Here is a 115343-nt window from a genome sequence, read left to right as displayed (position 1 = left end):
CGCATTATCGGCGGCGAAAATGTCGATCTGGCGTTGGAAGCAGAACAGGCCACCTCCAAAACCGGGGGCGCCTGACCATGCCCAAAATCCGTATTTTGACCGAAAGCGATCTGCGCCACGTTATCACCCTGGACATTGCCGCGATTGACTGTATTGAAAATGCCTTTCGCGCCTTGGCAACGCAAGATGTGCGTATGCCGCCCATCCTGCGGCTTGATATCGACGATTATAACGGCGAGGTCGATGTCAAAACCGCCTATGTGCCCGGTGTCGACAGCTTTGCCATTAAAATCAGCCCCGGCTTTTTTGATAACCCGAAAATGGGCCTGCCATCGGTTAATGGCCTGATGAACCTGTTTTCGGCCAAAACCGGGCTGTTAGAAGCGGTAATGCTTGATAACGGCTATTTAACCGACATCCGCACAGCCGCGGCGGGCGGTGTTGCCGCCCGCCATCTGGCGCGCGAGAATGCCAAACATGCCACCATTTTTGGCACCGGCATTCAGGCCCGGTTGCAATTAACCGCACTGACATTGGTGCGCCCCGTTACATCGGCCACCATCTGGGGCCGCGACAGTGCCAAGGCGGAAAAAACAGCCCGTGACCTTAGCCACGAATTAAACATTCCGGTTAGCGCAACAAATGATGGCAAGGCTGCCTGCGCGCATGCCGACATTATTGTTACCACCACCCCGGCACGCAGCCCCGTTTTACAGGCAAGCTGGGTTCAGCCCGGCACCCATGTCACGGCGATGGGGTCTGATGCCGAACATAAAAACGAAATTGACCCTGCCCTGATCGGGCAGGTGGGCCTTTATGTCTGCGATAGCACCGCGCAATGCCGCATCCTTGGCGAACTTCACCACGCCATTGATGCCGGGTTGATCGATGCTGCCAGCAGCCAGACGGAACTGGGTCAGGTTATTGCCGGTTCTGCGACGGGGCGCAGCGACGCCCGGCAAATCACGCTTTGCGACCTGACCGGTACAGGTGTCCAGGACACCGCAATCGCCACCCTCGCCCGGCAAAGATGCGATGCATCTGGCACCGGCACCGAGATCGTTTCCTGATTAGGGCCTTGCCCTGCTTTGGAGGCCTGCAATGAGCCAGGTTGAACTGAATTTTACCCGCGACGAATATGCTGTGCGGCTTGATAAAACCAAAAAAGCCATGGTGGAAAAGGGGATCGATCTTTTGATCGTTACCGATCCATCAAACATGGCCTGGCTAACCGGTTATGACGGCTGGTCTTTCTATGTGCATCAATGTGTGCTGATCCCGATCGAAGATGACCCGATCTGGTATGGACGATCACAGGATTCCAACGGGGCCAAACGCACCGTTTACATGACCCATGACCGGATCATTCCCTATCCTGACTATTTCGTGCAAAACCCCACCCATCATCCGATGGATTATCTGTCGGAAATTATCGAGTCACGGGGCTGGGGCACGCGCAATATCGGGGTCGAGCTGGATAATTACTATTTTTCAGCCCGCTGCTATTTGCAACTGCAAACTCATTTGCCCAATGCCACCCTTAAAGACGCCACCGCCCTTGTGAACTGGCAACGCGCGGTAAAATCCGAACAGGAAATTTTCTATATGCGCCAGGCTGCGCGCATTGTGGAAAACATGCATGAACGCATTCTTGAAATTGTCGAACCGGGGATGCAAAAAAACGAACTGGTGGCCGAAATTTACCGGACCGGCATTGTCGGCGTTGAAGGTACGGGCGGCGATTACCCCGCCATCGTGCCGCTTTTGCCATCGGGTGTGGATGCCAGCGCCCCGCACCTGACATGGGACGACAAACCGATCCCCAATAATGCCGGCACCTTTTTTGAAATTGCCGGTTGTTACAAACGCTATCACGCGCCTTTGTCGCGCACGGTTTACCTTGGCCAGCCCGACCAAAGGTTTTTGGATGCCGAAAGTGCCCTGATCGAAGGCTTGCAGGCCGGGCTTGAGGCCGCAAAACCCGGCAATGTCTGCGAAGATGTCGCCAAGGCCTTTTTTGGCGTTTTACAAAAATACGGCATCGAAAAAGACAGCCGTTGTGGCTATCCGATCGGTCTTTCCTATCCGCCCGACTGGGGCGAACGCACCATGAGCCTGCGTCCGGGCGACCGCACCGTTCTCGAACCGGGCATGACGTTCCATTTCATGCCGGGCCTGTGGTTTGAAGACTGGGGTATTGAAATTACCGAAAGCCTGATGATCACGGAACAGGGGTCAAAAACCCTGACCAATTTCCCGCGCCAGCTGTTTATTAAAAACTAGTCTTCCCCACAGCCTGCACGGACGGATAAACAAGGGTTGCCGACGGTCGCGGCAACCCTGCATTTACATTCAAGGATACGGCCAATGACACACGCATCACCCATCACCCCAACCATCCCGCTTGATACGGACGGGGTTTTTCACGGCTTTTTAAAGCTGCCCTATTCGCGTGACGATTCTGCGTGGGGGGCTGTTATGATCCCCATTACAGTGATTAAAAACGGTACTGGCCCCACGGCGCTGCTTACGGGCGGCAATCACGGCGATGAATATGAAGGCCCGGTGTCGCTGTTCAAACTGGCCAGCAACCTTGCCGCGACCGAAATTTCGGGACGCATTATCATTTTGCCTGCCATGAATTATCCGGCCTTTAAAAATGCGTCGCGCACATCGCCCATCGACAAGGGCAACCTTAACCGCAGCTTCCCCGGCCGCGCCAACGGCACGGTGACCGAAAAAATTGCCGATTACGTTTTGCGTTATCTGGTGCCCGAGGCCGACTTTGTCCTTGATATGCATTCGGGCGGCAAAACGCTGGATTTTGTGCCCTTTGCCGCCGTTCACGTTTTACCCGACAAAAAACAGGAAGCCGCCTGTGTGGCCGCGATGCGCGCCTTTGGTGCGCCTTACTCGATGATGATGCTGGAACTTGACAGTGTTGGCATGTTTGACACCGTGGTCGAAGAAGCTGGCAAAACCTTTGTCACCACCGAACTGGGCGGCGGTGGCTCCACCGGCGCCCAACGGGTCGCCATCACCGATCGCGGGGTGCGCAATTTCCTGATCCATGCCGGGATTGTTTCAGGCGAAATTGAACACCCCGATCAGGCTGTCATGCTTGATATGCCCGACGACACCTGTTTTGTCGCCAGCGAAAATACCGGCCTGTTTGAACCCTGTGTTGATTTGGGCGAAATGGTAAAAGCGGGCGACATTATTGCACGCGTTTACGACACCGAACGCACCGGCATCCCGGCAACGGTTTATACCGCACCGCGCGGCGGCATTTTGTCATGCCGTCATTATCCCGGGCTGATCAAAACCGGCGACTGCCTTGCTGTCATTGCCGATGTGGTGGCTGCATGATCCGGCTTGATGAACAGGATTTAAAAATCTTGCTCACGCTGCAACGCGAAGGGCGCATCACCAAGGTCAAACTGGCCGAGGCGGTGAACCTTTCGCCCAGCCCGTGCTGGGAACGATTAAAACGGCTGGAAGATCTGGGCGTGATTTCAGGCTACCACGCGCGGATCAATCTGGAAGAACTGGCCAAACCCACCCTGGTCATGACCGAAGTCACCCTGCGCCATCACCAGCACGAAGACTTCGCCATTTTTGAACGCGCCGTACAGGACATTCCCGAAATTGTCGAATGTTTTGCATTGGGGGGCGGGGTCGATTACATGCTGAAAATTCTATGCCGCGATGTGGATTCCTATCAACGCCTGATCGACCGCTTGCTCATCGCGGGCATCGGCATTGACCGGTATTTCACCTATATCGTCACCAAAAAGGTCAAATACACGCCCGATCCACCGCTAGAAGCCCTGATTGACCAGCCCAAACGACAAAAATAGGCCAAATTCCCCCGTTTTCCCGGGGAAACAATAGGCAAAACAATAAAACCGCAACATTAAAACCGCCCTGTTTTGGTGCCACACCATTGCAGGGCGTTTTTTTGGCCGGCTCATCACGTCAAATAATTGCGCTTCGGGCCTGCCCAAACCACCTGACGCGCTAAAACCCGTTCATTTCAGTAATCCACAACACACATAACGACGCGCCCATAACAATTTGATTTATTTTTTCAAAAACTTACGCCATATCGTCGGCACCTGAAAACATCGCACGGGCGTACCCTAGAAACGTAAAATAACCAACCGCGTAAAACCCGCCCGGAATTAAACTATTTGGCGAAACAGGGGCAAAAGACGGCCAAAAAGCCCTATTTACCTGACGATTAGCCGTAATATTGCCCCGTGCCTTAATTATCCTTTGACCATACGAGAACTCGGAGGTTTAGGCGTGCCGTCACCTGATCAAGAAAACCAGACACCGTCCACATCGCAGGATGACGGGGGCGATCGTGGCTTTTTTGCCATTTTTGTTGTTGGCATTGCCGCCATCAGCTTTTCAATCGGCGCTGTTGTCATGCTGGCGGACGTTCCGCCATCGCAGTATTTTCGCAATGCATGGTCTGCCGGTGTTGCCCTGTGGGAAAAAGAAACCCAGTATAACGACATTGCCCGACTGGATTTTTGGGCCCCCGCGCGCAATGACAAAAAAGGCGTTACGGCTTACGACGAAAGCCGCGCCCAGAACGGCCTGACCCTTTATTCATCGGGCGATGGCCCCCACGCCGTTTTGATCGATATGAAGGGCAATATTGTCCATGAATGGCGCACGCCGTTTAGCAAAATTTACAATGACACCTCGCCGATCAAGAACCCGCAAAAGGACGAATATATGCACTGGCACACCGCCAAGATGCAGCCCAATGGCGACCTGATTGTGCAATTTACTGCTGCCGGTGATACGCCATATGGCTATGGTCTGGCGCGGATCGACAAGGATTCCAACGTTGTCTGGGGTTATTTAGGCACCGCCCATCACGACTTTTCCGTCGACAAGGATGGCAAGGTTTATGCCCTGACCCAGGAATTTCGCAACAATACCTATCAATATCGCAATCAGTTAAAGCCGCCCCGGCTGGATGATTTTGCCGTGATCCTGTCGCCCGAGGGCAAGGAACTGAAAAAGGTCTCGGTTCTTGATGCGATTATCAATTCGCCCTACGACCACCTGATTGATTTTGCGCCCTATTATTCCAAGGACGACGTGCTGCATACCAACACGATCGAGGTGATCACCGCCGAAACCGCACAAAACTTCCCCTATGGCAAGGAAGGCGACGTTTTACTGTCGTTCCGCGATATGGGCATTCTGGCGGTTCTCGATATGGATCAGGAAAAAATCGTTTGGGCAACGCGCGGTCCATGGCTGGGCCAGCACGACCCGGACCTTTTGCCCAATGGCGACATCCTGATGTTTGATAATCAGGGCCAGCTTGATAACCCCGATGCAGGTATGTCGCGAGTCTTGCAGATTGATCCTAAAACCGGGGGCATTACCTGGGAATATGACGGCAGCAAAGACAACTATTTTTACAGCGATATCCGTTCTGATCAGGAACGCCTGCCTAATGGCAATACTTTGATCACGGAATCGACCGGTGGGCGGTTGTTTGAGGTAAATAACGATGGCGAAATTGTATGGGAGTTCTATAACCCCATCCGCCGCGATAACCCCGAAAAAACCGGCGAAAAACTGATCCCCATCGTTTCACAGGCCGAGCGCATTTTTGACGACCGCGCCGCGCTGTTTTCTTCCTCCATGAAAGGAGAAGACCAATGAAGCCGACCCTGAAAAAGATCACCCTTGCCGGTGCCATTGTTGCACTGATGCCGCTTTTGACAGCGATGCCCGCCCAGGCCTATGTCGGGCCGGGCGCGGGGCTTAGCCTGCTGAGTGCGCTGTGGGCCGTTATCGCCGCTGTGGGTGTTGCAATCGGCTTTGTACTGATGTGGCCGATCCGCAAAATGATGCGCAACAAACGCCGCAAAAATGCCGCTGGCAGCACAACCACCACCGCCACGGCACATGCCAACACGGCCAGCACCACCAAATCTGACCCGCACACGTCGTAATATCTGTCGCCATGAGGCTTCCTTATGGCGACAAGGTTAGACGCGCCGGGGTAACACGGCTGATGCCGTGATCGGCAAGTGCCCGATAAAGCTGCCCGCAGATAAAGGGTCTCGTTGATCGATTTTGATCAACGAGATTTGGTAAAAGCCAACACAGGAATTCGGATAATCCCATGGGTATTTTTGACTGGCCCGCCCCCGCCTTTGACTGGCTTGACGCTTTAATGGCCGATCAACTTGGCCCGTTGGGCCGGATCATTGCCTGGTCCGTTATTTGTGCGATTGTTTCAATGGTGCTTTACGCGCTGTTATCACCGCAAAACCGGATCAAAAAGGTGAAATCCGATGTCGCAACCTCGCGCAAGGCCATGTCCGATGACGATGGCGAGGATTTTGGCCAGGGGATGCGGCTGGCCAAGGCCCAGTTAGGGCATTCGTTAAAACTGGTTGGCGTGATTGTGGTGCCGGCTGTTGTGGCATCGCTGCCTGCCCTTGCCTTACTGATATGGCTGGACGGGCAATATGGCTATACCTGCCCCACGCCCGGCACCCCCACCACCATTTCGGCCAGCCCGTCTGATGCGCATGTCGCGCAAATCGGCACTGCACCTTTATCGCAAAATGGCGGGGCCTGCCCGATTGTTCGGGTTTCCACCAAAACCGACACCGGCACCTCCGACATTGTTGTTCCGCTGCAGGCCGCGGTGCCGGTTATCGGCCATCACCAATGGTGGAATACCCTGATCGGCAATCCGGCGGGGTATTTGCCAGACAACACCCCGATCGAGCAAATCCGTTTTGACCTTCCGGCACAGGAAATCATCCATATCGGGCCAGACTGGGCGCGCGGGTGGGAACTGACCTTTTTTGTCATGCTGATCCTGGTTTCTGTGGCGATAAAAAAAGGATTCCGCATCGAATGAACAAGATGACACATAGCGACGATAAAACCGCAACCAAGGGTGCCGCTTTTCATGTTTCGGGCTGGGACCACTGGATCAGCGGGCAAATTGCCGATAACCCGAACCGCTGGATCGGCCTTGGCAATTTCGATACCAGAATGGCCGCCGATGCGATTGAAGATGTAAATATTCAAAAGCCGGTTTTTGTCGCCGGGCTGGCGCGCTCTGGCAGTACCATTTTGCTCGAAACGCTGGCCAAACACCCGGCATCGGCAACCCATCGCTACCGTGACTATCCGCCTGTTTTCACGCCCTATTTGTGGAACAAATTTGTCGACCTGGCCCCCAAACCCCGCCAGCAGGTTGCGGTTGAGCGCACCCATGCCGATGGCATCAATATCACCCCCGAAAGCCCCGAAGCCTTCGAGGAAGTGATCTGGATGGCATTTTTCAAACACCTGCACGATACCGAACACAGCAATGTTCTGGGCGGCGAGGTCAGCAATTCAGCCTTTGAAAACTTCTATCGTGACCATATCCGCAAGATGATCGCCATTCGTGGCGGGTCACGTTACGTCTCAAAGGCCAACTACCTGATCACGCGGATGGAATATCTGCTATCGATGTTCCCCGATGCCCGCTTTGTACTGCCGGTGCGTGATCCGCTTTGGCATATTGCATCGCTTGCCAAACAGCACAGCCTGTTTTGCAACGGCGAAGCCAACAACCCGCGCGCATTGGCCCATATGCAGCGGGTCGGCCATTATGAATTTGGCATGGACCGCCGCCCGATCAATGTGGGTGATACCCACGCCACCCATCAAATCATGTCCCTGTGGAACGACGGCCGCGAGGTCGAAGGCTGGGCGCAATACTGGGCCAATCTGCACCACTTTCTGGCCGATCGTCTGGCAATTAACGACAAGCTGCGCGAAGCCACCCTTGTGGTGCGCTATGAGGATTTTGTCGCCGACCCGCGCAACCAGCTTGACCGCCTGTTTGCCCATGTGAATATGGACAATGCCGGGGCGATTATTGATGAAGTCGCCCCGACCATCCATGCGCCTAACTATTACCGCCCCAAATTCAGCGATGCCGAAATCACCCTGATCCACGAGCTAACCGGCATTGCCGCCGCCCGTTTTGGCTATGAAAACCATGCTGATAACCAGCAACCAGACGACACCGCCAAAATCGGCGACCCCGGCCCCCCTGGCGCAATGCAATAACCACGCGCTACCGCCCTTCACAAACCAAAATGCCTGCGGCGGAAGTCTCCTTCCGCGCAGGCATTTTTCAGTTTATCTTGTCACCCGCAAAATCTTACAGCGTGGTCCAACGGGCGCCGCGCTCTGACGATGCCACCACCGCCTCGATAAAACGCATCCCGTCCAAGCCTTCGGCAATGCCCGGCACCAGACCGGCTTCGGCATTGGGGATGTGCCCTTCGATCCGGGCGGAAAGCTGATCGGCGAAATCTGTATAAAGGGTGGCAAACCCTTCAAGATAACCTTCTGCATGACCCGATGGCACGCGAACGCGCCCCCCGGACGCACTGTTCCCGGCACCACCCCGGGTCATCAAACGCGGTTGACCGTTCAGCGGGCGGAAATGCATGTGATTGGGGTGTTCCTGCGCCCATTCAATCGATCCCTTATCGCCATAAACGCGCAATTTCAGGCCGTTTTCATGGCCAATCGCAACCTGGCTTGCCCATAACATGCCGCGCGCACCGTTTTTATAGCGCAGCAAAATTTGCACGTTATCATCCAGCAACCGTCCTTCAACCATGCTGGAAAGATCGGCACATAATTCGGAAATTTCCAGACCGGTAACAAAATCGGCCAGGTTATGCGCGTGGGTGCCAATATCGCCCAGCGCCCCGCCCGGCCCTGCCTTTGTCGGGTCTGCCCGCCAGTTGGCCTGTTTGTTTTCAACAGGTGTCGCCAGCCAGCCTTGCGGGTATTCAACCTGCACCAGCCGGATATTACCCAGCTTGCCGCCGCGCACCATATCGCGGGCTTCGCGCACCATCGGATAGGCGGTGTAATTGTGCGTCAGGGCGAATAGCAAACCGGTTTGTTTAATCTTGGCGGCCAGTTCTTCGCCCTCGACCACACTCATACACAACGGCTTATCGCAAATAACGTGAATACCGGCATCAAGCATTGCCATGGCGGCGGGGAAATGCAGGTTATTGGGGGTGACAATGGCGCAGGCTTCAATGCCGTCTTCGCGGTCAGCTTCGCGCATCGCCATTTCACGAAAATCGTCATAAGCGCGATCGGGCGCAATATAACATTCCGCCGCCGACGCCCGGGCAATATCGGGTTTCGACGACAAGGCACCGGCAACCAGATCATAACGGTTATCCATCCGGGCGGCCAAACGATGCACCGCACCGATAAAAGCCCCTTGCCCGCCACCAACCATGCCCAGCCGGATCCGGCGCGGCGGGGCAGGATAATCGCTTGTGGTTCCGACCATGGTTGTTATCTCCTTGTTATCTTGTTTCTCGATGCAACGCCCGATACCTAGCACCGGCGACCTGGCGGCATCCTTTTATGACAGTCCAAGCAAACGCCGGTTGGTCGCATCATCTGCACCGCTTCCGGCGAAATCATCAAACGCGTGTTCAGTGACACGAATGATATGATCACGAATAAAATCTGCCCCTTCACGCGCGCCGTCTTCGGGGTGTTTTAGCGCGCATTCCCATTCCAGCACGGCCCAGCCGTCAAAATCAAGGGCGGTCAGTTTGGAAAAGATCGCGCCAAAATCGATCTGCCCGTCACCAAGCGAGCGAAAGCGCCCGGCCCGGCCAACCCAGCCCTGATACCCGGAATAAACACCCTGGCGACCCGTCGGGTTAAATTCGGCATCCTTGACGTGAAACATTTTGATACGGTCGGCGTAAATGTCGATGAAATCAAGGTAGTCAAGCTGCTGAAGCAAAAAATGGCTGGGGTCATACAAAATGTTGCAGCGTTGATGGCCGTTCAACCGTTCTAAAAACATCTCGAACGTCACACCATCAAACACGTCCTCGCCAGGATGAATTTCATAACAAATATTCACCCCCGCCGCATCGGCCTTGTCAAGCAACGGCCGCCATCGTTTGGCAAGTTCGTCAAACGCGGCCTCAATCAACCCTGCCGGGCGTTGCGGAAACGGATAAAGATAGGGCCACGCCAGCGACCCGGTAAAAGACCCCATATTGGCAAGACCCAGATTGGCCGATGCCTGAATTGCCAGTTCAATCTGGCGTACCGCCCATTCCTGGCGTGCCGTGGGGTTGTTATGCACCGAGGGATCGGCAAAACCGTCAAACAGGGCATCATAGGCCGGGTGAACCGCCACCAGTTGCCCATGCAAATGGGTGGAAATTTCGGTTAGCGACACCCCGGCTTGCGCCAGAACACCGGTAATCTCGTCGCAATAATCCTTGCTGGTGGCAGCACGCTCCAGATCAATCAGCCGTTTATCCCAGCTGGGTATCTGCACCCCTTCATAGCCCATATCCCCCGCCCATTTGGCGATGTTTTTCAGATTGTTAAACGGGACTTCGTCGCCCGCAAACTGCGCCAGAAACAGGGCCGGTCCCTTAAGCGTTTTCATGCTGGTCCCTTTGTTTTTGTTGGTCATCAAACCGGATCTGCGTTGAGAAACCGGCCTCGAATAAAGCGGCCCGGTTCCATTTGGCACCGGGCCGCTTCAAATCAATTAATATGGTGAATCAGGGAAGTAAAACTTGTCGGCGTTTTCAGGGGTTACGGTGGTTGCCCCCAAAATATAGCGCCCTTCGACCGCGGCCTTGGTTTCAAATTTAAGGGCGGTAATACCCATTGCCGTGGCAATCATTGCCGGCGGATACAAAACGTCAATCGGGGTCAGCTTGTCGCCATCCTTGACGCGCTTGATGATGTCTTTCATCCCGCCGCCGCCAATAACAAACATCTCATCGGTGCGATCCGCCTGTTTGATGGCTTCGATTACACCAAGGGCAATGTCATCATCCTGTGCCCAAACCGCATCGATTTTGGGAAAGCGCGACAAAAAGTCCTGCATCACTTCATAGCCGTCATCGCGGTTCCAGTTGGCATATTTCATGTCGAGAACTTCGATATCACTGCCCTTGATCGAGGCGTTAAAGGCTTCAACCCGTTCATCATCGACCGTGGTGGGAAGGCCGCGCAAAACCACAATTTTGCCTTTGCCATCCAGCCGTTTTTTCAGATATTCACCGGCCTGTGCGCCAAGGGCGCTGTTATTGCCCGCCACATAAACATCTTCAATGCCGGGCTGCGACAGGCCCCGGTCAACCACCGTAATAAACTTGCCCGCTTCTTTCACCTGCTGCACCGGAATGGTCAGCGGGTCGGATTCAAACGGCAAAATCACCAGGGCATCGATATTTTGCACCGAAACCAGATCTTCAAGGTCATTGGCCTGTTCGGTCGGGTTTTTTGCCGTAACGATAATAAAATCCAGATCGGGATAGGCTTTTTCCAAATCCTTTTCGGCTTCCTGCGCGTGCCAGTTAAGGCCACCGGCCCAACCATGCGTTGCCGCCGGGATGGAGACGCCGATCTTGATTTTATCGGCCGCCATCGCCGATGTTGCGACCAACCCCAAACCAAGGGCAACCGTTACGCCCAGCAACTGCTTCATATTCTTCTTCATTGTGTTTCCTCCTGAATGCAAAAATGTGGCTGTTTTTTTATCCACGCATCGGCGTTTTTCGCCGTTTCAGTTTTTCTTGCGTCGCCAGTCCCCGCGCTGCAAAAACACGGCAACGATAATAATCAGCCCCTGAACAGCCCCGTTCAGATAATTGCTGATGGCATCGGTAAGGTTCAGAATATTGCCAATGGTGGTTAGCATCAGCGCGCCCACCACCGTGCCCCAGATACGGCCATAGCCGCCTTTAAGCATCGTGCCGCCAATGATCACGGCGGCGATGGCTTCAAGTTCCCACAACACCCCGGTAGACGAGGACGCCGAGCCAAGGCGTGGCACATAAATGATGGTCGCAATCGACACACACAGGCCCTGAATGATGTAGGTCAGAGTCTTTATGCGGTCGACATTGATGGCCGAATACAATGCCACCTGTTCGTTTGAGCCAATGGCGAAACATTTGCGACCAAAAGGCGTCATGTTCAAAAGCACATAACCGGCAATCGCCACCCCCAAAAACACCAGAACCGGCATCGGAATACCGAAAACATCGCCGTAATAAACCGGGCGATAGGTGCCGCGAATAGCGAAATCGAGCGACAATGTACCGCCATCGGCCATGTAGGTGACCAGCGAGCGATAAAGGCCCATGGTGCCCAATGTAACGATAAAGGCTTCGATCTTGCCCCGTGTGCTCACCAGCCCGTTAACCGCGCCCGCACCAATCCCCAAAAGGATGCTCACCACGATGCCGATCAGAACCGTTTCAATCCCGGTTCCCAGTGTTTGCACCAGCCCGTTCATCACCACAATCATCGCACCGGCAATAAACGCCGCCATCGACCCGACCGACAAATCAATGCCGCCTGCAGTAATCACAAAAGTGGCCCCAACAGCGATGATGCCGATAAAGGACGACCGGGTAAAAATGTTGGAAAGGTTGCCGCTGCTTAAAAAGGCCTCGTTAATCGCGGTTCCCAGAATAAACAACACCACCAACGCGACGAAAGGCCCGATTGCTTTGAAGTCAATCGTTATGGCCGCACGTTTGCCCGTCTCTGCGGACATTGTCTTGTGTTCACGACGGCTCATAGGGGGGACGCTCCGTTTTTATCCGATATGCCGGTCGCATAGCGCATGATTTCGTGTTCTGTGCGGTCGTCGCCGCTTAAAATGCCGGTAATCCGGCCCGCAGCCATCACTGCTATGCGGTCCGACAGGCCCAGCATTTCGGGCATTTCCGATGACAATAAAATCACCGATTTCCCCTGCGCCGTCAGATCGCCAATGAAATGGTAAATCTGGCTTTTCGTGCCAATATCGATGCCCCTGGTCGGCTCATCGATGATCACAATATCGGGGTCGGTTTCCATCACCTTGGCAAGCAGCAATTTTTGCTGATTGCCGCCGGAAAAATCACCAACCCGTGTTTTGCGGTTGGCGGCCCGAATGTCAAATGCCTCAATCGCGGTTTCCAGCGCGGCCTCCTCGGCCTTGCGATCAATCAGCGGGCTGCCGAATTTTTCCAGTGCCAGCAAGGTCAGGTTGGGCCGCATATCCATATTCAACAACAGGCCCCGCCCCTTGCGGTCCTTGGTCAAATAGGCGATGCCATATTTTTTGGCATCGGACAGCGAAGTGATGCTGATATCTGTGCCGTTGCGCGCAATGGTGCCACCACTGCGCACCCGCAGGCCAATAATGGCCTCCATCAGGGCCGTGCGCCCGGCACCAACAATGCCGGCAAAGCCCAGCACTTCGCCGCGATGCAAATCGAACCCTGCATTATAAACCCTGCCCGGCACCGATATGTCGCGCACCGATAGCACAACCGGCGTGGTCGCATCGGCAACACGGTCGGGAAACATCTGGGCAATGTCACGCCCGACCATCAGGCGGGCCATGTCATCCTTGCTGATATCAGCCACGGCACGGGTGGCCACGTGGCGCCCGTCGCGCAAAACCGTCACCCTGTCGGCAATGGCTTTGATTTCGTCCAGCTTGTGGGAAATATAAAGAATGGCAACGCCCTGTGTGCGCAACCGGCGGATCAACCCGAACAGAATTTCCACTTCGCGCCCGGTCAAAACTGCCGTTGGTTCGTCAAGAATAAGAATGTCGGCGTTTTTCGACAGGGCCTTGGCAATTTCCACCATTTGCCGGTCCGAAACCGCTAAATCGCGAATGCGGGCGTCGGGCGAAATATCACATTGCAGGCGATCCAGCAGGGTTCTGGTTTCTGCGCGCATTGCGGCCTTGTCAAGAAACCAGCCACGGGTTAGTTCGCGCCCCAGAAAAATATTTTCCTCAACCGTTAACTGCTCGGCCAGGTTCAATTCCTGATGGATCAGGATCACACCAGCTTTTTCGCCAGCGTCGCTGGTCGCAAACCGGGTGGGCTGCCCATCAAGCTGTAGCTGCCCACTGGTGGGCTGATGATAACCCGCCAGAATCTTAACCAGGGTCGATTTACCCGCGCCGTTTTCACCCAAAAGCGCATGAACTTCGCCGGAATAAAGATCGATTGAAATATCATGCAGAACCTGTGCAGGCCCGAAAGACTTGCAAATACCCTGCCCCGACAAACGCAATTTTCGCGTTTGTCCACCCCCGGCGGGACTGGTTGCCCGATCCGTCATGAAACAGAACCTCCCTAACGCCGCATTTTTGCGATCACATCGTTATTCAACCCGTGTAAACGTTTTCATTCTTTATGTAAACCTTTACATTTCTCTTTTTATCGTGTTTTTGAAAGAAAGTTACAATAATAACGCCCAAATGCCGCAGTGCGGATAGGCTGGCGATGTACAGTGCACGCCAAAACAGCCTGACCGTCCGATATAAAAGGAATAGACCAGCCCGCGGTGGCAGAGTAGGAACAGGCATGAGCGAAAAAACAGCCACGATTGAAGATGTTGCCCAACAGGCCGGTGTGTCGATTGCCACCGTCAGCCGCGCCTTGCACAAGCCGCAGCTTGTATCGCAAAGCACGCGCGAAAAAGTGCAACATGCCATCGCGGCCACCGGTTACACTGCCAATGTCATGGCGCGCAATTTACGCCTGAGCCGATCGGGCATGATTTTGCTGTTAGTACCCGATATCGGCAATCCGTTTTTTGCTGAAATTCTGTCCGGGATTGAACAGGGCGCCTCGCGCGCCGGTTATAACGTGCTGATTGGCGACACCCAGAACGACCCCGAACGCGAAGCCACCTATGCTGCCTATTTGCGTAGTAATCAGGCCGACGCCATGATTTTGCTAAATGGGCATTTACCATCGCCCCTGTCCGAGGCCCCGCGCATTGGCACACCCCCAATTGTGGCGGTATGCGAACGCATTCCCGGCAGCAATTTGCCCACCGTGATTATCGATAACCAGCAAGCCGCCCTTGAAGCCACCCGGCATTTAACGCAATTGGGCCACGCACGCATCGCCCATATTGCCGGCCCCGCGCAAAACATTTTAACAATAGACCGCGTTGCCGGTTTTAACGAAGCCATGGCAGAAGCCGGATTGCGCAAGACCGCCTCTATCGATTATTCGCCCGATTTCGGGATCGAGGCCGGGATTGCGGCTGCCAGGCGTTTACTGCGATCAGACACCCCGCCAACGGCGTTTTTCTGCGCCAGTGACGGCATGGCCATCGGTGCTATTGTCGCGGCAAAGGAACTGGGCCTGAACGTGCCGCGTGATATATCTGTGGTCGGGTTTGATGACATTCACCTTGCCGCCAATTACGACCCGCCGCTCACCACCATTCGTCAGCCACGCCGCCGCCTTGGCGAACAGGCGATTGCGCTGGTGCTTGAACGGCTTGATAAATCCCGCCCTGCCCCGGATACCCACGCCGATAACAACCCGGTCATTATCAATACCGAATTAATCATTCGCGCCAGCACCGCCCCCTGCACAAACCGCGATCCCGCCTAGCGGCAACCATCAGACACGAATGCTGCGCCATTCATCATAAACGGCACGGGCGTCAACTTCGCCATTGTCGCGCGATTGCGGGGTTTCGGCGGCGAAAATTTCAAAGCGGATGCCATTGGGATCGCGAAAATATAACCGGCGCGCTGTCCCGTCATCTTCATTATGGTAAACCACCTTTTGCGAAAACAAATGGTTTTGCCACGCAATAACATCGCGCGCCGCCGCACACCGCAGGCCAATGTGAAACACATCATCAGGCAATTCCGGCTCATTGGCGTAAGGGCCCTGATCAGCAGGCCAGTCAAAAAATGAAATTTGTGTGCCATCGGGCAGGGCAAAGGTAATGCGTAAATAATCGCTTTTCCAGGCCGGGCTATAGCCGCTTTCGGCATGCACCAACCGGGCCTTTAACACCCGTGAATAAAAGTCATCCGTCGCGGCAAGATCGCGGGTTGGAAAGGCCATGTGATCGACGTTAAACACTGCGGGTGGCATACGGGCCTCCTTGCCATGGTTACATCATCAGATCAAAAACGGGATTGCCCCGTTTGTTTAAAATACCCCGATATCAAGGCATAATTTTGAAGCTGTTAATTCATATCGGTTTACCCTCCTGCCCGAACAAACCCTGGCGTTAAAGGGAATAAACACGATACGCCCGGCAAACGGATAATGCCACTGCCATTACCCTTGCTATGCCCTTGCGGATCAATCGGGCGCACCGAACGTTTAACAGCAATACCCGCGCTTTTGGCCCGCAGCCCGCCCGATCCTTGTGGATTTAACAGAAGCGACATCCGGCGCCGAGCTTGAAAAATTTATTTGTTATTTCAAAGGATTATAAAGTGCCCGCCGATGATCTCGCCACACAAAACGCGGTTATCGGCATTTATCAGCGCGCAGGAATGTCAGCACCTTATTGACCCCCCCTTGCTGCACTGCTATTGGGTCGCGACATTATGCGCAGGTACCATCACAGCCAACCTGATATCGCATTTTAATGACGGGGTTTGACGCCAGTGATCACATCAAAACGATCATTGCCCACAGACCCTGAAACTTAGGGGCCAGCCCATGTGCAATGTGCCATTTGCCCCGTTTGAGGACCGAGATACATCGCCATGATTTCCACACCTTATTATCTGATCGATAAATCAAAACTTTTGCGCAACATGGAAAAGATCGCCTATGTGCGCGAACATTCCGGTGCAAAGGCGTTGCTGGCACTTAAATGTTTTGCCACCTGGTCGGTATTTGATTTCATGGCCGATTATATGGATGGCACCACATCGTCGTCCCTGTACGAGGTTAAACTGGGCCGGGAAAAATTCGGCAAGGAAACCCATGCCTATAGTGTTGCCTATGGCGATGATGAAATTGCCGAAGTGATCGACAATGCTGACAAGATTATTTTCAATTCCATCAGCCAGTTAAACCGCTTTGCCGATCAGGCATCGGGCATTGTGCGCGGCTTGCGCTTAAACCCGATGGTCAGTTCATCCAGTTTTGATCTGGCCGACCCGGCACGCCCGTTTTCGCGTTTGGGCGAATGGGATGTCACGAAGGTTGAAGCGGTGATGGATAAAATCTCGGGCTTCATGATTCACAATAACTGTGAAAATGCCGATTTCGATTTGTTCGACCAGATGCTGGCCGACATTGAAACCAAATTTGGCAGCCTGCTGTCACGCGTGGAGTGGGTCAGTCTGGGAGGCGGCATTCACTTTACCGGCGATAACTATCCGCTCGATAAATTCTGCGCCCGCCTGAAGCAGTTTTCGCAAACCTTTGGTGTGCAAGTTTACCTTGAGCCGGGTGAAGCCTCGATCACGAAAAGCACAACGCTGGAAGTCAGCGTGCTTGATACGCTTTATAACGGCAAAAACCTTGCCATCGTTGATAGCTCGATCGAAGCCCACATGCTCGATTTGCTGATTTATCGCGAAAATGCGAAGGTATCCCCCAACACAGGCCACCACGAAGTTATGATTTGTGGCAAATCCTGCCTCGCGGGCGATGTATTTGGCGAATTTCGCTTTGAAAACGACATCAAGGTCGGCGACCGCATCTCGATTCAGGATGCCGCCGGTTACACCATGGTCAAGAAGAACTGGTTTAACGGGGTTGGCATGCCCTCTATCGTTCTTCGTGAACTTGACGGAACCGAACGCCTGGTTCGGGAATTTGGCTTTGAAGACTATGTTTCCAGCCTGTCATAGGCGGATTATTTGGGTTTCATCTATTCAAAAAAGGGAGTTTTTGGCCTGAAATGAAGAAAAACGTTCTCATCATCGGTGCTGGTGGCGTGGCCCAGGTCGTGGCACACAAATGCGCACAACACAACGACGTGCTTGGCGATATCCATATTGCTTCGCGCACCGCTGCGAAATGCCAGGCGATCATTGATACGATCCGCGCCAAGCAAAACCTGAAAAATGTGGACGGCGTTCTTGCGGGCCATGCGCTTGATGCCACCAATGTTGATGCCACCGTGGCATTGATCAAGGAAACCGGCTGCGAAATCGTACTTAACGTTGGTTCGCCCTTTATTAACATGCCGGTTATGTCGGCCTGTATTGCCACCGGTGCCGCCTATCTTGATACTGCCATCCACGAGGAGCAGGACAAGATTTGCGAAACGCCGCCCTGGTACGCCAACTATGAATGGAAACGCCGCGAAGAATGCGAAAAAGCCGGTGTAACGGCCATTCTTGGCGCGGGTTTTGATCCGGGCGTGGTCAATGCCTATGCCAAGCTGGCGGTTGAAGACTATTTCGATGAAATTGAATCAATCGACATCATCGACATTAATGCCGGCAGCCACGGCAAATATTTTGCCACCAATTTTGACCCGGAAATCAACTTCCGCGAATTTACCGGCACGGTTTATTCCTGGCAAAACTCAAAATGGCAATCAAACACCATGTTTGAAGTCAAAAAAGTTTGGGACATGCCCGTGGTTGGCGAAAGCCAAACCTTCATGACCGGCCATGACGAGGTGCATTCCCTGTCGCAGAACCTGAATGTGCCCAATGTCCGTTTCTGGATGGGCTTTGGCGACCATTACGTCAATGTCTTTACGGTTCTGAAAAATATTGGCCTGCTGTCTGAACAGCCGGTATTTACCGCCGAAGGGCAGGAAGTCATCCCGCTTAAGGTTGTGAAAGCCTGCCTGCCCGACCCAAGCTCGCTGGCACCCGATTACACCGGTAAAACCTGCATTGGTGATCTGGTCAAAGGTAAAAAAGACGGCAAGGACACCGAAGTTCTGATTTATAACGTCGCCGACCATAAGGACGCGTTTGAAGAAGTCGGAAGCCAGGGCATTTCCTATACTGCTGGCGTTCCGCCGGTTGCCGCTGCCTTGCTGATTGCATCGGGCGAATGGGATGTAAAGAAAATGGCCAATATCGAAGATCTTCCGGCCAAGCCGTTTTTGCATTTGCTTAACCAGATGGGCCTTCCGACCCGGATCAAGGATGCCAATGGCGACCGCGATCTTAATTTCGCCAACTGATTTCGTATCCGGCACAAATCTGAATTTCCTAAAAACGGCGGACATGTTCCGTCGTTTTTTTATGGGCCCTGCCCTGTTTTTCCTGACAACAGCCTGAAGCCGGAATGACGGATGTTTCAGGCTGATGTCAGTTTGGGTCGTCACATTGCCCCTTGTCACAAACCATTGTTTTCAAGGAACCCGCAATGCTGAAAATCATCGCTGCTTTACTGGCCCTGTCTTCCTTCGGTTTTTTACCGTCTGTTTCCTCTGCCAACGAAATGAGCTGCAAAGCCCCGATGGACCAATGGCAAAAACCCGAAGCCCTGCAGACCAAGCTGGAAGGCCAGGGCTGGAAGGTCAAGCAGATCAAAACCGAAGACGGTTGTTACGAAGTTTATGCCCTTGATGAAGATGGCAAGCGCGTTGAAACCCTGTTTGACCCGGCGACACTGAAAGCCGTTGATAAAAAAGACGAGGATTAATCATGGCTGCCACCGTAAAAGTCTGGGACCCGCTGGTTCGTATTTTTCACTGGAGCCTGGTTGCCAGTTTTGCGGTGGCATGGCTCAGTTCCAATCAGATCAAAAACCTTCATGAATGGGCCGGGTATTGCGCCGCAGCCCTGATCAGCTTTCGCCTGATCTGGGGGCTGGTCGGGTCGCATTACGCCCGGTTTCGCCAGTTTGTGCGCGGCCCGAAAACGACGCTCGGCTATTTACGCGATATCCCCGGTGGCAAAGCCGAACGGTATCTTGGTCATAACCCCGCCGGAGGGGCGATGATTATAGCCCTGCTGGTCTGCATGGGCCTTGTGGCAACCACCGGCTGGATGCAAACCACCGATGCCTATTGGGGGGTGCGCTGGGTTCAGAACGTTCATGAATTTCTGGCAAATTGCCTGATGGTCCTTGTGATTGGTCATTTGGCCGGGGTCCTTCTGGCCAGCTATCACCACCGCGAAAATCTGGTGCGCGCCATGATTACCGGGCGCAAACGCACCGGCAGCCAAACCGATATTCGGTAACGACGAACGGCCAATCCTGTTTCACCGCCGCAAAAGGCAAAATAACAGGTGATCCCTCAGCCCGTTATTTCGCCTCGTCGCGGCTAATACCAAACTGCACTGATCGAAACCGATCAATGCAGCCCTCAGTCGGCGGGCGGGCTTCTACGAAGCCCTTGCCTTTCGCGGCACAGGCCGCGCGGCGCAGTCGCGCCTAAACAGACCTCCATGAGTCATCCTCATTGAGATCTGGTATAATCTGCCCCAATTCCCGTTTTCTTTTTTGCCTGCGTCGTGCCCCTGACGCAGGCTTTTTTTTTACAACAAACGCAAAACCCCGCCCTGCGGTGCCAACCCAACGCCGCGATCATGGGCCAGTGCCAACGTCACATCTGCCCGCGCCCCTGCTTCAATATGATACAGCATCATTTCCCCGCATTCGCTTTGCCTGGCAATATCGCGGCAATGGCGCAGGCTGGCATGGCCCAAAACGGCGGCATCATCTTCGAACAAATGGCATTCGTGAAACAGCAGGTCGGCATGGCGATAAAGGGCGATGGATTGCGGCGTTGCCCTTCCATCGCCGCTATAGGCAAAAACCCGACCCGCACAGGCAATGCGCACCGCATGATTGGGCACCGTATGATCGGTGGGCGCAAAGGACAGCGCCATATCCCCCAGCATCAACGGTTCGGGCACCAAATGCCAGTCGATCTGAAAATCCGGTTGCCAGTTTGGGCCAAATCCAAGCTCGATCAGTTTTTCAAGCTGGAAGCGGCCCCAACGGGTGGCCAGAATCAAAAGCGGTTTGCGCCGCCCGTAATCCTGCCATGCGGTCACAACCGGGGCAAACCCCCACGCATGATCGGGATGATGGTGGGTGAAAAAAATGGCATCAATCGCGTTTGGATCCGGCAGGGTCAACAGCACTTCGCGGGCGACACTATAACCGCAATCAATCAGCAATTTTGTGCCATACCCTGTCACGATGGCAGACGAATTTGGCAGGGACGGGTCGTTTGCCGCCCCGGTTCCCAGCACCTGAATTTCAAACATATTGCTTATCTTCCAACCCCGGCCAGGACATCGGCCCGAAGGAAACGTTCGACCACAAACATAAACAACACCGATGGCACCAGCAGCAAAAGGGCCGTGATCGACGCAACCTGATAATTCCCTTCCATCCCGGCGCGAAACATCAACATTGGCAAGGTGGTAATTTCCGGGGCACCAACAAAATAGGTGCCGGTAAATTCATCGAGTGATTCCAGAAACACAAAAATGCCGCTGGCCACCAGACCGGGAAACGCACTGGGAAAACTGATGGTAAAAAAGGTTCGGATCGGCCCGGCACCAATGTCGCGCGCGGCCGCTTCGCATTCCGGGTCCACGGCAGAAAAGGCCGCTGTCGCGATCCAGACCGCATAAACCATGCCATGCAGCGTATGAACCAGCACAACAGCGGGCACCGTGCCGTGCCAGCCAAACTGGTAAAACAACCGGGCAATATTGATATAAACTGGAATATTGGGAAAAGCCTGCGGCACCAAAAACAGTAACAAGATCAGCGCGCGGGCAGGCAGGCGCAACCGGGCCAGTGCATAGCCCGCCGGAACAGCCAGTGACAGGCAAAACATCACGGTAAAAACCGCGATCATCAGCGAATATTGCAATGATTCAACCGCATTGCCGGTGGGCTTGAACACGCGATGCCAAAATTCAAACCCGTATTGCAATGGAAATGTATGGGGGAAATACCAGCGTTCGGTCACCGCCCATAACAGCATGTTGGTCAGCGGGCCAAAAATAATCAGCGCAAAAACAAAAATTGCCAATGCCAGTGCCAGGGTGCCAACAATGCCACCCCCGGTTTTATCGCGCACCCAGTCTGCCATGCTGCGCGGCGGCAGGCCGCTTTGCAAACTGGCATTCATGCGGGAATGTTTCATACCGGTTTGCCCCCTTGTTTAACGCCACGGCGCAAATAAACCCAGGCAATGGCCCCGGTGATACAATAGGAAATCACCCCCAGCGCATTAGCCGTGCCGTAATCGTTATAGGAATTAACCCGAAACGCCATTTCCACGGTGATCATGGTCGGGCTGTGTCCGCTGATCATGACCGGCACCGAAAGAACCGACATCATAATCACAATCGACAAAACCAGAGCCACAATCAGGGTTGGCATGATTTGCGGTACAATAATCTGAAACAAAATGCGCAACCGCCCTGCGCCCACATCGCGCCCGGCATCAATGGTGGATCGGTCCAGCGCGGCCATGGCCCCTGCCACCAGCAAGGTCACAAACGGTAATTGCTTCCAGACAAAGGTAATAATAATGCCGCGCCAGTCGAGAAAGCCGATGGTTTGCAACGGTGTTAATATACCGGCTTCCACCAGCACCCCGTTCATCAGCCCGTTTTTGGCCAGAAAAGTCCGCATGCACTGGGCGGCAACAATAAAGGGAATAAACAAGGGCCAGCGATAAAGGGCGGCCAGAACGCGCACAAAAAACCGGTTTTCCCCCAGCGTCAGATACCCGCCGATCAGGATGGACCCCAGCGCAATCAGACATGCCGAAATACCGACAATAACGATGGTAAATAAAATATCGTCGCCATAAAGCGACAATGCGGTTGCAAAATTCTGCAAGGAAAACTGCGCCGCACCGCCATCTTTGGCGGGCACAATAAACGCATCCACAAATGAATAGGACAGCGGATATATAAACATGACCCCGATCACGGTCAGGGCCGGAAGTACCAGCAAAAAGCCGGCAAACCGGGAAGAATTCATAACCTTATCCACCCAAGACACAAAAGCAGCATTGCCCGCCACAGTCACGCTGCAGCGGGCAATACAGGGAAGCAGCCTTATTCGACGTTCTTTTCATAAGACGTCAGCATCGCATTGAAATAAGGGGCAATCGGAAAGGCTTTTGCCCGTTCAGACAGCTCTTCGGGCTTGATGTCGGTGAACAGCTTGTCCCATGCGGCCTGATCAAGATGACCTTCCAGATATTTGGCATCGATGCCCGGATACCAGTTGAATTTTTCAACAATACCCTTGGCCTGAATTTCCGGGCTGGTCGCCAGTTCGATAAACTCGACCGCCAGGTCCTGATGTTCGCTTTTGGCCGGAACCACATAATACATCGGCTGGCCCGGCATGCCCGGTTTGGGCAGTAACAATTTGACATTCGGGTTCAAACGACCGTCCGCCTGCCAACTGTAAAACATATCAACCCAGACCGGGCCCACGGCAATTTCACCACGATTAAGCATATCAAGCGTCCCGGCATTGCCCGGGGTAAAAGTGACATTTTCGTTGAAGGATTTAAGGCCTGCCATGGCACCGTTCCACTTGGCATCGCCGACCAGGCTTTCCTTGAACGGACCATTGACCATCTGGCTTTCTTCGCCGGTAAAGGCATACATCCAGCCCGCAACAAACGACACACCCGACATGCCATTGCGAATGCCGTTATAACCAAACGCCTTGGGGTTTTCTTTGGCCCAGCCCACCAGTTCGTCATAAGATTTCGGCGGATTGGCCACCAGATCGGGGTTATAGGCAAACGCGGTCTGGGACTGGAACATCGGCAGGACATATCCCTCGACATTCACACCAAGGGCATTTTTTGCGGCGTCCGACGAAACCAGTTTCGCGGTGTCGGCTTTGGCGGTGTATTTTTCCAGAAGATCACTGGAAACCATGCCGCCGACAGCCTTTTGATGCACAACTGCCACATCGATATCAGATGCGGCATTGGCACCTTTCTGGGCTTCAAGCCGTTCAACAATGGCGTTTGAGCCGGCATCGCCCGGCCCAGTGCCAATTACGCGGATGGTGACATCGGGGTGGGTTTCATGAAATTTCGGGGCCAGAAAATCGGTTACGTAATCGGCCATGTTTTGCGAACCGGCGGTTGCCACCGTCAAAACGGTTTCTGCCTGCGCCGAGGATACAAATGCAAGCGCCATAACGCCGGCAACGGAAAATGTCGTCAACTTCATTGGTTCAGACCTCCTGTTAGGCGGATTGGTGCTCCCGGCCAAAGGGGAAACCCTAGGCTGCGCGCGATTGCTCATCGATACGCGGGAACAGATGGAAAGCCCCGAAGGGCATGAAAACCGATACCTTGCAGCCTTCTTCAAACCGTTTGGCATCGTCAATCAGGACGCTGCGCCCACCAATATTGACGGCATGGCGATAAACATCCCCGGGATAGGTAACCTGTTCGATGGTGCCGTTTAAATGCAGCCCCGCGTTTGCACCGGGTGCAACCGCCGCTGCGGCTGCCGGTGTCTTGGCATCCCCGCATTCGCTTAGCCGGGCAGAAACCGACCGGAACCGAATATCGAGCCTGCGTGCCCCTTGCGATGCGGCGCGAACAAGCGTGGCATCGGCAATTTCGCGGCGCGGGCAGGCATCATCACCGCCGATCATTGCCATCCCCCCCGACACGGCAAGATCAACGGTGATGACGTTGCTGGCCCCCATGAAATCGGCCACAAAGCTGTTGGCCGGATGATCATAAAGAGCAGCGGGTGCGCCAAACTGAACAATCTGCCCGTCATTCATCAGGGCCAGTTGATCGGCCATCACCATGGCTTCTTCGCGATCATGGGTCACATGAACCGCGGTAATGCCCAGACGTTTTAACAACGAGCGGATTTCGTGGCGCAGGTCCAAACGAATGCGGGCATCCAGATTGGATAATGGTTCGTCAAGCAGCAGCAAACGCGGTGCCACGGCCAGAGCGCGCCCCAGCGCAACCCGCTGGCGTTGCCCACCCGAAAGGGCGGTTACATTGCGGTCGGCCAGATTATCAAGCTGCAAAAGAGCCAGAATTTCATCGATGCGGCGGGTTATTTCGGCCTTGCCCATGCCGCGCAACCGCAACCCGTAGGCAAGGTTGCCATGCACTGTCATATGCGGCCACAGGGCATAAGACTGAAACACCATGGCGGTGGGGCGTTTTTCCGGCGGCAGGGATGTCATATCCTGCCCGTCAATTAAAACCCGGCCATGGGCGGGTGCGATGAAGCCGCCAATCACGCGCAACAGCGTTGTCTTGCCACAGCCAGACCGCCCCAGCAGGGCCAGAAAGCCGCTTTCGGGTAATTCCAGCGAAACGCCATCCAGAACCCGCTGGCGACCATAACTGGCCGACACATTCTGCACAGATAAAAGCGACGCCATCCCAAACCCCCTGCCCCGGTTAAACACTGCGCAAACCTGTTGTGCACACGAGTGCAGATTATCGGGCGTTGGTAACAATTAAATGACACCGGAACGAAAGTTTTTTGACATCATGTTCGCGCCGAAAAACCCTGATAATTTGAGAATAATTGCCGTTTTTGTGGGGTTTTTCCTTGCCGGTCCGTGCGTCCTGTTCCATAACCTGAATACGATTTCATTTTTTATGCATAAGTGATCATTCATCGCCATGAACACCGCCAAAAAAGACCAGACAAAACACAAGGTTACCTCGCGTGATGTGGCCGAACGGGCCGGTGTGTCACGGTCTGCGGTATCGCGCAGCTTTACCCCGGGTGCCTATGTGTCCGAAACCATCCGAAAAAAGGTTCATATCGCTGCCAAGGACCTGGGATATCTTCCCAATGCCCTGGCGCGCAGCCTGATTGGCGGGGGATCGTCGCTGGTGGCCTTGATCATTGGGCCGATGGCATCGCCCCATGATTCGCTGCTGATCGAGGCGGTGACCTGCAAGCTGGCCGAACTGGGCAAACGGGTTTTGCTGGTGCCGGTGCCCGCAACCCGCGTGGCCGATGACAGCCTGCTCGAAGCGCTGTCCTATCAGGTCGAAGCCGCCGTGGTTTTTGCTGGTACCGTCGGCCAGCAGGCCGCCGAACGCTGTACGCGCATTGGCACCCGTTTGATCCTGTTTGGCCGGGTGGTGGATGTGCCCGACACATGCTGCATCATTTATGACAATGTTGCCGCGGCACAGGCGGCAGGGCGTTATTTACTGCGCAGCGGGCATCGCAAAATTGCCTATATCGGCACCCGGCATAACGCCTTTTCCGACCGCGAACGCCATGCCGGGCTATCCCATGTTCTTCATGAGGCCGGGCTGGAAATTCATGCTTTTGAAAAAGGCGACTATGGCCATGACAGCGGCTATCAGGCCGCCCTTAAAATGTTGGGCAGCATGGACCCGCCCGATGCCATTTTCAGCAGCAATGACGGCATGGCCCTTGGCGCGATTGACGCCGCGCGTGCCCTTGGCATCCGCATCCCAAACGACCTTGCCGTAATTGGCATCGACAACAACCCGATGGGCGACTGGGCCGCCTACCGGCTTACCAGCTGGGGCCTGCCCGCTGATGACATTGCCAAGGTTATTGCCGATGAAATCATCCATAAAACCGCGCCGGAAAATAACGATGGCGATACTGATGTTGACGCAACAGCAAACCATCCCCGCACCATCCGCCTGCCCCTCACGCTTACGTTGCGCGAAACAACCCGGCGCATGACATCGTGATCAGCGGTTGCGGTTGCGGTTGCAGTTGCGCCACCGCCTCACCCTGCCATATCGCACCGCCGAAACCGAAATGAGTTATTTAATCACCCCAAGCACGGCCAGACTTTCATAACGCTTGATATAGGGCTGGACCAAAACCCGATCGACAAAGGCGCTATAGTCTTCCATATCAGCGACCTTGACGCGCAAAACAATGTCATGCGCGCCGGTAACATGGTCGCATTGCACAACTTCCGGGGCCTTTGCCAGCTCGGCGCGCAGCAAATTATACCGGTCCGGTCGGTCGTTATTAAGGGTAACCAAGACCACCACCGTCATGCGTTTGCCAAACACACGCGGGTTAATAACCGCAATGTCGCGTTCGATAACACCGCTTTCGCGCAACCGCTGCACCCGGCGCAAACAGGCCGCCGAGGATAACCCTACCTGCTGCGCAAGCGCGCTTCCGGTCAGCCGGGCGTTTTCCTGTAATAATTCCAGCAATCGGTGATCGAATTTATCGAGCTCAGCCACGATGATTTAACCCCCGAAATCGATGTTTTCTGCTCGGGCAAACAATGGCCGAAGGTGGATGCGAAAAGAAATCGTTTTTTACGAAAATTTGCGAAATTGTCGCGTAAAACCCCAAACTTTGCGCCCCCTTCGCGCAGGCAAAACCCTAATTTGAGGACGGGTCGGACATATTCCGGTCCTTCATTAGCAAACTGGGAGCCAGCGCCATGTCTGGATATATGCCAACCACCCTTCGCAACGTTAACACCCTTGGCGGCAACCGGCCCGGTGTCGGCATGCGCGATGCATCATCCATTTGGGGCTGGCTTCACTTTTTGGAGCAAAAATGGCTAAAACACCGCAAAATTGCCCGCGATGCCGCCTGGTTACGCAATGCCCCGGCACATCTGTTGCACGATATTGGCCTGTCGCGCGACGAAATCGACCGGGTTTGTAAAACCGGGCGAAAAGATAGCGGGCAGGAACAGAGACAGTAACCGCATGCCCCCTTGCCGCAATTCCCGCAACGAGATTGCCAACAGATTGCCACCACCTCGCAAAAAAAGGGGAAGCAAGCGTCCCCCGACACTTGCTCCCCTGCCGCATTTGCGGGCTCCCCGAACCGGGTAATATTTATGGCAACTGCCGAACCTAAATTGCCAGATACTGATCGCGCAATTCCGGGTCATCAAGCACCTCTTGCGACGTACCATCAAACACCACCTGCCCGGCATCCATGATAATGGCGCGGTCTGCCAGTTTCAGGGCGGCAATGGCGTTTTGCTCGACAATGATGGTGGTAATCCCCAGCTCCTTGACATTTTGCAGGGTCTTTTCAATTTCCTGCACAATGACCGGGGCCAGTCCTTCATAAGGCTCATCTAACAGCAAAATCTTGATATCGCGTGCCAGCGCACGGCCAATCGCCAACATTTGCTGCTCGCCCCCTGAAAGCGTAATCGCCTCTTGCAAGCGACGTTCGCCAAGGCGGGGAAACAGTTCGTAAATCCGCTCGATGCTCCAGCCATGTGGCGGGGCGATCTGGGCCAGCTCCAGATTTTGCTCCACCGTCAAACCGGGAATAATACTGCGGTCTTCGGGGACAAGTTGCAGCCCAAGACGGGCGGCTTGCCACGATTTCATTTCGTGAAGCGGCTGGTGATCGAGCCAGATTTCCCCGTGTTTCAGCTCGGGGTTTGACATCCGGGCAAGGGCGCGCAAGGTCGATGTTTTACCCGCCCCGTTGCGCCCCAGAAGGGCAATAATTTCGCCTTCGCGAATGTCAAAACTAACCCCTTGCACGATATAGCTTTCGCCGTAATAGGCGTGAATATCCCACACCGAAAAGAATGCCGGGGACGACCCGCGTGCAGGAACCGGCTTCGATGTTGGCACCTGTGCATTCATAGGGTTTCTCCTCCGAGATAGGCTTCTTTAACCTTGGGATCGTTGCGCACTTCTTCGGGTGTGCCTTCGGCAATAATCGCCCCCTGTGCCAGAACACTGATGCGATCGGCCAGGCTGAACACCACATGCATGTCGTGTTCAATGATAATCTTGGTCATGCCGCGTTCCTTGATCCGTTGCAGCAATTCAATCGTGCTGTTGGTGTCATGGCGCGACATGCCCGCCGTGGGTTCATCAAGCAAAAACAGTTTGGGGTCCTGAATAAGGCACATGGCGAGTTCCAGCCGGCGTTTATCCCCGCGTGACATCGACCCTGCAACCTTGTTGCGGTCCGCAATCAGGCCGACATCTTCAAGGATATGTTCGGCTTCCTCGCGAATACCGCGTTCGGCAAACAGGCTTTTGAAAATACCAAAACTGAACTGACCATCGCGCTTGGCAAAGGCCGGGATCATGATGTTTTGCAAAAGCGTCAGGTCCGGGAAAATTTCCGGCGTCTGAAACACACGCGCCACACCCAGCTGGTTAATTTCGTGGGGCTGTTTGCCGGTCAAAACCTGATCGCCCAGCAACACCCGCCCGCGACTGGGCGCAAGCCGGCCAACAATCACGTTCAGAAAGGTCGATTTCCCGGCCCCGTTCGGGCCGATAATGGCATGAACGGTGCCTTCCTCGACCCGCAAATTGATGTTGCTAAGGGCCTGCAAACCACCAAAAGACTTGCTGACGTCGGTGACGTCAAGAATGACATTACCCATCGATCAGACCTCCCCGGTGGAATGTTGAGTATCAGAAGATCCATCGTCAGCAGGTTTTTGACGCCGATCACGGATCATGCGGCTGATTTTGCCATAGCCTTCCATCAGGCCCCCTGGCAGGAAAATCACGATCAGCATAAAGACAATACCGAGCAACAACTGCCAGCCTTCACCCACAAACGGGCTGATGATGGCGGTTAGAATGTCGTTCAGCCAGTCGGGCAAAAACGAAAACATGTTGTGCAACACACTATCGTTAAACGCCGAAAAGATGTTTTCCAGATATTTGATGATCCCGGTACCAAGAAGCGGACCAATAAGGGTGCCCGCACCGCCGAAAATAGTCATCAGCACCACTTCACCCGATGCCGTCCATTGCATGCGTTCAGCACCCGCCAGCGGATCGGTCATGGCCAGAAGTGACCCGGCCAAACCGGCATACATGCCCGAAATAATAAACGCGGTCAGCAAATAGGGCCGGGTATTATAACCGGTATAAGACATGCGGGTCTGGTTGGATTTAATCGCGCGCAGCTTCATGCCAAACGGCGAATGGAAAATACGCATGGAGATAAAAAACGCCACGATCAGAATAATGGCGCATATGTAAAACCCGGTATAGCCCGTGCCCTCCAGCCCAAACAGATTGGTATTTGGCAGGCCCGATGTGGCTTCGATCCCGGCCATGCGGTCAATCACGCGCGGGTCAGCCTGATTTAATTGCAGGCCGGTTTCGCCGTTGGTAATCGGGGTGAGCACCGAATAGGCCAGATTATAGGACATCTGGGCGAAGGCCAGTGTCAGAATGGAAAAATAGATGCCTGAGCGGCGCAGCGATACAAAGCCGATCAGCCAGGCAAACAGCCCCGCCAAAAGCGTCGCAAAAATAATCGCCGGAACCACATTCATCGACAAAAGTTTGAACGACCAGACCGCCGTATAGGACCCCACCCCTAAAAAGGCAGCATGCCCGAAGGACAAATAGCCGGTTAGCCCAAACAGAATGTTATAGCCAATGGCAAAAATGCCAAAAATCATGAATTTTTGCATCAGGTCGGGGTAAGCCGCCCCGAAAGGTTGCAACCACAGCGGCATGGTCAGCACCACAGCCGACAGCACAACCATATAAAGCAGTTCCTGCCGCGGTGTTGCGATTTGCGTGTTTGACATATCAGTTCTCCATCACGCCCCGGCGGCCCATCAGTCCACGCGGACGGGTCAGCAGGATAATCACGGCGACAAGGTAAATAATAATCTGGTCAATGCCCGGAATGATCGATTTAACCTCGGTCATCGAGGAAAAGGACTGCAAAATCCCCAGCAGGAACCCGGCGGCAACCGCACCGCGCAACGACCCCATACCCCCGACAACAACCACGACAAACGACAACACAAGGAAGTCCATGCCCTGATGGTAATCAGGCGGCAAAATCGGCGTGTACATAACCCCGGCAAGGCCCGCAACCACGGCAGCCAAACCAAAAACAATGGTAAAGCGGCGTTCAATATCGATGCCCAGCAATTCAACCGTTTCGCGGTCCGCCATGCCAGCGCGCACCACCATGCCGTAGGTGGTAAAGTTAAGAAACGAGAACACACCCGAAATAATAACAACCGAAAACAGCAGATAAATCAGGCGCCACCACGGATAAACCACCGCGTCGCTTAAGCCGATCCAGCTGCCAATCGCGGCAGAGCCCGCGACAATATCAGGCGCGCTGATCGGAATGGGATTGGCCCCGAAAAAGGTTTTCACCAGTTCCTGCAACACAATTGCCAGGCCAAAAGTTACCAGAATTTGCTCGGCGTGAGAGCGTTTGTAAAAATAACGGATCAGGGTGCGTTCCATTAAAATGCCCAGCCCCAGCATCACCGGGATCGACACAATAATGGAAATCGGCACCACCCAGTCGATAATCGCCGATCCGGTTTTGCCAAACCACAATTCCAGATAGGGCGTTTCCTTGTAGGCATCGAAAAATGTTACTGACGGGTCCTTGACCTTGGCCGAAATGGTCAGGATTTTTTCCATCGTGACAGCACAAAATGCGCCGACCATAAAGATTGCGCCGTGGGCAAAGTTGACAACACCCAATGTGCCGAAAACCAGCGTCAGACCCAGGGCAATCAGGGCATAGGCCCCGCCCTTGTCCAATCCGTTCAGGATTTGCAGAAAAATCGCGTCCATGAGCTATCCGCCGCCGAAACTATACAGGATCTATTTGGGACCAGAGAAACCGGCCCGACAGGAAGGCAATGGTGCCGGGTACAAAGCACCCGGCACCAGAGAATTGCAGCGCAGATCAGACCTTGTACGGGCCCAGTTCCCCGCCGAACATATCGGCCGGGTATTCCACCTGCGCACGCGGCACATGTTTGACAACTTCAAGAAGGTCAAATGCGCTTTGCGGTTTTTCTTTCCCGCGCACAACCAGCACATCCTTGAAGCACTGGTGGTCTTCGGCACGATACAGCGTCGGGCCATTGCCCATGCCGTCGAACTCATAACCTTCAAGCTGCTTGATCACTTCCCACGGTGCAAAGGTGCCCGCCATTTCGCAGGCATTGGCATACAGCAATGTCTGGACATAGCAGGTGTGGGCGGCCTGTGACGGCGGGAAGCCGTATTCCTGACCAAAGGACTTCACAAAGGCCTGCGACCCGGCATCGCTCAGCGACCAGTGCCAGTTGGTGGTGCCCAGAATACCTTTGGCGGCATCACCGGCACCCTGTGCCATCAAACGCGAATAAAGCGGCACGACAATTTCAAATTTCTTGCCGTTGACCATTTTGTCTTTCAGGCCGAACTGAACGGCCTGGGTCAGGGAATTGACCATGTCCTTGCCGTAATGGTTCAGGATCAAGACATCGGCACCGGAATTAAGAACCGGGGTGATATATTGCGAAAAGTCGCCCGCACCCACCGGAGTACGCACGGCATTAACGGTGGTCCAGCCAATATTTTCGGTCGCGGCTTTGATCGATTCTTCCTGGGTCCAGCCCCAGGTGTAATCTGCCGTCAGATGATAGGCCTTGCGATCGGTGCCATATTCATCCTTAAGCACCGGTGCCAGTGCCTGGCCAGACATATAGGCGTTAAAGAAATGGCGGAAGCCATAACGCTTTTTGTCCTTGCCAGTGGTGTCGTTGGAATGGGTCAGGCCGGCCATGAAAATCACGCCCATTTCCTGGCACAGGCCCTGCACGGCAACCGCAACACCCGACGACGAACCGCCGGTGATCATTGCGACATTGTCTTTTTCAATCATACGCTTGGCCGATGCACGGGCCGCGTCGGATTTGGTCTGGGTATCGCCGGTAACGAATTCGACCTTCTTGCCTAAAATACCGTTACCCTTAAGGTTATTGGGCTTCATGGTATTGAGCATGCCGCCGTCGCCTTCACCATTAAGGTGTTTGACGGCCAGTTTATAGGCCCGCAATTCGTCGGCACCTTCATCGGCATACGGGCCGGTCTGCGGCACGTTAAAGCCCAGAAAAATGCTTTTCCCGCTACCGGGATCGCCACGAAAGGAATCGGCGGCATAGGCATTGCGAATAAAGTGCATCGGTGCGGTTGCGCCAATAATTGCAGCACCCGTTGTTAAAGCCGACCCTTTAAGAACGGTACGGCGTGACACATTACGGATGATCTTGTTCTCGGACATTAGGGTTCCTCCCCAATTGCTGGGATGCGTTTCAGTGAAATGCAAAGGCCGGGATTTTCTTGAACGTTTTGTTATGCGACCTGACAAGACAATGGGGACGGTTGGAAAATAAATCAACAACAGGTTGATAAAGAACATTTTTTTTGTAAAAATATGGATCATGGTTGTGAAAATTTGTAAATTTTGTCAAAAATAAGGAATGCACATGGCGCGGCAAGCCCCGATTGGTCACCGTATTCGTGGACGTCGCAAGGACATATCCATGACGCAAACCGCCCTTGCCAACGCGGCGGGCATTTCGGCATCTTACCTGAACCTGATCGAACATAACCGCCGCGCGATTGGCGGTGCCTTGCTGCTTCGCCTGGCCGAAGCCTTGCAAATTCATCCCTCTACCCTGTCGGGATCAGAGGAAAGCCGCGTTCTGGCCGATCTGGGCGAGCTGGCCGCCGACCCGGTTTTTGCCGACACCCCGCTGGATCGTAATGAATTTTCCAGTGTGATTTCGGCGGGGCCGGGCATGGTCAATGCGCTTTTGGCCCTGTACCGGGCCTATCGCAGCGCGCTTGACGATGTTGACATGATGTCCGAACGGCTAAGCCACGACCCGTATCTGACCGAAGCCAGCCATTCGATCCTGACACGCATTACATCAATCCGTACCGTTGCCGAAATTTTCGAACATTATGACGACCTGCCGCCAGTCCAGCGCGCCCGGTTCAATGCCACACTGGTGCGTGAATCTGAACGGCTGGCCGAATCTGCCACCGAAATTTTCAGCTTTCTTGAACGTGGTGCCGCTGGCAGGCCCGCGGCCAACCCGTCAGAAGAAGTTGATGACCTTCTATATGACAATGCCAACCATTTTCCGGTACTTGAAGATTGCGCCGAAACATTGCGCGCCGGAATTGACCGCTCTGGCGGGTTGTTCCTGACCGACCTGATCAATCATTTGCAATCGCGCCACAAGGTTACGGTGGAACGTTTGCGCCCCGAAGAATTGCCCGCAAACGGCCATGTGTGGGATGGCACGCACAAGAAATTGCAGTTTTCGCGCGCCCTGCCCATCACATCGGCGCGGTTTTTGGCCGCCCGGGCTGTTTGCCACCTTGAAGGCATTAACGCCGTGGAAACCATTTTAAACACATCACGCCTGACCAGCGACGCCGCACGGAACCGGGCAAAACAGGCGCTAATTTCCTATCTGGCGGCGGCAATTTTGTTTCCCTATGACAATTTCCGTGCCGAAGCCCGCGAACTGCGCCATGACATTGAAATGCTGCAACAACGCTTTGCTGGCAGTTGGGAGCAAATCTGCCATCGTCTTACAACCTTGCGCCGCCCCGGCGAGGAAGGCATACCGTTTCACTTCCTGCGCACCGATATCGCTGGTAATATCTCGAAACGGTTTTCCGCCTCCGGGTTGCAATTGCCGCGTTATGGCGGGGCCTGCCCCAGATGGGCCATTCACGAGGCCTATCTCACGCCCGAACGGGTGGTGCCGCAACTGGTGCAATTGCCTGATAACACCCAGTATCTGTTTGTTGCCCGGGCCGTGCGCATGGGCAGTGGCGGTTACCGGGTGCCGCAATCGGTGCATTCGGTCATGATCGGCTGTGATACGGCCTTTGCCCGCGACATTGTCTATGCCGATGGTGTGCCGATGGATGATGGACATGCCGCCGTACCGGTGGGGATCAGTTGCCGACAATGCCCGCGCGTTGATTGTTTGCAACGTGCACACGCCCCTGCCGACCCGGTGGCATAGACCGGGCGTAAATTTAAACTGGATTTCAGGGGTGGCGTGCCACACTCTAAAGTCGAATAAAATAAAAGACCGGAACACGTTAAGGTCCGTTTTATAAAAAACCAAAATCGGGGAGAACGTCGTGACCGAAAAACCAACGGTCCTGATCGCGGAGGACGAGGAAACAATTGTCGAATCCCTGGCCTTCCTAATGGAAAAGGAAGGCTTCACCGTTAGCATCGCCACCAATGGCCAAAGTGCCATCGACATGATCAGCCGGGACATCCCCGACATGATTTTGCTAGATGTGATGATGCCGGGACGAGACGGATTCGAAGTTGCCAGGTCCGTTCGCGAAAACGCCACCACAAAACACATACCCATCATGATGTTAACCGCGCGCACCCGCGAAATAGACCGCCGCAAAGGGCTGGAACTGGGCGTGAACGATTTTGTCACCAAACCGTTTTCCACCCGCGACGTGGTCGCCCGCGTCAAGGCATTGCTGGGCCGCGGCCCCTCTCCGCAAGGCTAAAGCGAAGGCAGGCCCGCCATGACCCCACCGGCAAAACTGACCGAACGTGCCCTTGTGCTGGCGCTGACTGCCTTTTTGGCGTGGGTGCCGCCGCTGGTGGGTATTTTTTCGCTTGATGGCACCATTTTTGGCCTGCCGGTCTTGTTTGTTTATTTCTTTGCTGGTTGGGCGGTTTTTATTGCCCTGTGCGCGTGGATCACCCGCAAACTGCGCCAAAGCGCGCAACCGGCGGAGGACATATAAGCAATGCTGTCGTCCGAAGTTGTCATCGCCGTATCGCTGATCTATGTCGGCCTGCTTTACAGCATTGCGTGGTGGGGGGATAAACGCGCGCGCGCCGGGCGGTCGTGGGTGCGCAATCCAACGGTTTATACATTATCAATCGCGGTTTATTGCACCAGTTGGACCTTTTATGGCGCAGTCGGCTCTGCCGCACGGAATGGGCTGGAATATCTGACCATCTATCTGGGGCCGACGATTATATTTCTGGGCTGGTGGTTTTTGCTGCGCAAAATGCTGCGTATTTCCAAGGCGCATCGCATAACGTCCATCGCCGATTTTATTTCATCGCGCTATGGCAAAAGCACCCAGCTTTCGATGCTGGTCACATTGATCGCGGTGATTGGCACAACACCCTATATTGCCCTGCAATTAAAGGCAGTTGCCACCAGCTATACCGTGCTGACCGTATGGGGAAGTTCGGTATCCGAACCGTTTGTTTCCACATCGCACATTTTTGCCGATAGCGGTTTTTGGGCCGCAACCGGGCTGGCCCTGTTTGGCATTTTATTTGGCACCCGGTTTATTGATGCCGACGAACATCACGAAGGCATGGTTGCCGCCATTGCCTTTGAAAGTCTGGTCAAGCTGTTTGCCTTGCTGGCTGTCGGCATATTTGTGTGCTTTTTCATGTTTTCCGGGCTGGGCGATTTGTTTCATCAGGCCGCCCTGGCCCCGCGCACAGCGGGCCTTTTGAAACTGCAACCCGAAAGCGGCACGCGCTGGTTTACCTTGATGGCCCTGTCGATGGCGGCGGTGTTAACCCTGCCGCGCCAGTTTCAGGTAATCGTGGTTGAAAACGTTGATGAACGCCACCTTGCCACCGCATCCTGGGCGTTTCCGGCCTATTTGCTGCTGATGAACCTGTTTGTTTTGCCTATTGCGCTGGCTGGTATGGGCTTGCTGCCCGACTGGGCCGACCCGGACTTTTTTGTGTTGTCCGTTCCCCTTTCGCAAGGGCAATCGTTTTTGGCGCTGATTGCCTATGTCGGCGGGTTATCGGCCAGTACCAGCATGGTGATTGTTGCCGCCATCGCGCTTTCAACCATGGTCTGCAACGATCTGGTTATTCCGGCCTTGTTGCGGTTACGCTGGTTACGCCTTACTGAGCGCGGCGATTTAACCGGGCTTTTGTTGTTCATTCGCCGGGCGTCAATCGTGCTGGTGGTGTTTATGGGCTATATCTATTACCGAACCGCCGGGGCGGGCGATGCCTTGGCCGAAATCGGCCTGATATCGTTTGCTGCCACCGCACAGTTTATCCCCATCATGATTGGCGGGCTGTTCTGGAAAGGTGGCACCAAAACCGGGGCGCTGGCCGGGCTTGTCGCCGGGTTTGCCATTTGGGCCTATACGCTTTTGCTGCCATCCTTTGCCGATTCCGGCTGGATTGACCCCAAACTGATCACCGATGGTGCCTTTGGCCACCCGTGGTTACGGCCCGAGGCCCTGTTCGGGCTGGATCATTTTGCCCCGCTAACCCACGCCCTGATCTGGTCAATGGCGCTCAATGCCGGGTGTTTTATTGTGGTTAGCCTGTTTACCAATCAGGGTGGGCTGGAACGCATACAGGCCACCCTGTTTGTTGATGCCTTTTCGCGCAAGGGGGGCGAAACCGTGATCTGGCGGTCGTCGGCCACAATCGATGATCTTTATGAACTGGTGGAACGGTTTTTAGGCCGCGAACGCGCCTATCATGCCTTTCGCGATTACGGCACATCGCGCCACACCGCATGGCGGGGCAAGGGCGAAGCCAATGCCGATATGGTCGCCTTTAGCGAACGGTTGCTGGCAGGCTCCATCGGGGCGGCATCGGCGCGCGTCATGGTGTCGTCTGTCGCCAAGGGCGAAATGGTCAGCCTTGATGAAGTGCTGGAAATTCTGGAAGAAACTTCGCACGTGATCGAGCATTCCCAGCGCCTTGAACAAAAATCGCGCGAGCTGGAACGGGCCGCAGCCGAATTGCGCGCGGCCAATGACCGGCTAAAGGAACTTGACCGGTTAAAGGACGAATTTCTAACCATGGTCAGCCACGAATTTCGCACGCCGTTAACGTCCATCCGGTCTTTTTCGGAAATTCTGGTCGATACACCGGACCTTGAAGCCAAACGTAGCGAACGGTTTTTAAATGTGATTGTGCGCGAAAGCGAACGCCTGACCCGCCTGATTGACGACCATCTCGACCTTGCCCGCCTGGAAGCCGGGCATTCGGACTGGCAACCCCGCGATGTTGACCCAAAGGCCGTTCTGCGCGAAACCGTTGATGCCCTTGAGGGGCTGTTTAACAGCCGCAAGGCCAAATTGCGGGTCGATATTGGCGGTGATACCGTGCATTTGTTTGTCGATCGTGACCGGCTGACACAGGTTTTTATCAACCTTTTGTCCAACGCTGCCAAATTCGCCAACCCTGACAAACCCGAAGTTTTTGTGCGTGGTGCCACCCACGAAGACGGTTATCTGGTGTCGATATCTGACAATGGTGCCGGCATTGCCGCCGACGAAGCCCAACTGATTTTTAATAAATTTGCCCGGGGCGGCAAATATCCCGGTGATAAACCGCGTCCGTCAGGCTCGGGCCTTGGTCTTGCCATTTCAAAACATGTGGTCGAACATTGCCATGGCCGCATCTGGGTCGATAGCAAACCCGGGCATGGCGCAACGTTTAATGTGTTTATTCCCGTCGATACGACAGTTGTAAAAACAGCCGTTAAAGCGAACCGGGCTTAGCTGATCCCGCCGTCGCCCGCCCGCCCCTGAAGCTGCTTGTGCAGGTAATCGATAAAAATGCGCACCTTGGCCGACACATTATGTCGTTCGGGGTACACCGCATAAATATCGGCATCGACATGGGCATATTGCGGCAATACCAGCCGCAATCGGTCGGCATGCACATGGCGGGCCACGTCCCATTCCGACCGCAGCATAATACCATGCCCGTCAAGCACCCATTTAAGGGCAATTTCGCCGTCATTGCTGCTTAATGTGCCATGTACGCGCACGGTTTCGGAATGCTGCCCGCGCTGAAATTTCCATAAATCATAACTGGCATTATCCTGGCGCAGGATAATGCAGTTATGCCCGGTCAGATCGGCCAGGGCTTTGGGCACGCCGTTGCGTTCGAGATAAGACGGGGCGGCGCATAAAAACCGGCGGTTATCTTGCAATTTGCGCGCCCGCAGGCGTGAATTGGGCAATCCGCCAAACCAGATGCCAATATCAAACCCTTCCTCGACCAGATTAATCGGCGCATCGCTTAGCACCAGTTGCACCTCGACCTCGGGGTATAAATGCGAAAATTCCGAAATCACCGGGGCCAGATGTTCGCGGCCAAACCCAAAGGTCGCATTAATGCGCAACAATCCTTTGGGGCTTTCGCGCGCGGTTGCCACGCGTTGCTCCAGCTCCTCGATATCACGCATGATTTTAATCGCGCTTTGAAAATAGGCCTCGCCTTCGCTGGTCAGGCTGATGCGGCGCGTGGTGCGGTTCATTAACCGCACGCCTAGCCGGTCTTCCAGTTTTGCCAGCCGCTTGCTCACCGCGGGCGGCGACAGGTTCAGCTCCAGTGCCGCTGCCGACAAATTACCCTTGCGCGCCACAAGCACAAAAAATCCGAGATCACTGTCCGACGACATTATTAACCCTGACGACATAATGAAATGCAAATTCAGAAATTATACTAAATCGATAATAAATCTACACTTCGATGGTCCGCTTTGCAGTTTAAAAGCCCCCACCGGCGTCCTACCGATCGGATTGTGCGGCGCGCAAAACGGACTGACGACAAATCCGACAACCGGGTATCGCCAATAATAACAATGCCTTCCCCGGTTTCGGCACCGACGCTGTCAATAAGGACAGGTCGTGTGGATGTTAACAAACGGGAGGAATACCAATGCGTAAGCTTGCGTTAGCAGCAGCCTTTGCCGCGACCCTGATCTCAGGCCCGGCCTTTGCCGAGTATCCGGAAAAAACGGTTAACCTGATTTTGCCGTTCAATGCCGGTGGTGAATCCGATGTGTCGGCACGCTTTCAGCAACCCTATTTTGAAAAAATCACCGGCCAGCAAATGGTCATTCAATATATGGCCGGTGCCGGTGGCGCGCAGGCCTGGTCTCAGTTAAATTCCATGGAAGGTGATGGCTATACCCTGATGGGCATCAACCTGCCGCACACGGTTTTGCAGCCGATGGAAAAAGATGTCGGCTATGAAACCGATGATCTGGTGGCTGTGAACTATTTTCACTACACCCCGAACGCCCTGTTCGTGCCCAAAGACAGCGAATTTCAAAACCTGCAACAGCTGATCGACTATGCCAAAGCCAACCCCGGCGTTGTCACCTTCAGTGGTTCGGGCTCGAATTCCGCCAACCAGATCGGCCAAACCCAGTTTGACGAACTTGCGGGCATTACCACCACCTATATTCCGTTCAGTGGCACCGGCCCGGCCGTGACCGCCATTTTGGGCAGCCAGGTTACCGCTGGTTTTAACTATGTCACATCGGGTGTGAATAACGGCGATGGCATGCGGATGCTGGCTGTTGCGTCCGAAGAACGGGTCAAGGCATTCCCCGATGTTCCGACCTTCAAGGAACTGGGATTTGATCTTGTCGGCGGGGCGTATCGCGGCATTGCCGTGCCCAAATCGACCCCGGAAGATGTGCGTAAAAAACTTTCCGATATCATCAGCAAAATTAACCAAAACCCGGAATTCATCAAAAAGATGGAAGATGCCGGTTTTGTTCTGACCAATGTTCCCTATGGCAAAATGGCTGATTTTGTCGCGCAAAAGAAAAAAGAATACCGCGCGATTGGCGAAAAACTCGGCATCGCCAACCGCTAAAAACAAGAAACGGGATCAGGGAGGTTTATCACCATGGAATTGCTTGGCTATTTGTTAAGCGCGCTAACGCCGCTCAATATTCTTATGGCGCTAGGGGGCGTTATTCTGGGCACTGTCATCGGGGCATTGCCGGGTTTATCTGCCACCATGGCGGTGGCCGTTCTGGTCCCGTTTACTTTTACAATGGATCCAGCCACCGGCCTGATTGCCCTGGGGGCAATCTATACCGGGGCCATTTATGGCGGGGCCTTTGCCGCCATTCTGGTCAATACACCGGGCACCCCGTCGGCGATTGCCACAACCTTTGACGGGTTCCCGATGGCCAAACGTGGCGATGGCAGCCTCGCAGTAACACTGGCAACGCTATCTTCTGTCTTTGGCGGTCTTGTCGGGGGTGTGTTTTTGCTGCTGCTGTCGCCACCGCTGGCCAAAATTGCGCTGGCCTTTGGCCCGCCCGAATATTTCTGGCTCGCCATGTTTGGCCTTACCCTTATTTCCGCCCTCTCGGTCGGTAATACCCTTAAGGGCCTTATGGGGGGGTGTTTTGGCCTGATGCTGGCAATGGTTGGCGTCGCGGTTGTTGGCGGTGATTTACGCTTTACTATGAACAGCCAAATCCTGTTAGGCGGCTTTGATATTGTTTCCGCCCTGATCGGCCTTTACTGCATTCCCGTCTTGATCGATCTGGTTGCCACCCGCGACCCGCATTTACAGGTTGAAACCGGCAATCGCGGCATTCGTCTGGCCGAGGCATTTGGCATTGCCTGGAACAGCAAGTTTAACGTGATCCGCAGTGCCATTTTAGGCACCGTCATTGGCGTTCTGCCCGGGGCGGGTGGCTCGGTGGCCGGGCTGGTTTCCTATTCCGAGGCGCGCCGGTCCTCCAAACATCCCGAACGGTTTGGCAAGGGCGAACCCGATGGCGTGATCGCCACCGAAACCGCCAATAACGCCACCGTCGGCGGTGGTTTTATTCCCACACTGGTGTTGGGTATTCCCGGCACCCCGCCCGATGCCATCATTTTAGGCGCGCTTTTGGTGCAGGGCATTAAAATCGGGCCAACGCTTTTCACCCAGCAGGGCGAAATTGTTTACACCTTCATTTTCGGGTTGCTGATTGCCACGGTTTTAATGTTGCCTGCCGGTTTGCTGATCGGGCGTTATGCCTATAAATCCATCGCGTCGATCCCCAAAACCATGCTGGTGCCGACCATTGCGTTCCTGACCATCATTGGCAGCTTTGCCATTCACAGCAACATCCATGATGTGCAAATGATGTTTGGGCTGGGCATTGCAGGCTGGATCTTGAACCGTTGCGGTTTTGCCCCGTCCCCCATCGTTTTGGGGCTGGTTCTGGGCCAAATTGCCGAACAGGGCTTTGTGCAATCCTATTTGATTGGCAATGCGCGCGGCGATATTCTGGGCATGTTTTTTGCCCGCCCGATTAGCCTTGGCATTGTCGCACTGGCTGCCTTTACCCTGCTTTACCCGGTTTATGCCCATCGCAAAAAGAACCGCGACCTGGCAAAACAGGCCGCCGAAAACCCCGGCATCGACATTATCAGCGATGCCCAGGCATCCGCCACCATTCCCAAAACCGGCTTGCTAAGCCAGCCGCGCGATATGGCCGGGACTATCGTTGCCCTGATATTGATCGTGATTTGTGCCTGGGCGCTTAGCCAAACCCCGGCCATGACGCCAATGGGGTCGGTATTTCCCACCACCATTGCCTCGGTATTGCTTGTTTTTGCCGCTATTTTCGTTGGCATCAATATCCTGCGCAAAAGCGGCTCTGGCACCGTGGATCCTGCCCGCGATACCGAGTCAACCCCGCGGCGGATTGGCCTTGTGGTTGCCATGGGTGTGTGGATTGCCGCCATTCCGTTTATCGGCTTTCTGGCCGCGGGCATCCTGGCGTTTTTCGCGCTGATCGCGATCTCCAACTATGACGGCCTACCGGCCAAATCCATCGTCCTTCACGTGCTGTCAGGGTGCGTCATTGTCAGTGCAATGTATTTCCTGATGGCCGAAATCCTGCTGATCCGTATGCCACAAGGAACTTTGTTCTAGGCACCAGCAGACCGTAAAAAACCGAAACACAGCAAACACAAGAGACTGAACATGAAGAATTATCGTATCGCTGCCATCCCCGGCGACGGGATTGGCAAAGAGGTTATTGCGGCCGGGATCGAGGTTTTAACCACCCTGGCCAAGCGCGATGGCAAGTTTGGCGTATCGTTCGATCATTTTGACTGGGGGTCGGATTATTACAAACAGCATGGCATCATGATGCCTGCCGATGGCCGCAGCCAGATCGCCAATCACGATGCGATTTATTTTGGCGCTGTTGGTGCCCCCGATGTGCCCGACCATGTCACATTATGGGGCCTGCGCCTGGCGATTTGCCAACCGTTTGACCAATATGCCAATGTGCGCCCGACCCGCATTTTACCCGGCATTCAAAGCCCGCTTCGCAATGTCAAACAGGGCGATCTGGACTGGGTGATCGTGCGTGAAAATTCCGAAGGCGAATATGCCGGTCAGGGCGGGCGTTCGCACGTTGGCCTGCCCGAAGAAGTCGCAACCGAGGTGTCGATTTTCACCCGCGCCGGTGTCACCCGCATTATGAAATTTGCCTTCGATCTGGCGCAATCGCGCCCGCGCAAGAAACTGACCGTGGTGACCAAATCCAACGCGCAACGCAACGGCATGGTGATGTGGGACGAAATTGCCGCCGAGGTCGCCCGCGATTACCCCGATGTCGAATGCGATAAAATGCTGGTCGATGCCATGACCATGCGCATGACCTTAAAACCCGAAACGCTTGACACCATTGTTGCCACCAACCTGCACGCCGATATTTTATCCGATCTGGCGGCCGCATTGGCCGGGTCGCTCGGCATTGCCCCCACCGCCAACCTGAATCCGGAACGCAAGTTTCCGTCCATGTTTGAACCCATTCATGGATCGGCGTTTGATATTACCGGCAAAGGCATTGCCAACCCCGTCGCCACGTTCTGGAGTGCGGTGATGATGTTGGAACATCTGGGCGAACAGGCCGCCGCCGACCGCTTGATGCGCGCAGTTGAACGTGTAACCGCAAACCCGGATTTGCACAGCCCCGATCTGGGCGGCAAGGCCACCACGCGCGAAGTGACCGACGCCGTTATTGCCGCCATCATGGGCGATAACAGCTAACCGCTTTTAAGCCGGTTCCGCACATAAAATCCGCCAAAACCGCAGGCAGAATATCGATGACACCGCCTTTTGACTTTTCTGAAAAAACAACCGGTTACGACCTGTCATCACCCGATGACATTCGTCACTTTCTGGACGTTTTGTTTCGAACGGCCATCAAGGCGGCCGACCCGGTATTTTGCCTGCCTCCGCACCTGCCAACACCCTCCGTAAATGGCAAAACCGTCGTCATCGGGGCGGGCAAGGCCGCTGCGGCAATGGCAAGCGCGCTTGAGCAACATTGGGGCAACGATGTCGATTTATCCGGCGTGGTTGTGACGCGCTATGGGCACGAAGTTCCGACCCGTAAAATTCGCGTTATGTCGGCATCACACCCAGTGCCCGATGCTGCCGGAATTGCCGCCACCCGTGAAATTTGCAATGCGGTGCAAAACCTGTCCGCCGATGACCTTGTTATTTGCCTGATATCGGGCGGCGGATCAGCCCTTCTGGTCGATCCGATTGCGCCGATTACCCTTGATGAAAAGCAGGCCTTAAACCGCGATTTGTTAAAATCCGGTGCCAGCATTTCGGAAATGAATTGCGTAAGACGACATATCTCGCAAGTCAAAGGTGGCAAACTGGCCGCCCTTTGCCATCCCGCAACGGTCATGATGTATGCCATTTCCGATGTGCCGGGTGATGATTTCCTGGATATCGCCTCCGGCCCGACCAACGCCGACCCCACCACCTGCGGTGATGCACTGGCAATTTTGCAGCACTACAATATTAATGCCGCCCCCGCGATTTTAACCGTCTTGCGCAACGGAATTGGTGAAACCATTAAACCCGGCGATGCCCGTTTGCACAACGTCACCAGCCACATGGTCGCCACCCCGCAAATGGCACTGGAAGCGGCGGCAAAGCTATGCGCCGATCATGGTATTGCGGCCCATATTCTGGGCGACAGCATCGAAGGCGAAGCCCGCGATGTTGCCGGTGTGATGGCCGGTATCGCCCGCCAGGTGCAAAAATATGGCCAGCCTTTTCAAGCGCCCTGCATCCTGCTATCGGGGGGTGAAACAACCGTTACCATCCGGGGCACGGGGCGCGGTGGGCGCAATGTGGAATTTTTAATGGCACTGGCAAACACCCTTAACGGGCAATCCGGCATTTATGCCATTGCTGGCGATACCGACGGCATTGATGGCATCGAAGAAATTGCCGGTGCCATGATCACGCCCGACACCATCGCGCGTGCCCGTCAGAAAAACATCAACATCAAAGACCAGTTGGCCGACAATAACGGCCACGGCTTTTTTGAAAAACTGGGCGATCACATTATCACCGGGCCGACGCTGACCAATGTGAATGACTTTCGCGCCATTCTGGTTATGGACCCAACAGCATTATAATCACCCTCTATACCCCGTCACCCCGATCAAACGACGCAGGAAAGACCACCATGTCGAACAAAACCCATAAAATCGCAGTCATCCCCGGCGACGGGATTGGCAAGGAAGTCGCCCCCGAAGGGGTTCGTGTTCTAAAAGCCACGGCAAAGGCGTTTAATATCGACCTTCATTTCGATGATTTCGATTTTTCCAGCTGCGACTATTACGCCAAACACGGCCAGATGATGCCCGACGACTGGAAAGACCAGGTTGGCAACCATGATGCCATTTTTTACGGTGCCGTTGGGTGGCCTGCCACCGTGCCGGACCACATTTCATTGTGGGGATCACTCATTAAGTTTCGCCGCGACTTTGACCAATATGTCAGCCTGCGCCCGGCGCGGTTGATGCCCGGTGTGCCTTCTCCGCTGGCAGGCCGTAAACCCGGCGATATTGATTTTTATGTGGTGCGCGAAAATACCGAAGGCGAATATTCCTCCATCGGCGGCAAGATGTTCCCCGGTACCGACCGCGAAGTGGTGATGCAGGAAACCGTCATGACCCGCACCGGGGTTGACCGTATTTTGAAATATGCGTTCGATCTGGCGCAAAAACGCCCGCGCAAACGCCTGACCTCGGCCACCAAATCCAACGGCATTTCCATTACCATGCCCTATTGGGATGAACGGGTGATCGAAATGGCGAAAAATTATCCTGACATCACTTGGGATAAATACCATATCGACATTCTGACCGCCCATTTTGTGCTCAACCCGGACCGGTTCGACGTGGTTGTTGCCTCTAACCTGTTTGGCGATATCCTGTCCGACCTTGGCCCGGCCTGTACCGGCACCATCGGCATTGCGCCCTCGGGCAATATCAACCCCGAAGGTAAATTCCCCTCCCTGTTCGAGCCGGTCCATGGATCGGCCCCCGATATTGCCGGGCAAGGCATTGCCAACCCGATTGGTCAGATTTGGGCCGGGGCGATGATGCTGGATCATCTGGGGTATTCCGACGCCCACGACGCCATTTTGCGGGCGATTGAAAGTGTGCTGGTCGATGAAAATCTGCGCACCCGCGATCTTGGCGGCAAGGCCGACACCGTCACATGTGGCAAAGCCATTGCCAATGCAGTTTCGGCATAATCCCGGCCAAACCGGCAAGGCATAGAACATCCCGGCCCGGTCACATCGCAGATGGTATTCTGCTGTGCGCCGGGCCGGGCATGGTCAAACTGCAAGCGCCAATACCTGCAGCATTTCAGGAACTGCCCTGTTTTGTCACCAACTGCCAAAAAGCCTCGATCATCGGGCTTTGGCGGCTGGCCGGGCGAAACAGCCGGATTTCAATGGGAATAATCAAATCCTCCGCGCCGAAGGGCACCAGTTGCCCCGTGCTAACATCGCTTTGTGCGACCGTTTCAGGCAGCCACGCCACCCCGGCCCCGGACCGCGCCATGGATTGCAACGTAGCCGCCAGATGCGATGTAAAACTTTCACGCAATGCAAAGGATGGTGCCGTTTCAGCCCAACTGGCCCGCATAATGCGCCCCAGGCCCGATTCCCGACGATAGGCCAGCCAAGGCACATCCCCCGCCGAAATCGCCGATTTTTGGTCAAATTCCGGCGCACACAGCGGTATCAGGCGGTCTGTACCAATTACCACGCTTTTAAACTGCCCGGCAGGCAGGTTGCTTTGCATTTGACCCTGAAAATGGGCCAGCAAAAATTGCGCATCGCCACGCTGCATCACCTGTTCACAGGCCTGCATACTGTCCGATATCAGGTTAAGGGTGCCCAGCGGCATTAACCGCCCCATTTCCTGCATCCAGCCCGGAAAAAAGGTAAAGGACAGCGCATGGGTGGCGGCAAAGCCGATAATGGCCTGTTTTTGCCCGGCGACCTCGCAGGTTTCCCGGCGCAATTGCAAAATCGACCGGGTAAGTGATTCTGCCTGATTGCGAAAATGCAGCCCCGCCGGGGTTAGCGCAACATCGTGCGTAGTGCGCTCAAACAGCGGCGTACCGACCCAGCTTTCAAGCGCGCGGATCCGGCGGCTAAAGGCGGGCTGGGTAATATTGCGCGCCTGTGCCGCCTTTGAAAAATTAAGGCTTTCTGCCAGCGCAATGTAATCTTCAAACCAGCGCAGTTCCATTTGGTAATGCCGTTTTTGTATAACCAAACACCAGATTGGCATTAGCCGCACGCGCCTTGCAAGCCCTAATATCCCCCCATCAAACAGGATTAACCGCCAAAACAGGGCCATTTGTTATGCGTATTCTTGATGTTGTCGAAATCACCAAACCCATTTCCTCCCCCATCCGTAATGCCTATATCGATTTTTCCAAAATGACGGCCAGTCTGGTTGCTGTTGTGACCGATGTGGAACGCAATGGCCGCCGTGTTGTCGGCTATGGCTTTAATTCCAACGGTCGTTATGGGCAGGGTGGCTTGATCCGCGAACGGTTTCGCGATCGCATTTTGCAGGCCGACGATAACAGCCTGCTTAACGATGCGGGTGATAATCTGGACCCGCATAAAATCTGGTCGGCGATGATGCAAAACGAAAAGCCCGGCGGGCACGGCGAACGCTCGGTCGCGGTGGGCACCATTGATATGGCGGTGTGGGACGCGGTGGCGAAAATTGCCGACAAACCCCTGTTTCGCCTGCTGGCCGAGCAAAACGGTGTTGAAGCCGACCCGCGCGTGTTTGTTTATGCCGCCGGTGGCTATTATTACCCCGGCAAGGATCTGGGCGCGCTTCGCAATGAAATGCGCGGCTACCTTAATCGCGGCTACACTGTTGTTAAAATGAAAATCGGTGGTGCCGATATTGATGAAGACCAACGCCGGATTGAAGCAGTGCTGGAAGAAATTGGCGATCAGGCCCAATTGGCGGTCGATGCCAATGGCCGGTTCGACCTTGAAACCGGCATCGCCTATGCCAAAATGCTGCGCCAATACCCGCTATTCTGGTACGAGGAAATTGGCGATCCGCTCGATTATCAGCTTCAGGCGGCAATGGCCGAATTTTACCCCGGCGCCATGGCCACCGGCGAAAACCTGTTTTCGCATCAGGATGCGCGCAATTTGCTGCGTCATGGTGGCATGCGGCCCGACCGCGACTGGCTGCAATTTGATTGTGCGCTTTCTTATGGCCTTGTCGAATATTTGCGTACGCTTGATGTTATCAAACAGGCGGGCTGGTCGCCCAAACGCTGCATCCCGCATGGCGGACACCAGATGTCGCTAAACATTGCCGCGGGCCTTGGGCTGGGTGGTAACGAAAGCTATCCCGACCTGTTCCAGCCCTATGGCGGCTTCCCCGATAGCGTAAAGGTCGAAAACGGTCACATCACCATGCCCGAGCTGACCGGCATCGGTTTTGAAGGCAAATCCGATTTGATCAGCGTTATGCGCGCGTTGGCCCAATAATATCGCGGACAATCTGGCAAGGCGGCACTAACCCGCCCGCAAAAACAAAAGGAAGGTGCGCCAGGCGGACCTTCCTTTTGATATTTCTGTGCTACGCGACGAAAGATAATGCCTAACGCGCCAAAACCTCGGCGGCGGCACGGGTGTCGAAAACCGACTGCGACACATGCTCAACCGTTTGCCGGATATCGTCTATATTGCGCGAGAAACTTTCGATGGCAAAATTCATCGTCCGCATATTTTCGGAAACATCAGTGGTAATGCTGGTCTGGCGTCCCAGCGCGTCCGAGGTCACCCCCACGGCATCGCGCACCGTTTCAACCGAAGCTCGAATGGTCTGCAACGCCCCGACAACCTCGGAGGTAATTTGCTGAATGCCCTGAATTTCACCGGAAATCTGGCCTGTCGCCCGCGCGGCCTGATTGGCAAGATTTTTAACCTCGTTGGCAACCACGGCAAAACCTTTACCTGCGTCACCAGCACGGGCGGCTTCAATCGTCGCATTTAGCGCCAGCAAATTAATTTGCCCGGCAATATCTTGAATAACCTCGACAATACCGGTCATGGCTTCCACCACCTTGGCCATACGCTGGGTCGATTCGTCGGCCAAAACGGTTTCCTGAACCATTTTTTCGGTGGTGCTTTGCGATTCCATCATGTTGCGGGAAATCTCGGAAATAGAGACGCTCATTTGCTCGGTGCCGGTCGTAACAGTCTGAACACTGGAAACCGTATCGGACGACGCCTCGACCGCCTGCTGGGCCGTTTGTTGCAAATCGGCAATTGCGGCTTCAATATTGGAAAAGTTATTGTCGATCATGGATTTAAGTTCGACAAGCAAATTGACCTGGGGTGTAATATCGGTGGCAAATTTAACCACCTTGTAAACCTCGCCCGCCGCATTAAAAATCGGGTTATAGGATGCCTCGATCCAGACCGACTTGCCACCTTTTGCCAACCGGTGAAACTGGGCTGCTTCAAACTTACCGGCATTAAGCGACCGCCAGAACGACCGATACGCCTCGCTGTTTTTTTCCTCGGCCGTTACAAACATGCTGTGATGTTTGCCAATAATTTCATCGGCACGATACCCCATGACGGCAAGGAAATTTTCGTTGGCCGAAATCACTGTTCCATCAAGATTAAACTGGATAACCGCCTGCGATTTCTGCAGAGCATTCAACATGCTTTGCATTTCGGCCCGTTCTTCACGCTTTACTGTCACATCATAGGCAAACTTGACCACTTTGATCGGGTGGCCGTTGCTGTCAAATACCGGGTTATAAGACGCCTCAAGCCAGATGTTTTTGCCACCCTTGCCAACACGCTGAAAAGCGGATGCCTGAAATTCACCCTTTGCCAGCTTTTGCCAGAACGCGCGATATTCGGCACTTTGACCATAGCTTTGGGTCACAAACATTCTGTGATGTTTGCCGATAATTTCGTCGGCGCGGTACCCCGTCACTTTCAGAAAGTTTTCGTTGGCCTGCAATATTTTGCCATCAAGATCAAATTCAATAACAGCAGCCGATTTATCAAGCGACAGGATAACCTGCTGGTATTCCCGCGCTTTGCGCGACGTGATTTTCCCAAACCCGAACAAGGAATAAACTCCGTAAAACGTGCCTGACAAAAAAGTCGAGCATCCAGTGTAATTGCGCTTTCCCGATATTTAGTACCAGCCGGTCAATTGACCAAAGCGGCAAGTTCGGGACGCAAAAAAGAAAACCAGCCACCCCAAAAGGAATGCATGGCAAGAAAACAGAACACGATCAGCCACAACTTTGTTGGCAGGGCGCGCATCTGACTTTTCGAAAACAACTGTAAAAGAACCGAACCCTGTAACGACATCCCCAAACGAGGACCCGGAACAGAATTGCGGCTAAAGACCTACCCCAAAGGTATATTTTTATACCTGAAAATCAACGCTTAACCCGTATTTTTGTATAGGTTCCAAATATTGAAGTTAAATGAATTATTTCAATAACTTGCTTTAAAACCAAGCCGTGCGCCCCCTCAATACGTCCCCAAAGGTAGAAATGTTGAAATCTCCCCCTGCACCCATCTCGCAAGACAGCCCTCTGGCAACCCATTCTGCGCCCCTTGCAATGCCGCCTTCAGCTGAACATGTGGCACCATCTGCGCCATACCGGCTTTTCCCTTTATCGCGCGGCTCTGTACGGGCAGGATTACGCTTTGGATTGCCAAGGGGAGAACCTCACCTGCAAGACGCCCGAAATGCGCATGAAATACCGCTACGCACCGTTCTGAAACGGTGCGAAATACATAGGCTGGGCTATTCTGCGAAGGGAGCCAAATTAACATGCTCATAAAGGGCATAGAACGGGCCATGGCCGTTTTGATCAAAACAACCCCTTAATACTTATACCCCTGATTTACTCCTGAATTTCCCCGGAGCACCGCAGGAATCCAGGGACCAAAACCTTAATTCCACCATACTCGGAGGGCTTTCGGCACCATTTTCGCCTGCTTTTCAAACGAGCAAAACTGAAAAACCCGGAATTTTGAACTAATTGGCGGTTGTTCTTTCTCTACCCCAAAACAACACTATACATAGATATATGCTTCCTGAACCGGCATTCCAAACCATCGCCAACAAACATCAATCCTGTAATATCCAACGCAAAGTGGTAATACCAAAAATTGAAAATTAAAATAAATTTCAACCCAATATATCAACAATTCCAGGAATGACAGTGCGCCATATCCGGGGTTTCGCGGTCAATTCACAAGGAAAACCGGTCGAATTGTTATGTCGCCAGGATTATTGGGGTCCCTTTCTTTTTCGATAAATTTGTTCGTTCGCAGGCGAATTTAAAATTGCGCACCAAACAACGCTTTCAATCAAAAATAAAAAAACCAATTTAACATCATCGCGGTTTTGCATATTATGAAACTGTTTTCTGGCAAAACATATTGCCCTTCGGAAGAATAGGCACTATGTAAGGCGAAGAAATTATTCCACTCAGGAGAAAATTATGGATAAAATCGATATTTCGAAATTAAGTTATAAAGAGCTTCGCGATTTGATGGAGCATGCCGAAGAAGAAGTTGAAAGCCGCAAAGAACAAGCGATCAGTGATCTTCGTGCCGAGTTTAACCAAAAGCTTAACGACGCCGGATTTTCCATCCGCGAACTTTATCCTGAAGTTTTTAAACTGACCTCGGGCTCTGCTGCTGCGCCGACCAAAAACAAACAGTCGTCGCCGCCCAAATACCGCAACCCCGATAACCTTGAAGAAACCTGGACCGGCCGTGGCCGTGTTATTGGCTGGGTTCTCAAGCTGGCTGAGGAAAAAGGGACCACGGTTGACGCCGTCAAAAATGATCCGGCTTACCTGAACCCGGAACATCCCAATTATAAAATCCACCTCGCCGATCTCGACAAATAAGAAAGAAGGCTCCCGAACGGGGGCCTTTTTTTTCACTTTATCCCACCCTGACCGGCCTTGATGCCTGAATACAGGCCTTAATACATGCCCGCCGTGAACCCGCGAAAATGCGCCCGTGCAAACAAACGGGTAAACAACCAGACAAGCAACCGGGCTTTAGCCAAGCGTCACCAGACCAAAAGGCCGACCCTGTAAAATCGCGGCGATCAAAAAACCAAACCGGAAAGATTGTATTTCTCCGCCCATGCGTGCGGACATGGCGGAATAATCGCGCAGTGTTGAAAACCCGTCGTCACGGGGTGTTGTGCCGGGCGCAGAAGCAAGTTTGGCATGACGGATACCACGCCCCCGGACAATCGCAATATGTCAGGGCGGACCGGGTAAAATGCGGGAAAAAAACCCGGGCTTGAAAAGCAAAAAACCCAACCATTACAGGTCGGGTTTAAGATCGATGGTGCCCCCGGGGAGAATCGAACTCCCACTCACAAAGTGAAACAGATTTTGAGTCTGCCGCGTCTACCAATTCCGCCACAGGGGCAGCAAGGCGCTATATGCGCCGTCCATCGTGGGGGCGGATAATAGCGAGAAATTTGCGCGGGTCAATGGGGGTTTTCTTAAAAAAATCATGTAAATCACGTTTGTGTCAGAAAGCATTGCAGCAAGGCGGCAAATGGAGTTACATCGCATCTCGTTTCAGCAATTTACTGGCCGGTTTGCGGCCCCGAAATCAAAGGTCGCAACTGGTGCTTCGCAAACTCTATGACTGGACCCTGAGCCTGGCTTCTCATCGCCATGCTGCTATTGCCCTTTTTGTCATTGCCTTTGCTGAAAGCTCGTTTTTCCCGCTTCCACCCGATATTTTACTTATTCCAATGATCCTGGCCGCCCGCAACAAAGCGTGGCGCTTTGCTGCCATCTGCATGGTCGGCTCGGTTCTGGGCGGCATGGCAGGCTATGCCATCGGCCATTTCCTGTTTGACAGCGTTGGACGCCCGGTTTTGGACTTTTACGGCTACAGCGCCAAATTTGACCAGTTCCGCGACTATTACAATCAGTGGGGCGCCTGGGCGGTGTTTATCGCTGGCGTCACCCCGTTCCCCTACAAGGTCATCACCATTCTGTCCGGTGTCACCGGGCTGGACCCGGTTGTTTTTTCAATTGCGTCGGTTCTGGCGCGCGGCGTGCGCTTTTTCCTGATCGCGGCCCTGATCTGGAAATTCGGGCCGCCCATTCGCGATTTTATTGAAAAACGGCTGGGCCTTGTCTTTAGTATTTTCATAATTGGGTTGGTCGGGGGGTTTGTCGCGATCAAATATCTGATCTGACATCAACTTACCCACCCCGCGTCATGGAGGGAGCCTCATGGGATCCTCATATTCTCGCCGTCGCAGACCGTCAGCGACACCTGGACTGTTTATCTTTCTGGTGTCTGCCGGCAGCCTTGGCTTTGCGTTCTACGCCCAGTATATCCAGAAACTTCTGCCGTGCCTGCTGTGCCTGTATCAACGCGTCCCTTATTATAGTGTACTTGGCCTGGCCCTGGTGTCGCTGCTGTTTTTGCGCCAGCCCGGCATCTCGCGCGGGCTGATCTATCTGTGCGCCCTGGCCTTTGCCATTGGTGCCGGCATTGCGTTTTACCATGTCGGGGTACAGGAACTGTGGTGGGATGGCCCGGAAATGTGTGGCGGCCTGCAAAGCGGCGCCAGCAATGTTGCCGACCTCAAGGCGCAACTGTTAGCCCAACCGATTGTCCGGTGCGACAAGGTCGAATGGAAGCTGTTTGGCATTACCATGCCAACGGTCAATATGTATTTTTCAGCCGCGATGGCGATTTTCTGCCTGATGGCCCCAACCAGCAAGATGATGCGCACCCATAACTGATCGATCACGATCCGTCAGTTTCGTGCCGCAAAAATCAAAGCCGACGCCTTTTATCAGGTGTCGGCTTTTTGCATGTCGGCAAGCCCGGAATTTGCGCAGTGAAAGCACCGCGCCATCAACGTCGCCAACACCCCCGTCAAATCGGGTCAGGATAACGCACCACCCGACTTCCGAGACGACGGACAGGGCTTCTTTGGGCCCGCCACCCCAGAGGGCAGGCGGTGATCGCTTCGGCCCGCAAGAGCTAGAGCATGTTTCGTCAAAAGTCGTAATCGAGTTCGGTATCCCAGTATAAAAAATCCCGCCAACTTTCATGAAGATAATTTGGCGGGAAAGATCGTCCGATAGCCAGCAATTGCTGCATCGTGGGCTGATCGGGCCGCCGGCGCAAATGCAACCCGGCCTCTTTCACCGATCGGCTTCCCTTGTGCAAATTACAATTGCCACATGCCGCAACAATATTGGTCCAGTTCGTGCGACCGCCCCGACAGCGCGGCACCACATGATCGAACGTCAAATTATTAACCGGCAACCGGTCGCCACAATACTGACAGCTGAAACGGTCGCGTAAAAAAACATTAAAACGCGTAAAGGCAGGTGTGCTTTTGATTGGCACATATTCTTTTAACGAAATCACACTGGGTAATTTCATTTTAAAGGAAGGCGAACGTACCTCGCGGTCATATTCCGACAGAACATTAACCCGATCGAGGAACACCGCCTTTAACGTATCCTGCCAGGACCACAAAGACAGCGGGAAGTAGCTTAACGGGCGAAAATCCGCGTTAAGAACAAGGGCTGGACACGTATTGGGCGATAGAAACATTTCATCCGCTCCGCCGTGTTTACAGAGTCGTACCGCCTGTCTAGCATCTTCGTCACACGGGGCTTGTTAACATCCTGTGACGTTTTACATCCGGGTGGTAACGCACGCATAAATCACTGATTGAGAAAAGTATAAACGATTTTCCCAAAAGCGCAAAATTGCAAATGAACCGAGTCGCCGCACCGCAGCGATGAAACCTGCACCCGGCTTACCCCCGCAAAACAGCCCGCCAGAACGCAAAACAACCGGAACACACGGTTCCGGCTGTTGGCGGCCTTTCGGCAAAATATCAAAAGCAAAAGGCCCGTCAAAAACGGGCCTTTGTACTTTAACAAACAAAATTGCCTTAGGCAGCTTTTGCTTCAGCAGCTTTAACGATCTGACGTTTGACCTTAAGCAGGCTGGCGTCCAGCTTGGTATTCGCTGTGCCAATCAGATATGCATCCAGGCCACCACGTTTTTCGATGGTGCGGATTGCATTGGTCGTCAAACGCATACGGACCGAACGGCCGAGCGATTCGCTCAGCAGCGAGGTCTGCTGCAAATTCGGAAGAAAACGACGTTTGGTGCGATTGTGGGCGTGGCTCACATTCATGCCGACCAAAACGCCTTTGCCGGATACCGGGCAGCGACGTGCCATGACCTGATCTCCTGGTCTAAAAATTCGCAAAAGGACGCTTGGCCTGAACATGCAGGCCCGCGCTTGGAGCCGGGTTAATACTGCCTCAAACCAATGCCGTCAAGCCCGTTCCATGCATTTCATCAATAATCGCACCGGAAAAATTCGTTTCCCGCCCAGATTGCCGTTTTTAGCCATTTCCATCGCAATCTTGCCCAATCTACAGGTGAAATTCGCCCGTTTTCGGCCAATAAACCAGACGTATTTTTGAACGTTTCCGGCCTTGATCCCGCTTTTTACCCGGCATCCACACGGGATTCGCACCAGACCGATGATGTGAGTCGCCCCGAAATATCGCCAGAACCCGAAGAACGCTTTTAACAACAACACCGGGCAAAGCACCGTCACCATGTGGGACAGTGCTTATATATAGTGTTCGCCCGCCCCGTGCAGGCACCTGGTATCAGCATCGCATCAGCATTTTTATTGCAAAATTGAAATCGCCCCCCGGACCATGGCGACATTGATCCTTGTCAAAACAGGTTTTGGCCGCCGGTGTTATGGTGCAGCAGATTTTACGGAGCCCGCCCGTGACGGGCCCGCGCTTGGGGAGCAATGCGTAAATGAAAACCGATTCCAAAGTTGCCTTGCCGTTAATCGGCATTCTGCTGGTCGCCGTTATTGGTCTGGTGCTGTATCTGACCGGTTTCGTCTTGGCTGCCCTTGGCATTTCCATTGCCTCGGCATGGATCTATGTCGCGCTGGCGCTGGTTCCGGTTGCCTTTCTGGTGCTGCTCGATTTCAGCCGCTAGGCCTTCGACTTTATCGTGATAACACCAAAACAGCCTGCCGAACGCTCGGCAGGCTGTTTTGTTTGTGGTTACCGGTTTTGGGCACCATACCACCCCAATCGGGGTGCAAACATTAGGATACAGACAAAAACAGCGCCCCGATTTAATCCACAATCAGGCCTTCGGCCCGCATGGCGGCCAATACCGATGGGCGGGCCCGCATGCGATCAGAATAATCGCCAATATGGGGCCAGCGAAAAATATTCAGCCCCGATATTCCGGCCCAATTAATGGCGACAAACAAATAGGCATCGGCAACGCTAAACTCCCGGCCCAGCAAATATTTGCGGCCGTCGGAAAAAAGCGTTTCAAACTTTTCAAATTGCACACTCAGCTTGGCAAAGGCAGCGTCGCGCTGGTCCTTATCAACGTTTTTTTGATGCAAGGAGGCAAACTGAACATGCATGTCGCGTTCAATTTCAACCAGCATCGCATCCATTGCAGTCCGGCGGGCCGAACCGGGCTCGGGCGAAATTCCACTTTCCCAAAAACAATCTGCCAAATACAGCAAAGCCGCAGAACAATCGCAAATCAAACGATTGTCAGAAAGTTTCAGGGTCGGAACGCTGCCATCAGGATTAATAGAAAGGAAGTTTTCACCGCTGTCGGTTTTGTTGTTTTTATGATTAACCCTAACGAGGCTGAATTGCTCCCCCGTTTCACGCAGCGATATATGAGTCGAGAGTGAACAAGCCCCTGGCATGTAATACAATATCATCTTGGCACGTCTCTTGGCTTTATACGTGGCAACCTGTCCCCCAACAACTGCCAGCTATCGCGCTATAAATGGAATGTCAGAATACAAACGCAAGGGTTAGATGCAAAAGCAGGTCATTTTTACGAAAAAGCGTACCGAAATCAGATTTCGGTACGCTTTTTAAAAACTCTGGAACCTGAATAACAGGGCGATTTACGTTAAAAAATCTCGAACACCTGACCGGTTTGCAGACCCTCGACCGACTTTGCGTATCCCAAAGCCGCGCGCGCCGCTGGAACCGGGTCATGCCCGCGAAAGAACGGCGCGTAGCCTTCCATGGCTTCGCTGATCACACCGGGGCTCACGGCATTAATCCGCAGGCCCGGCTTCATTTCAATCGCACTGGCACGGACAAAACTTTCAAGCGCCCCGTTCACCATCGATGCCGAACTGCCATAGCGAATCGGGTCTTTGGTTAAAATGCCCGTCGTCAGAGTAAAAGACGCGTTATCGGCCACGTAATCCCGCCCGATCAGCACCAGGTTAACCTGCCCCATCAGCTTGTCATTAATGCCGATCCGGTATTTTTCGTCGTCCATTTCGGCAAAATCACCAAAATGGACCTTGCCCGTGGTCGCAACCACGGCATCGACCGTGCCAAGCTTTTTAAATGCCGCCACAATGCTGGATCGATCACATAAATCCATCACAACATTACCGCTATTGCGGCCCGCCGTGATCACGTCATGACGCGCGCCAAGCTCGCTTGCAACGGCTTTGCCAATCGTGCCCGAGGCACCAACAACAAGAACTTTCATCGCATTATTTCCTTTTATCAGGTGAAAACCATGCAAGAACCTTCCCATAAATCGATTAGGTCGATAATCTGGTAATTATCAAACACATTGTTCATATGGTTAAACAATGAAACAGTATCTGGCCGAAATGCACAGCTTTGCCGCCGTGGTCGAGCAGGGCGGGTTTACCGCTGCAGCAAAGGTTTTGAACGTTTCCAAGGGCCTGATCAGCCAGCAGGTCACCCGGCTGGAAGAAGCGCTGGGCACACAATTGTTATTTCGCTCCACCCGCAAACTGGAATTGACGGAAACCGGGGCGGCATTTCTGGTTTATTGCCAACGCTTGGGCGAAAATGCCGAAGCCGGTTTTGATGCGGTTGAAAGCCTGCGCAAAAGCCCGACCGGGATTGTTCGCATCACCGTGCCGGTATCGTTTGGCGAAATTTTCCTTAATGACATCATCACCACGTTTCAGAACCTTCATCCTGATATCGTGATTGAACTGGAACTGGAAAACCGCTATCGCGATTTAAAATCCGACCCGGTCGATATGGCAATCCGGGCGGGCCTGACCAGCGACCCTGATCAGGTCGCCATTCCGCTGGGTCAGCTTTCCGAACTGGTTTGTGCCAGCCCCGCCTATTGGCAGGCCAACCCGCCGCTGATCACCCCAGCCGAGCTGATCCACCATAACTGCATCAACAATTTCCATTACTGCAAAGACAATCGCTGGCTGTTTTTTGGAGCCGATGGCCCGCAATCAATTGTGGTAAGCGGTAAATTACGCCTGAACCATTATCCGCTCATTCGTAACGCCGTCTGTAATGGCTTGGGGGTGGCACGCCTGCCCCGTTACATTGCCATGGCCGAGCTTGCCGCCGGGCGGCTTGAAACCCGGCTGGACGCCTATAAATCCCCGCGCAGCCCGATCAGCCTTGTTTATCCCTATCAAGGCGCCATGCCGCTTAAAAACCGCCTGTTCATCGATTTTATCCGTACCTGGTTTCATGCCCGGCCCGATCTTTTGGAAACCAGTGAGGGTGCGGGCTTAAAATGACCCGATCCGGGCCAACACATCGGCGACCGAAACACCCGCCTTGCGCATGGATTGCAAGGTTTCGGATTTATCGCGTTTGGCAAACCGTTTGCCATCCGGCCCGGTCAGCAATTTGTGATGGTGATATTCGGGCACGGCATATCCCAGTAATTCTTGCAGCAACCGGTGCAAATGGCTGGCGAAAAACAGGTCTTCGCCGCGTGTAACCAGTGAAATTTCCTGCAAATGATCGTCCAGCGTCACCGACACATGATAGCTGGTCGGCGTATCCTTGCGCGCCAGCACCACGTCGCCAAAAATTTCCGGCGTTGCCACCTGCCGCCCGGCGGCCCGGTCATGCCAGTATAACCGCCTGCCCGCCTGTGTCATCGCGCGCCCCATATCGAGCCGCAGAGCATAGCTTTCACCCGCTGCGATCCTGTCGTGGCATTCAGCAGCACTTAAATGGCGGCAGGTGCCGGGGTAAAGCGCGCCATCCGGCCCATGCGGGGCATTGCCAATGCGGGCGATTTCGGCCTGAATATCCTTGCGGGTGCAAAAACACGGATAAAGCAAATCCCGGTCCGTCAAACGGTCCAGCACGGCCTGATAATCGTTAAAATGGGCGGACTGTACCCGTACCGGCATTTCCCATGTCAGGCCCAACCACGCAAGGTCGTGATATATGGCCTCAATATATTCCGGGCGGGCACGGGTTTGGTCGATATCCTCCACCCGCAATAAAAACCGGCCATCACCCCCGGCAGAGCGGGCGGCAAAAATGGCCGACGCCGCGTGGCCCAAATGCAAATATCCGGTCGGGCTGGGGGCAAAACGGGTAACGTCACCCATGTTGCCCGCCTCGGTTATTTATATTACCAGCGATCCTTGTCGCCATGTCCCTTGTCCTTGGCCGTGTCGGCCGCCACATGGCGCAGCGGGCGTTTGGGGCCGCGTTTGGGTTTTTCATCAAACAGATCAGAAAGTTCGCGCAGCATGGTGCCGCCCAGTTCTTCCGGGTCGTTAATGGTCACAGCGTGCTGATAATAGCGCGTGACGTCATGGCCAATGCCAATTGCCAGCAATTCGACCGGCGACCGGGTCTGGATCCAGTTAATTACTTCGCGCAAATGCCGTTCCAGATAATTGCCCGAATTGACCGACAGCGTTGAATCATCGACCGGTGCGCCGTCGGAAATCACCATCAAAATCCGGCGTTGTTCGTTGCGCGCCAGCAAGCGTTCGTGCGCCCATAACAGGGCTTCACCGTCGATATTTTCCTTTAGCAATCCTTCGCGCAACATCAGGCCCAAATTTTTGCGTGCCCGGCGCCACGGCGTATCGGCGGCCTTGTAAATAATGTGGCGCAAATCATTCAAGCGGCCCGGTTTGGGCGGCTTGCCTGCCTCAACCCATGCTTCGCGCGATTGCCCGCCTTTCCATTGCCGGGTGGTAAAACCGAGAATTTCGACCTTCACTCCGCAGCGTTCCAGCGTGCGTGCCAGAATATCAGCCGACAGGGCGGCAATGGTAATCGGCCGTCCGCGCATGGAGCCCGAATTATCGATTAGCAAGGTCACCACGGTATCGCGAAAATCGGTATCATGTTCAAGCTTGAACGATAGCGGTGTTGACGGCATGGCAACGATACGCGCCAGTTTGGCCGCATCAAGAATGCCTTCTTCAAGGTCAAAGTCCCATCCGCGGTTTTGCTGTGCCATCAGGCGGCGTTGCAAACGATTGGCAATGCGCGAGACAACGCTTTGCAAAGCAGCAAGTTGCTTGTCGAGCATCGCGCGCAACCGGGCCAGCTCCATGCTTTCGCACAATTCATCGGCAAAAACGATTTCGTCATATTCGCGCGAGAACGGCTCGTATCCGCGTTCAACCGGTTCGTTGCGGCCATCAAATTCCGGCTGTTCGCCCGGCCCGGCAGGTTGTTCTTCCTGCGACTGGGCTTCGAGCTGTTTGTCGTCAACATCGCCCTCGCCAGCTTCGGCATCATCCTCGCCGCTTTCTTGCTGCTGGTCATCGCCGTTCGGGTCGGTTTCGTCGCTGTCGCCCTGCTCGCCGCCCTGGCTTTCCTGTTCATCATCCGGGGCGTCGTCGCCGTCTTGCTGGTCCTGATCATCGCCTTCTTCTTCGGGCGGATCTTCCAGCAAATCGTCTTCTAGCGACAAGTGATCCAAAAGGCGGCGCATTCCGCGTGAAAACGCTTCCTGATCATCCAGCATGGAGCGTAAATCAGAAAGGTCGCTCCCGGCTTTTTCCTCGATCTCGCCGCGCCACAGATCAATCAGATTGCGTGCTGAATCGGGGGCTTTTTCGCCGGTAAACATTTCGCGCGCCAGCATGCCAATGGCATCGGCAAAGGGCGCATCGTCACGCGTGGTAACACGATGAAAGTTTTTCGCCTTGCAATCGGCATCTTCATGGGCACGCAGGTTTTTGCGCACACCGGGAAAATAACGCGACCCAACGGCTTCATAACGCGCGGTTTCCAGGGCTTCGTAAACGGCCTGGGCCTCGGCACTTTCGGGCATGCGTTTTTGATGCAAGGCCGCATCATGATGACGCAGTTTAAGTGCCCAGCCATCGGCAACACCGCGCAAATCGGCCACTTCATCCTTGGGCAGGGCCTGTTTGGGCATGGGCAGGCGAACATGTTCGCCGTACCCGCCCGGGCGCCCGCCTTTGACAAAGCCGACCTCCAGATCATTGCGACCGGCCAGCGCGCGAAATGTCGCCGCCGTGCCGCGCAGAAATCCGGAAAGCGCCTCGTCGTTTTTCATCGCTTGCAGTCCCGTATTACAGGGGTTTCGGGCGTTGCGTTACAACCTGCAACGAACCGGAAATCGGTGATGGTGCGCTTAACGCACCATCACATTAATCGCACTTTGCGGCAGTTCCTCGCCAAAGCAACGCTGGTAATATTCGGCCAGAATAGGCCGTTCCACCTCGTCACAGCGGTTTAAGAAGGTCACACGAAAGGCATAGGCAATATCGTTGAAAATCTCGGCATTTTCAGCCAGCGTAATCACGGTACGCGGGCTCATCACGGTCGAGATATCGCCCGAGACAAATCCCTGACGGGTCAGGTTGGCCAGCGCCACCATCGCCTCGATCTTGCTGCGCCCTTCGGCATTGTCAAAACTGGCAACCTTGGCAGCCACAATGTTGGTTTCATCGGCAACGGAAAGATAATTCAGCGTCGCCACAATCGACCAACGGTCCATCTGGGCCTGGTTGATCTGCTGGGTGCCATGATAAAGGCCGGTGGTATCGCCCAGGCCAACCGTGTTTGATGTTGCAAACAGGCGGAAAAACGGGTGCGGATGGATCACCTTGTTCTGGTCGAGCAAGGTCAGCTTGCCGTCAACTTCCAAAACGCGCTGAATTACGAACATCACATCGGGGCGACCGGCATCATATTCATCAAACACCATCGCGACCGGGCGTTTAAGGGCCCAGGGCAAAATGCCTTCGCGAAATTCGGTAATTTGCTTGCCATCACGCAGAACAATGGCGTCCTTGCCGATCAGGTCGATACGGCTGATATGGCTGTCAAGGTTCACACGCACACAGGGCCAGTTCAGGCGCGATGCCACCTGTTCGATATGGGTCGATTTACCTGTGCCGTGATAACCCTGGATCATCACCCGGCGATTGTGGGCAAAGCCCGCCAGAATTGCCAGGGTGGTATCGCGATCAAAACGATAGGTCGGATCGCTGGCAGGGACATGTTCGCTGCCCTGGCTGAACGCCGGGACCATCATGTCGGAATCAATCCCGAACGCCTCACGCACAGAGATTTTGGTGTCGGGTGCATCCAGCGGATGTTCTGCTGCACCACCGCTCGCTTCGTAACTTTGGCTCATAAGTACTCGCGCATTTTGGGGCCGGTTGCTCCGGCCGAATGTGTCATCTTTGTCATTAATAACGATTAAGCCGCCGCGGACAAAGGAAAGATACCGAAAAATTTATCGGTGCCATAAAAACCTGCACCAACAACGCTTAACGTCCTACCTGACACAAAAGCATGCAAGGGCGCAATACAGCCCGACCATATGCGGGGCTATATCGAAACGCGGGCTTCAAGATCGCGGATATAGGTCATCAGGCTGGAATAGGCCGCACTGATGGTTTTAAACCGTTCCTCGGCACGTTTGTCGCCGCCATTAGCATCGGGGTGGTATTTTTTCGATAGCTGTTTGTATTTGGATTTAAGCTCGTCCTTGGTAAACGGCCAGCCCAGATCCAGTGTCGCCATCGCCATTTGCTGTTCGCGCGGCATGCCCAGTGCCCCGGCTTTACGCGCGGCATCCTCGGCATTGCGTTCGCGACGGTTGGCATTGGGGTCGCCGCCAGGCCCGTGATGGGTCTGCTCGCCTTCTTCGTTAAAAAAGCCAAAGCCATCGGAAAATTTGAAATCGAAGGGTTTTTTGGCCCCGCGAATATGGCCAAACCGCCAGGTCGGGCGTTGCCAATGGGCATCGCGGCGCACATGTTCTTCAATATCATCGGCTTTCATGCCGCTGAAATAATCCCACGACTTGTTATATTGCCGCACATGCTCCAGACAGAATTGATAATACATGCTGAGCTGGCGGTCCTTGGGGGCTCGAAATTCCCCATGCTCCGCACAGCCAGGCCAATCGCACTCTGGCAGATCGGGCTCGCTGAAATACAGCGTCTTGCGTTTGTTTCGTTGCGCTCTGTTCATGGAGGTTTATATGTTCGGAACATTCAAGGGACGCAATATCATATGTGCCGATTGCGCATGATAAAAGGATTGAAAAAATTTACAGTAGGTCCTTTCCGCGCCAAAAGAACGCCAGAGTTGCCCTGTTTTTGAATAAACCAGGCCATCCTTCCAACAATTAGAGAATGTTACATGCAAGTCGCCCAGCAAATCCGCGATATCATCACCGCCAAACTCGCCCCGGCCAAACTGGAAATTAACGATGATTCCGCCAAACATGCCGGTCATTCCGGGGCGGACCCGCGCGGCGAGTCCCATTTTTCGGTATTGATCGTTGCCGATTGTTTTGAAGGCCAAAATCGCGTTAACCGGCAGCGCATGGTTTACAGCGCGCTTGATGACCTGCTTAAAAACCGGGTCCATGCCCTGGCTTTGAAAACCATGTCGCCCAGCGAATGGGCGCAACATTCCGGGCTGTAAAAGGTTGAACAGACTAACCGGCGTAACAACAGCCTAATCGGCGATCTGAAACCGCCTCAGTCTTCGACCTGAAGGGCCAGCAAAACATCGAGCCCAACAGTCAGGGCCGCCAGAACCTTGCCGGTTACCGGATCTGTGATCGGCAGGGTAATTTGCGAGAGGAATTTTTGGGTCGACGGGTCGTAATAAATATCAGCGATCTGAACGGCATCGGCTGCGGTTTCATTAAAAATAGCAAATTTGCGCTCGTGTGACTGGTCATAATTGCTGGTCGGGCTCGACATGCCAATGATCAGCCCGTCCCGGTCAAAAATAAACGCCTCGGCAAACTGAACATCCCGGGTGCGATACGCACGTTGCAAATACGTCGACACGTCGTTTTGCAAAATATCAGCGGCAAGCAGTGATGCTGCGCCGCTTTTGCTGGCTTCGCGCCATTGCCGGTCCAGTTCGGCAATTTTTATCCTGCTCATGCCTTCGCCATGCAACATGTCCAGGTTTTCCAGATGTTCCTTCAAGGCGTTAACCAGGGCGGGCGCGCGCAACAGCCTGCGAATACGCACCACATCATCATTCATGATCCGGTCAATTTCTTGCGCTTCCAGCTTGACCGCCGCACTGCCGCATTCCGCCAGCGCCCGGTTCAACCGTGTAAGGGTCGCAGGATGGGCACGGGTATATTCATGGGCAAAATACATAACCAGCGGCATATAGCGGGCAAAACGTTCGCTAAAACTGTCGGGGTCCAGCTTCAAATCATCGCGCGCACGCTCAAACGATTGCCGGTCAATCAGGGCAAAATCAATCCGCCCCTTTCCGATCAGCCCCAGCAAGGACCGCAATGACGGCACATGAACAAAGTCACGATAGCCCTGCTCGGTAATCCATTCCGCCTCGTTCGACCCCAGAACCGCGCCCACAGTCACCATTTGATCGGGCAGCGGAACCGGCACCTGCACGTCCACATCCCGGCGGGCCGAAACCCAAACCCATTTTTCCAGCACCAAGGGAACGGTTGCATCGGCGTAGCTGTCCATTTCCGACGAAAGACGTGACAGAAAAAAGCCGTCCGCCTGCCCCTTGCGCGTCATGTCCCGGTTGCGCTGGCGCGGGGCCAGCGTAATGCCATAATCGATATCAATTTGCTGAAACGCACAATCGAGCAATCTGATCGTCGAACCGGTCAACGCCCCGTTGCTAAGCTGCTGGTAAGGGGGCTGTAAATTTGTTTGCAGGACCAGAAAATGCTTTCCGTCATGCCCTGCCAAAGCCCGATGCGCCCCGGCCATGGCAAAAAATGCCATCGCCATCACCACCCGTGCCGCCAGCTTTGCGATACGCCGGGCTGGTGCCCTCCGCGCCCCACCGCGTGCCCGTAAGCAGTTTTTTCCCTCCGTCACGATCGCCCCCAAACGGCACTATTTCACGCCAATACCTATACGATATTGGGTTAGTGACGTATAAAAGCAACCCTTTTGGGGTCTATATACTAACCTTTAAGGTAGCATTGCGCCCGGCACCTGTATCCACGCTTCCAAACGGCCCTGCTCACGGTCCAAAGCCTGTAAAAGCCGCCATAAAAGTCCGTGTCAGTCGCGAAATGCGCCCGGGCCAAGCAGCCCAAAACAAACATCCCCCGGAGTCGACGATGTCAGATGGCAAAAATCATTGAAAAATTCTCTGTGGGCCGCATCACCACACGACGCCAAAACCCCGATCAATTCAGCGTCGCCTGCCCGGGCAAAATACAGGGCGGCAACGCAAACAGGCTGGCAATCTCGCCATTAAAGCCACGCCCGATTATCCGATAATTACGGCGTACATTTTCGCATTTTGGCGCGGGGTGCCGGTGCGAGATGCGATGCGGGTCACGTCACATAACCGGACATAACCGGCACCCGCACCTGCTCCCCGCAGGCTAGTTTTTGGGAATCTCGCTATAGCTATCGGGGGCGATGCGTTGCACGGCGGCACCATCACTGCGCCAGCCATGGCAGGTATTAACCAACGGGCTGCGACGTTTGCGGGGTGGTGCATCGCCATCCTTTTCTTGCTGGCGCTGTTTTTCGGCCGCTTCACGCGCCCGGATCGGAAAAATGGTTTGAAAGGCCGTGGTCGCCACAGGCCCCATCAATTCGGTCAAATGGGTACAGCCATAAATACCGCCGACCCGATCGCGGATTTGCGATTTTAACCCGGGGCCAATTTTAAGCCCGACCAGCTTTTCGTAATTCGGGGCAATTTCGCCGCAGGCATTAAACGGCGCATGATCGGTTACCGCTTCCACCGCCGTAATCACCATGTCGGTGCCCAATGTAATGCGCAGCCACATTTGGTGGATCGGCACACCGGGGGGGATTTCGCCCCGATCATGGTTCTCAAACCCGTAGGTTTTGACATCCGTAATGTGACCTTCGATATCCCAAAGACCATCGGCCCGGCGATAGCCGGTGCAAGTGACCTTTCGGGTATGGATATGTTCACGCGGGACGGGTTCTGACAGGGGCATTTTTCTCTCCTTTACGTAAACGTAAAGACAGAACCACGGCCTCTGTCAACTCAGAAACGTTTAATCTGGCATCAGGCATCGCGCGACCACCCGGCATTCATCGCGAAAAACACGAAACACCGCCGTCAAATACCCTAAGATTCCACCCAAAATCTGGTCAGGCAACGCCGTAATCAGACCCGAATATGAACTTTTCCCGATCCCGGACTTCGTCTTCAAGGCCAGCCTTGACCACATTGAACAGATCGCGAATGGACACCATGCCAACCACCGTTTCCCCATCCACCACCGGCAAATGGCGATAGCGATGCATACTCATCAAAGACAGGGCATCAACGGCTTTATCATCGGGGCGCAAGGTATCGGGGTTGGCCGTCATCACATCGGCCAGGGCGGTTTTGGCCGGGTCCAGCCGCTTGGCAACCACCCGGTTCACAAGATCACGTTCGGTGAAAATACCGGCCAGTCGGGCCGAATTATCAACGATAATAACTGCGCCGATTTTGCGTTCCACCATCAGGTTAACGGCATCCATCACAGAATCCGCAGGGTTCAAAGTGGCAAGGGCTTGTTCCTTCACGAGACCCGGTACGATTTTTGTGTCCATTTTGTCTCTCTATACGGTTTGCTGTTGCCAAAACAACGACATCAGAACGCATCGACCACAACACCGGTAACGATGCCATTGCACCGATTTTAACCTATAAGTAGAATATTTACGACTATTTAATACCAAACTGCACTGATCGAAACCGATCAATGCAGCCCTCAGTCGGCGGGCGGGCTTCTACGAAGCCCTTGCCTTTCGCGGCACAGGCCGCGCGGCGCAGTCGCGCCTAACCAGACCTCCATGAGTCATCCTCATTGAGATCTGGTATAACGCGCAAATTCCGCAATTTGGCAGTCTGAAAGACAACAACCCGCAGACGAACTGCGGGTTGTTACTTTAATTAATTAAGAACGCCAAAGGCATATCGCCCTGAAAAACCGCTGCTTTTACAACGGTTCAGTTTGTACCCGCTGCGGGAACACTGTCTGCCGGGCGTAACTTGACGCGTGTCACCTGATTACGTACCCGGCGCAGCACTTCAAATTCCAGCCCGTGAAATCTGAAAAGCTGACCGACATCGGGAATGCGCCGGGTTTCATAAAGCAGCAAACCGGCAACGGTGGCCGCTTCCTCGTCGGGCAGGCGCCAGCCAAACCGGCGGTTAAGATCGCGGATGGTGACATCGCCGCGCACAATGACCGACCCGTCAACCTGGGGCTGAACCCCCACCACTTCAACGTCGGTTTCGTCTTCAATATCGCCAACGATTTCTTCCAAAATATCTTCCAGCGATACCACACCTTCAAAGGCACCATATTCGTCAACGACAATGGCGAAATGTTCGTGCCGTTCTTTAAAGGCTTTTAGCTGGTCGGCAAGGGTGGTCGAGTCGGGAATAAACCACGGTTTGGCGGCAAGCGCGCGCACGGCTTCGGCCGTTTCGGGTTTGTTACCTTTGACAATCGCCTTCAGCACTTCGCGCGCATGCAACACACCAACGATGTTGTCCGGGTCATTTTCATAAATCGGAATGCGGGTGTGCGGGCTGGCCAGTACGGTTTCAAGAATTTCATCCATCGAACGCGACACGTCGATCATTTGCACCTTGCGCCGATGCACCATAATTTCCCACACCCCGACATCATCAAGGTCCAAAATACCATGTAACATGGCCCGTTCGGCCTGATGATCGCCAATCACTTCGTCATCGGCATGCAGCTCAATCGCGCCGCGCAATTCGCGTTCGCTATCGGTACCCGGCCCATCCCCACTGCCAAACAAATGCATGGTCGCGCGCACAATAAGCTGAATACTTTCCGTCACCGGGGCAAAAAGAGTGACCAGAAACTTCATCGGTCGCGCAACGCGCAACGCCATGCTGTCGGCATGTTTCAGCGCATAGGTTTTGGGCATGATTTCGGCGAAAATCAGCACAAGTGCTGTCATTGCTGCCGTGGCATAAACAACACCATTGGGGCCAAACGTGGAAATCATCACCGATGTTGCCATGGCCGATGCCAGAATATTGACCAGGTTATTGCCCAGCAGAATGGCACCAATCAGCCGTTCCTGTCGTTCGCGCAGACGGTTAACAATGCCCGCGCGCACATCGCCATCCTGTTCCTTGTGATGCATGATCGGGCGTGATGCCGCCGTCAGGGCCGTTTCCGACCCGGAAAAAAACGCCGACAGCATCAGCAAGATAAAAATCACGACAATCGTGATTGTCATGCGGTCCCCTCGTTATAACGATGGCATATTGCAGCCATCAGCTTGCTTGTATCATTCACAAACCATACCCGACGGGCCACCACGGCCCGGAAGGTTAAAAACCCGCCCGGCATATCAAACAGCCTAGACTAGGCCGCCTGACACGACCGGGTGATGGCAGCCCGCATTTTGGCAACATCCATTTCACGCGATGTAAACGCCTTGCCAATGCCGCGCGTCATGACAAAGGTAATCTGCCCGTCACGCACTTTCTTATCGCGTGCCATATGGCTGATCAGCCTGTCGACATCCCAATGGACCCCGGCAATCTGCGATGCTTTGACCGGCAATCCCACCGCATTGAAATGGCTGATAATCCGCGCTGTTTCCTGCGCCGATGCCATACCCATTGCCGCACAAACATCGTGGGCAATGATCATACCGATCGCAACCGCTTCACCATGCAGCAAACGCCCGTCATAGGCCAGTTCCGCCTCAAACGAATGGCCAAAGGTGTGACCCAGATTAAGCAGGGCCCGCTTGCCGGTTTCGCGTTCGTCTTGCGACACGATCCGCGCCTTGGCCGCACAACTGCGCAAAACCGCCTGTCTGCGCGCATCGCCATCGGTTGCGATAACGGCCGGGGCATTAATTTCCAGCCAGTCAAAAAAGTCGGCATCATCAATCAGGCCATATTTGGCCACTTCGCCGTACCCTGCGACAATTTCACGTTTGGGCAGGGTATCAAGCACGGCGGTATCGGCCAGCACCAGCCGGGGCTGATGAAAAGCACCGACCAGATTTTTACCCGATTTGGAATTGATACCGGTTTTACCCCCCACCGAACTGTCGACCTGGGATAAAAGAGTCGTCGGAATTTGCACAAAATCCAGCCCGCGCAGCAGCGATGCCGCCACATACCCGGCCAAATCGCCAATCACCCCGCCGCCCAGCGCAATAATCAGCGTTGAGCGTTCAATGCCGCGCGCCAGAACTTGTTCGACGACATTTTCAAAACAGGCGAAACTTTTTGATGCTTCACCGGCGGGTACAATGACGGTGTGGCGGGCAATTCCCGCCTGATCAAGAGATGCTTCGACCGTTGGCAAATGCAGGCGTGCAACATTTTCATCGGTAATAATCACCACCCCGGCCGGTTTAACAAACGGGGCGATATATGTGCCGGTATCGGGTAACAATCCGCTGCCGATTACGATGTCATAACTGCGAGAACCAAGGTCGACGCGAAGGGTTTCTGCACTGTTCAAGATTTCAATTTCCCGTTTTCATCAAAGGCATCGGCAAGGGCCACCAGCACACCATCGCGGGTATCGTCCTTGGAGGCATCCCCGCAATCAAATGTAACATCGGCACCGGCATATACCGGATAACGCGCCTCGATAAGGTCGGCCAAAATCCGGCGAGGATTGCCAGAATTTAACAACGGCCGATGCGGGCGACCTGCCGTGCGCTGCAACAACACTTCAAGATCGGCGCGCAGCCACACCGAAACGCTTTTTTCCAAAATCAGTTTGCGGGTTTGTTCACGGATAAAGGCACCACCGCCTGTCGCCAGAACGACCTGATCGCCTTCAAGCAGACGGGCAATCACACGTTCCTCGCCATCGCGAAACGCGTCTTCGCCATACAGCCGAAAAATATCGGCAACCGAACATCCTGCGGCTTCCTCGATTTCGCGGTCGGCATCGACAAAGGGCAAATCAAGCGTTTTGGCAACCATACGCCCGATGCAGCTTTTGCCTGCTCCCATCAAACCAACGAAAACCAGCGAACGGTTATTCAATCCGGTGCTGATCTGTGCTGTAATATCCGTGTGCAAACCCGAATCGGCAATTGAGCTCTCCATAACCGGTTTGCAATCCTGTTTTACCATGTTCATACGGTCCCTGGACCGCCTGGGATTAGTTGACACTGTTGTACAATTCTTTAGGGCAGGCGTGCCCGGAACGCAAGTAAACCGCTTGGTGAATTTGCCAACAAAGTGCCCGACAATGCCATGATGCCAAAATTGACATGCAATTATTAACGTTCTCCGTCCTAGACTGCCTTGGTCCTGCCGAATTAGGATGTAACCAGTTTTTCGCAAAGTGACTGATTTCTCGGTCAGAACACCCAAACCAAAGCTTGAGAGCCCATGAAAATTCTATCCCGAATCATTCTGTTTCTGATTATCGCGGTTATCGCGGGTGGCGCCATTTTCCTTGTGACCTGGGATATACCGGCACCAACATCGCAAATCGAACAACCCATCCCGGATTCGAGGTTCAATTAAAATGCGTTCAGGCACCACCAGGGCTTGTGTCTTTGCCTGCCTTACCGGCTTAGGCACATTGATACAGGTTATCCCCGCCCAGGCCCAACAAGGCCCTGTTCCCCTGTTTTTACAAAACCGGAATGACGACGCACAAACGTCGTTGGGGGGCACAACATCGACCCCCACGGCAAAAACAGCGCAACCGGCGACAAATGCCCCGGGTGGTGCAGGATCAACAACAACGGCACCGGGCCCTAACGGCGTTTTTGGCTGGGGCAGCGGTGCCGATAGCAACAATTACCCGACCGACCCCGATGCCGTACAAACACTGGAACTTCAAGCAGTCGATGCCGAATCTGTTGGTATTCTCGACCGCAATTCCGGTGGGCTGGGTGTCGACATGTGGTCTGGCACCGACCGTTTGACGGCTGCCCGCCTGATAGACGGTTTGCCCGACCATTTTGCCAGCCATGCCATGCGCAATCTGGCGCGGCGGCTATTGCTCAGCATTGCGGCCGCCCCGTCAGACCATGCGCAAACCAGCCTGCTTACCCACCGGATTGCCAAACTGCAATCGATGGGGGCCTATGGTGATGTCGCACGCCTTATTGGCGTAACCACCCGGCGCGACCCGGTGGCCGAATTGGCCGAGGCCCAGGTTAACGCCTTGCTGGTCACTGGTCAGATCGACCAGGCCTGCGATGCGATTGCCGGTTTCGGGTCGCAATTTGATACGCCGTTCTGGCTTAAGGCGGCGGTTTTTTGCCAGTTACGTGCCAAAAACAATTCATCTGCCAGCTTCAGCACCGATCTGGTACGCGAAGTGGAAGGCGAAAACGACAAACTGTTTTTTGCCCTTAACAAGGCCATCCGGACGGGCAGCAATGTCTCGCCGCAATTGCTGGTTAATTTGCGTCCGCTTGATGTCGCGATGCTCGAATTGACCAAGCAGGGGCTGCCTGCCAGCCTGCTTGATAACGCTGCCCCGGCCACGTTATTGGCCTTTATCAAAAGTGCCAATACTGCCACCGATATCAAACTTGAAGCGGCCCGCCTTGCCGAACAGCAAGGATACATCACGACAGACGACCTGGCCGCTATCTATCAGGGCGTCACATTCAGCTCGTCCGAACTGGCCAGCGTCCTTGACGATGCCAGCGAAAGCACACCTGCCCGCGAATATGCCAAGCTTTATCAGGCGGCGGTCAAATCCGATGTTCCCGCAGCACGGGCCGAAATTCTGGCTCATATGTATGACAATGCCCGCAATAATGGCGATTATGGCCAGGTGGCGCGGCTATGTGCGCCGTTGCTTGAAGATGTGCCCATTAATAACGATTTTGCCTGGTTTGCCATCGACGCGCTGACCGCTGCCATTTACAGCAACGATCTTGAACGGGCGGGCGGCTGGTTATCACAGGCCAAGGCGTCGTCAAATTCGGGCAACGCCATCGAAAGCCGCCTGATCGTGCTTTATCCGGCACTGGTTCTGGCCGGGCTGGAAGATACCGGTGCCAGCGATGCCGAAAGATCGGCAAGCACCGGCTTTAATCCAAGCCCGAATTATGGCCTGGGCGGGACCGTAAAACCCGCACCGCCCATGACCCAGAGCGCCCCGACATCACAGGCACAGGCCCGCCATCGCGCACACATGGATGAATGGGCCGAACAGCAAATGGCCCGCAATGACCAGGTTGGGGCCCGCCATGATGCCGAACTGGTTTACAGCCTGTTTGCGGCCTTTGGCGTCGAGGTTCCGGAAAAATTCTGGGATGCCTTGCTTGATCAGCCCTATGTCACCGCACGCGGCACCCCGAATGCCAGCGTTGTTCACAAGCTGGCACAGGCTGCCGGTGCCAACCAGCGCGCCACGGTTGCCAGCCTTGCGCTTATTGCCAATGGCAATGTTGGCGGTGATTTGCAAAACCCGGTCTCGCTTGGCAATTCCGTTGCGGCCTTGCGCATGGTTGGCCTTGAGGTGGATGCCCGGCGCATTGCGGTCGAGACCATTTTGGAAAATGGCCTGTAACCGGCCCTGCGACAAAGGATTATCATGGTGACACCCCTGCGCGACGCCCGGCTTGTTTCCGATTTTCTGGAAATGATGGCGGCTGAACGCGGGGCCAGCCGCCATACCCTTGATGCCTATCGCCGTGACCTTGAGGCGTATCAGGCATCGCTACACGCAGCAAAAACCGATATGTCACACGCCGGGCCCGACGATGTGCGGCGTTATCTGGCCGAGCTGGCCGATGCCGGACTGGCAGCACGCACACAGGCCCGTCGCCTGTCGGCGGTGCGGCAATTTCACAAATTCATTTATGGCGATGGCATTCGCAATGATGACCCCGCCGCCCATATCGACAGCCCGCGCCTGGGCGTGGTGTTGCCCAAATTTTTAACCACCGACGAAATCGACCGCCTGATCGACACCGCCAACCGGCAGGATGGCATCAAGGGTACCCGCCTGTTAACGATGGTGGAACTGCTTTATGCCACCGGCATGCGGGTGAGCGAACTGGTTGAACTGCCCTTTAGTGCCGTTGCCCGCGACCCGCAAATGCTGGTGGTGCGCGGCAAGGGCAACAAGGAACGGCTGGTGCCGTTATCTGCCCCGGCCAAACGTGCGCTGGTCACCTATATTGCCATCCGGGATGCCTTTATTCCCCTTGATGGCGGCGGGAAGCCGGGCAAATCGGGCTATCTGTTTCCCTCACGCGGGAAAACCGGCCATTTAACCCGGCAAATGTTTTTAAACATGATCAAGGATCTTGCCCTTAAGGCCGGCATTGCGCCCTCGCGGGTGTCGCCCCATGTGCTGCGCCATTCCTTTGCCAGCCATCTTTTGGCCAACGGGGCTGATTTACGCAGCCTGCAACAAATGCTGGGCCATTCCGACATTTCAACAACACAAATCTATACCCATGTTATCGAGTCCCGTCTGCGCGGACTGGTGCAGGAACACCACCCGCTCGCGCACCGAAAACCGGGGTAAATACACGCTTTGCGCGCAGTTTTTCACCATGAGAAACTGGCGCAATCGATACCATCGGATAGGAACCCGAAACCTTATACGGGCAGTTTTCTGACCCGACCGGACTTGTCATGCATTCGTCATGCAATTGCCATCAGACTGATACCAATTGTGCGCTACGAGCATGTTAATTGCGCCCCGGTTAATCGGGACGTTCAACGATCCGCTGCGCGAGGGTAAATGAGCGTGACGCTCAGGTCTGATGACACCACAGTTCCAATGTCCACGTCTGCGCGCAGATATGCTCCGCGTAACTGGCCCCATATCATTGAAACAATAGATTTTGCTTTTCAGCCCATCATCAGCACCCATACCGGGCGCGTTTTTGGCTATGAAGCCCTGTTGCGCAACTGGTCCGAGGCTGGCTTTTCATCCATTCAGGATGTCTTTGACACCGCATGGGAAAGCGGCGTTCTGCACAGTGTTGACATGCAGTTCCGCGCGATTGTTATTCAAAAGTTTGCCCGCCTGCCCGGTGTCGACAAATTAAAACTGTTTTACAATTTCGACAGCCGCGTCGTGCGAACCGCCGATTACCGCCCCGGCCAGACGCTTGAACTTCTGACCGCGTCCGGGCTGGCACCCGATGCCATGTGTCTGGAAATTTCCGAACGCCACGATATCAGCCATGCCCATAATTTTCAGGACATCTTGCTGCGTTATCGCGCGCAAGGTTTCAAGGTGGCGATCGACGATTACGGCAGTGGCTTTGCCCAGATGCGTGCCCTTTATGAATGTGAACCCGATATCATCAAAATTGACCGGTTTTTCATTGATGGCATGGATAAAGACCGCCGCAAGGAACTGTTTGTTACCCAGATCACCGGCTTTTCGCATTTGATTGGCGCGCAGGTCGTGGCCGAAGGTGTGGAAACCCTTGATGAACTGATGTGTTGCCGCCGGATCGGCTGTGATTTTGTTCAGGGATTTTTTGTCGCCCGCCCGTCGGTGGATTTGCCCGACCGCACCGATATCATCCCCGCCGTCACCGATCATTTAAACCAGACCCGCCGACAGGGTGACCATGATGGCGAATTGCTGCGCTCCTTCATGATCGAGGCACAGGCCGTTCCTGACACCATCAAGCCCAATGATATTCTTGATTTTTTTCAGCGAAATGCCGATTCAACCATTGTCCCCGTAATCAATCGCCGTGATGAACCGGTCGGCATTATTCGCGATTCGGATTTCAAGGCCTTTATCTACACCCCGTTTGGCCGCGAATTGCTGCAAAACCCGTCCAACCGCGCTTATATGTCGCGTTTTTTGCGCCGTTGCCCATCGGCCGATATTCGCACCAGCCTGTCTGAACTGCTTGAAACATTTGTCGCCGCCGACACGCTTGACGGGTTGATCCTGACCGAAGACGGGCGCTACCTTGGTGTTCTTGACCAACGCGCCCTGCTGCGTGCGGTGAACGAACGCAACACGCTAAACGCGCGCGATGAAAACCCCCTCACCCGTTTGCCCGGCAACAGTGCGATTTATCGTTATGCTGCCAATGCCCTGTCGACACCGCGCAAGCGGCGCTTTGTTGTTTATTTTGACTTCGACAATTTCAAACCGTTTAACGACCGGTACGGTTTTCGCCAGGGCGACCGCGCCATTTTGCTGTTCAAGGATATTCTGGGCAAAGCCCTAAGCCAGAATGCCTGGTTTATCGGCCATATTGGCGGCGATGATTTTTTTGCCTATGTCCAGTCGATCGATTTTGAAGATGCTGTTTTAGCTGTGCGGCGTGCCCAGACCATGTTCAACGAAGAAATCAAAAGTTTTTACGACCCCAAAACCCGTGAAACCGGTTTTTTACAGGGCAAAGGGCGCGATGGTATCGACAAGCGTTTCGCGTTAATGACGGTAAGTGCGGCCCTGATACGGGTGCCGGCGGAAAGAACCGATATCACGCTGGATCATATTTCGACCGAGGCGGCCAAGCTGAAAGACCTGGCAAAAACCAGCCCGGACCGGTTTGCCAGCAGCATTTACGATGCTGGCGATTCGTATAACAGCTTCCCCCTGTTCGCCGAAACACCCCCTGCGAGCGAATAGGGATCTGGGCTGGGCTTGTGGCGGATGGATAAATTTAACCGTTTTTATTCAAATACTTATCAAAAACGCAATCGGCACGGCCCATCGTTTGGCAACAATTTTGCGTGCCTGGTAAAAAACTGCTTTCCCCAACCAGCCCCGTGCCTATGATACCGCAACCACCCGGTAGAATTTTCGCCCCTGTTATTCGCGGATCACATCGCAGCCCATGATTGCCAAAATCGGTTCCGGATATAATCTTGCTGTTCCTGCCGCCCTGCGCCCGGTTGCCCCGGTTGCCGAACGTGCCGCGCGTGGCGATTTTGATAAAACAATCGACCAAACCGGCGCGGCGATTACCCCGTCATCACAACGCGATGTTGTTGGTGATGAAAATGGCGGGCAAAACCTTCCGCGGCCATCACAAAATGCAGCGGCCCCCAACACCGCCGATAACGATAGCAATTTGGCCCTGACCATTGAGGCCGATGAAGCCAACAGTACCGCCACCGGATATAGCAGCGGCGGCAAGGCATCAAACATTGCTGCCCTTAATCTGCCACGCGGCAGCCGGGTTGATCTGACTGCTTAAACATTCGCGATTTGGTATCTGAAATTCAATATCAGTCACCGATGGCAAAAACATCCCGCCAGCCTTGCCACTGCCAAATCATGTCGGCCAAAACATCATACCCGGCACCATCGGGATGATAGCCATCCCCCCGGCGAAGCGCGCGTTGCCATGTTTCATCTGTGCGCGTGCGTTCAAACACATCAAAATAGGGAATATCCATTCCCTTGGCCGTTTCCAAAAACAGCTGGTTTAACCCCTCCAGCCGTTCATTGACCATTTTGCTGGACCGCCCGCCATCAATCACCGCCTGCGGGCCAACCCACAAAGTTGTTGGTGCCATATCGCGCGCCCTGGTCATAATATCGGTCGCATTGGCAAGCGATTGGGCATGGGAAACCCGCATGGTGGTTTCTTCGCCGCGTTCCTGCGCGTGGTTGGCATCGTTAAGACCAAAACAAAACACCAGCACCAGCGGAAATTCATCCACCTTGCGGCGCCGGGCATCATCCTGCCAGCGGTCTTTTAAATTGCTGCTGCTTTCAGCGCGAATGCCCAAATTATAAATCGTTGCATCCAGCCCGATATCACTTAGCAACCGTTGACCAAGGCGCATTGGCCAGCCGCCCTTTTGCGCGTCGCGCACGCCAGTGACCAGACTATCGCCAAAAAAACAAACCCGATGGCCAATAATACGATCTGTCATTTTGTCTCCTGGGTCGGGTTGGTATGTTTTTGAGTCGAAATGTGATCAGCGATGTGTTCGGCCATATAGGCCATTAACGCGGTATGGTCCGGGGCCATATCGTTTTCCAGCCAGTATTCCTCGGCCAGGCGCAATAATTGCCCCATCATCGGCCCGGGCGGCACCAGCTGTGCCTTCAAAATATCCCGTCCCTTTACCGGCAATTGCGGGGCCTGCCAGTCCTGCGCCACGGCCAGCATATCCTGCCACCGGGCATTTTCACCGGGCACCGGGCGGCCGGCCATGGCCGCACGGTCCGCCCATGCCATAATCACGGCATCACGAAAGGCATCCGCCCCCAAATGATACAAATGGCGGCGAATACGTTTGCCATCCATCACGTTATCAATCAGGCGAAAACTGGCCGTCATCAACGAAAACCGTTCGATTTCGTCGTTCGACAGGCGCAAGGAACGGGCAAATTGCGCGGCATGGGCAATGCCATCATTGCCGGTTTTATCCGATGCAAATAACGCCGCCATCCGGCGCAGCGGATCAATGGTGATGGCCGGGTCGGCCAAGGCCGTGGTTTCAAGCCATTCAACAATGCGCAGCCGGGGAATGTTTTTCAGTTCTGGCAAAATGACTGGCAACACCGAAAACCCGACCATATCGCCAATGGTGGCAGCAGGCCTTGGGGCGCGCAGCAATTTAAACATTTCGTCGCGAATACGTTCGCTGGAAATATCGCGCAGCCCGGCGGCCCCCTTGCGGCACGCCTCGGCGCCTATGGCATCAAGCGGGGGGCGGCCAAAATGGGCAAAAAAGCGGAAAAACCGCAAAATGCGCAAATAATCCTCGGCAATGCGGTCTTCAGCGACGCCAATAAACCGCACCCGGCCTGCCCGCAAATCGGTTTCGCCATCAAACGGGTCATAAATGGTGCCATCGGGATCACAATAAAAGGCATTAAAGGTAAAATCGCGCCGTTTGGCATCAAGCAGCCAGTTATCGGTAAAGGCCACGTCGGCATGGCGACCATCGGTGGTGACATCCACCCGCAAGGTGGTGATTTCATAGGAATAGTCATTGATAATGGCGGTAATGGTTCCATGCTGCAACCCGGTCGGGATCACGCGAATACCCGCCGCCTCAAGGGCAGCCATGCTGATTTCGGGTTTTAAATCGCAGGCAATATCCACATCAACCAGGTCACGCGCCAGCAGGGCATCTCGCACAATACCGCCGACATAGCGCGCCGTGCCGCCCTTTTGCGCCAGGGCGGCAAACAAGTGTGCGGTTTGGGCGGCGGCCATAACGCCATAAGGGGCCAAATGGCCGGTAGGGTCCAGTTTTGTCATGCGCGTTCTTGCGTGGGATCAAACAGAAGGGTCGAAACAAAGCCGGTTTTGATCAAGGTTATGATCAGGGCAGGTCCTAATTGTTTAGTCCGGCTTTTTGGGTTCAAAATAGCCCGGCGAGATAACGCCGTCTTTGAGTTCGGGGGCGTGATAAATCGAATCCGGGGGGGAACCGCTGGTCAGGGCGGTAAAAATCAAAATGCTTCCGGCCAGTAACACGCCGATCAGAAACAATAACAGCCACGGCCCCTGATCCCACGGTGGCACCACATCATGCCCTTCGCGGATTGCCTTGGCCCGGGCGTATTTTAACCACAGTGAATAAATCACAAAGGGTAAAATAATTGGCAGGCCGATCTGGATAATTTCACGCAGCATGGCAGCTTTCTTTCTGAATTATCACAACGGCATCAATGGCACGCCCCGGCAACAAAGCCAAATCATTCAGCCCGATAAAGCTATTTAACTGTCGCCTGGGTCACATTTGCCTGATTGGCGCGTAAAACATCACTGAAATTCACCAGCATGCCTGCCGTTGCCCCCCAAATATAATATTGCCGATAGGGAATGGCAAAATAACGCCGTTTGGCCCCTTCAAAATCCACCGTTTGCAGCTTCTGGTTCGCGGGTTCCAGAATAAACGACAGCGGCACTTCAAAAACCTCGTCCACTTCAAACGGGTCGGCCACAAGATCAAACGGCGGGGTGATAATGCCAACAATCGGCGTCACCTGAAAACCGGTAACGGTGTAATAATCGTTCAAGCGCCCGATCAGGCGGATATGGCGGCGATGCAAGCCAATTTCTTCTTCGGTTTCGCGAAGGGCGGTTTCTTCCAGATCAGGATCAACGTCTTCCTTGCGCCCGCCGGGAAAACTGATTTGCCCGGCATGGGCCTTTAAATGCGCCGTGCGCCGGGTTAAAATTACCGATAACCCTTCTTCGCGGCGCACCAGCGGCATTAATACCGCTGCCGGACGCGATTTAAGCTCGCCTTCGGCAAAGGCACGCGCCCGCGACTGGGAACCGGGGAAATCAACCGCATGGTCGCCCACGCGCAATTCCAAACCATCGCGCGGGGCGCGTAATGCCGCCATAATAGTTTCAGGTGTCATTTTTCATCATTCATCGTTCATCATTCTCCACGGTGCCGATTTTAAAGAACCGTCCGTGGCTGTAAACACCAAGGGTCGTTTCGGGGCTGTCTGGTGCCGTATTTTCTTCGGCCCACTCCACCAATTGATAAAAACTTGCGCGGTTCAAGCGGGCTTCAAGCCCGCGATCCAGCGCGATATAAGGCGATGGCTCGCCGGTTTTCGGGTTTTCTTCAACGCGCAACGAATGGTTTTCATCAAGCTCCACCCACTGATCAATGTTGGTGCGCATGCGGATAATACCATTATGGCCTTGATCCTCGCCTGCGCGGGTCGAATTTTCATCATCGCTATCACGGGTTACTTCCACCACCACAAAGGCAGCGTCCTCCACCGCAATCCGCGCCATTTCCGCCGGGGTTACCAGCCAGTGCCCGCCTTCTTCATCGCGTTGTAAAACCGTGGAAAACAGTTTGACCAGTTCGATCCGGCCAATCGGCCCGCCTTGATAATACCAGGTCCCATCCCGATTTATCGACATGGGAATATCGCCGCAAATTTGCGGATGACGCCCGGTGGGCGGTTTACCGCTGCGCAGGCGTTTCCAAAGATTTTCGGCAAGATCGACAGTTTTATCGTTTTGGGTCATGCTATACACTTGTGGTCAAGGTTTCTAATATACCCTGCATATTAGCTAGTTTACGATTATGAAATTGCCAGCCTGTGTGACAGCCCGATAGATCCAGTGCAACAGAGGATGCAGAATTTACGGCCATGACAAACACGCAGCCCTTTCCTGAAGAATTTGGCATGTCCCGCGAAAGCAGCCTGGAACAGGATGCCGCCCGCCTTGATGCCTGTGTCGCCCGTCTGGGTGAAGCACGCGACATGATCGCGTCGATCATTTTTGGCCAGGATGATGCCGTTGACCAGACATTGATTGGCATTCTGGCCGGTGGCCATGTGTTGATGGTCGGTGCGCCCGGCCTTGGCAAGTCGTTATTGGCGCACACCCTTGGCAAGGCCTTGGGTCTGCTTGACAAACGGGTCCAGTTTACCCCCGACCTGATGCCTGCCGATATTTTAGGCTCCGAGGTGTTGGAAGACGGGCCGGATGGCAAGCGGGCTTTTCGCTTTATCAAAGGCCCGGTTTTTTGCCAGTTGTTGCTGGCCGATGAAATTAACCGCGCCAGCCCGCGCACGCAATCGGCCCTGCTTCAGGCCATGCAGGAACGCGAAATTTCGGTCGCCGGTTACAGCCACGCCTTGCCAATGCCGTTTCATGTGCTGGCCACGCAAAACCCGCTGGAACAGGAAGGCACCTACCCCCTGCCCGAAGCCCAGCTTGACCGTTTTTTGCTCGAAGTGCGCCTGGCCTATCCCGATCAGGATGCAGAGCGCCGCATTGTCGCCCAAACCACGGGCCGCCACATTAACCGCCCCCGCCAGATTTTGCACACCGACGAATTAATCGAAGCCCAGGGTTTTGTCCGTCGCCTGCCCATGCCCGACCGCGTGCTTGATACCATCATTGCCCTGTGCCGGGCCTGTCGCCCCGAAAGCACAAGTTTTGACGAAATTGCCAACAATGTTGCCTGGGGGCCGGGAACACGCGCCGCACAGTCGCTGTCGCTGGCGTGCCGGGCGCGGGCCATGTTGCAAGGCCGGTTTGCCCCGTCGATCGATGATATTGCCGCCTTGGCCGTGCCGGTTTTGCGCCATCGTTTCGGGCTGACCTATGGCGCACGCGCCGATGGTTTTTCGGCAGCCTCGCTGATCATGGATGTTTTATCAAAAATAAGGGACCAGCAAGCATAATGGTGCCTGCGCGCAATTTGCCCGATCAGATTGCTGCTGCCCGTTCGCTGGCGGCGCGTTTGCCGCAACTTGTTGACGAATCCCGCCGCCTGGCCGTTGCACTGCGCAGCGGCCTGCATGGCAATCGCAAGGTTGGACCGGGCAGCGATTTCTGGCAGTTTCGCCCCTATATTACCGGCGACCCCACCGGGCAAATCGACTGGCGACGTTCGGCGCGCAGCGACAACACCTTTATTCGCCAAACCGAATGGCAGGCCAGCCATACTTACTGGATCTGGCCGGTATTTGGCAGTTCGTCCTTTTGGTCATCAAGCCCTAAAACCCCGCCCAAAGCCGACCGCATGATAATTATCGCGCTGGCACTGGCCGATTTACTGTTACGTAACGGCGAAACCGTTGGGGCGTTTGATGCGCCTCACACCCGTATTGCCGCACATGACCAGCTTGCCAAACTGGGCCATGCCATGCTGGCAGCCCCGGCTGATATGGCACTCAGCAGCACCGACATTCATCCCGGCCGCCGCCACACCGTTTTAATTTTAGGGGATTTTCTGGAATTTTCCGCCCCGGACAGCTCACCGGCTTCCGGGTTGCAGCATCTGGCCCATAACCAGAATGACGGCGCCTTGATACAGGTTCTGGACCCGGCCGAACACCAACCCGATTTCAGGGGGCGCATTAATTTCACCGACACCGATGACAAGGTTGTTTTTCACAGCGAAAAATTTGAAGACCAGCGCGACGAATTTATGCGCCGCAGCCAAAAATGGCAGGGGCGCATCCGCGATGCCGCCATGGCCAACCAGTGGCGCTATGATTTGCATGTTACCGACCACACACCAAGCCAGACATTGCTGGCCCTGTATCAGCACATCACCGAAAGACCTGCGCGAAACGCCAGTACCCCGCCCCGTGCGCCCACGACAGGGCCACGCCCATGATTTTTGGTGCGGTGACGTTTTTATACCCCGCCCTGCTGGCCGGTTTGTTGTTGTTACCGGTATTGTGGCTGATCATTCGCAGTGCGCCGCGCCGCCCGCGCACCATACGGTTTCCCGCAGCGCGCCTGTTAATCGGTGCCAGCCATAATCGCCGTAACGCCGAACGTGCGCCTTTGTGGCAAACCATTTTGCGCAGCCTGATCATGTTAGCCCTGGTGCTGGCTGCGGCCCACCCGGTGTTAAACAAAGCCGACTATGCCCCCGAAAACGGGGCTGTTCTGGTGATGGTCGATAACAGCTGGTCAAGTGCGGCGTCGTGGCCGCAATATCAGCAGGGTATGAAACAACTGGTCAATCAGGCACGGCTGAACGGTCAATCTATTTTTATTGCCAGCACAGCCGCACAAGCCATCGGTGCCAACCGCGTCGACCTGCCCCCGCTTTTGGGGCCGCTTTCGCCCCATGATGCGCAAAATGCGTTTGAACGGTTGCAGCCCCACCCGTGGGGCCCCCAATACCCGACGCTCACCAGCCAGATCGCCGAACGCCAGGACATCACCAATGCCATTACCAGTGCCATCCTGATAACCGACAACACCGATGCACCGGGCAAAGCCGACCTTGCCAATGAATTGTCGGCCGTGGCACCGCTATTTGTTCTTCATGCCGCAAGCGACGTTGAAAACGGCACGTTGGTCATATCGGCGTTAACGCGCACCAAAACCGGCCTGACCGCAACATTACACCACGACCCGCAGGCGCATCTGCGCCACACCGTGCTGATTGCGCGCGACGCGCAAGGACAAATTATTGTCCGTCACCCCGCCACGCTGGCCGAAAACACCACCCGCACCAGCCTTGACATACCGCTGCCCGGCGATATCGCCAATGCCATCCAGACGGTTGGCCTTGCCAATATCGACAGTGCCGCCGCCCTGTTCCAAACCGGGGCAAAATGGCAGCAACGCACGGTGGGCATCGTGGTCAGTTCCGGTGACGGGCCGGTTTTGCTGTCGGACCGGTATTTTTTCCTCGACCGCGCTATTTCGCCTTATGCCAGTATTACCTATGGCACGCTGGCCAGTCTTTTGGCGCAAAGCCCCGATATTCTGGTGGCAACCGGCACCATCCCCGGCCTTGGCAGCCAGCAAGGCGCGTTAGCACGCTGGATCGACAATGGCGGCATGCTGGTCCGTTTTGCCGGCGACAGCCCAAACAGCCCTGATGACCGTTTTTTGCCCGTCACATTGCGGCTGGGCAATCGTGATTTTGGCGGGTCAATGTCGTGGGAACGGCCCAAACATGTGCTTGAATTTTCCGACAACAGCCCGTTTTTTGGCGTTTCCGTGCCCGACGAAATTACCGTTACCCGGCAATTGCTGGCCGAACCTGACCCCGATATTGTTGAAAAAACCTGGGCCCGCCTGACCGATGGCACCCCTTTAATCACCAGCATTTCGCGCAATGCCGGGCGCATCGTTTTATTCCATGTCACACCTTGGGCGGATTGGTCCAATTTGCCAATGTCAGGGTTGTTTGTGCAAATCTGGCAACGCTTGTTACCCTTGGCCAGCCCCGACCATCGCGCGTCGCCGCAAATACAAACATTGTTGCCGCCCCAATCAATCCTCGACGGTTTTGGCCATTCCCACCAGCCCGATCCAACGGTTCTGGCATTGCAAACCGAAAACGACATGCCCGATCCCCGCCACCCGCCGGGTATTTATGGCCAAAACGGCCAAGCGGTTGCCCATAATCTGGGCCCTTACCTTACCGGTCTTGATACCCCGATTGTGTGGCCAGATCAGGCCCGGATACAAACCCTGTCAGACAGCAACCAGACCGATCTGGCAACATTTTGTGTTTTCGCCGCCTTCTGCCTGTTTTTGCTCGATACATTGATCACTGTTCTAACCGGGGCCAGCAGCCGGTTTCAGGGCTATTACCGGGGCAGGAAAATGGCTAAATCCCTTGCCAAAACAGATCAAAACAATGGTATGGGCAAACACCAAACAAACGCCAACGCCGCCCCCGACATGCCATCGCGATCCACGCTAAAAAATCTGGTCCTACTGGGCGTTGTGCTTGGCAATACGGCCTTGGTGCTGACGGGGTTTGGCAGCATTTCACCGGCACAGGCCCAGGCGCAGGACGACAGCAACAGCGGCAAAAACTTTCAGGCCGCCCTGCATCCCAGGCTGGCCTATATGCAAACCGGGGTTGCCGCGATTGACCGGCTGAGCCGTGCGGGCCTGTCAGGATTGACGGAAACATTGCGCAAACGCACGGCGGCGGATTTGGCAGCCCCCGTTATGATCAATCCGCAAACCGATGATTTAAGTTTTTACCCGCTCATTTACTGGCCGCTGGCAGAAGGGCAAAACCTGCTGTCGCCCTATGGCAGTGAACAGTTAAACCGCTATCTGGCCAATGGCGGCATGATCCTGATTGACAGTCGCGACCGCGAGGTTGAACCGGCACGATTGCGTCGTTTGCTTGAAGGTGTTGAAATTCCCACCCTCGCCCGTGCCCCGCGCGACCATATTGTTTTTCGCAGTTTTTACCTGCTTGATGAGGCCTATGGCCGGTTTGACGCGCCCTTGTGGGTCGATGCCCGGCCCGACCCCCGGCTGGACGGGGTGGCATCGGTGCTGTTTGGTGGCAATGACTGGGCCGCATCATGGGTAAAAACCCGCCTGGAACTGGAAGAATACGGGACAGCCACCCGCAACCCGATTGATGATATTACCCCCCGCCAGCATGAACTGGCCCTGCGATTCGGGGTTAATCTGGTTATTTATGCCCTGACCGGCAGCTATAAGGGTGATCAGGTTCATCTGCCTGCCATCCTTGAAAGGCTGGGCCGATGAACAGCTTGCAGGATTTACAAATCACCCCGCTGATCGCCCCCGGCTGGCTGGGAATTCTGGCGGTCATTTCTGTTGCCCTGATCCTTGTGCTTATTGCCATGCGCTTGCATGGCGGAGTCTGGCGGGCGGCAATGATGGCGCTGTTGCTGGTCGGGCTTATTGCTCCGCAATTTACCAACCAGTCCCACGAAAAGCTGAGCGACATCATCCTCGTTCTTGCCGATCGTTCCGACAGCCAGAAACTGGGCACCCGAACCGCCCAAACCGACCGCGCCATTGAGGCCCTGCATCGGCAATATGACGCCGACCCCGATATTGACCTTCGAATTGAAGACATACCGGGCACCACCGAAACCGATATGTTTGCCCCCCTTGATCGCCTGCTGGCCGGGATCCCGCGCGAAAGGCTGGCCGGGGTTATTATGATTACGGATGGGCAGGTTCATGATGTGCCAGCCGGTTTGCAGTTAAATGCCCCCTTGCATGTTCTTATCACCGGCAGCCGCGACGAACGCGACCGCCGCCTGCAAATGCGCCAGAATGTTAATTACGGCATTGTTGGCAAAAATGCCGAATTTCTGGTCGAGGCGATGGACCCTGACCTGCCGCCCGGCACGCCAATTGACGTCACACTTTTGCAAGAAGACGGCACGGTTTTACAGTTTACCCTGCCTGCCAATCAAAAATCGTCGGTCACCATTCCGATTACCCATGCCGGGCCGGTGCTGGCCGAGTTGCGCATGCCCGCCCTTGCCGACGAGGCAGATGCCAGCAACAACCGGCTGATCCTTGAAACCACCGGCGTTCGTGACCGGCTTCGGGTTTTGTTATTGTCGGGCGAACCCCACCCGGGCGAACGGGCATGGCGCAATCTTTTGCGCGCCGACCCCGGGGTGGATTTGGTGCATTTCACCATTTTGCGCCCGCCCGAAAAAGGTGACGACACCCCGATAAACGAACTGGCATTGATTCCGTTTCCCATACGCGACCTGTTTGAGGTGCGCCTTAAACAATTTGATCTGGTTATTTTCGACCGCTATCAAATGCGCGGTGTGCTGCCAGTTCAATATCTCGACAAGGTTGTCGACTATGTGCGCGGGGGTGGGGCAGCACTGGTGGTTGCCGGGCCCGAATATGTTGCGCCGGACGGCCTTTCAAACACCGTTCTGGGCGATATGATGCCCGTTACCGCCACCGGCAGGGTTCTTGAACAGGCCTTTATGCCCAAGGTAAACGATGATGGCCGCCTGCATCCTGTGTCCTCGGCCATTGCCGGCCCGCGTTTGGGCCCGCACAAATGGGGGCACTGGTACCGGCAAATCGAAACACGGCAAACCGGCGCGCAGGCAATGACGGTGATGACCGGCATTAACGACCTGCCCTTGCTGACATTATCGCGGGTCGGCGATGGCCGGGCCGCCATTTTAACCAGCGACCAAATGTGGCTGTGGCAACGCGGCCATGATGGCGGCGGCCCGATTGCCGAATTGTTACGGCGTTTGTCGCACTGGCTGATGAAAGAACCCGCCCTTGAGGAAAACACCATTGAAACAAGCCGGTCTGCCGATGGCAGCGCGCTAAACCTGATCTGGCGCAAAATCGGGGCCGACCCGCAAACCGCAACCGCCCTTGACCCGGTGACATCGCGTGCCATTCAGGCCCCTTTTACCCGCCAGCCTGATCAAACCTGGCAGGCGAGCATTCCGATAAAACAACACGGCCTGATCCGCATTACCGCGCGTGATGCGGATGGCAAAAGCCAATCCGCCCTGCATGTAGACCGTGATGCCTTAACCAGCGAACGACGCAACACCACATCCACCGAGGAAATTTTAGAAGACATCGTTACACGCAATAACGGCTATATGGGCCGGATCGAGGATGGTTTGCCATCCTTGCGCCAGGTGACCGCGAACGAAAAATGGCATGGCAGTAATTGGGCCGGTATGGTCAAAACAAACAGTTATCGCACCCTGATTGGCACCACCACCAGCCTGTTGCCCTTACCCGCCCTCGCCATTGCCGGAATTATCCTGTGTTTGTTTGGCTGGCGCCGCGAAACCCGCTAGGCCGAACGCCGCATATTGCGGTGCCCGTTTCATCACACCCGTCGTCCGGCGCGGTCATGCCTGAAAATGACCAGCGGTCCTGCATCGCGGGTATAATAATCTGGCACGAAACCAATGCCCGCCCCCGCGCGGCGATACGGTCTTTTAACTTTCCAAAACGTCGGATAACACGTCCCGGCCCTGATGTTCGACTTTATTAATTTTGGCACAGGGGCCACGCATTTCGGTTGCCAGCCCGTCATTAAACCGCTTAACCAGAAAATCGATAAACAGCCGCACCTTGGTCGGCAGGTGCCGTCTTTCGGGGTAAACTGCATAAATACCGCCGCCCAAACGGGTTGAATATTCCGGCATGACCGGCACCAGTTCACCGCTATGCAGGGCTTCGGCAATGATAAATTCAGGCTCGGCGGCAATGCCCAAGCCGCGCTTGGCGGCAACGGCGGTAAACTCGCCGTTATTGCACCATAATACCGGGTTCACGCGCACACTTGTCGGCCCGTCCGTGCCTTCAAACTCCCAAACATTGGGGTTGGGCACATTGGTATAGGCAATGACATCGTGATCGCTTAAATCGGCGGGTTTGCGGGGCATACCGCGTTTTGCCAGATAATCTGGCGATGCCACCAATTGACCATTAAAATCGGCCAGTTTGCGGGCGATCATGCTTGAATCGCGCAGGCGCGTAATCCGCACCGCCATATCAAATCCTTCGGCGACCAGATCCACCATATGATCGGCCAGATGGATATCGACCTTCAGGCCGGGATAAAGTTCCATAAAATCGGCGATCACATTGGGCAAAAACCGTTGCCCGAATGTCAAAGGGGCCGAAATGCGCAAAATGCCGCGCGGCGTGCCGCGTAAATCGGTCAGGGCATGTTCGGCGGTTTCAATTTCTTCGACAATGCGCGCGCAGTGCAAATAGAATGTCGATCCGGCATCGGTCAGACTTAACCGGCGGGTGGTGCGGTTTAACAGCCGAATGCCAAGGCTGTCTTCGAGTTTGGTGACATGCTTGCTCACGGCGGATTTCGACATGCCCAGCTTGCGCGCCGCGCCGGAAAAACTTTGTTCTTCAACCACTCGGGCAAAAACCGTCATGCCATCAAGATTGCCAATAAGCATCATATCATCCTTGCTGTGCCGCCTGCATCGCACCGACTGTTGCGCATTTGGAAACAAATTAATGTCACATCGCCCCATTGTCTTCAACTTGGAAAACGTCAAGATTAGGACCACCATGCAGGCATAAAATACCTGCTGCATTTTAATACCGGACCAAAAAAGGAAGCCGAAATGGGATTGCTGATAGACGGGGTATGGAAAGACCAGTGGTACGATACCAAATCGACCGGTGGCAAATTCAAACGTCAGGACAGTGCCTTTCGGCATCAGATTTCATCTGACAGCGACAGCCCCTTTCCCGCCGAAAAAGGCCGCTATCATTTATATGTGTCCTATGCCTGCCCGTGGGCGCATCGCGCCCTGATTTTGCGCAGTATCAAAGGGCTGGAAGACATGATTTCGGTTTCGGTTGTGCATTGGCGGATGCTGGAAAACGGCTGGGAATTTTCCGCCAAAGATGGCCTTGGCGATGACCTTGGCCATCGCGATTTCATGCATCAGGTCTATACCGCGGCTGACCCGGAATATACGGGCCGGGTTACGGTGCCCGTGCTGTGGGACAAAAAAACCGGTCAAATCGTCAATAACGAATCATCAGAAATCATCCGCATGCTCAACACCGCCTTTGACGGGCTGGGCGCCACGCCGGGGGATTATTACCCCCACCATCTGCGCGATGAAATTGATGATGTTAACCAGCGCGTTTATCACGACGTTAACAATGGCGTTTACAAATCCGGCTTTGCCACCACACAGGATGCTTACGAAACAGCGGTCACAACCCTGTTTTCCACGCTGGACTGGCTGGAAAACCGCCTTGATCAGCATCGCTTCCTGATCGGCAATGACCTGACCGAGGCCGACTGGCGGTTATTTACCACCCTGATCCGGTTTGATGCGGTTTATCACGGCCATTTCAAATGCAATATTCGCATGCTGAAAGATTATCCCAATTTGTGGGCCTATACCCGCGATCTGTATCAACATCCCGGCATCGCCCACACCGTGCATTTCGGTCATATCAAAGGCCATTATTACGAAAGCCACACCATGATCAACCCGACCGGGATTGTCCCGCTCGGCCCCGATTTGAATTTTAATACTCCGCATGACCGGGCAGAACGTTTTGGCGGCTAAATAACCCAGACCTGTTGGCCAACTTGCACTGTGCCATCAAACAGGTCACAAGGATTACCTCTGACCTGTTTGATGGTGAATACCGATGCCTTCGATCCAGAATATCTACGATGACCCGACCTTCTATGAAGGCTATCGCATGCTTCGCCAAACAGGTAGCGGCTTAAATGACGTTCTCGAACAACCCGCCCTGCGCAGCCTGTTACCTGAAAACCTGACCGAGCTCGACATTCTCGATCTGGGCTGCGGGTTTGGTGATTTTGCCCGATATGCCCGCGATCAAAAGGCCCGATGCGCCATCGGGATGGATGTATCCGCCAAAATGCTGGCATCGGCACGCCAGATGACAAACGATGACGCTATCGTGTTCGAGCAAGGGACAATCGAAAATCTTGCCGCAACGTCATTTGCCAACCGTTCGTTTGACCTGATCGTATCATCACTGGCTCTGCACTATGTTGCGAACTATCGTACCGCCATTACCGCGATCGCCAACCTGTTAAAACCCGGCGGCAGGCTGGTATTTTCCGTTGAACATCCGATATGTACCGCGCTGGCAGCCCAGAGATGGCACCAGGATGACGCAGGTAATGATCTGTTCTGGCCGGTTGACAATTATCGCGAAGAAGGCCCCAGACATACCAGTTGGTTTAGTAAGGACGTGATCAAATATCACCGTACTGTCGAAACCTATGTTAACGACCTTCTTGATACCGGATTACAGTTAAACCGCCTTCTTGAACCAGAACCGGCAACAGCAGCCCGCAATGCCAAATGGGAAAATCACCGGCGACGTCCACCCTTTTTGCTTTTGGCAGCCCAAAAATCCTGACCGGCGGTGGCATTTTATCGCCACAACCACGCCTGATTAATCTTTGGTACCTGTCGCAAACCAACGGCAGTAATCAAACTTCATGACCGGCAGATGTCGCAATCTGCGTGGATATAGCACACGCAGCAGGGTCCGATAGGCTCAAAAACATCAGCGACTGGAAACCGGAACAGTGATGGCAGCAATGGCGAACAGTACCCTCGAAACGAAAAACCCCCAAGGCAAAGCCAAGGGGGTTTTTACATTTTAAAATGCGGGCCTGATTAGTTCAGGCGGCCTTTAATTTCAGAAATCGCGTTATCAACCAGTTCGTCAGCCTTCGCACCGGCAACCTTTTCGGTCACCATTGCAAGGGTTGCCCGGGTGGCAATTTCTGCCACATGGGCCCGAACTTCCGCAACAGCCTGGGCTTCCAGGTTGCCAATGCGGTCCATGGCCTGCTGTTCACGACGCTTGAGCGACGCTTCAAGTTCGGCCTTGGCGTTTACCAGCATGCGGTCGGCTTCTGCCTTGGCATGGGCGCGGATTTCGTCAGCATCTTTAAGAGCTTCGCGCTGCTTGGCCTGGTATTTGGCCAGAAGCTCCTGAGCTTCTTCACGCAGGCGCTGTGCTTCGTCAAGTTCGCTGGAAATCTTGCCAGCACGTTTATCAAGTGCTGCCGAGATCCCTTTAACAACCTTGTAGCCGCCGAAAACGACAACAAACAGGAAAGCAAAGGTTACCCAGGTTTCCGGATTGGTGAAGAAACTACCGTGTTCTGCTTCCATGGTGTTTATTCCCCAATCACTGCCGCAACTGCATTTTCAGCAGTTTTGGACTGAACCTTGACGCCGATCAGCTTTGCGGTTGCGTCGCGGGCAATATCAGCCGCGGCTTCGGACATACTACCCAGGGCAGTTGTCTTGGCTTGTGCAATCCGCTTTTCAGCTGCAGATGTTTTTTCAGACAGCTTCCTGGCCATTGCAGCGGTCTCGGCAGCCTGCTGTGCAGATGCCTTTTCCGATGCTTCGCGTATATCGTCATGAGCGGCATTCCGGGCTTCGGCCAGGGCTGCTTCATACCGTGCGATGGCGGCATCGGTTTCGTCTTTCAACGCCCGTGCCTTGCCAAGATTGTCTTCGATAGTCTTGTGACGGCGTTCAAGAACGTCACCAACTTTTGGCAGGGCAATTTTTGACATCAAGATATACAAGACGACAAAAACGACAGCCAGCCAGAAAATCTGGGACGGGAACGACGAAATATCAAACTGCGGCATAGCCTACTCCCGAATTCAACGACGCCGGCGAGAGTTCACCCTCGCCGGGCCGAGTATTCGCGCAAAAGGCGCCGATTAGCCGAACAGAACGATCAGCGCAACGACGAGTGCGAACAGTGCAATAGCTTCGGTAACGGCAAAGCCGATCCAGCCATAAAGTTCAACATCAGCTTTCGCAGCCGGGTTACGACCGACAGTTGCGATCAGGCTTGACCAAATGTTACCCACCCCGATACCGGCACCAATCATACCAATAGCAGCAAGGCCCGCACCGATCATCTTTGCAGCATCGACTTCCATAACTTCACCCTTTCGAATTTCTTAAAGGCAATAAGAAAAGATCACACCAGCCCACAGCACATCAGTGCATGTGGATTGCATCATGGAGATAGATGCAGGTGAGAATTGTGTAAACATAGGCCTGAAGCGCGGCGATTCCGAACTCCAGAACGGTAATCCCCGTCAGCATCGCGAAAGGAAGCACGCCGAATATGCCAATAAGTCCGACGAAGCCACCAATCACTTTCAGCATGATGTGTCCGACCGTCATATTTGCAAACAGTCGAATAGCCAGGCTGAACGGACGAGAGAAATAGGAAATGATTTCGATCGGGATCAAAATGATCGCCGTCGCTATCGGGGCACCTTCCGGAAAGAACATTCGAAAATAATGTGTTCCGTGGCGCGCAAAACCGATAATCGTCACACCGATAAAAATCACCAGAGCCATCGCAAAAGTTACGATAATGTGGCTCGTAAAAGCAAAGCCGTGCGGGATCATACCTAAAAGGTTACCAAACAGCACGAACATAAACAGCGTAAAAACAAACGGGAAGTACTTGCGCCCGGCTGTTCCCACATTATCTTTGAGCATGTTGGCGACGAATTCATACATCACCTCGGCAGCACCCTGCCAACGTCCCGGCACCAGTGCGCCACGACGCATGCTCAGCGTCATGAACGCCGTTACGAGAACGGCCGCGATCACCATCCAAAGGGCGGAATTGGTGAAGGAAACATCAAAGCCACCGACCGAAAGGTCGGCCAACGGCTTGATTTCAAACTGCTCTAGCGGTCCAGCCACCGTAATCCTCGCTCAATCTTGTCAGGCCAAGGATTATTCCTTGTCCCCCTGCTTGGGCTTCCCCATCGCACGCCCTAGTCCAATGGCACTATCATAGCCTTTGGCTGCGCGATAGGCGTTAAGACCCCCGGCACCTGCCCCAAGAATGACAAAAAGGACAAGCAACAAAGGCATCGTATTAAAAAACCGGTCCAGTCCCCAGCCAATCAGCAACCCGACAACAACAGCAGCGATCATTTCCGCCGATATCCGCATGCCAAGCGCCATGCCCGCCGATGAACTTTTCCGGCCACCCGAAACCGGGCCCCGCTTTTCTTCGCGTCGTCCGGCAACAGCTGTTAATTTGCGATCCAGTTCAGCTAACGAAGCGCGATCTTTTTCTTCGCTCACCGTAACGAACTCCGCTGTAACAGCCCTGCGAACAACACAAGGAAAGGCGCGGGCAACATACTTAGCCCCCCATAGGCTGTCAAGCCGTAAAACCCCGATGTTCGCTGCATGGAAAACCCCACTTAACAAATTGAAAAATAACAATTTTTAGCGAAAAATCACCTTAAATGCCTCTCAGGTGTGTTCGGGATCACTCCGCTTACACCCATTCAAGGAAACACCCCAAGGCCCCGTACAACCGGCGGTTTCCCTGGGTTCCCGGACATAAAATGGCGCATTTCGGCACGTATTCGCATCAGCTGGTTAAATTCAGCTCATGCTGTTCTTTTTGCGAATAAACTTCCGCCTGACGCAAATCCACCGATACCAGCGAAGATACACCACGTTCTGCCATGGTAACACCAAACAAACGATTCATCCGGGCCATCGTCATACGATGGTGGGTAATCACCATAAACCGGGTATTGGCATGACGGCCAATGGCCTCAAGCAACCGGCAAAAACGGTCAACATTGGCGTCATCAAGCGGGGCGTCAACTTCGTCCAGCACACAAATCGGGGCCGGGTTGGTCATAAACACGGCAAATAACAGCGCCATCGCGGTTAAGGCCTGTTCGCCGCCCGACAACAATGAAAGATGCTGCAATTTTTTGCCCGGCGGCGATGCCATAATTTCAAGCCCGGCATTTAACGGGTCATCGGCATCGGTCAGCATTAAATGTGCATGCCCCCCGCCAAACAACCGCACAAACAGTTGCTGGAAGTGCTTGTCGACCTCCTCAAACGCCTTGTTAAGGCGTTGACGGGCTTCGCGGTTAAGCTGGTTAATGCCATTGCGCAACTTGTCGATGGCGGCCAGCAAATCGTCGCGTTCGGTCACAAGGGTATTTTTCTGTTCTTCCATCTCGGCCAGTTCGACCTCGGCGCGCAAATTAACCGCGCCCAGGTTTTCACGCTCGCGCGACTGGCGGCCCAGCCGGGCTTCAATGTCGTTTTCGGCCGGTAATTCTTCGTTCTGATCCAGCATGGCAAGTTCAGCCAACTGATCAGGCGTGGCATTCACCCGTTCGCGAATACGTTCGATCAAATCGCGGCGGTGCTGTTCGGCCTGTTCCAGTAGCGCCTCGCACCGCACCCGGCCTTCGCGGGCGTCGGCCAGCTTTTGTTCGGCATCTTTTAACACCTGATCAGCCTCGCGCTGGGCGGTTTCGGCATTCACCAGGGCATCGGCACTGTCTTTGCGGGTTTGTTCGGCAAAGGCAATCCGGTCGGTCAAAATCGCACGGCGTTCCTCGATCTCGTCGGGGCGCAGTTCGAGTTCTTCCAGCTCCATTTGCGCTTCTTCCTGGCGCTCGCGCAGTTGGGCAACACGGTCGCCCGCCCCCGCTGCACGTTCGTTCCAGGTCGCAATTTCGTTTTCCACGAATTCCAGCCGCTTGCGCCGCCCCGACATATCGCGCTGCATCCGCTCAAGCTGGCTGCGCGCCTCCATCTGGTCGGCGCGCGCATCGGAAAGATCGGCGCGCTTTTCGTTAAGGGCGGCTTTAATTTCGATCAGGCCTTCGCTGCTTTCCTGCGGGGTCGCGGCAAGCTGTTCTTGCTCGGCCATCAACTCGTCAAGGTCCTGCCGGGTGCGATTAACTGCTTCTTCGGCGGTTTGCAGCCGCCCTTCAATGGCACTGGCATCGCGTTTGATATTGGCAATTTCTTCACGTGCGCGTGAAAGCTGGCTATCAGCTTCACGCGCGGCCCGGTGCGCTTCCTGTTCGGCGGTGCGGGCCTCGGCAATCTGGTCATTCAGGCGTTCGACATTTTCACGCGCAGTTTCCGCGCGTTCAATGCTTTCCTCGACCACGTCATCCATTTCGTCACGTTCGGCCCGCAATTCCACCAGCCGGTTACGTTGATGCAGACGGGCGGCTGCTGGCAGTTCCGCCCCGGCCAAAACCCGATACCCGTCCCAGCGCCACAATGCCCCTTCACGTGACACCAGCCGTTGCCCGGTTTTCAAATCCTTGCACAGCCAGTTACCAGTGGAGTCGTCCTCCACCACGCCAATCTGCCATAAACGCCGGTTCAACAATGCCGGGGCCTGAACAAACTTCGCCAGCGCCTGAACATTATCGGGCAAAACAGGATCATCGGCCGACGGGTCAACCCCGGCCCAATGGGTGGGAGATTGGGGGGCATCGGGCGCATCAAGGTCTTCGCCAAGGGCGGCGGCCATTGCCAGTTCCAGCCCGCCCTGCACCGTGATCTGTTCGATCATGGGGGTATATTCATCATCGCCGCTGGTTTTAACCAGACTTTCCAAGCCGTCAATTTCGGCAATCAGCCGGGTTTTACGCGCTTCGACATCGCGCTGGGCATCGCGGGCTTCGGTTTCGGCAATTTTGGCGGCATCTTCGCGGTCATGCATTTCGGCCAGGCGCATTTCGGCATCTTCAATTGCCAGCTTGCGCTGTTCGACCGCTTCTTCGCATTCTTCCAGTGCCATTTCAGCATCTTCCAGCGCGTCGCTGAAATCGGCCTCAACCCGAATATCGTCCAGTTTCGCCACCGCCTCGTCATAACGATCGGTCAGGCGAATACGCCGCGCCCCCAGTTCCGACAGACGCTGTTGCACCGATTTTAACCGCGCATCTTCGGCGGCGGCCCGGGTGGTCAGCTCGTCTACTGTGGCTTCAAGTTCTTCAACCCGTAGCGCCTTTTCGGTGGCGCGCTCGCGGGCATCGTCAAGCTCGTCATCCTCGCCGCCCTGGGCCTGGCTCAGGTCCTGACGTTCAAATTTCAGCTTGTCCAACGCCCCCTGGGCGTCATTGGCCAATTCTGCCTCGCGCGATAAATCGGCATCAATTTGCTGAATACGGGCGCGCAATTGCGCCATTTGCGTTTCAAGTTGCTGCTTGTCTTTATCCAGCCCCTCGCGCTCGATCATCAGGCGCTGCAAGGCTGCACTGGCCTCGGCTTCCTGTTTGCGCAAATCGGGCAGGCTGGCGGCAATATGGACTTGTTGCGTGGTCGCCCGGGTGACTTCGGCGGTTAAATCGCGCACCGCTGTTTCACCTGCCACCAGCAATTCGCGAGCATCGTGCTGGCGCTTGGCCGCTTCGCGCCAGCGAATATGAAACAGCAAGGCTTCGGTCTGGCGAATGCTTTCGCTTAACTTGCGATAGCGTTGTGCCTGCCGGGCCTGTTTTTGCAGCGATGAAATCTGGCTATCAAGGGTGACCAGAACATCTTCCAGACGGTCAAGGTTCTGATCGGCACTTTTCAGGCGCAGCTCTGCCTCGTGGCGGCGCGAATGCAGGCCGGTAATCCCGGCGGCTTCTTCTAACACCAAACGGCGCTGCGATGGTTTGGCCCCGATCAACGCCCCGATTTTGCCTTGCGACACCATGGCGGTGGACCGGGCACCGGTTGCGGCATCGGCAAACAGCAATTGCACATCGCGGGCGCGCACATCCTTGCCATTGACCTTGTAATTCGACCCGCCGCCACGTTCGATGCGGCGCACGACTTCAAGTTCTTCATGGTCATTAAACATCGCAGGCGCACGGCGCTCGGCGTTATCAAGCACCACGGCCACCTCGGCCACATTGCGTGCCGGGCGGGTTGATGTGCCGCCAAAAATAACGTCGGACATATCGGCACCGCGCATTTGCTTGGCCGATGTTTCGCCCATTACCCAGCGCAGGGCTTCAACCAGATTGGATTTGCCACAACCATTTGGGCCGACAACACCTGTCAGCCCGTCTTCGACCAGTAATTCGGTTGAATCGACGAAGGATTTAAATCCCGTCAGTCGCAGCGACTTGAATTGGACCAATCAGTTCCCCTGGCCGATAGTGGCCCGTGTGTTTTACCGGCGCATCCCATAACGCGCCGGTAAACCATGTTTCAATCGTTTAGTTGGTCAGGTCATCAACCTTGTCGGCAAAGAATTTAACATCCTTTTCACCGGAATAGGTTTTGCCATCGATCAGGAAGGTCGGCGTTGCGTTGACATTGTATTTCTGTTCGGCTTCAAGGCGCGAACCGACAATACCGTTGATCAGCTCTTCGTCGGCCAGGCATTTATCAACCGCATCGCCATCCATACCGGCAAAACGGGCAACCTGCTTGATGCCTTCGATCGGGTCCTGGCTGCGCGCCCAGGTCAACTGCGATTTAAACAGCAATTCCAGCACGCCAAAATAACGGTCATCGCCCGAACATTGCGCCACGGCCGATGCCCGCACAGCAACCCCGTCTAGCGGGTAATCGCGATAAATCCATTTAACCTTGCCGGTATCGATCAGGTCTTTTTTGATCCCGGGAAATACATCATTGGCAAACCGTGCACAGTGCGGGCAGGTGAAGGATGCATATTCAACAATCGTCACCGGCGCATCTTCTGCACCCATTACATGTTCTTTGTATTCGGTGGCTTGCGCCCCCTGGGCAGTCAGTGCTGCCAGCGAAACACCAACCACAGCAACAAGGTATTTAAACGGCTTAAGCAAGGAAACCTCCGTAAAACAAACTTTTGCGATTACAAGCCGGTTGCGCGGGCCAAGTCAACACAACGACAAAAACTGCCGCTGAACCAACGAGTCGCAAACGTCACCCGCAATTGGGGCAAATCCGTGTTGATCCTTTGTCGGGGAATGATTCGACAAAAGCAGACACCGGATGCATATCACACACACATCATCGCCGGATAAATTCAACCCTAAACACGCAACATCGTGGTTCTGATCACTTTTTCCCGGCACCACTAACGTGACGACCCAACCGCAATAGCACTTCACGCAGGGCCGGGTCTTCGATTTCGTTGATCACTTTTTCGCTACCCTGTCTGATCGGGCCTTCGGGCACATTCACCGGGGCACGCACCCGGCGCTCTGGCCGCGAAATATCGCCCTGCATCATCTTGATGCGCTCCACCGCGCGATAGCCGAAATAGGTATTCACCCGATCAATGATTTGCGGCATGCGATGTTGCAGTTCCAGCGCCATTGGCCCCGACACCCGCACCACCAGGGTGCCGCCCCCGGCATTTTCTCCACGCGGCTGGCTGTAACGGATGGGGGCCGTGCAATCTTCCAGCGCCGGGCCCACAATTTCGCCCCAGTGCAATAAAATTTCGGCTTGAAAAAAGCCGCGCTTGCGCACCAAAGGTCGGGTCAGGTTGGACACAAGGGGGGCCAGGTTACGCAACCCGGCACGGCGCTCGGTATTGCCCATCGGGGTAATTTTCTGGCGTTTCTTAACCGCGTTTTTCGCCCCGACACGGTTGCCGCCCTGATCTATGCCAGTGCTGCGAAACGTATCACCGGTATCTTTTCTATTGGTCATGGCAATATGTTTATCTCTTGCTCAGGGCTGTATCTCTTGCTCAGGGCTTTGCCGCTTGCTCGCACGTCTATCTCGTCGCCTGCTCAGACTTATATCTTTTCACCGGCTCAGGGCTGTTATCTTTTCACCGGCTCAGGGCTGTTATCTTTTCGCTTGCTCAGGGCTGTTATCTTTTCGCTTGCTCAGGGCTGTTTATTCCGTAGGTTCGCAACACATTTATCGCCGCGCCGCCATCATGCATAACATATCACGGAAACGCCGTGCATTTCACTGATCAAGACATCAAAACCCTGCGTCGCACCATGCTTGACTGGTATGATCGCCATCATCGCACCCTGCCCTGGCGGTCGGAACCGGGGGATTTGCCCAATCCCTATCATGTCTGGCTGTCCGAAATCATGCTTCAGCAAACCACTGTAATCACTGTGGGGCCTTATTTTGCCGCCTTTCTGGCACGCTGGCCCACGGTTATTGATTTGGCCAATGCCGAACTCGATGATGTTTTACATGCCTGGCAGGGGCTGGGATATTACGCACGGGCGCGTAATTTGCACAAATGCGCCAAGGTGGTTGCCACCGATTATGATGGCCGCTTCCCCGATACCGAAGACGGTTTGTTAAAGCTGCCCGGTATTGGCCCCTATACCGCCGCTGCCGTATCGGCCATTGCCTTTAATCGCCCGTCCAGCCCGGTGGATGGCAATATTGAACGGGTTATTTCACGGCTATTTGCACTTGAAACCCCGCTTCCCGATGTGAAACCGGAAATAAAAGAAAAAACCGCCACCCTGACACCACCAGACCGCCCCGGCGACTATGCCCAGGCCCTGATGGACCTGGGCGCGACCATTTGCACCCCGCGCAACCCCGCCTGTGCCATTTGCCCGTGGCAGGCATTTTGCGAAGGGCGCAAAACCGGCATTGCCCCGGATCTTCCCAAAAAACGCAAAAAACCGGCCAAACCAACGCGGGTTGGCTATGCCTTTTGGGTTCAGCGTGATGACGGTAAAATTTTAATCCGCCGCCGTCCCGAAACCGGGTTGTTAGGCGGGCTTTATGAAGTACCGGGCAGCGTATGGCGCGCCATCAAGGCCCCCGACGCCATCATGCGCGACGAAGCCCCGCTGAAAGCCGACTGGCGCGAACTTGGCGGCACCGTGGGGCATACATTTACCCATTTTCACCTTGATATCACCGTTCTGGTAACGCGATTTAACGCCAACACAGCGGCTGAACCCGATGGGGTCTGGACCAGTATCGACGGGCTGGCCGATTTTGCCCTGCCTACAGTGATGAAAAAAGTCGTCCGGCACGCGTTAAAACATCTGTAATACCGGGGGCAACAGCCCAAAACAAAAAGGCCCGCAAACTGGCGCGGGCCCTGGTCTCAAGCATTGACGATCAAAAGATCAGGCGGTGATATCAACAATCTGGCCGCGCCCGGTACTTTCAAGCGGTTTTGACAGCGCTTCTTCGGCCTGTGCGGCCTGTTCAACCCGCTGTCCGGGCGGTGCTTGCAAATCATTGCCACCTGTTTCTGCAATCGGGGCAACAGCCTGCTGTATTTGCATGGGATTGGGCACAGACGCCGCACCATAACCACCAATCTGCATGACATTCTCCGATCCGCTAAATTCATCAACCCCTGATATATAGCAGAAACAGACCCAAAACAGAAAGACCGAAACGCGCAATGCTGCGTTTCGGTCTTGGCATTTCGGTCATCAGAGCCGGTATTCGGCCCCGGACAAGGCGGAATCAGGCCGATACCTGCCCCAGTTCCTTGCGCAACTGGCTGCGTAAATTATCGATCGAAACCAGCCGCCCGTCACACTTGTAATGCCAGTAAGTCCAGCCATTACAAGCCGGTGCGCCCTGCACCTGGGCACCAACCTGATGGATTGAACCCGCCGCATCTTTATGCGCAATCGACCCGTCGGCACGGACCAGGGCCGCCACATTGCCACGGTTATCATAAATTTTTTCGCCCGGCGCCAAAAGACCCCGTTCGATCACCGCCCCAAACGGAATACGCGGCAAAGACCGCTTTGACTCGGTCAGTTCCAGGCTATCGCCATCCAGCATCTGAACCTTGGCAATGCGTTCGCGGGCGGCCTTGGCATAATCTTCTTCGCGTTCCAGGCCGATAAAATGGCGGCCAAGGCGGCGCGCCGCGGCCCCGGTGGTGCCGGTGCCAAAAAACGGGTCCAGGACAACATCACCCTGGCGGGTGGTTGCCATTAACACGCGCTGCAACAGGGCTTCGGGTTTCTGGGTCGGATGAACCTTTTTGCCCTTGTCGTCTTTCAGGCGTTCCCCGCCCGAACAAATCGGCAGCAACCAGTCAGACCGCATCTGCAGGCCTTCGTTTAACTGCTTCATCGCCTCGTAGTTAAACGTAATGGCCTTTTGCTCGGCATTTTTGGAACACCACAACAATGTTTCATGCGCATTGCAAAACCGTTTGCCCCGGAAATTGGGCATCGGGTTGGTTTTGCGCCAGACAATGTCGTTGAGCACCCAATAGCCGATATCCTGCATCACCGTGCCAACACGGTAAATGTTATGATACGAACCAATCACCCAGATCGCGCCGGTATCTTTGAGGATACGCCGTGCTGCGTTCAGCCAGTCCCGACTGAACTCGTCGTAATGGCGGAAACTGTCGAATTGGTCCCAATGATCGTCAACTGCATCAACCTTGGTATTGTTGGGACGCAGCAGATCACCACCCAGCTGTAAATTATAGGGCGGATCGGCAAAGATCAGATCAACCGATTTTTCCGGCAGGCTGTTCATCAGTTCGATGCAGTCGCCTACCAAAACCTGATCAAGCGGTAAAGTTTGCTTCTTTGTCATAATGCCTTCACGGTTCCCCCTTGAAACTTGAGGAAATCATGAGCGCAAAAAGTTAACAGACTCCGAAAATTATTGCGGAGTCGCGATACTTTGAATGGAATTTCAGTTGTTTAGACAATCTTAACGGATACACGTCAAAAGACTGGGGAATTTTGCTGATCATCGCCGATTCGCTGGTTCAGATTCCGCAGCTTTAGAAAAATCAGGCCGCGACGCGAAATTTGAGGAAACCTGCAGAGTCCCATTGCATCGCAAAATATTTGGGCCAATTATTTGGTAATTTTTCTTCTCTAGTTGCCAATTGCGGCAAAAATCAGAATTAAGGACCCCAGATGTTTTACGAACCGGGTAAAACCGCGCACAATCTTCCCCATGATCCGTTCAAGGCCTGTGTTGTGCCCCGCCCCATCGGCTGGATCTCAACCCTGAGCGCGGATGGTCATGCCAATCTGGCACCCTATTCGTTTTTCAATGCTGTTTGCGGTGCCCCGCCGATGGTGATGTTTAGCGCCAGCGGTGCCTCGCGCGACAGTGCCGCCAATGCGCGTGCCACCGGCGAATTTGTTGCCGCTATCACACCCAAATCAATGTTGCGCGAAATTAACCTGTGTTCGGCCCCCTTACCCGCAAACGAGGACGAATTTGTCCATGCCGGGCTGGAAAAAATGCCCGCATCAGTCGTGAAACCGCATCTGATCAAAGGCGTGCCGATCCATATGGAATGCAAAGTTTTCCAGATTGTGGATTTGCCCAGCCCCAACCCGGAAAAACCCAACACCATGGTGATTGGCACCGTGGTTGGCGTTCACATTGATGATGCGGTTATTGTAAACGGCATGGTTGATATCACCCTGTTCGAGCCGCTTACCCGCCTTGGCTATCAGGAATATGCCACCATTTCTGAAAGCTTCACGGTGCGTCGCGAAGATTTCTGGTAAGGCAGCCCCCGATACCAGCAATTTGCGAATGGCAGGTTTGAGGCTGTTATGAATATTTGCTGCTTTTACCGGCCCTAAAAGCACGGTAAAAGCAGCCCATGACAGAGATTTTTTCCGCACCTAACGGCGTTGAAGCCGTGATCGAACCCATGAATGCCACCGGCTATCTGGCTGCTGTGGGGTTCGAGGACCAATTGCGCCAGGAACTGGGCGACGTTATCGAAACCCATGACCGGCTGATGTTTGCGCCGGGCCCTGAAAGACGGGTATTCTGGGCGCAAAACGTGTGGCGCAATCCGGTTCGCATTGCCATTCCCTCGATCAAGGGGGCGGCCAAGATTTTGCGCTTTAACCAGCGCAACTGGGCGATGTTCAAGTTTGACCATTTTTCACGCGCCAAGCTGATCGAGGCCAACCTGCCCCATGTATCGGCCAAACGGCAGGTTTTTGGCGACAACGCCCCGACCGCGCCGCTGGGGTCGTGGACGCTGATTGACCCTGACACCATCATTGCCGCCACGGGCTGTTCCAGCCCGTGGAAAAACGGCGAAATCGAATTTGACGAAGATAAAACCACCCCGCCCAACCGCGCCTATCTGAAATTGTGGGAAGCCTTCACCCGTTTGGGCATTATGCCGCAAGCTGGCGACATGACGATGGATCTGGGCGGTAGCCCCGGTGGCTGGACCTGGGTTTTGCACGAAACCGGGGCCTCGGTTATTTCGGTGGATAAAGCCAAACTGGACCCGCGCATTGGCACCTTGCCCCGGGTTGATTTTCGTCAGGAAAGTGCCTTTGGGCTGGAACCGGAAAAAATCGGCCATATCGACTGGTTGTGTTCCGATGTGATTTGTTACCCGGACCGCCTGTTTCGCCTGGTCAACCAGTGGATGGATGCGGGCATGGCCACCAATTTTATCTGCACCATCAAAATGCAGGGCGATACCGACCACGCCGCCGTGACCCAGTTTGCCGATATTCCGGGATCAAAGGTTGTGCATTTGTATAACAACAAACACGAACTGACCTGGATGAAGGTGCCCGGCATTACCGATCAGTAAGGCCAACTGCTCAAGGCAGAAAAGCCTTTGACGTCTCCAGACATAACAACGGCGGATCGCGTTAATGATCCGCCGTTTTTTATTGCCTTGCTGGTACGTTCAAGGGGCCGTGTCAGGTTCATCATCGTGGTCAAAAACCGGGATCGACGGATCTAGCGGGTAATAATCGCCCTTAAACGCGCAAAAGATTTGCGATTTGGTTTTAATACCTGTGGGGCCATCCAGCGTTCCCGGCGTCAGGGCAATGTTTTTGGACCGCACAACCCGCCAAAACACGGCCGATCCGCATTCCTTGCAAAATCCGCGATCAGTTTTTTCCGACAATCGATACCAGCGCAAACCTTCATCGGCGGTTAATTGCAATTCGTCCTTGTTGACCGAGGCATAGGCACTAACATGGCCATGCAGTTTGGCGCATAAATGACAATGGCACAGAACGGCATCCTCAATTTCGCCATGCACCTGATAGCGCACAGCACCGCAATGGCAGCCGCCGTGATGTTGGACCGGGCCGAAATGACCCGGTGCGTGGTCGTGCTGATCGTGATCAACCATGGTTGCTATCCTTTATCGGGCGCGAAACCCCATCGAGTGATGTCAGGTATCGTTACCATAGGCCATATTCAGGGCAAAAAGCAGGCACAGGCAAAGCGATACAGGATCATTCCACAATGCTGCCCATCGTCAAGCATGTTGCAATAATGTTTGAGATTGCGCGCACACAGTCCTATTCTGCCGCGTTGGCGGGGGCAAAATGCGAACAACCCTTCACATGATGGGAAATTATGACCGATCTTTCTTATCACTATGATGTACTTGTCATTGGCAGTGGTGCGGCCGGGCTCAGCACCGCGCTTAAAGTGGCCCCGCATGTCAAAGTTGCCATTCTGTCCAAAGGCAAAATTGACGAAGGTTCAACCAATTATGCACAAGGCGGCATTGCCGCCGTGCTTGATGCGGCCGACAGCATTGAAAACCATGTCGAAGATACGCTAAACGCCGGGGCGGGCCTGTGCAAACGCGAAACCGTGGAATTTGTTGCCCGTAATGCCCCAGCCGCCATTAAATGGCTGGACGAGCTGGGCATTAATTTAACCCGCGACCCTGAAGGCGGCAATGACCAGCCGTTTCATTTAACCCGCGAAGGCGGGCATAGCCACCGCCGCATCGTTCACGCTGCCGATGCCACAGGCCGGGCGGTGCAAACCACCTTGCAAAAACAGGCCATCGACCACCCCAATATTGATATTTTTGAAAATTATCTGGCGATTGACCTGGTGACTGACCGCAAGCTGGGCGGCGAAGGCCGCCGTTGTGTCGGTGCCTATGCGCTGGATTTAAAATCGGGCCGGGTCAAAAGCTTTAATGCCCGCACGGTGGTTTTGGCAACTGGCGGGGCCAGCAAGGTTTACCGGTTTACATCCAACCCCGATGGCTCGACCGGCGATGGCATTGCCATGGCGTGGCGCGCCGGATGCCGGGTGATGAACATGGAATTTAGCCAGTTTCACCCCACCTGTTTGTATCACCCCCAGGCAAAATCATTTCTGATTTCCGAGGCCCTGCGCGGTGAAGGCGGCAAATTGCTGCTGCCCGATGGTACGCGTTTTATGGACCGGTTTGACGAACGCGGCGAACTGGCCCCGCGCGATATTGTTGCCCGCGCGATTGACCACGAAATGAAACGTCTGGGCAGCGATTGTGTGTATCTCGATATCACACACAAAGGGGCGGATTTTATTCGCGAACATTTCCCGACAATTTACGAAACCTGCCTTGGTTTTGGCATTGATATGACGCGCGAACCGATTCCGGTGGTGCCTGCTGCACACTATACTTGCGGCGGCATCTTGACCGATCTTCGCGGCAGAACCGATTTGACCGGCCTTTATGCCATTGGCGAATGTGCCGGTACCGGCCTGCACGGGGCCAACCGGCTGGCATCCAATTCATTGCTGGAATGTCTGGTCTTTGGCGAAGCCGCATCGTGCGACATTATCGAAGCCCTGCCGGTTGATGACCGCTTTACCGATTTGCCGCCGTGGGATGAAACCGGCGTCACCGATTCCGACGAAGAAGTGATTGTCGCCCATAACTGGGAACAACTGCGCAACGTGATGTGGGATTTTGTCGGCATTGTACGCACGACCAAACGCCTGCAACGCGCCCAGCATCGCATTGATTTGCTGCTATCTGAAATTGACGAATATTACGGCAATTTCCGCGTTAGCAACGATTTGCTGGAACTGCGTAACCTTTCCGTCGTGGCAAAGCTGATTATCCAGTCCGCCCTGTGGCGCCGCGAAAGCCGGGGCCTGCATTACACCACCGATTACCCCGAACGCGATGATAGCGGCGCGCCGCGCCAAACCATTCAGGTACCCGAAAACTTTGCCGGGCGCTGGGTGGTTTCGGGCCAGTGGAAAACCTGATCATATTAACGGATACATCCGCACCATGACCATCGCCGACACCAAAAACGCGATCACCGGCCAGCTTTGCGGCATTGCCCGCAAGGCGGCCCCGCGTGTCCCTATGGAAACGCTGGATATGGCATCAGTTTCAATTGAACTGGGGCTGGAAGGCGATTATCGCGGCAAGCTGAAAAAACGCAAAATAACCGTTCTGGCACAAGAAGACTGGCACGCCGCCTGCGCCGACATCAACCGGGCCGATCTGGACTGGACGGTGCGGCGCGCCAACTTGCTGGTGTCGGGTTTTGCCCTGCCGCGCGAAACCGGCACCCGTTTTGCCATTGGCGATTTGATATTGGAGGTTTCGGGCGAAACCGACCCCTGCCACCGCATGGAAGAAGCCGCAACCGGGCTTGAAAATGCCCTGCGCCCCAACTGGCGCGGCGGGGTTACCTGCCGGGTGATTGAAGGGGCCGAAATTGCCGTTGGTGCTCCGGTGCAGTTGCGGTTGGGTGCGCAACACTAAACGACAAAACCACAGGCTTCAGGCCAGTTTCCCATAAATCCACCTGTTGGTGGCTGCTATGGCCCGCGTGGCTTGGGATGCAAGTGACAAGGGCTTCTTTGAGCCCCCGCCGGGCAAGAACCCTGACGACCGGTTTGGATCAACGAAATTTGATCTTACCCGCCACATCAATCGCGCAGAGACAAAAAGGGCGGGGCTGCCTATGTGCACCCCCGCCCCTTTTCACACCCTAAATTCGCAACCTTGCCTATTTGGGCTTTGGTGCCGCATCGTTGGCACCGGCATGGGCCAGAATTTCCTCGGCCTGGCGGATTTCCTGTTGCTGGGCCCACATTTCGCCATACAGGCCGTTTTGCTCCAGCAAATCATGATGGCGGCCACGCTCGGCCACCTTGCCATCGCGCAGTACGATAATTTCGTCGGCATCAATCACGGTCGACAAACGGTGCGCAATAATCAGCGTGGTATGCCCGCGCGATACATCGCGCAAGGCTTGCTGAATATCCTTTTCCGTCCGGGTATCCAGCGCCGACGTGGCTTCATCAAAAATCATGATTTTCGGGCGTTTTAACAACATCCGCGCAATGGAAACACGCTGTTTTTCCCCGCCCGAAAGTTTTAATCCGCGTTCACCAACCATGGTTTTAAATCCGTCGGGCAAGCCTTTAATGAAATCGCGAATGCTGGCAAGAGTGGCAACATTGTCGATCTCGTCCTGCGCCGCACCGGGGCGACCATAGGCGATGTTATAGGCAATGGTATCGTTAAACAGAACGGTATCTTGCGGCACAATGCCGATAGAACGGCGCAACGATCCTTGCGTCACATCGCGCACATCCTGCCCGTCAATGGTGATGCGCCCGCTTGAGGCATCGTAAAAACGGAACATCAAACGCGTTAATGTCGATTTACCCGCCCCGCTGGGGCCCACCACCGCAACGGTTTTACCTGCCGGTACTTCAAAGCTGACACCTTTTAGAATCTGCCGGTCTTCATTATAGGCGAAATGCACATCTTCAAACCGCACCGTGGCTTCGTGGCACACCAGTTCACGGGCTTTTGGGTTGTCTTCGACTTCCTTGCCGACATCGAGCAGCGAGAACATGCGTTCCATATCGGTCAGCGACTGTTTGATCTGGCGATAGACAAAACCCAGAAAGTTCAGCGGCATGTAAAGCTGTAGCAAATAGGTATTTACCAGCACAAAATCGCCCACGGTCATATTGCCGTTTTTCACACCATTTGCAGCTAGTAACATGTTCAAAACCAGGCCAACCGCAATGATTGCACCCTGACCGATATTCAGCTTCGATAGCGATTCCTGCGATTTAACCGCTGCCACCTCGTATCCGTGCAAGGCATTGTCATAGCGCGATGATTCATGGGCTTCGTTATTGAAATATTTGACCGTTTCATAATTGATCAGGCTGTCAATCGCCTTGGTATTGGCTTCGTCGTCGCGCAGGTTCATTTCGCGGCGATACTTCATCCGCCATTCGGTTACGATCAGGGTAAAGGCAATATAAATCACGATGGTGACAAGCGTGATCAGCGCAAACCAGCCATCGTAAAGAACCCACAAAATGACCGACACCATCACGATCTCAAGAAGGGTCGGCAAGATGTTGAACAGCATGAAGGACAGCAAAAATTCAATGCCCTTCACCCCGCGTTCAATCGCGCGCGATAACCCGCCCATCTGGCGGTCCAGATGAAACCGCAGTGAGAGTGCATGCAAATGCTCAAACACGCCAAGGGCGGCATTGCGAATGGCACGCTGGGCGACCTTGGCAAAAATCGCATCGCGAATTTCGCCAAATGCCGATGATAACACCCGGATCAAGCCATAACCGATGATCAGGCTGACCGGCACCGTGACCAGGGCGGCAATATCGCCATTGGCCGCCGCCTTGCCGCCACCCAATGCATCGACCGCATATTTGTATAAAACTGGCACATACACATTGGCGACCTTGGCCGCGACCAGGAACAAAAGCGCGACCACAACGCGAATTTTCAGTTCCTTTTCGCCCTTGGGCCATAGATAGGGCAAAAAGGTTTTAATCACGCCAAGGTCGGCGCGGGCCGACGATTCTTTTGCACCGGTTTTTTTCACATCTTAATCCTTGTTGAACCCGTCCCCGATGTGGGCAATGCCGCAAAACGCCAGCACAACGAATAAAATTCCCCGAACCCACCCTCAACAAATGGCCCGTATTACCCGTTTTGGCAAGCACGCGGCACGCAACACATTGTCCAGGATAACGAAACAACCCTGTTCATGCCCCCGAAAACAAAAAAAGGCGTTCCCCACCTTGCGGGAAACGCCCAATGCCGACAAAGAACGTGATCAGGTCGCCGAACGATACAAACGCCGGTCAAACACACCGCTATCGCGATAACGATAAAGCGTTTTGGCAACTGCTAAAACACCCAGATCAATCAGCGGCTCAACCAGAACAACCGTCATATAGGCGGCCCCAAAACTGGCAACGTGGCCGACATTTTCCATGCCAAATCCCTGCCCGTAAAAAGCCCAGAACGCCACCCAGCACACAATTCCGCCCTGATAGGACGTCGAAAGGGCCAGTGCGTGCCAATAGGACACATCCTTATAGGCCCGTTTGCGCGGAATAACTTTTTGCGCCAAAACCCCCATCGCAAACAATGGCACCAGAAGGGTGGTCAGGTTAATGCCATATTGCGGCAGGTCGAACGGGGCAAAAAACATGCCCTGCACCAACAGGCCCAACGCCAGACCAATGGCCGCCGGAGCCGCCCCGAAAATCAGAAACAGGGTTGATCCCAAAATCAGGTGAACTTCCGACACCCCGACCGGGTGATGGGGCAATATTTCGAAAAAGAAGAAAACCAGCCCTGTGGTGATCAGGCTGCGCACCAGAAGCGATCCCACACCATCGCGGCGGGCGGTATCGACGGCCATTTTTGCCGCCACACCAACAGCACCGGTTGCCGTGGCATAGCTAAGCATTATTTTGGCGCCATCAACGACGCCAGGTTCGATATGCATATAACAGTATCCTTTCTTGCACCCACCGTGCATGGACAGGCCAGTATTACGGGCCCTGTCAGTGACAAAAATTCGGGCAGGTCTCCTGACTTGTGCCGATTGTTGCCATTCCGTCTTCCCGGGATCATCCCAGTGACATCAAGGAGGCAACCGGCACTTACAGTTGCGGGGGCAGTTATGGATTTGGCCAAATGCAACGCAAAATGCCGCACCATATTCCCTATTATTCCCCACCGAACAAACCGGCAGAGAAACCCGAAGGCTCACGGTAACAGACGTGGCCTTGCGCCGGAATGCTTTTTGCCCGTCAAACGCGAAAAACCGGCAGAGTTTAGATCCGTAATAAACCGCAGTCTTAAACCGCACCAAGGTGATTGCAGTTGGCTGCGGGCCGGACTATGTTGCTAATTTGTTGACGATTTTACAATTTAAGGCCACACCGCCGACGACAAGCGGGGCCAATAGACGGAAACAGGACCATGACGGCACTTGCCAGCACCGAAAACCAGGACATGTCACACCTTATGCTTCGCATCGGCATTGCCGCGCGCGACGCCGCCCTGATTTTGGCCCAGGTCCCGTCACAGCCAAAAATTGATGCCCTGAATTTTGCCGCCCGTCTGATCCGCGAAAATGCCGATAAAATTCTGGCGGCCAACGCCATAGATATGGACGGTGGCCGCAAAAAAGGCCTGACCGCGGCCTTGCTTGACCGGCTGGAACTTACCCCGGCCCGCGTTGACGCGATGGCGAAGGGTGTTGAAGATGTTGCCAAACAAAACGACCCGGTTGGTCGCGAAATGGCGCGCTGGACCCCGGAACATAACGGGCTGGATATTGCGCGTGTGTGTGTGCCGCTTGGCGTGATTGGTATCATTTATGAAAGCCGCCCCAACGTCACCGCCGATGCCGCTGCGATGTGCCTGAAATCGGGCAATGCCGCCATTTTGCGTGGCGGATCGGAAAGTTTTAATTCGTCGCGTGCGATTTTTGACTGCATGAAACAGGGTGTCATCGAGGCAGGCCTGCCCGAAGCGTGCATTCAAATGATCCCGGTTACCGACCGGGCGGCGGTTGGTGAAATGCTGAAACTGTCCGATTATATCGACGTGATTGTGCCGCGCGGGGGCAAAAGCCTGATCCAGCGCATTACCGATGAAAGCCGCATTCCGCTGTTCAAACATCTCGAAGGGCTGTGCCACACCTATATTCATGCCAGTGCTGACCCTGCCAAAATCAGTGCGATTGTGCTCAATGCCAAAATGCGCCGGGTGGGGGTTTGCGGATCGACCGAAACCGTTTTGATCGACCGCGATGTGGTTAAAACCCTGTTGCCGCAACTTGCCGCAGACCTTGCCAAAGCGGGCTGTGAAATGCGCGGCGATGAAACTGCGCGCAGTGTTGATAGCCAGATAAAACCGGCGACCGAGGAAGACTGGTCGACCGAATATCTTGATGCGATTGTCGCGATCAAAACCGTTGATGGCGTGCAAGATGCCATTCACCACATCAATCATTACGGATCGCACCACACCGATGCCATCCTTGCCGAAGACAGCGTCGCGGCCGAAGCATTTTTAAACGGGGTCGATAGCGGCATTGTGATTGTAAATGCATCCACCCAGTTTGCCGATGGCGGCGAATTTGGCATGGGGGCGGAAATTGGCATTTCGACAGGCAAGCTGCATGCACGTGGCCCGGTTGGAGTCGAACAATTGACCAGCTATAAATATGTGGTGCGTGGCACCGGGCAAACCCGCCCGTGATAAGCGTTCACATTCCGCGCCGACATAATGCCCCACCCCGAGTCGGATTACTGGGCGGGTCATTCAACCCCGCCCACGAGGGGCATTTGCATATTTCGCTTGAAGCGTTAAAGCGCTTGCAGCTTGACGAAGTCTGGTGGCTGGTCTCGCCGCAGAACCCGCTAAAGTCCCGTCAGGGTATGGCAGGACTGAAAGAACGCTTTGATTCTGCACAAATGATGGCAACACATCCCCGCATTGTTGTTTCTGCAATTGAAACACAGCTTGGCACCCGTTATACCGCCGACACACTTGCAGCCTTGCAACGCCGTTTTACCCAAACGCGATTTGTCTGGTTGATGGGCGCGGACAATCTGGCACAGTTTGATCGCTGGAAATTCTGGCAGAAACTGATGTATTGCGCGCCCATTGCGGTTCTTGATCGCGAGGGTTATTCTAATAAAGCATTGCGTGGCACCGCAGCACAGCGTATGGAACGCTGGCGCATTGCCGCAGAAAAGGCAGGTTTGCTGGCCGATATGGAAACACCAGCTTGGGTTTACCTGCCGATACGGCGCCATCCGGCTTCTTCTACGGCGATTCGCGCCGAAGGCCGATGGCAGGTTTGACCTGTGGGTGTTTTAATTTCCGCGTGATGGCGGCGAACATCCACCCTAAATTAAGGTGGCGACAATAATTACCGCAAATGAACGCCTGACACCGAGCGAGTTGCTTGCTCTTATTCAGGAAACACTGACGGACGACAAGGCCGAAGATCTTGTCACTATTAATCTGACCGACAAAACAGCCATGGCTGATTATATGATCATCGCATCAGGCTCCAGCTCGCGCCGGGTTGCCTCGATGGGTGAACATATTGTTGAAACCCTGAAAAGTTCAGGTCAGGGCCGTGCGCTGGCCGAAGGCACCACACAGGGTGATTGGGTTCTGGTTGATGCGGGCGACGTGATCATTCACTTGTTCCGCCCGGAAGTCCGCGCCTTTTACAACATCGAACAGATGTGGGGCGTTGAAAACCCGGCCTTGAAACAACAGCCAGCCCGTCTGTACTGATTGGCACTTTTGCTGTCGCCCGGCGCTTTTCGCCGGGCCACCAGCCTTTTGCCATTTCACGCAACCGGTAAAACAAATTTGTATCCGGGCTATACATACTGGCCCGATACAGTTTTGCGCCCGAATTTTCCCGGCCTTTCGACAAGCTTTCCACAGCCTTTCCGCCAAAACCTTGCCACAAACCAAATGGGCGACCGAACATGCAAATCACCCTTGCCGCTGTAGGCCGCATCAAGGCAGGCCCGGAAAAGGATTTGTTCGACCATTACGTCGCCCGTCTGCGCTGGCCCTTTGCCCTGCGCGAGGTCGAAGAAAAGAAAAAACTTCCCGCAGCCCAGCTTAAGGCCCGCGAAGCAGAATTATTGCTGGCCGCCATCCCCGAAAATGCCTTTCTGATCGCGCTGGACGAACACGGGCGCGAATATGGATCCATCGATTTTGCCAAAAAACTTGAAGGCTGGATCGACCAGAACGGCGGCAATATTGCCTTTGCCATTGGCGGGGCCGACGGCCACGGCGATGCAATAAAAGCCCGCGCCAATGCCATGTGGTCGCTGGGCAAGGCAACATGGCCCCATATGCTGGTACGCGCCCTGATCGCCGAGCAGCTTTTTCGCGCCCACGCCATTCAAACCAACCATCCCTATCATCGCGAATAGCAATACCCCACCCTTTGGTGGAGCATAAAAATACTTATTCCCCAAATACTTGCAGACCCTGCACGTAACGGTTAAACAGGCGTCTTTGCAAGCACACAAGGGGGATTTTGTTGTGTTCAAACAGCTTCGCATGGCTGCTGTAATCGGCAGCATGCTGGTTTTGGGTGCCTGCGCCACGGGCCGCAGCGTGGTGGATCTTAACGCGCCATCTGCTTCACCCAATCCGCAAAATGGTACAGCCATTCGCTTGGTTAACGTGGTTGATAACCGCGAATTTCAGATCAAACCGCGATCAGCCGATATTCCGTCGCTTTCTGACTCAAAAATTAATGACCGCAGCATTACTGAACGTGCTTATGCGCGTAAACGCGGCGGATTTGGCAAAGCCTTGGGGGATGTGCTGTTACCCGAAGGCGAAACCGTCGCCAATCAGATAAAATCGGCCATCACCACCGGGTTTCGCCGGGCCGGATACCGCGTATTTGACGTAAACAGCACCGATACCGACGCCCAAACCGCCATTCCGGTTTCTGCCAACATCATGCAATTCTGGACATGGATGCAGCCCGGTTTCTGGCAACTAACCCTGCATAACCGCATCAAGGTGTCACTTGATGGCGACCTGCCCGCGTTAAAAGACGGCCTGGTCGTTGAAAACCATTATCAGGATGGCATGCAAATGGTTCTTGATAATGACTGGACGCAAACAGCGTCGCAGGCCTTGGTCGAATTTTCCGATAAATTGCGCGATAGCCTGTTGGCACGCAGCAAATAACACCAGAACATAAAAATGCCGATAGCCATTGCCTTGTGGCTATCGGCAGTAATTTTGCCCGCTGATTTTCCGCAAGCGCGCAATTCCACCCGCTATTTCAGCTTATATTCCATACGCACCACACCGGATTTGTAAATATGGGTTGAAACCGGCACCGGGTTTAAATGGCTGGTATCCTTGCCAAACAGGGCAATGCCCTCGCCCAGCACCACCGGAATAACAAACAGTTCAAGTTTATCGACCAGATTGGCGAACAAAAACTGGTTGATCACGCTGGCCCCGCCAACAACCCACACATCACCGTTATCAAGGCGTTCATTACGCAGGGCATCAGCCAGATCCATCAGGCTGCCGCCAAATGCGACCGTGTTTTCCGGGGCGTCGTTATCAAGCGGATGCGAGGTCAAAACAATGGTCCGCCGGTCGCCATAAGGCCACGCGCCATATGACATCACCTGATCAAAGGTCCGACGCCCAATGATCAGCGTTCCGATCTGATCGAGAAACGCCTCGAAATTGAATTCTGCCGGATCGTAGTCGTCAAGCCAGTCCACCGCCCCGCCGGAACGCGCGACATAACTATCCAGACTGACCGCCACATAAATGCGGAACAGTTTTTTGCCCATCAATATCACCCAACCAATTGACCGGATTTTTCCGGTTTAATTTTAGTATTAGTTTAACTTCAGTTTCTAAACACTACCGGCGATTGGTGGCGATATTCTGACCGGAATGGGGTTATATCGGTGTCCAAAAACGATAAACGCCCCAAAAGCCGACATCATCCGGCCTTCGAGGCGTCCATTAAGACCATATTTGATCTTATCAGCGACATGATTGAAGGTTGAACGGCCCCAAAGGCCCGAAAACCACGTGCTATGCTTCCACAATCATTGCCAGATCAGCATTCAACCACATTTACGTTAACCGCCAGTCCGCCCTGGCTGGTTTCCTTGTATTTGCTTTGCATATCGGCCCCGGTCTGGCGCATGGTTTCGATCACACGGTCCAGCGATACGGTATGCTGGCCATCGCCGCGGATGGCCAGGCGGGACGCATTAATCGCCTTGACCGCCCCCATGGTATTGCGTTCGATGCAAGGGATTTGCACCAGCCCGCCAATCGGGTCGCAGGTCAGGCCCAGATTATGCTCCATGCCAATTTCGGCAGCATTTTCCACCTGTTCGGGCGTGCCGCCCAACACAGCACACAGCGCCCCCGCCGCCATCGAACAGGCAACACCGACTTCGCCCTGACAGCCCACCTCGGCGGCCGAGATGGAAGCCCGTTTTTTATAAATCGCACCGATAGCCGCCGCCGTTAACAAAAACTCGCGGATTTTCGCCTGCGTCACATTGGGGCAAAACCGCTCATAATAGCGTAAAACAGCGGGTATCACGCCCGCCGCCCCATTGGTGGGAGCGGTTACCACCTTGCTGCCGGCGGCGTTTTCCTCGTTTACCGCCAGCGCATAAAGATTAACCCAGTCAATCACGGTTAGCGGGTCTTTCAACCCGGCTTCGGGGCAATCCACCAGCTCACGGTACAGTTTGTTGGCCCGGCGTTTAACATTTAGTCCGCCCGGCAAAATGCCCGGCGTGGCACAACCGCGATCAATGCAATCCATCATTGCCTGATAAACGCGATCAACAAATTCATAGGTTTCCTCGGCTGCCCGCCACGATTTTTCATTTTCCATCATAATTTCGGCAATCGACAAATGATGTTTTTTGCAAATCGCCATCAATTCATCCGCCGATGAAAAAGGATGTGGCAGGGTGATATTATCGCCGGAATATTCCGCCCCGCGATCATCGCCCGAGACAATAAACCCGCCGCCGACCGAAAAATATTCCTGACAATGCAATTTCACACCATCGCGATCAAAGGCCGTTATCCGCATGCCATTGGGGTGCTGCGGCAGGCTTTCATCCATATGAAAAACAATGTTGTTTTCAAAATTGAAATCAACTTTTTGCTGATCAAACAGCATCAGGCAGCTATCGCGCCTGATCGCC

The 115343-nt window shown here is 54.5% G+C and carries 108 protein-coding genes, 1 tRNA gene, 1 pseudogene and 1 riboswitch (2 of these 111 running past the window's edge); of the genes and pseudogenes, 52 read left to right on the top strand and 58 right to left on the bottom strand.

Annotated features, from left to right (window positions below):
• The 9 genes from eutB to TMES_RS05690 form a co-directional block, all read left to right on the top strand.
• On the top strand, nucleotides 1-75 hold the end of the coding sequence (gene eutB, locus TMES_RS05730; protein ID WP_085581203.1) for a hydroxyectoine utilization dehydratase EutB. It extends 948 nt beyond the left edge of the window; only the last 75 of its 1023 coding nucleotides appear in the window; its start codon lies beyond the left edge, outside the window; its stop codon occupies nucleotides 73-75.
• Between the two features lie 2 nt (nucleotides 76-77).
• A complete protein-coding gene (locus tag TMES_RS05725) occupies nucleotides 78-1070 on the top strand; it encodes a cyclodeaminase (RefSeq protein WP_085580380.1) in 993 nt (330 codons plus the stop codon).
• Between the two features lie 31 nt (nucleotides 1071-1101).
• The gene (doeA, locus tag TMES_RS05720; protein ID WP_085580378.1) at nucleotides 1102-2283 is read left to right on the top strand and encodes an ectoine hydrolase DoeA; all 1182 of its coding nucleotides are present in this window, start codon (nucleotides 1102-1104) and stop codon (nucleotides 2281-2283) included.
• Nucleotides 2284-2367: 84 nt separating this feature from the next.
• Nucleotides 2368-3369, top strand: coding sequence for a N(2)-acetyl-L-2,4-diaminobutanoate deacetylase DoeB (doeB, locus tag TMES_RS05715; protein WP_085580377.1), 1002 nt, complete (start codon nucleotides 2368-2370; stop codon nucleotides 3367-3369).
• Nucleotides 3366-3860 carry an Lrp/AsnC family transcriptional regulator gene (locus TMES_RS05710; RefSeq protein WP_085580375.1) on the top strand — a complete coding sequence of 165 codons (495 nt, stop codon included), beginning with the start codon at nucleotides 3366-3368 and terminating at the stop codon, nucleotides 3858-3860. Before doeB ends, TMES_RS05710 begins: the two co-directional genes overlap by 4 nt.
• A gap of 448 nt (nucleotides 3861-4308) precedes the next feature.
• Nucleotides 4309-5697 carry an arylsulfotransferase family protein gene (locus TMES_RS05705; protein ID WP_085580373.1) on the top strand — a complete coding sequence of 463 codons (1389 nt, stop codon included), beginning with the start codon at nucleotides 4309-4311 and terminating at the stop codon, nucleotides 5695-5697.
• Nucleotides 5694-5990 carry a hypothetical protein gene (locus TMES_RS05700; protein ID WP_085580371.1) on the top strand — a complete coding sequence of 99 codons (297 nt, stop codon included), beginning with the start codon at nucleotides 5694-5696 and terminating at the stop codon, nucleotides 5988-5990. Before TMES_RS05705 ends, TMES_RS05700 begins: the two co-directional genes overlap by 4 nt.
• Before the next feature lie 173 nt (nucleotides 5991-6163).
• Nucleotides 6164-6913, top strand: coding sequence for a hypothetical protein (locus tag TMES_RS05695; RefSeq protein ID WP_085580369.1), 750 nt, complete (start codon nucleotides 6164-6166; stop codon nucleotides 6911-6913).
• A complete protein-coding gene (locus TMES_RS05690) occupies nucleotides 6910-8121 on the top strand; it encodes a sulfotransferase family protein (RefSeq protein ID WP_085580367.1) in 1212 nt (403 codons plus the stop codon). Before TMES_RS05695 ends, TMES_RS05690 begins: the two co-directional genes overlap by 4 nt.
• 94 nt (nucleotides 8122-8215) lie before the next feature.
• Here TMES_RS05690 and TMES_RS05685 read toward each other — a convergent pair whose 3' ends face one another.
• The 5 genes from TMES_RS05685 to TMES_RS05665 form a co-directional block, all read right to left on the bottom strand.
• On the bottom strand, nucleotides 8216-9379 hold the full coding sequence (locus TMES_RS05685; RefSeq protein ID WP_085580365.1) for a Gfo/Idh/MocA family protein: 1164 nt from the start codon (nucleotides 9377-9379) through the stop codon (nucleotides 8216-8218).
• 75 nt (nucleotides 9380-9454) lie between these two features.
• Nucleotides 9455-10510: a sugar phosphate isomerase/epimerase family protein gene (locus tag TMES_RS05680; protein ID WP_085581201.1), complete on the bottom strand. Its 1056-nt coding sequence runs from the start codon at nucleotides 10508-10510 to the stop codon at nucleotides 9455-9457.
• A 105-nt stretch (nucleotides 10511-10615) separates the two neighbouring features.
• Complete coding sequence (locus TMES_RS05675) at nucleotides 10616-11575, bottom strand: substrate-binding domain-containing protein (RefSeq protein ID WP_245835229.1); 960 nt, start codon at nucleotides 11573-11575, stop codon at nucleotides 10616-10618.
• A 66-nt stretch (nucleotides 11576-11641) separates the two neighbouring features.
• Nucleotides 11642-12664 carry an ABC transporter permease gene (locus TMES_RS05670; protein ID WP_245835228.1) on the bottom strand — a complete coding sequence of 341 codons (1023 nt, stop codon included), beginning with the start codon at nucleotides 12662-12664 and terminating at the stop codon, nucleotides 11642-11644.
• Nucleotides 12661-14211 carry a sugar ABC transporter ATP-binding protein gene (locus TMES_RS05665; RefSeq protein ID WP_085580361.1) on the bottom strand — a complete coding sequence of 517 codons (1551 nt, stop codon included), beginning with the start codon at nucleotides 14209-14211 and terminating at the stop codon, nucleotides 12661-12663. The genes TMES_RS05670 and TMES_RS05665 overlap by 4 nt, the downstream gene beginning before the upstream one ends.
• Nucleotides 14212-14456: 245 nt before the next feature.
• Between TMES_RS05665 and TMES_RS05660 the strand changes: the two genes are divergently transcribed.
• Complete coding sequence (locus TMES_RS05660) at nucleotides 14457-15503, top strand: LacI family DNA-binding transcriptional regulator (protein WP_085580360.1); 1047 nt, start codon at nucleotides 14457-14459, stop codon at nucleotides 15501-15503.
• Nucleotides 15504-15512: 9 nt separating this feature from the next.
• Here TMES_RS05660 and TMES_RS05655 read toward each other — a convergent pair whose 3' ends face one another.
• Nucleotides 15513-15998: a VOC family protein gene (locus TMES_RS05655; RefSeq protein WP_085580358.1), complete on the bottom strand. Its 486-nt coding sequence runs from the start codon at nucleotides 15996-15998 to the stop codon at nucleotides 15513-15515.
• Between the two features lie 626 nt (nucleotides 15999-16624).
• Between TMES_RS05655 and TMES_RS05645 the strand changes: the two genes are divergently transcribed.
• The 4 genes from TMES_RS05645 (at nucleotide 16625) to TMES_RS05630 (ending at nucleotide 20026) form a co-directional block, all read left to right on the top strand.
• Entirely contained in the window at nucleotides 16625-17722 is a 1098-nt protein-coding gene (locus TMES_RS05645) for a carboxynorspermidine decarboxylase (protein ID WP_085580354.1), read from the top strand.
• Between the two features lie 50 nt (nucleotides 17723-17772).
• On the top strand, nucleotides 17773-19020 hold the full coding sequence (locus TMES_RS05640; RefSeq protein ID WP_085580352.1) for a saccharopine dehydrogenase family protein: 1248 nt from the start codon (nucleotides 17773-17775) through the stop codon (nucleotides 19018-19020).
• 185 nt (nucleotides 19021-19205) lie between these two features.
• Nucleotides 19206-19484 carry a PepSY domain-containing protein gene (locus tag TMES_RS05635; protein WP_085581197.1) on the top strand — a complete coding sequence of 93 codons (279 nt, stop codon included), beginning with the start codon at nucleotides 19206-19208 and terminating at the stop codon, nucleotides 19482-19484.
• Nucleotides 19485-19486: 2 nt separating this feature from the next.
• The gene (locus TMES_RS05630) at nucleotides 19487-20026 is read left to right on the top strand and encodes a cytochrome b/b6 domain-containing protein (protein ID WP_085580350.1); all 540 of its coding nucleotides are present in this window, start codon (nucleotides 19487-19489) and stop codon (nucleotides 20024-20026) included.
• 297 nt (nucleotides 20027-20323) lie between these two features.
• Here TMES_RS05630 and TMES_RS05625 read toward each other — a convergent pair whose 3' ends face one another.
• The 5 genes from TMES_RS05625 to TMES_RS05605 all read right to left on the bottom strand — a co-directional run bounded on the left by TMES_RS05625 (nucleotide 20324) and on the right by TMES_RS05605 (nucleotide 25211).
• The gene (locus TMES_RS05625) at nucleotides 20324-21061 is read right to left on the bottom strand and encodes an MBL fold metallo-hydrolase (protein ID WP_085580348.1); all 738 of its coding nucleotides are present in this window, start codon (nucleotides 21059-21061) and stop codon (nucleotides 20324-20326) included.
• Between the two features lie 5 nt (nucleotides 21062-21066).
• The gene (locus TMES_RS05620; RefSeq protein WP_245835227.1) at nucleotides 21067-21954 is read right to left on the bottom strand and encodes an ABC transporter permease; all 888 of its coding nucleotides are present in this window, start codon (nucleotides 21952-21954) and stop codon (nucleotides 21067-21069) included.
• Entirely contained in the window at nucleotides 21951-22802 is an 852-nt protein-coding gene (locus TMES_RS05615) for an ABC transporter permease (RefSeq protein ID WP_085581193.1), read from the bottom strand. The genes TMES_RS05620 and TMES_RS05615 overlap by 4 nt, the downstream gene beginning before the upstream one ends.
• A gap of 77 nt (nucleotides 22803-22879) precedes the next feature.
• On the bottom strand, nucleotides 22880-24022 hold the full coding sequence (locus TMES_RS05610; RefSeq protein WP_143589551.1) for an extracellular solute-binding protein: 1143 nt from the start codon (nucleotides 24020-24022) through the stop codon (nucleotides 22880-22882).
• Between the two features lie 52 nt (nucleotides 24023-24074).
• Nucleotides 24075-25211 (bottom strand): ABC transporter ATP-binding protein, encoded by a 1137-nt coding sequence (locus TMES_RS05605; protein WP_085580346.1) that lies wholly within the window; start codon nucleotides 25209-25211, stop codon nucleotides 24075-24077.
• Between the two features lie 247 nt (nucleotides 25212-25458).
• Here TMES_RS05605 and TMES_RS05600 point away from each other — a divergent pair, with 247 nt between their 5' ends.
• A complete protein-coding gene (locus TMES_RS05600; protein ID WP_085580344.1) occupies nucleotides 25459-26520 on the top strand; it encodes a LacI family DNA-binding transcriptional regulator in 1062 nt (353 codons plus the stop codon).
• A gap of 75 nt (nucleotides 26521-26595) precedes the next feature.
• Here the strand turns inward: TMES_RS05600 and TMES_RS05595 are convergent, their stop codons facing one another.
• Nucleotides 26596-27033 (bottom strand): Lrp/AsnC family transcriptional regulator, encoded by a 438-nt coding sequence (locus TMES_RS05595; protein ID WP_085580342.1) that lies wholly within the window; start codon nucleotides 27031-27033, stop codon nucleotides 26596-26598.
• A gap of 206 nt (nucleotides 27034-27239) precedes the next feature.
• Between TMES_RS05595 and TMES_RS05590 the strand changes: the two genes are divergently transcribed.
• A complete protein-coding gene (locus tag TMES_RS05590; protein ID WP_085580341.1) occupies nucleotides 27240-27509 on the top strand; it encodes a DUF1127 domain-containing protein in 270 nt (89 codons plus the stop codon).
• Between the two features lie 154 nt (nucleotides 27510-27663).
• On the opposite strand, the gene TMES_RS05585 is transcribed toward TMES_RS05590, so the two are convergent.
• The 5 genes from TMES_RS05585 to TMES_RS05565 form a co-directional block, all read right to left on the bottom strand.
• Nucleotides 27664-28419, bottom strand: coding sequence for an ABC transporter ATP-binding protein (locus TMES_RS05585; RefSeq protein WP_085580339.1), 756 nt, complete (start codon nucleotides 28417-28419; stop codon nucleotides 27664-27666).
• Nucleotides 28416-29177: an ABC transporter ATP-binding protein gene (locus TMES_RS05580; protein WP_085580337.1), complete on the bottom strand. Its 762-nt coding sequence runs from the start codon at nucleotides 29175-29177 to the stop codon at nucleotides 28416-28418. The genes TMES_RS05585 and TMES_RS05580 overlap by 4 nt, the downstream gene beginning before the upstream one ends.
• Nucleotides 29178-29180: 3 nt before the next feature.
• Nucleotides 29181-30347 (bottom strand): branched-chain amino acid ABC transporter permease, encoded by a 1167-nt coding sequence (locus TMES_RS05575; protein ID WP_085580335.1) that lies wholly within the window; start codon nucleotides 30345-30347, stop codon nucleotides 29181-29183.
• Nucleotide 30348: 1 nt separating this feature from the next.
• Nucleotides 30349-31365, bottom strand: coding sequence for a branched-chain amino acid ABC transporter permease (locus TMES_RS05570; protein WP_085580334.1), 1017 nt, complete (start codon nucleotides 31363-31365; stop codon nucleotides 30349-30351).
• 115 nt (nucleotides 31366-31480) lie between these two features.
• On the bottom strand, nucleotides 31481-32845 hold the full coding sequence (locus TMES_RS05565) for a substrate-binding protein (protein WP_143589550.1): 1365 nt from the start codon (nucleotides 32843-32845) through the stop codon (nucleotides 31481-31483).
• Between the two features lie 205 nt (nucleotides 32846-33050).
• Here TMES_RS05565 and TMES_RS05560 point away from each other — a divergent pair, with 205 nt between their 5' ends.
• From TMES_RS05560 to TMES_RS05545, 4 genes are all read left to right on the top strand, one after another.
• On the top strand, nucleotides 33051-34613 hold the full coding sequence (locus TMES_RS05560) for a helix-turn-helix domain-containing protein (RefSeq protein ID WP_085580332.1): 1563 nt from the start codon (nucleotides 33051-33053) through the stop codon (nucleotides 34611-34613).
• A 121-nt stretch (nucleotides 34614-34734) separates the two neighbouring features.
• On the top strand, nucleotides 34735-35127 hold the full coding sequence (locus TMES_RS05555) for a response regulator transcription factor (protein WP_245835226.1): 393 nt from the start codon (nucleotides 34735-34737) through the stop codon (nucleotides 35125-35127).
• 18 nt (nucleotides 35128-35145) lie between these two features.
• Nucleotides 35146-35370, top strand: coding sequence for a hypothetical protein (locus TMES_RS05550; RefSeq protein WP_085580331.1), 225 nt, complete (start codon nucleotides 35146-35148; stop codon nucleotides 35368-35370).
• Nucleotides 35371-35373: 3 nt separating this feature from the next.
• On the top strand, nucleotides 35374-38133 hold the full coding sequence (locus TMES_RS05545) for a sensor histidine kinase (RefSeq protein ID WP_085580329.1): 2760 nt from the start codon (nucleotides 35374-35376) through the stop codon (nucleotides 38131-38133).
• Here TMES_RS05545 and TMES_RS05540 read toward each other — a convergent pair.
• Nucleotides 38130-39041 carry a LysR family transcriptional regulator gene (locus TMES_RS05540; protein ID WP_085580327.1) on the bottom strand — a complete coding sequence of 304 codons (912 nt, stop codon included), beginning with the start codon at nucleotides 39039-39041 and terminating at the stop codon, nucleotides 38130-38132. The genes TMES_RS05545 and TMES_RS05540 overlap by 4 nt on opposite strands.
• 260 nt (nucleotides 39042-39301) lie before the next feature.
• Here TMES_RS05540 and TMES_RS05535 point away from each other — a divergent pair, with 260 nt between their 5' ends.
• Genes TMES_RS05535 through TMES_RS05515 form a run of 5 tightly spaced genes read left to right on the top strand, consistent with a single transcriptional unit; the run spans nucleotide 39302 to nucleotide 45968 of the window.
• Complete coding sequence (locus tag TMES_RS05535) at nucleotides 39302-40249, top strand: tripartite tricarboxylate transporter substrate binding protein (protein ID WP_085580326.1); 948 nt, start codon at nucleotides 39302-39304, stop codon at nucleotides 40247-40249.
• A 33-nt stretch (nucleotides 40250-40282) separates the two neighbouring features.
• Nucleotides 40283-42319, top strand: a complete 2037-nt coding sequence (locus tag TMES_RS05530) for a tripartite tricarboxylate transporter permease (RefSeq protein WP_085580324.1) — start codon at nucleotides 40283-40285, stop codon at nucleotides 42317-42319.
• A 51-nt stretch (nucleotides 42320-42370) separates the two neighbouring features.
• Entirely contained in the window at nucleotides 42371-43447 is a 1077-nt protein-coding gene (locus tag TMES_RS05525) for a tartrate dehydrogenase (protein WP_085580322.1), read from the top strand.
• Between the two features lie 56 nt (nucleotides 43448-43503).
• Nucleotides 43504-44841 (top strand): glycerate kinase type-2 family protein, encoded by a 1338-nt coding sequence (locus TMES_RS05520; protein ID WP_143589549.1) that lies wholly within the window; start codon nucleotides 43504-43506, stop codon nucleotides 44839-44841.
• Between the two features lie 50 nt (nucleotides 44842-44891).
• Nucleotides 44892-45968 (top strand): tartrate dehydrogenase, encoded by a 1077-nt coding sequence (locus TMES_RS05515; RefSeq protein ID WP_085580320.1) that lies wholly within the window; start codon nucleotides 44892-44894, stop codon nucleotides 45966-45968.
• A 115-nt stretch (nucleotides 45969-46083) separates the two neighbouring features.
• On the opposite strand, the gene TMES_RS05510 is transcribed toward TMES_RS05515, so the two are convergent.
• The gene (locus TMES_RS05510; protein ID WP_085580318.1) at nucleotides 46084-46977 is read right to left on the bottom strand and encodes a LysR substrate-binding domain-containing protein; all 894 of its coding nucleotides are present in this window, start codon (nucleotides 46975-46977) and stop codon (nucleotides 46084-46086) included.
• A gap of 116 nt (nucleotides 46978-47093) precedes the next feature.
• Between TMES_RS05510 and TMES_RS05505 the strand changes: the two genes are divergently transcribed.
• Nucleotides 47094-48257: a mandelate racemase/muconate lactonizing enzyme family protein gene (locus TMES_RS05505; RefSeq protein WP_085580316.1), complete on the top strand. Its 1164-nt coding sequence runs from the start codon at nucleotides 47094-47096 to the stop codon at nucleotides 48255-48257.
• 112 nt (nucleotides 48258-48369) lie between these two features.
• Here the strand turns inward: TMES_RS05505 and TMES_RS05500 are convergent, their stop codons facing one another.
• A complete protein-coding gene (locus TMES_RS05500) occupies nucleotides 48370-49860 on the bottom strand; it encodes a methyl-accepting chemotaxis protein (protein WP_085580314.1) in 1491 nt (496 codons plus the stop codon).
• Nucleotides 49861-51256: 1396 nt separating this feature from the next.
• On the opposite strand from TMES_RS05500, the gene TMES_RS05490 reads away from it, so the two are divergent.
• On the top strand, nucleotides 51257-51670 hold the full coding sequence (locus TMES_RS05490) for an H-NS histone family protein (RefSeq protein WP_085580310.1): 414 nt from the start codon (nucleotides 51257-51259) through the stop codon (nucleotides 51668-51670).
• Nucleotides 51671-52122: 452 nt separating this feature from the next.
• Here the strand turns inward: TMES_RS05490 and TMES_RS05485 are convergent.
• Nucleotides 52123-52208 (bottom strand) — tRNA-Leu (locus TMES_RS05485).
• Between the two features lie 205 nt (nucleotides 52209-52413).
• On the opposite strand from TMES_RS05485, the gene TMES_RS05480 reads away from it, so the two are divergent.
• Nucleotides 52414-52995, top strand: a complete 582-nt coding sequence (locus TMES_RS05480) for a YqaA family protein (RefSeq protein ID WP_085581185.1) — start codon at nucleotides 52414-52416, stop codon at nucleotides 52993-52995.
• Between the two features lie 37 nt (nucleotides 52996-53032).
• A complete protein-coding gene (locus TMES_RS05475; RefSeq protein WP_085580308.1) occupies nucleotides 53033-53551 on the top strand; it encodes a disulfide bond formation protein B in 519 nt (172 codons plus the stop codon).
• A gap of 259 nt (nucleotides 53552-53810) precedes the next feature.
• Here the strand turns inward: TMES_RS05475 and TMES_RS05470 are convergent, their stop codons facing one another.
• From TMES_RS05470 to TMES_RS05455, 3 genes are all read right to left on the bottom strand, one after another.
• A complete protein-coding gene (locus TMES_RS05470; RefSeq protein WP_085580306.1) occupies nucleotides 53811-54377 on the bottom strand; it encodes an HNH endonuclease in 567 nt (188 codons plus the stop codon).
• A gap of 346 nt (nucleotides 54378-54723) precedes the next feature.
• Complete coding sequence (gene rpmB, locus TMES_RS05460) at nucleotides 54724-55017, bottom strand: 50S ribosomal protein L28 (protein WP_085580302.1); 294 nt, start codon at nucleotides 55015-55017, stop codon at nucleotides 54724-54726.
• Between the two features lie 99 nt (nucleotides 55018-55116).
• Complete coding sequence (locus TMES_RS05455; protein ID WP_085580300.1) at nucleotides 55117-55407, bottom strand: hypothetical protein; 291 nt, start codon at nucleotides 55405-55407, stop codon at nucleotides 55117-55119.
• A 212-nt stretch (nucleotides 55408-55619) separates the two neighbouring features.
• Between TMES_RS05455 and TMES_RS05450 the strand changes: the two genes are divergently transcribed.
• On the top strand, nucleotides 55620-55808 hold the full coding sequence (locus TMES_RS05450) for a hypothetical protein (RefSeq protein ID WP_085580298.1): 189 nt from the start codon (nucleotides 55620-55622) through the stop codon (nucleotides 55806-55808).
• A 142-nt stretch (nucleotides 55809-55950) separates the two neighbouring features.
• Here TMES_RS05450 and TMES_RS05445 read toward each other — a convergent pair whose 3' ends face one another.
• From TMES_RS05445 to TMES_RS05440, 3 genes and pseudogenes are all read right to left on the bottom strand, one after another.
• Entirely contained in the window at nucleotides 55951-56349 is a 399-nt protein-coding gene (locus tag TMES_RS05445) for a glutathione binding-like protein (RefSeq protein WP_245835224.1), read from the bottom strand.
• Nucleotides 56350-56352: 3 nt separating this feature from the next.
• A pseudogene (locus TMES_RS23470) lies at nucleotides 56353-56565 on the bottom strand (glutathione transferase GstA); the annotation flags it as partial.
• 197 nt (nucleotides 56566-56762) lie between these two features.
• Nucleotides 56763-57362, bottom strand: a complete 600-nt coding sequence (locus TMES_RS05440) for a short chain dehydrogenase (protein WP_085580295.1) — start codon at nucleotides 57360-57362, stop codon at nucleotides 56763-56765.
• 106 nt (nucleotides 57363-57468) lie between these two features.
• Between TMES_RS05440 and TMES_RS05435 the strand changes: the two genes are divergently transcribed.
• Entirely contained in the window at nucleotides 57469-58398 is a 930-nt protein-coding gene (locus TMES_RS05435) for a LysR family transcriptional regulator (protein ID WP_085580293.1), read from the top strand.
• On the opposite strand, the gene gluQRS is transcribed toward TMES_RS05435, so the two are convergent.
• The 4 genes from gluQRS to TMES_RS05415 all read right to left on the bottom strand — a co-directional run bounded on the left by gluQRS (nucleotide 58390) and on the right by TMES_RS05415 (nucleotide 62974).
• Entirely contained in the window at nucleotides 58390-59229 is an 840-nt protein-coding gene (gene gluQRS / locus TMES_RS05430; protein WP_085580291.1) for a tRNA glutamyl-Q(34) synthetase GluQRS, read from the bottom strand. The genes TMES_RS05435 and gluQRS overlap by 9 nt on opposite strands.
• 23 nt (nucleotides 59230-59252) lie before the next feature.
• The gene (cobT, locus tag TMES_RS05425) at nucleotides 59253-61169 is read right to left on the bottom strand and encodes a cobaltochelatase subunit CobT (protein WP_085580289.1); all 1917 of its coding nucleotides are present in this window, start codon (nucleotides 61167-61169) and stop codon (nucleotides 59253-59255) included.
• A 78-nt stretch (nucleotides 61170-61247) separates the two neighbouring features.
• Nucleotides 61248-62255 carry a cobaltochelatase subunit CobS gene (cobS, locus tag TMES_RS05420; protein ID WP_085580287.1) on the bottom strand — a complete coding sequence of 336 codons (1008 nt, stop codon included), beginning with the start codon at nucleotides 62253-62255 and terminating at the stop codon, nucleotides 61248-61250.
• A gap of 197 nt (nucleotides 62256-62452) precedes the next feature.
• On the bottom strand, nucleotides 62453-62974 hold the full coding sequence (locus TMES_RS05415) for a DnaJ domain-containing protein (RefSeq protein WP_245835223.1): 522 nt from the start codon (nucleotides 62972-62974) through the stop codon (nucleotides 62453-62455).
• Nucleotides 62975-63271: 297 nt separating this feature from the next.
• On the opposite strand from TMES_RS05415, the gene TMES_RS05410 reads away from it, so the two are divergent.
• Complete coding sequence (locus tag TMES_RS05410; RefSeq protein WP_085580283.1) at nucleotides 63272-63559, top strand: BolA family protein; 288 nt, start codon at nucleotides 63272-63274, stop codon at nucleotides 63557-63559.
• 56 nt (nucleotides 63560-63615) lie between these two features.
• Here TMES_RS05410 and TMES_RS05405 read toward each other — a convergent pair whose 3' ends face one another.
• From TMES_RS05405 to TMES_RS05380, 6 genes are all read right to left on the bottom strand, one after another.
• Nucleotides 63616-64959, bottom strand: coding sequence for a transporter substrate-binding domain-containing protein (locus TMES_RS05405; RefSeq protein WP_143589548.1), 1344 nt, complete (start codon nucleotides 64957-64959; stop codon nucleotides 63616-63618).
• A gap of 518 nt (nucleotides 64960-65477) precedes the next feature.
• A complete protein-coding gene (locus TMES_RS05400; protein WP_085580279.1) occupies nucleotides 65478-66068 on the bottom strand; it encodes a DUF2889 domain-containing protein in 591 nt (196 codons plus the stop codon).
• 157 nt (nucleotides 66069-66225) lie between these two features.
• Nucleotides 66226-66675, bottom strand: a complete 450-nt coding sequence (locus TMES_RS05395) for a CBS domain-containing protein (RefSeq protein WP_085580277.1) — start codon at nucleotides 66673-66675, stop codon at nucleotides 66226-66228.
• 399 nt (nucleotides 66676-67074) lie between these two features.
• Entirely contained in the window at nucleotides 67075-68349 is a 1275-nt protein-coding gene (locus TMES_RS05390; protein ID WP_085580276.1) for an HlyC/CorC family transporter, read from the bottom strand.
• Between the two features lie 128 nt (nucleotides 68350-68477).
• Nucleotides 68478-69596, bottom strand: coding sequence for a 3-dehydroquinate synthase (aroB, locus tag TMES_RS05385; RefSeq protein ID WP_085580274.1), 1119 nt, complete (start codon nucleotides 69594-69596; stop codon nucleotides 68478-68480).
• Entirely contained in the window at nucleotides 69593-70195 is a 603-nt protein-coding gene (locus TMES_RS05380; protein WP_085581183.1) for a shikimate kinase, read from the bottom strand. The genes aroB and TMES_RS05380 overlap by 4 nt, the downstream gene beginning before the upstream one ends.
• A 427-nt stretch (nucleotides 70196-70622) precedes the next feature.
• On the opposite strand from TMES_RS05380, the gene TMES_RS05375 reads away from it, so the two are divergent.
• From TMES_RS05375 to TMES_RS05360, 4 genes are all read left to right on the top strand, one after another.
• Nucleotides 70623-72632, top strand: coding sequence for a hypothetical protein (locus tag TMES_RS05375; protein ID WP_085580271.1), 2010 nt, complete (start codon nucleotides 70623-70625; stop codon nucleotides 72630-72632).
• A gap of 24 nt (nucleotides 72633-72656) precedes the next feature.
• Nucleotides 72657-73598, top strand: coding sequence for a site-specific tyrosine recombinase XerD (locus TMES_RS05370; RefSeq protein ID WP_085580269.1), 942 nt, complete (start codon nucleotides 72657-72659; stop codon nucleotides 73596-73598).
• A gap of 258 nt (nucleotides 73599-73856) precedes the next feature.
• Nucleotides 73857-75686 (top strand): GGDEF domain-containing protein, encoded by a 1830-nt coding sequence (locus tag TMES_RS05365; protein WP_245835222.1) that lies wholly within the window; start codon nucleotides 73857-73859, stop codon nucleotides 75684-75686.
• 208 nt (nucleotides 75687-75894) lie between these two features.
• Entirely contained in the window at nucleotides 75895-76257 is a 363-nt protein-coding gene (locus TMES_RS05360) for a hypothetical protein (RefSeq protein WP_085580266.1), read from the top strand.
• 31 nt (nucleotides 76258-76288) lie between these two features.
• On the opposite strand, the gene TMES_RS05355 is transcribed toward TMES_RS05360, so the two are convergent.
• From TMES_RS05355 to TMES_RS05335, 5 genes are all read right to left on the bottom strand, one after another.
• Nucleotides 76289-76942, bottom strand: a complete 654-nt coding sequence (locus TMES_RS05355; RefSeq protein ID WP_085580264.1) for a DUF459 domain-containing protein — start codon at nucleotides 76940-76942, stop codon at nucleotides 76289-76291.
• Nucleotides 76939-78282: a CCA tRNA nucleotidyltransferase gene (locus tag TMES_RS05350; protein ID WP_085580262.1), complete on the bottom strand. Its 1344-nt coding sequence runs from the start codon at nucleotides 78280-78282 to the stop codon at nucleotides 76939-76941. Before TMES_RS05350 ends, TMES_RS05355 begins: the two co-directional genes overlap by 4 nt.
• 84 nt (nucleotides 78283-78366) lie before the next feature.
• The gene (locus TMES_RS05345; RefSeq protein ID WP_085580260.1) at nucleotides 78367-78660 is read right to left on the bottom strand and encodes a hypothetical protein; all 294 of its coding nucleotides are present in this window, start codon (nucleotides 78658-78660) and stop codon (nucleotides 78367-78369) included.
• 80 nt (nucleotides 78661-78740) lie between these two features.
• On the bottom strand, nucleotides 78741-79397 hold the full coding sequence (locus tag TMES_RS05340; RefSeq protein ID WP_085580258.1) for a CoA pyrophosphatase: 657 nt from the start codon (nucleotides 79395-79397) through the stop codon (nucleotides 78741-78743).
• A 10-nt stretch (nucleotides 79398-79407) separates the two neighbouring features.
• Nucleotides 79408-80025, bottom strand: coding sequence for a DUF1285 domain-containing protein (locus TMES_RS05335; RefSeq protein ID WP_085580256.1), 618 nt, complete (start codon nucleotides 80023-80025; stop codon nucleotides 79408-79410).
• A gap of 125 nt (nucleotides 80026-80150) precedes the next feature.
• Here TMES_RS05335 and TMES_RS05330 point away from each other — a divergent pair, with 125 nt between their 5' ends.
• From TMES_RS05330 to TMES_RS05315, 4 genes are read left to right on the top strand one after another with little or no spacing between them, the layout of a single operon-like run.
• Entirely contained in the window at nucleotides 80151-81194 is a 1044-nt protein-coding gene (locus tag TMES_RS05330) for an AAA family ATPase (RefSeq protein ID WP_085580254.1), read from the top strand.
• Complete coding sequence (locus tag TMES_RS05325; protein WP_085580252.1) at nucleotides 81194-82135, top strand: DUF58 domain-containing protein; 942 nt, start codon at nucleotides 81194-81196, stop codon at nucleotides 82133-82135. Before TMES_RS05330 ends, TMES_RS05325 begins: the two co-directional genes overlap by 1 nt.
• The gene (locus TMES_RS05320) at nucleotides 82132-85005 is read left to right on the top strand and encodes a DUF4159 domain-containing protein (RefSeq protein ID WP_085580250.1); all 2874 of its coding nucleotides are present in this window, start codon (nucleotides 82132-82134) and stop codon (nucleotides 85003-85005) included. Before TMES_RS05325 ends, TMES_RS05320 begins: the two co-directional genes overlap by 4 nt.
• The gene (locus TMES_RS05315) at nucleotides 85002-87074 is read left to right on the top strand and encodes a hypothetical protein (protein ID WP_085580248.1); all 2073 of its coding nucleotides are present in this window, start codon (nucleotides 85002-85004) and stop codon (nucleotides 87072-87074) included. The genes TMES_RS05320 and TMES_RS05315 overlap by 4 nt, the downstream gene beginning before the upstream one ends.
• A 144-nt stretch (nucleotides 87075-87218) precedes the next feature.
• Here the strand turns inward: TMES_RS05315 and TMES_RS05310 are convergent, their stop codons facing one another.
• A complete protein-coding gene (locus TMES_RS05310; RefSeq protein WP_245835221.1) occupies nucleotides 87219-88205 on the bottom strand; it encodes a LysR family transcriptional regulator in 987 nt (328 codons plus the stop codon).
• A gap of 168 nt (nucleotides 88206-88373) precedes the next feature.
• Here TMES_RS05310 and TMES_RS05305 point away from each other — a divergent pair, with 168 nt between their 5' ends.
• Complete coding sequence (locus TMES_RS05305) at nucleotides 88374-89339, top strand: glutathione S-transferase family protein (protein ID WP_085580247.1); 966 nt, start codon at nucleotides 88374-88376, stop codon at nucleotides 89337-89339.
• An 85-nt stretch (nucleotides 89340-89424) separates the two neighbouring features.
• The gene (locus tag TMES_RS05300; RefSeq protein WP_085580245.1) at nucleotides 89425-90171 is read left to right on the top strand and encodes a class I SAM-dependent methyltransferase; all 747 of its coding nucleotides are present in this window, start codon (nucleotides 89425-89427) and stop codon (nucleotides 90169-90171) included.
• Nucleotides 90172-90434: 263 nt separating this feature from the next.
• Here the strand turns inward: TMES_RS05300 and TMES_RS05295 are convergent, their stop codons facing one another.
• The 8 genes from TMES_RS05295 to TMES_RS05260 form a co-directional block, all read right to left on the bottom strand.
• Nucleotides 90435-90938 (bottom strand): F0F1 ATP synthase subunit B family protein, encoded by a 504-nt coding sequence (locus TMES_RS05295; RefSeq protein ID WP_085580243.1) that lies wholly within the window; start codon nucleotides 90936-90938, stop codon nucleotides 90435-90437.
• A gap of 5 nt (nucleotides 90939-90943) precedes the next feature.
• Entirely contained in the window at nucleotides 90944-91429 is a 486-nt protein-coding gene (locus tag TMES_RS05290) for a F0F1 ATP synthase subunit B family protein (protein ID WP_085580241.1), read from the bottom strand.
• Between the two features lie 75 nt (nucleotides 91430-91504).
• Nucleotides 91505-91729, bottom strand: a complete 225-nt coding sequence (locus TMES_RS05285) for an ATP synthase subunit C family protein (RefSeq protein WP_085580239.1) — start codon at nucleotides 91727-91729, stop codon at nucleotides 91505-91507.
• Nucleotides 91730-91790: 61 nt separating this feature from the next.
• Complete coding sequence (locus tag TMES_RS05280) at nucleotides 91791-92513, bottom strand: F0F1 ATP synthase subunit A (protein ID WP_085580237.1); 723 nt, start codon at nucleotides 92511-92513, stop codon at nucleotides 91791-91793.
• Nucleotides 92514-92546: 33 nt separating this feature from the next.
• The gene (locus tag TMES_RS23265) at nucleotides 92547-92903 is read right to left on the bottom strand and encodes an AtpZ/AtpI family protein (protein WP_245835220.1); all 357 of its coding nucleotides are present in this window, start codon (nucleotides 92901-92903) and stop codon (nucleotides 92547-92549) included.
• A 295-nt stretch (nucleotides 92904-93198) separates the two neighbouring features.
• Nucleotides 93199-96732, bottom strand: coding sequence for a chromosome segregation protein SMC (smc, locus tag TMES_RS05270; RefSeq protein WP_085580235.1), 3534 nt, complete (start codon nucleotides 96730-96732; stop codon nucleotides 93199-93201).
• A 79-nt stretch (nucleotides 96733-96811) separates the two neighbouring features.
• The gene (locus TMES_RS05265; protein WP_245835219.1) at nucleotides 96812-97408 is read right to left on the bottom strand and encodes a DsbA family protein; all 597 of its coding nucleotides are present in this window, start codon (nucleotides 97406-97408) and stop codon (nucleotides 96812-96814) included.
• Between the two features lie 235 nt (nucleotides 97409-97643).
• Nucleotides 97644-98243: a DUF721 domain-containing protein gene (locus TMES_RS05260; RefSeq protein WP_085580233.1), complete on the bottom strand. Its 600-nt coding sequence runs from the start codon at nucleotides 98241-98243 to the stop codon at nucleotides 97644-97646.
• Between the two features lie 260 nt (nucleotides 98244-98503).
• Between TMES_RS05260 and mutY the strand changes: the two genes are divergently transcribed.
• Nucleotides 98504-99574 carry an A/G-specific adenine glycosylase gene (gene mutY / locus TMES_RS05255; RefSeq protein WP_143589546.1) on the top strand — a complete coding sequence of 357 codons (1071 nt, stop codon included), beginning with the start codon at nucleotides 98504-98506 and terminating at the stop codon, nucleotides 99572-99574.
• A 78-nt stretch (nucleotides 99575-99652) separates the two neighbouring features.
• On the opposite strand, the gene TMES_RS05250 is transcribed toward mutY, so the two are convergent.
• Both TMES_RS05250 and TMES_RS05245 read right to left on the bottom strand, forming a co-directional pair.
• On the bottom strand, nucleotides 99653-99856 hold the full coding sequence (locus tag TMES_RS05250; RefSeq protein WP_085580231.1) for a hypothetical protein: 204 nt from the start codon (nucleotides 99854-99856) through the stop codon (nucleotides 99653-99655).
• 145 nt (nucleotides 99857-100001) lie between these two features.
• Nucleotides 100002-101102: a site-specific DNA-methyltransferase gene (locus TMES_RS05245; protein ID WP_143589545.1), complete on the bottom strand. Its 1101-nt coding sequence runs from the start codon at nucleotides 101100-101102 to the stop codon at nucleotides 100002-100004.
• A gap of 332 nt (nucleotides 101103-101434) precedes the next feature.
• On the opposite strand from TMES_RS05245, the gene TMES_RS05240 reads away from it, so the two are divergent.
• Entirely contained in the window at nucleotides 101435-102040 is a 606-nt protein-coding gene (locus TMES_RS05240; RefSeq protein WP_085580227.1) for a flavin reductase family protein, read from the top strand.
• Between the two features lie 98 nt (nucleotides 102041-102138).
• The gene (locus TMES_RS05235) at nucleotides 102139-103101 is read left to right on the top strand and encodes an SAM-dependent methyltransferase (protein WP_085580225.1); all 963 of its coding nucleotides are present in this window, start codon (nucleotides 102139-102141) and stop codon (nucleotides 103099-103101) included.
• Nucleotides 103102-103200: 99 nt separating this feature from the next.
• Here TMES_RS05235 and TMES_RS05230 read toward each other — a convergent pair whose 3' ends face one another.
• Entirely contained in the window at nucleotides 103201-103656 is a 456-nt protein-coding gene (locus tag TMES_RS05230) for a GFA family protein (protein ID WP_085580223.1), read from the bottom strand.
• Between the two features lie 230 nt (nucleotides 103657-103886).
• On the opposite strand from TMES_RS05230, the gene nadB reads away from it, so the two are divergent.
• Nucleotides 103887-105533, top strand: coding sequence for an L-aspartate oxidase (nadB, locus tag TMES_RS05225; protein ID WP_211275874.1), 1647 nt, complete (start codon nucleotides 103887-103889; stop codon nucleotides 105531-105533).
• Between the two features lie 25 nt (nucleotides 105534-105558).
• On the top strand, nucleotides 105559-106041 hold the full coding sequence (locus tag TMES_RS05220) for an MOSC domain-containing protein (protein ID WP_245835218.1): 483 nt from the start codon (nucleotides 105559-105561) through the stop codon (nucleotides 106039-106041).
• A gap of 247 nt (nucleotides 106042-106288) precedes the next feature.
• On the opposite strand, the gene TMES_RS05215 is transcribed toward TMES_RS05220, so the two are convergent.
• Nucleotides 106289-108157: an ABCB family ABC transporter ATP-binding protein/permease gene (locus TMES_RS05215; RefSeq protein WP_085580219.1), complete on the bottom strand. Its 1869-nt coding sequence runs from the start codon at nucleotides 108155-108157 to the stop codon at nucleotides 106289-106291.
• A 234-nt stretch (nucleotides 108158-108391) separates the two neighbouring features.
• On the bottom strand, nucleotides 108392-109072 hold the full coding sequence (locus tag TMES_RS05210; RefSeq protein ID WP_085580217.1) for an energy-coupling factor ABC transporter permease: 681 nt from the start codon (nucleotides 109070-109072) through the stop codon (nucleotides 108392-108394).
• 58 nt (nucleotides 109073-109130) lie between these two features.
• Nucleotides 109131-109346, bottom strand: a riboswitch (cobalamin riboswitch).
• Nucleotides 109347-109551: 205 nt separating this feature from the next.
• Between TMES_RS05210 and TMES_RS05205 the strand changes: the two genes are divergently transcribed.
• From TMES_RS05205 to TMES_RS05180, 5 genes are all read left to right on the top strand, one after another.
• Nucleotides 109552-110838 carry a glutamate-5-semialdehyde dehydrogenase gene (locus TMES_RS05205; protein WP_085580215.1) on the top strand — a complete coding sequence of 429 codons (1287 nt, stop codon included), beginning with the start codon at nucleotides 109552-109554 and terminating at the stop codon, nucleotides 110836-110838.
• Nucleotides 110835-111446 carry a nicotinate-nucleotide adenylyltransferase gene (locus TMES_RS05200; RefSeq protein WP_342746304.1) on the top strand — a complete coding sequence of 204 codons (612 nt, stop codon included), beginning with the start codon at nucleotides 110835-110837 and terminating at the stop codon, nucleotides 111444-111446. The genes TMES_RS05205 and TMES_RS05200 overlap by 4 nt, the downstream gene beginning before the upstream one ends.
• A 55-nt stretch (nucleotides 111447-111501) precedes the next feature.
• A complete protein-coding gene (gene rsfS, locus TMES_RS05195; protein WP_085580213.1) occupies nucleotides 111502-111891 on the top strand; it encodes a ribosome silencing factor in 390 nt (129 codons plus the stop codon).
• 200 nt (nucleotides 111892-112091) lie between these two features.
• The gene (rlmH, locus tag TMES_RS05185; protein ID WP_085580209.1) at nucleotides 112092-112550 is read left to right on the top strand and encodes a 23S rRNA (pseudouridine(1915)-N(3))-methyltransferase RlmH; all 459 of its coding nucleotides are present in this window, start codon (nucleotides 112092-112094) and stop codon (nucleotides 112548-112550) included.
• Nucleotides 112551-112662: 112 nt separating this feature from the next.
• Nucleotides 112663-113325, top strand: coding sequence for a flagellar biosynthesis protein (locus TMES_RS05180; protein ID WP_143589544.1), 663 nt, complete (start codon nucleotides 112663-112665; stop codon nucleotides 113323-113325).
• Between the two features lie 92 nt (nucleotides 113326-113417).
• On the opposite strand, the gene TMES_RS05175 is transcribed toward TMES_RS05180, so the two are convergent.
• Nucleotides 113418-113951, bottom strand: coding sequence for a dihydrofolate reductase family protein (locus tag TMES_RS05175; protein WP_085580205.1), 534 nt, complete (start codon nucleotides 113949-113951; stop codon nucleotides 113418-113420).
• Between the two features lie 275 nt (nucleotides 113952-114226).
• Nucleotides 114227-115343, bottom strand: partial view of an L-serine ammonia-lyase gene (locus TMES_RS05170; RefSeq protein WP_085580203.1) — the 3' portion only. Its footprint extends 299 nt past the window's final position; the window shows 1117 of its 1416 coding nt (coding positions 300-1416); the start codon falls outside the window, past its right edge; the stop codon is at nucleotides 114227-114229.

Origin of the sequence: Thalassospira mesophila (assembly GCF_002115755.1) — a bacterium.
Taxonomy (GTDB): Bacteria; Pseudomonadota; Alphaproteobacteria; order Rhodospirillales; family Thalassospiraceae; genus Thalassospira; species Thalassospira mesophila.
The sequence above is the reverse complement of the archived record's forward strand: the minus strand, read 5'-3'. Positions and strand labels throughout refer to the sequence as shown.

What these genes read in the sequence shown, in the direction of transcription:
- TMES_RS05175 (WP_085580205.1), bottom strand. Translation starts at nt 113,951, where the DNA reads ATGGGCAAAAAACTGTTCCGCATTTATGTGGCGGTCAGTCTGGATAGT.
- TMES_RS05665 (WP_085580361.1), bottom strand. Translation starts at nt 14,211, where the DNA reads ATGACGGATCGGGCAACCAGTCCCGCCGGGGGTGGACAAACGCGAAAA.
- TMES_RS05345 (WP_085580260.1), bottom strand. Translation starts at nt 78,660, where the DNA reads ATGCTGCGTGAAATTATCCAGATCGGCCTGCCAATTATTTTACCCTTT.
- TMES_RS05585 (WP_085580339.1), bottom strand. Translation starts at nt 28,419, where the DNA reads ATGAATGCACAGGTGCCAACATCGAAGCCGGTTCCTGCACGCGGGTCG.
- TMES_RS05565 (WP_143589550.1), bottom strand. Translation starts at nt 32,845, where the DNA reads ATGTCCGAGAACAAGATCATCCGTAATGTGTCACGCCGTACCGTTCTT.
- cobT (WP_085580289.1), bottom strand. Translation starts at nt 61,169, where the DNA reads ATGAAAAACGACGAGGCGCTTTCCGGATTTCTGCGCGGCACGGCGGCG.
- TMES_RS05560 (WP_085580332.1), top strand. Translation starts at nt 33,051, where the DNA reads ATGGCGCGGCAAGCCCCGATTGGTCACCGTATTCGTGGACGTCGCAAG.
- rlmH (WP_085580209.1), top strand. Translation starts at nt 112,092, where the DNA reads ATGCAAATCACCCTTGCCGCTGTAGGCCGCATCAAGGCAGGCCCGGAA.
- TMES_RS05590 (WP_085580341.1), top strand. Translation starts at nt 27,240, where the DNA reads ATGTCTGGATATATGCCAACCACCCTTCGCAACGTTAACACCCTTGGC.
- TMES_RS05610 (WP_143589551.1), bottom strand. Translation starts at nt 24,022, where the DNA reads ATGAAGTTGACGACATTTTCCGTTGCCGGCGTTATGGCGCTTGCATTT.
- TMES_RS05475 (WP_085580308.1), top strand. Translation starts at nt 53,033, where the DNA reads ATGGGATCCTCATATTCTCGCCGTCGCAGACCGTCAGCGACACCTGGA.
- TMES_RS05660 (WP_085580360.1), top strand. Translation starts at nt 14,457, where the DNA reads ATGAGCGAAAAAACAGCCACGATTGAAGATGTTGCCCAACAGGCCGGT.
- TMES_RS05260 (WP_085580233.1), bottom strand. Translation starts at nt 98,243, where the DNA reads ATGACCAATAGAAAAGATACCGGTGATACGTTTCGCAGCACTGGCATA.
- TMES_RS05300 (WP_085580245.1), top strand. Translation starts at nt 89,425, where the DNA reads ATGCCTTCGATCCAGAATATCTACGATGACCCGACCTTCTATGAAGGC.
- gluQRS (WP_085580291.1), bottom strand. Translation starts at nt 59,229, where the DNA reads ATGGGTGACGTTACCCGTTTTGCCCCCAGCCCGACCGGATATTTGCAT.
- nadB (WP_211275874.1), top strand. Translation starts at nt 103,887, where the DNA reads ATGACCGATCTTTCTTATCACTATGATGTACTTGTCATTGGCAGTGGT.
- TMES_RS05545 (WP_085580329.1), top strand. Translation starts at nt 35,374, where the DNA reads ATGCTGTCGTCCGAAGTTGTCATCGCCGTATCGCTGATCTATGTCGGC.
- TMES_RS05645 (WP_085580354.1), top strand. Translation starts at nt 16,625, where the DNA reads ATGATTTCCACACCTTATTATCTGATCGATAAATCAAAACTTTTGCGC.
- TMES_RS05235 (WP_085580225.1), top strand. Translation starts at nt 102,139, where the DNA reads ATGACAGAGATTTTTTCCGCACCTAACGGCGTTGAAGCCGTGATCGAA.
- TMES_RS05675 (WP_245835229.1), bottom strand. Translation starts at nt 11,575, where the DNA reads ATGAAGAAGAATATGAAGCAGTTGCTGGGCGTAACGGTTGCCCTTGGT.
- TMES_RS05680 (WP_085581201.1), bottom strand. Translation starts at nt 10,510, where the DNA reads ATGAAAACGCTTAAGGGACCGGCCCTGTTTCTGGCGCAGTTTGCGGGC.
- TMES_RS05515 (WP_085580320.1), top strand. Translation starts at nt 44,892, where the DNA reads ATGTCGAACAAAACCCATAAAATCGCAGTCATCCCCGGCGACGGGATT.
- TMES_RS05290 (WP_085580241.1), bottom strand. Translation starts at nt 91,429, where the DNA reads ATGCCGCAGTTTGATATTTCGTCGTTCCCGTCCCAGATTTTCTGGCTG.
- TMES_RS05305 (WP_085580247.1), top strand. Translation starts at nt 88,374, where the DNA reads ATGGGATTGCTGATAGACGGGGTATGGAAAGACCAGTGGTACGATACC.
- TMES_RS05245 (WP_143589545.1), bottom strand. Translation starts at nt 101,102, where the DNA reads ATGACAAAGAAGCAAACTTTACCGCTTGATCAGGTTTTGGTAGGCGAC.
- doeB (WP_085580377.1), top strand. Translation starts at nt 2,368, where the DNA reads ATGACACACGCATCACCCATCACCCCAACCATCCCGCTTGATACGGAC.
- TMES_RS05375 (WP_085580271.1), top strand. Translation starts at nt 70,623, where the DNA reads ATGCGTTCAGGCACCACCAGGGCTTGTGTCTTTGCCTGCCTTACCGGC.
- TMES_RS05350 (WP_085580262.1), bottom strand. Translation starts at nt 78,282, where the DNA reads ATGACAAAACTGGACCCTACCGGCCATTTGGCCCCTTATGGCGTTATG.
- TMES_RS05400 (WP_085580279.1), bottom strand. Translation starts at nt 66,068, where the DNA reads ATGCCCCTGTCAGAACCCGTCCCGCGTGAACATATCCATACCCGAAAG.
- TMES_RS05365 (WP_245835222.1), top strand. Translation starts at nt 73,857, where the DNA reads ATGTCCACGTCTGCGCGCAGATATGCTCCGCGTAACTGGCCCCATATC.
- doeA (WP_085580378.1), top strand. Translation starts at nt 1,102, where the DNA reads ATGAGCCAGGTTGAACTGAATTTTACCCGCGACGAATATGCTGTGCGG.
- TMES_RS05360 (WP_085580266.1), top strand. Translation starts at nt 75,895, where the DNA reads ATGATTGCCAAAATCGGTTCCGGATATAATCTTGCTGTTCCTGCCGCC.
- TMES_RS05230 (WP_085580223.1), bottom strand. Translation starts at nt 103,656, where the DNA reads ATGGTTGATCACGATCAGCACGACCACGCACCGGGTCATTTCGGCCCG.
- TMES_RS05210 (WP_085580217.1), bottom strand. Translation starts at nt 109,072, where the DNA reads ATGCATATCGAACCTGGCGTCGTTGATGGCGCCAAAATAATGCTTAGC.
- TMES_RS05570 (WP_085580334.1), bottom strand. Translation starts at nt 31,365, where the DNA reads ATGGACGCGATTTTTCTGCAAATCCTGAACGGATTGGACAAGGGCGGG.
- TMES_RS05695 (WP_085580369.1), top strand. Translation starts at nt 6,164, where the DNA reads ATGGGTATTTTTGACTGGCCCGCCCCCGCCTTTGACTGGCTTGACGCT.
- TMES_RS05220 (WP_245835218.1), top strand. Translation starts at nt 105,559, where the DNA reads ATGACCATCGCCGACACCAAAAACGCGATCACCGGCCAGCTTTGCGGC.
- TMES_RS05540 (WP_085580327.1), bottom strand. Translation starts at nt 39,041, where the DNA reads ATGTCGTCGGACAGTGATCTCGGATTTTTTGTGCTTGTGGCGCGCAAG.
- TMES_RS05635 (WP_085581197.1), top strand. Translation starts at nt 19,206, where the DNA reads ATGCTGAAAATCATCGCTGCTTTACTGGCCCTGTCTTCCTTCGGTTTT.
- TMES_RS05530 (WP_085580324.1), top strand. Translation starts at nt 40,283, where the DNA reads ATGGAATTGCTTGGCTATTTGTTAAGCGCGCTAACGCCGCTCAATATT.
- TMES_RS05630 (WP_085580350.1), top strand. Translation starts at nt 19,487, where the DNA reads ATGGCTGCCACCGTAAAAGTCTGGGACCCGCTGGTTCGTATTTTTCAC.
- TMES_RS05330 (WP_085580254.1), top strand. Translation starts at nt 80,151, where the DNA reads ATGACAAACACGCAGCCCTTTCCTGAAGAATTTGGCATGTCCCGCGAA.
- TMES_RS05205 (WP_085580215.1), top strand. Translation starts at nt 109,552, where the DNA reads ATGACGGCACTTGCCAGCACCGAAAACCAGGACATGTCACACCTTATG.
- TMES_RS05625 (WP_085580348.1), bottom strand. Translation starts at nt 21,061, where the DNA reads ATGTTTGAAATTCAGGTGCTGGGAACCGGGGCGGCAAACGACCCGTCC.
- TMES_RS05415 (WP_245835223.1), bottom strand. Translation starts at nt 62,974, where the DNA reads ATGTATTATCAATTCTGTCTGGAGCATGTGCGGCAATATAACAAGTCG.
- TMES_RS05370 (WP_085580269.1), top strand. Translation starts at nt 72,657, where the DNA reads ATGGTGACACCCCTGCGCGACGCCCGGCTTGTTTCCGATTTTCTGGAA.
- TMES_RS05395 (WP_085580277.1), bottom strand. Translation starts at nt 66,675, where the DNA reads ATGGACACAAAAATCGTACCGGGTCTCGTGAAGGAACAAGCCCTTGCC.
- TMES_RS05640 (WP_085580352.1), top strand. Translation starts at nt 17,773, where the DNA reads ATGAAGAAAAACGTTCTCATCATCGGTGCTGGTGGCGTGGCCCAGGTC.
- TMES_RS05520 (WP_143589549.1), top strand. Translation starts at nt 43,504, where the DNA reads ATGACACCGCCTTTTGACTTTTCTGAAAAAACAACCGGTTACGACCTG.
- TMES_RS05510 (WP_085580318.1), bottom strand. Translation starts at nt 46,977, where the DNA reads ATGGAACTGCGCTGGTTTGAAGATTACATTGCGCTGGCAGAAAGCCTT.
- TMES_RS05605 (WP_085580346.1), bottom strand. Translation starts at nt 25,211, where the DNA reads ATGGCGTCGCTTTTATCTGTGCAGAATGTGTCGGCCAGTTATGGTCGC.
- TMES_RS05435 (WP_085580293.1), top strand. Translation starts at nt 57,469, where the DNA reads ATGAAACAGTATCTGGCCGAAATGCACAGCTTTGCCGCCGTGGTCGAG.
- TMES_RS05320 (WP_085580250.1), top strand. Translation starts at nt 82,132, where the DNA reads ATGATTTTTGGTGCGGTGACGTTTTTATACCCCGCCCTGCTGGCCGGT.
- TMES_RS05285 (WP_085580239.1), bottom strand. Translation starts at nt 91,729, where the DNA reads ATGGAAGTCGATGCTGCAAAGATGATCGGTGCGGGCCTTGCTGCTATT.
- cobS (WP_085580287.1), bottom strand. Translation starts at nt 62,255, where the DNA reads ATGAGCCAAAGTTACGAAGCGAGCGGTGGTGCAGCAGAACATCCGCTG.
- TMES_RS05685 (WP_085580365.1), bottom strand. Translation starts at nt 9,379, where the DNA reads ATGGTCGGAACCACAAGCGATTATCCTGCCCCGCCGCGCCGGATCCGG.
- TMES_RS05355 (WP_085580264.1), bottom strand. Translation starts at nt 76,942, where the DNA reads ATGACAGATCGTATTATTGGCCATCGGGTTTGTTTTTTTGGCGATAGT.
- TMES_RS05550 (WP_085580331.1), top strand. Translation starts at nt 35,146, where the DNA reads ATGACCCCACCGGCAAAACTGACCGAACGTGCCCTTGTGCTGGCGCTG.
- TMES_RS05455 (WP_085580300.1), bottom strand. Translation starts at nt 55,407, where the DNA reads ATGGTGACGGTGCTTTGCCCGGTGTTGTTGTTAAAAGCGTTCTTCGGG.
- TMES_RS05315 (WP_085580248.1), top strand. Translation starts at nt 85,002, where the DNA reads ATGAACAGCTTGCAGGATTTACAAATCACCCCGCTGATCGCCCCCGGC.
- TMES_RS05470 (WP_085580306.1), bottom strand. Translation starts at nt 54,377, where the DNA reads ATGTTTCTATCGCCCAATACGTGTCCAGCCCTTGTTCTTAACGCGGAT.
- TMES_RS05580 (WP_085580337.1), bottom strand. Translation starts at nt 29,177, where the DNA reads ATGGGTAATGTCATTCTTGACGTCACCGACGTCAGCAAGTCTTTTGGT.
- TMES_RS05410 (WP_085580283.1), top strand. Translation starts at nt 63,272, where the DNA reads ATGCAAGTCGCCCAGCAAATCCGCGATATCATCACCGCCAAACTCGCC.
- TMES_RS05340 (WP_085580258.1), bottom strand. Translation starts at nt 79,397, where the DNA reads ATGACACCTGAAACTATTATGGCGGCATTACGCGCCCCGCGCGATGGT.
- TMES_RS05670 (WP_245835228.1), bottom strand. Translation starts at nt 12,664, where the DNA reads ATGAGCCGTCGTGAACACAAGACAATGTCCGCAGAGACGGGCAAACGT.
- TMES_RS05535 (WP_085580326.1), top strand. Translation starts at nt 39,302, where the DNA reads ATGCGTAAGCTTGCGTTAGCAGCAGCCTTTGCCGCGACCCTGATCTCA.
- TMES_RS05240 (WP_085580227.1), top strand. Translation starts at nt 101,435, where the DNA reads ATGTTTTACGAACCGGGTAAAACCGCGCACAATCTTCCCCATGATCCG.
- TMES_RS05250 (WP_085580231.1), bottom strand. Translation starts at nt 99,856, where the DNA reads ATGCAGATTGGTGGTTATGGTGCGGCGTCTGTGCCCAATCCCATGCAA.
- TMES_RS05390 (WP_085580276.1), bottom strand. Translation starts at nt 68,349, where the DNA reads ATGACAATCACGATTGTCGTGATTTTTATCTTGCTGATGCTGTCGGCG.
- rpmB (WP_085580302.1), bottom strand. Translation starts at nt 55,017, where the DNA reads ATGGCACGTCGCTGCCCGGTATCCGGCAAAGGCGTTTTGGTCGGCATG.
- TMES_RS05325 (WP_085580252.1), top strand. Translation starts at nt 81,194, where the DNA reads ATGGTGCCTGCGCGCAATTTGCCCGATCAGATTGCTGCTGCCCGTTCG.
- TMES_RS05575 (WP_085580335.1), bottom strand. Translation starts at nt 30,347, where the DNA reads ATGTCAAACACGCAAATCGCAACACCGCGGCAGGAACTGCTTTATATG.
- TMES_RS05725 (WP_085580380.1), top strand. Translation starts at nt 78, where the DNA reads ATGCCCAAAATCCGTATTTTGACCGAAAGCGATCTGCGCCACGTTATC.
- TMES_RS05295 (WP_085580243.1), bottom strand. Translation starts at nt 90,938, where the DNA reads ATGGAAGCAGAACACGGTAGTTTCTTCACCAATCCGGAAACCTGGGTA.
- TMES_RS05655 (WP_085580358.1), bottom strand. Translation starts at nt 15,998, where the DNA reads ATGCCACCCGCAGTGTTTAACGTCGATCACATGGCCTTTCCAACCCGC.
- TMES_RS05440 (WP_085580295.1), bottom strand. Translation starts at nt 57,362, where the DNA reads ATGAAAGTTCTTGTTGTTGGTGCCTCGGGCACGATTGGCAAAGCCGTT.
- TMES_RS05310 (WP_245835221.1), bottom strand. Translation starts at nt 88,205, where the DNA reads ATGATGCTTATTGGCAATCTTGATGGCATGACGGTTTTTGCCCGAGTG.
- TMES_RS05620 (WP_245835227.1), bottom strand. Translation starts at nt 21,954, where the DNA reads ATGAAACATTCCCGCATGAATGCCAGTTTGCAAAGCGGCCTGCCGCCG.
- TMES_RS05690 (WP_085580367.1), top strand. Translation starts at nt 6,910, where the DNA reads ATGAACAAGATGACACATAGCGACGATAAAACCGCAACCAAGGGTGCC.
- TMES_RS05615 (WP_085581193.1), bottom strand. Translation starts at nt 22,802, where the DNA reads ATGAATTCTTCCCGGTTTGCCGGCTTTTTGCTGGTACTTCCGGCCCTG.
- TMES_RS05490 (WP_085580310.1), top strand. Translation starts at nt 51,257, where the DNA reads ATGGATAAAATCGATATTTCGAAATTAAGTTATAAAGAGCTTCGCGAT.
- TMES_RS05450 (WP_085580298.1), top strand. Translation starts at nt 55,620, where the DNA reads ATGAAAACCGATTCCAAAGTTGCCTTGCCGTTAATCGGCATTCTGCTG.
- TMES_RS05700 (WP_085580371.1), top strand. Translation starts at nt 5,694, where the DNA reads ATGAAGCCGACCCTGAAAAAGATCACCCTTGCCGGTGCCATTGTTGCA.
- TMES_RS05380 (WP_085581183.1), bottom strand. Translation starts at nt 70,195, where the DNA reads ATGGAGAGCTCAATTGCCGATTCGGGTTTGCACACGGATATTACAGCA.
- TMES_RS05335 (WP_085580256.1), bottom strand. Translation starts at nt 80,025, where the DNA reads ATGACCCAAAACGATAAAACTGTCGATCTTGCCGAAAATCTTTGGAAA.
- TMES_RS05710 (WP_085580375.1), top strand. Translation starts at nt 3,366, where the DNA reads ATGATCCGGCTTGATGAACAGGATTTAAAAATCTTGCTCACGCTGCAA.
- TMES_RS05600 (WP_085580344.1), top strand. Translation starts at nt 25,459, where the DNA reads ATGAACACCGCCAAAAAAGACCAGACAAAACACAAGGTTACCTCGCGT.
- TMES_RS05525 (WP_085580322.1), top strand. Translation starts at nt 42,371, where the DNA reads ATGAAGAATTATCGTATCGCTGCCATCCCCGGCGACGGGATTGGCAAA.
- TMES_RS05505 (WP_085580316.1), top strand. Translation starts at nt 47,094, where the DNA reads ATGCGTATTCTTGATGTTGTCGAAATCACCAAACCCATTTCCTCCCCC.